The following is a 115,343-nucleotide window of genomic DNA, read 5'->3' on the forward strand; positions in this document are numbered from 1 at the left end:
CGGCGACCGGCGAACCCGACGTGGCGCCGTTCGTCCAGATCCGCGTCGACCGCGTCACCCCGGACGTCGTCACCACCTCCAGCGCCCCGCTGGTCACGGTCGCGGGCACGGTGACCAATGTCGGCGACCGGCCGGTCCGCGACGTCATGGTGCGCCTGGAGCAGGCCGGCGCCGTCGCTTCGTCGGCCGGGCTGCGCACCGCCCTCACCGGTGCCCATGACCAATACCGTCCGGTCGGACCGTTCAGCACCGTGGCCGCAGAACTGCAGCGCGGGCAGGAAGCCCGCTTCACGCTGTCCGCCCCACTGCGTTCGGCCAGCCAGCCAGCCCTCGACGTCGACCTTCCGGGCATTTATCCGGTGCTGGTGAACGTCAACGGCACGCCCGACTACGGCGCGCCGACCCGGCTCGACGACGCCCGGTTCCTGCTGCCGGTGACCGGTCTGCCCAAAACCGACCCGGACTCCGATGGCGTCGCCGGGACCGTCCCCCCCGACATCTCCCACCCGGTGCGGCTCACCATGTTCTGGCCGCTGGCCGATCGGCCGCGGCTGACCCCGGGGGCACCCGGGGGCACCCGGCCGGTGCGGCTCACCGACGACGATCTGGCGGCGTCGCTGGCCCCGGGTGGTCGCCTGGAGGCGCTGCTGTCCGCGGCCGAGTTCGCCACCAGCCCGGCGGTCGATGCCAACGGGGTGGTCAACCGGGCGTTGTGCCTGGCCGTCGACCCGGACCTGCTGGTGACGGTCAACGCGATGACGGACGGCTACGTGGTGGCCGACTCCCCCGAGAGCACGGTCTCGCATCCGGGCACCGGCCGCGACGCCGCCCGGTCCTGGCTGGACAGGTTGCGCCGGCTGGCGCAGCACACCTGTGTCGCGGCCACCCCCTACGCGCAGGCCGACCTGGACGCCTTGGCTCGAGTGGGCGACGCCCGGCTGGCGGCGATAGCGGTGGCCAAGCCGGCCGACATCGTCGACCGCATCCTGCAGGTGAGCTCGACCCGCGGTGCGGTCCTGCTCGGCGACGGCCGGCTGACGGCGGCTTCGGCGGACCTGATCGGCACGCAGGGCACCGCGGTGGTGATCGCTGCCGGTGACTGCTCGGCCCGCGAGCCGGGCGTCACCGCCGACGTCACCCCGCGGCGGTTGTCTCCGCAGCTGGTCTTGTCGCCGTATGACCCCGCCGTCGGCGCGGCGTTGGCCGCCGTGGGCACCGAACCGGCCACGCCCAGCTATCTCGACGGTTCCCTGACGGTGCGGCTGCACCACGACTCGGCGCTGGCCCGTCGCCAGGACGCCCTCGGCTCGATGCTGTGGCGCGCGCTGGAAACCCCCGAGGACCCCCGTGCTCCGCGCAACGAGATCCTGATGCCGCCGGCCTACTGGAAGCCCCGCGCCGACGACGCGCGGGCGGTGCTGAGCACGTTTGCGACCGCCTTGCGTTCCGGGCTGGCGGTGGCCCGGCCCCTGACCGCCCTGATCGCCGAGTCGCGCGACGTCACCGACCCGCCCGCGGTCCCGCTACCGGCCCAGCAGCCGGCCGGCGGCTTCGGGCCGGAGGTCGTCGGCGCGGTGGCCGGCAACATCGCCCGGCTGTGGGGCTTGACCTCGGCGTTGACCACCGACGCCCGCACCGGGCTGACCGGTGAGGCCTACACCGCCCCGCTCGCCGAGGGCATGCTGCGGGCCCTGACCCAGACCGAACCGGTCAATGCCCGCAACGGTCTGGCCGCGCAGCGGCTGGCGATCATCGGCGCCACCGTCGCCGATCTGATCGGCGGGGTCACCATCGTCCATCCCGCCGACTCCTACACGCTGGCCACCGAGCACAGCCCGCTGCCGCTGGCGCTGCGCAACGACCTGGCCGTCCCGATCCGGGTGCGCCTGCACGTCGACGCCCCGCCCGGGATGACGGTCACCGATGTCGGGGAGTTGGAGCTGCCGCCGGGGTATCTGCCGCTGCGGGTTCCGGTCGAGGTACGGGTCAACCAGCACTTCGTGGTCGATGCCGCGCTACAGACCCCCGACGGGCTGCCCCTGGGCGAGTCGGTGCGGCTGTCGGTGCACTCCAACGCCTACGGCATGGTGCTGTTCCTGTTCACCATGACCGCCGCGGCGGCGCTCACGGTGCTGACCGGGCGGCGGCTGTGGCACCGTTTCCGCGGCCAGCCCGACCGCGCCGACTTGGACCGGCCCGATCCGATCCGGGACCAGCCGCCTGCCGCCGCGCCGGCGCGGGTGCCCGCAGATGACAGCGGAGACCGGTGAGCACGCCCGCATCGCAACCGGCCCGCCCCGAGCTCAGCGACGCCGCGGTGGTGTCGCGTTCCTGGGGGATGGCACTGGCCACGCTGGTCAGCCGGATCACCGGATTCGTTCGGGTGGTGCTGCTGGCGGCAATCCTGGGTGCGGCGCTGTCGAGCGCCTTCTCGGTGGCCAACCAGCTGCCGAATCAGATCGCCGCGCTGGTGCTGGAGGCGACCTTCACCGCGATCTTCGTACCGGTGCTGGCCCGCGCCGAACGCGACGACGCCGACGGCGGCGCGGCGTTCGTCCGCCGGCTGGTCACGCTGGCCACCGCGCTGCTGCTGGCCACCACCGTGATCTCGGTGGCGGCCGCCCCGCTGCTGGTCCGGCTGATGCTCGGTGGTGACCCGCAGGTCAACGAGGCGCTGACCATCGCATTCGCGTATCTGCTGCTGCCGCAGGTGATCTGCTACGGGTTGTCTTCGGTGTTCATGGCGATCCTGAACACCCGCAACATTTTTGGGCCGCCGGCCTGGGCACCGGTGGTCAACAACGTGGTCGCGATCGCCACGTTGGTGCTCTACCTGCTGGTGCCGGGCGAACTGTCGGTGGACCCGGTGCGGATGGGCAACGCCAAGCTGCTGGTGCTCGGGGTCGGCACGACGGCCGGCGTCGTCGCCCAAACCGTCGTTCTGCTGGTGGCGATCCGGCGCGAGCACATCAGCCTGCGCCCGCTGTGGGGAATCGACGACCGCCTCAAGCGCTTCGGCACGATGGCCTCGGCCATGGTGCTCTATGTCCTGATCAGCCAGATCGGACTGGTGGTCACCAACCAGATCGCCAGTACGGCGGCTGCCTCCGGGCCGGCGATCTACTACTACGCCTGGCTGCTGCTGCAGTTGCCGTTCGGCATGATCGGCGTGACGGTGCTGACCGTGGTGATGCCCCGGTTGAGCCGCAACGCCGCCGCCGGCGACGACCCCGCGGTGCTGGCCGATCTGTCGCTGGCCACGCGGCTGATGATGATCACCCTGATTCCGATCGTGGCCGTGATGACCGTCGCCGGCCCGGCGATCGGCAGCGCCCTGTTCGCCTACGGCAACTTCGGCGACGTCGACGCGGGATACCTGGGCGCCGCGGTCGCCATGTCGGCGTTCACGCTGATCCCCTACGCCATGGTGCTGCTGCAGCTGCGGGTCTTCTACGCGCGCGAACAACCGTGGACACCGATCGCCATCATCGTGGTGATCACCGCGGTGAAGATCGGTGCCTCCGTCCTGGCCCCGCACCTGACCGGCGATCCGGATCTGGTCGCCGCCTACCTGGGGCTGGCCAACGGGCTGGGCTTTACCGCCGGGGCTGTCGTCGGACATCTGCTGCTGCGCCGCTCCCTGCGGCCGCCCGCCCGCCCGGGCATGCCCGCCGGGCACTGGCGGCTGCTGGGGCCGGACGTGATCCGCACCGTCCTGGTGACGTTGACCGCCTCCTTGGCTGCCGGCCTGGTGGCCGAGTTGACCGATCGAGTGCTGGGCCTGCCGGCGCTGACTGGCCACGGTGCCGCGGGCTCGATGCTGCGCCTGCTGGTGCTGACGCTGGTGATGTTGCCGATCATCGGGGCGGTGATGGTGCGCGCCGGGGTGCCCGAAGCCGTGGCCGCACTGGCCGCGGTCCGCCGGCGGATCGGTTCACGGGCGCCGCAGGCCGGCGCGCCCAACCCGCCTGCTCGCGATCTCGACGTCCCGTACGCTGAGCACAACTGTTTGCCCACAGTCGGCGGGGATGTGACGAACAATCCCGCCGCGCACATGCCGCCGGAGCACATCGCCGGAGGCAGGACACCGAAAGGTGCGGAGGTGACCAACATTCCTTCGGAGGGGGCGGGGTCTCGGGCCGCGTCGAGGACCGTTGCTCCGCAGTCGGCCCAGCGAGCCGCCGAGGCCCCAGCGCCGGTCAGCAACGACAGCTTGCTGACCCCGGGGCTGAGCGTCGCCGGCGGTCGCTACCGGCTGCTGGTACGTCACGGCGGCACGCCGGTGCTGCAGTTCTGGCAGGCGCTGGACACCGCGCTGGACCGGCAGGTGGCGCTGACGTTCGTCGACCCGAACCAGACCATGCCCGACGACCAGCTCACCGGTGTGCTCACGCGAACCCAGCGGCTCAGTCAGATCGACGCACCCGGAATCGCCCGGGTGCTCGACGTGGTGCGCGTCGGTGCGGGCGGACTGGTGGTCTCCGAATGGGTGCGGGGCGCCTCGCTGCAGGAGGTCGCGGGTACGGCGCCGTCACCGGTCGGCGCGGGCCGCGCGATCCGATCGCTGGCCAGCGCCGCCGAAGCCGCCCACCACAACGGCGTGGCCCTGTCCATCGACAACCCGGCGCGGGTGCGGGTCAGCGTCGACGGCGACGTCACCCTGGCCTTCCCTGCCACCCTGCCCGACACCAAACCCGAGGACGACATTCGCGGAATCGGGGCCACCCTGTACGCGCTGCTGGTCAACCGGTGGCCGTTGGCCGACGCCGGGAAGGGTTCCGAAGGCGGCCTGCAACCGGCCGACCGTGACGAGAACGGCAACCCGATCCCGCCGGACGCGATCAAGCCGGACATCCCCTTCCAGATCGCCGCGGCCGCCAGTCATGCCATCGCGCCCGACGGCGGGATCCGTGGCGCTTCGACGCTGTCCAACCTGCTGCAGCAGGCCACGGCCCTGCACGAGCAGACCGAGCTACTGGGACCGGTCGCCGACGAGCCGCCCCGGCCGGCGCCCACGCCCCCGGACGACGAGACCCGCGCCGACCGGCGCCGGCGGGTGCTGATCGGACTGGGCATCGGTGGCGCCGTCATCCTGGTAGCGCTGCTGGTGCTGGCCTCGGTGCTCAACCGCATCTTCGGTGACGTCAACGGGTTGGACAAGACCGAACTGGGCCTGAGCAGTCCGTCGGCGTCGGTCCTGCCCGACGCGGCCGGGCCGAGTGGCGTGGTGAAGCCGATACAGGCGACGGTGTTCTCGCCCGGCGGCGAGGCCGACCGGCCCCAGGACGCCGGTCTGGCGATCGACGGGGACCCGGCCACCGCCTGGTCCACCGACACCTACTCCGATCCCGTGCCCTTCCCGAACTTCAAGAACGGCGTGGGCCTGATCCTGCAGCTGCCCAGCCCCACGGTGATCGGCAGCGTCTCGCTGAACGTGTCCAGCACCGGCACCCGGGTCGAGCTGCGCTCCGCATCGACACCCAAGCCGTCGCGGCTGGAGGACACCACCCTGCTGGCGCCGGCGAAGACGCTGCATCCCGGTTCCAACAAGATCACCGCCGACTCGGCCGCCCCGACGTCGAACCTGCTGGTCTGGATCACCACGATGGGCAACACCGGTGGGGAGAACCGCACGCAGATCTCCGAGATCACCGTGCAGGCGGCGTCCTAGCAGCTCGCCGTCCGCGCCCCCGCCCGGTGCCTGTGGACAAGGCGATCGGGTGAAGTGCCGACCGGGTCGCCGCTGATTACTGTCCGGCCCATGGGCCACCCGGAGCGCAGTGACGCCGAACTGCTGGCCGCGCATGTCGCCGGCGACCCGTACGCCTTCGGCGAGCTCTACGGGCGCCACCATGGGCGGCTGCGCCGCCTGGCCCGGCTCACCACCGGCTGCCCCGAGGAGGCCGAGGACGCCCTGCAGGAGGCGATGCTCTCCGCGCACCGGGCGGCCGGGTCGTTTCGCCACCACGCCGCCGTGGGCAGCTGGCTGCACCGCATCGTGGTCAACGCCTGCCTGGACCGGCTGCGCCGGAACCCCGTGACCCACATCGAACTCCTCGCCGGCCACGCCACCGTCGGCGATGGCACCGCGCAGGTCGATACCGCGCTGCTGGTGCGTGCCGCGTTGCGCCGGCTGCCGGCCGCCCAGCGGGCCGCGGTGATCGCGGTGGACATGCACGGCTATTCGGTGGCCGACGCCGCGCAGGCGTTCGGGGTGGCTCCGGGAACGGTCAAGAGTCGCTGCGCCCGCGGACGGGCCCGGCTGGCCGCGCTGCTGGAACGGTCCGCCCCGCTGGGCCCGGCGCTGCGGTGCGCAGGCCCGACGGGCGGATAACCTTGGCGCCCGAGGGGGTCAGCAGGTCGGAGCGACGACGGTGCGCGACGACACGACAACGAGCGGAAGCCGCGGTATGCCAGTCGATGCGGGCGAGGAACAGCCCCGGGGCCACAGTGGACCGCCGGCGCACTCGAGCCGGCCCCTGCCCCAGTTCAGCCGGATCGCCGCCTGGGCCGGCGGCACCGCTGCGGTGCTTGCCGTCGGGCTCGGCACGGCCGCCTTGGTGCGGTTCCCCGGTGACACCTCCAGCGGGCGCCGTTCGTTCGACGCCATCACGGTGGAGTCCGCACCCACCGCGGTCCTGCCGCTGTCGGAACCGGAGATCCTCGAACTGCTGGACCGCCGCCCCGAGTACGGCCCGCTTGCCGATCCGGCGCGCCGGGCGGGCTGCCTGACCGGTTTGGGCTATCCGGCTTCCACCCCGGTGCTGGGCGCCCGCGAGATCACCATCAACGGTCGCCCCGGGGTGGTGCTGCTGCTTGCGGGTACAGCACCCGGCACGATCAACGCGCTGGCGGTGGCGCCGCACTGCAGTTCGGTCGACACCGGACTGCTGGCCGACACCACCGTGCGGCGCCCCTAGGCCCGGCCCCAGCGGTTCGGGAACAATCGCCGCCTACGCTGACGTTGCAAGCCCGTGAAACCCGATCCCAGCGGAAAGGTCATCGATGTCTGAGACACCCTCCACCCACCAGGTGATCATCATCGGCTCGGGTCCGGCCGGGTACACCGCCGCGATCTACGCCGCCCGCGCGCAGCTGGCCCCGGTGGTGTTTGAGGGCACCGCGTTCGGCGGCGCCTTGATGACCACCACCGAAGTGGAGAACTTCCCCGGCTTCCGCAACGGAATCATGGGCCCGGAGTTGATGGACGAGATGCGTGAGCAGGCCCTGCGCTTCGGCGCCGACCTGCGGATGGAGGACATCGAGTCGGTCGATCTGGAGGGGCCGGTCAAGACCGTCGTCACCGCCGACGGCGAGACCCTGCACGCCCGGGCCGTCATCTTGGCCATGGGCGCCGCCGCCCGCTATCTCAACATCCCCGGCGAGCAGGAGCTACTGGGCCGCGGGGTGAGCTCGTGTGCCACCTGCGACGGCTTCTTCTTCCGTGACCAGGACATCGCCGTGATCGGCGGCGGTGACTCGGCGATGGAGGAGGCCACCTTCTTGACCCGCTTCGCCCGCAGTGTGACCCTGGTGCACCGCCGCGACGAGTTCCGCGCCTCGAAGATCATGCTCGCCCGGGCCCGCGAGAACGACAAGATCCGGTTCCTGACCAACAGCGTTCCCGTCGCGGTGGAAGGCGAGCAGACCGTGACCGGCCTGCGGGTGCGCGACACCCTCAGCGGTGAGGAGACCACCCTGCCGGTGACCGGTGTGTTCGTCGCGATCGGCCACGACCCCCGCTCGGCGCTGGTGCGTGACACCGTTGAACTGGACGCGGACGGCTACGTGCTGGTCCAGCAGCCCGGCACGCGCACCTCGGTGGAGGGCGTGTTTGCGGCCGGCGATCTGGTGGACCGCACCTACCGGCAGGCGATCACCGCCGCCGGAACGGGCTGCGCGGCCGCCATCGACGCCGAACGTTGGCTGGCAGAATCGCATGACGACACGGACGCAGCAGATGCCCACGACACCAGTATTGAGACCCTGACGGGAGCACCACGATGACCGACCACAGCACGGTAACCGTCTCCGACGCCACCTTCGCCGCCGATGTGCTGGCCAGCACCAAACCGGTGCTGGTGGACTTCTGGGCCACCTGGTGCGGTCCCTGCAAGATGGTGGCCCCGGTGCTGGAGGAGATCGCCGCCGAGCAGGCCGGCCAGCTCACCGTCGCCAAACTCGACGTGGACGCCAACCCCAACACCGCGCGGGACTTCAACGTGGTGTCGATCCCCACCCTGATCCTGTTCAAGGACGGCCAGCCGGTGAAGCGGATCGTCGGCGCCAAGGGCAAGGCCGCCCTGCTGCGGGAGCTCGCCGACGCCACCTAGCGACGTCGGGCACTGTCCGGCCGGCTTGTGAGGCTGCGCTCTGTAGGCTCGTTTGTAGCCGCTCCGTTTTCGAAAATTGCCCTGGGATCTGAGACAATTCTGGCTAACCTGCTGGCAATATCAGCGGCGGCTCCAGTGCCAACAGCGACAACCGGAGGGTCTCAGTAATGTCGGGTCGGCATCGCGGCGCCCACGAGGGCCTGCGTCGTGGTGACCGTAGCGGCGCGGTGGTGGAGATCCGGGCAGCCTTTGCCGCCCTGGGCCTGGTGGACAGCCCCGATGCGGACCTGAGCACCGGCAAGCATGTGGCGCTCGACGTCTTCGACGCCGAACTCGACCAGGCGGTGCGGGCCTTCCAGCAACAGCGCGGTCTGCTTGTGGACGGGGTGATCGGCGAGGCCACCTACCGGGCACTCAAGGAGGCGTCCTACCGCCTGGGTGCACGCATCCTCAATCACCAGTTCGGGGCTCCGATGTACGGCGACGATGTCGCCACGTTGCAAGCCCGGCTGCAGGATCTGGGTTTCTACACCGGTCTGGTGGACGGCTACTTCGGCATCCAGACGCACAACGCCCTGATGTCCTACCAGCGTGAGTACGGCCTGTACGCCGACGGCATCTGCGGGCCGGAAACGTTGCGCTCCTTGAACTTCCTGGCTTCCCGGGTGAGTGGCGGTTCGCCGCATGCGATCCGTGAAGAGGAACTGGTGCGACGCTCGGGCCCCCGGCTTTCCGGGAAGCGGATCGTGATCGACCCGGGCCGCGGCGGCCGGGATCACGGGCTGATCACCCAGACGCCATCGGGTCCGATCAGTGAAGCAGATATCTTGTGGGACTTGGCAAGTCGTTTGGAAGGCCGGATGACGGCCATCGGGATGGACACTTTCCTATCCCGCCCCAGTGGCCGTAATCCTTCCGACGCCGAGCGCGCGGCCACCGCAAACGCCGTGGGCGCCGACCTCATGATCAGCCTGCGCTGTGGCACCCACGTCAGTCCGGCGGCCAACGGGGTGGCGTCTTTCCACTTCGGCAACTCGCATGGTTCGGTGTCCACCATCGGCCGTAATCTGGCTGACTTCATTCAGCGAGAGATCGTGGCCCGCACCGGGTTGCAAGACTGCCGCGCGCACGGCCGGACATGGGACCTGCTGCGGCTGACCCGGATGCCCACCGTCGAGGTGGACGTCGGCTACATCACCAGTCCGGGTGATCGCGCGATGCTGGCCTCCCCCGCCACCCGCGACGCCATCGCCGAAGGCATCCTGGCCGCGGTCAAGCGACTGTATCTGCTCGGCAAGAACGACCGGCCCACCGGAACCTTCACCTTCGCCGAGTTGCTGGCCCACGAGCTGTCGGTGGAGCGGACCGGCCAACTCGGCGGTTCCTGACCTAAACCGCACTCCCCGACGCCGGCGCGCACGCACCGATCGGTGCCTCGAGCCGCGCGCTTTCCAGCAACCGCTCGAGCGCGGCCTCGACTTCCGCCTTCCAACCCAGGCCCTTGTCGAGTTCCAAGCGCAGCCGGGGAAAGTACCGGTGCGGCGCCACCACGGTGAAGCCGACATCGGTCAGGAAATCCGCGGCGATGATGCAGTGTTCGACTGAGCAGTCACCGACCGCTTCCAACACCGGCGCCACGTCGGGCGGTGCGCTCGCGGTGTCCAGCAGCTCCGAGACCTCCGGCGTCCGGCCGAAGGCTTCCAGTGCGCGGACCCCTCGCCGCATCAGCTCCTCGACCACCCGGGCGATCAGTTCCCGGGCCAGCCCGTCGGCCAGCGGAGCCGGATCGACCCCGATCGATGTCAGGAGCACCGCGTCGGCGGAAACCGGCCCGGTGGGAAACCGGTGCGCACGCGGGACGGCGCGCGGGGGGGCATAGAGCGCGTAGCCCAGACATGGCGGGTCGGCGATGCCGCGTGCGGATGCCGAGGGGGTGGCCACCTGCCCGCAGGTCCCCCACTCCAGCATCACCATCGACAGCCAGGCTTCCTTCTCGAACTCCGGGTCCGACAGGTGCTCGTCGCCGCCGAGGGTCGCCGAATCCACCTCCCAGAAGACACAACGCCGTGCGTGCTTGGGAAGCTGCTCGAAACCCTCCAGCTTCAGGGGTGCGATTCGGACAGACACTGGACTCCCGGTCTCAACCCTTGCTGTCGCCCACGACAGCCCTTTAAGGATAGGAGGGACGAGCCGCCGGATGCCACCCTCGGTGCCATTTGGCCGGCCGACCCCTGGAAAAATCGAAAGCTGCTGTCCTTCAACATCATTGGAAGCCCCCTCGGTTCCGGGATCGTCGTACCGTCACAGTGACGTAACGGCCCGGTAGCCCTGGACGTTGGCGGATCACGGCCTTAAGAGGTTTTCCGGTCCATCATCTCGACGATGCGCTGCAAGTCATCGACCGATCCGAACTCGACCACAATCTTGCCCTTGCGCTTGCCCAAACTGACCATCACCCGGGTGTCGAAGGTCGTCGACAGCCGTTCGGCGATGTCCTGCAGGCCGGGCATCTGGATCGGCTTGCGCCGCGGCGCGACCGGGTTCGCGGGCCCCGCACGGTTGGCCAGGGTGACGGCCTCCTCGGTGGCGCGCACCGACAGCCCCTCGGCCACGATCCTCGCCGCGAGTTCCTCCTGGGCCTCGGCTCCCCCCTCCAGGGAGAGCAACGCCCGTGCATGCCCGGCTGACAGCACCCCGGCGGCGACTCTGCGCTGCACCGCGATGGGCAGCCGCAGCAGCCGGATCATGTTCGTCACCAAGGGACGAGAGCGTCCGATGCGTGTCGCCAACTCGTCGTGGGTGACCCCGAACTCGTCCAGCAATTGCTGATAGGCCGCCGCCTCTTCCAAGGGGTTGAGCTGAACGCGGTGGATGTTCTCCAGCAGCGCGTCGCGTAGGAGATTGTCGTCCTCGGTCTCCCGCACGATCGCCGGGATGGTCTCCAGGCCGGCCTGTTGCGACGCTCGCCAGCGCCGCTCCCCCATCACCAGCTGGTAGCGCGACGAGCCCGGTATCTCCCGCACCACGATCGGCTGCATCAAGCCGAATTCGCGGATGGAATGCACCAGTTCCGCGAGCGCCTCGTCGTCGAACACCTGCCGGGGCTGGCGCGGGTTGGGCTCGATGTCGGCCGGCCTGATCTCCCGGTAGACCGCTCCCACATCGGGAGCTGCCGGCGGCGCGGTGCCCAGGCCGCCGAGGACGACGTCCGCGGCCGCATCGCCCATACGCGGGCCCAGGCCCGCTGCCCGGTCGCCCGGTGCGTTGCCGCCCTCGCCCGGTCCCGTCGGGATCAGCGAGGCCAGGCCGCGGCCCAGGCCGCCCTTCTTACGCGACGGTCCGGTCATCGGTGGCGCTCCTCCCTATCCCTGTGCCCACGGTGGCTGACTCCTCGGCGGCTCGGTCCAGCAGGCGGGTCACTGCCGGCCCCCGTCGTGCCCGTCCGCCAGATCCCGCTCGACCAATTCCCGGCTGGCGTCCAGGTAGCTCATGGCTCCCCTTGAGCCGGGGTCGTACTCGATGATCGTCATGCTGTATCCCGGTGCCTCCGAGACCTTGACGCTGCGCGGGATCACCGTGCGCAGCACCCGGTCTCCGAAGTACCGGCGGACCTCGTCGGCAACTTGATCCGCCAGTTTGGTTCGCCCGTCGTACATGGTCAGTAGCACAGTGGTCACCGCCAGTCGCGGGTTGAGGTGTGCCTTGACCATCTCGATGTTGCGCATCAACTGCGAGACCCCCTCCAGCGCGTAGTACTCGCACTGGATGGGGATCAGCACCTCCGGCGCCGCGACCAACGCGTTGACGGTCAGCAGGCCCAGGGAAGGCGGGCAGTCGATGAAGACGTAGTCGAAGTCGAAGCGGTCGAGGTCGGCCAGGGCGTTGCGGAGTCGGTTCTCCCGCGCCACCATGCTCACCAGTTCGATCTCCGCGCCGGCCAGATCGATGGTGGCGGGGATGCAGTACAGCAGTTCGCTGTGCGGACTCCGCTGCAGTGCGGTGGCTGCCGGGATGGCGCCGATCAACACTTCGTAGGAGGACGGCGTGCCGGACTTGCGGTCCGCGATGCCCAGGGCGGTGCTGGCGTTCCCCTGCGGGTCGAGATCGATCACCAGGGTTTTGATTCCCTGTACCGCCAGGGCGGAGGCGAGGTTGACGGCCGTGGTGGTCTTGCCGACGCCGCCCTTCTGATTTGCGACGGTGAACACCCGCCGGCGCCGGGGCCGGGGCAACCGGTTGTTGGTGTGCAGCACCTGCATGGCGCGCTCGGCCGCGGCCCCGATCGGGGTGTCGACGAAGTCCGACGATGTTTCACGTGAAACCGCGGCGCCCGATGTTTCACGTGAAACCGCGGTGGGCGCGGGCCGGGTGGACTTGGCGGGCGGACGCGGCGTGACATCCGGCGGGACTGGTCTGCTCATATCTGCCTCCTGGTTCCCCGTCGCGTCGCGCCCCTCCGAGCCCGGGTGGGCTCGCCCCGCAACGCCACCACTACGGTCGCGGGCGGGATTAAATAGTTCACGCCACATCTCACCACCCTTACGTCCCTCGCGCCTAGTCCCGCCATGGTGGCACGGTGCTCGTCCACCTCGGCTTGGGCTCGCTCCCCCTTCATCGCGAGCATTCGCCCGCCGCCGCGTAACAGCGGAAAGGTCCATCGGCTGATCTTGTCGAGACTCGCCACCGCCCGCGACAAGACGGCGTCACGATCACCGGCCGTGTCCCGAACGGATCGGTCCTCGGCCCGGCCGCGCACGATGTCGACGTTGGCCAACTCGAGCTCAGCGACGGCCTCCCGGAGAAACTCACTACGCCGCGCCAGTGGCTCCACCAACGTCATCGCAATATCGGGGCGCACGATCGCCACCGGGATTCCCGGCAACCCGGCGCCGCTCCCGATGTCCGCCACGCGCTCGCCCGCCTCGAGGAGCTCGCCGACCGCCGAGCAGTTCAGCAGATGCCGGTCCCACAACCGCTCCACTTCGCGGGGACCGATCAGCCCGCGTTCGACACCGGCGCCGGCCAGCAGACCCGCGTAACGGCGGGCGAGGGGTAGGCGGTCACCGAAGACTTCGGCCGCCTCCGGGGGTGGTTCCGGTGCCGGTGCTCCCTCGACATGTTTCACGTGAAACATTCCTCCGGCTTCCCGGGAATGAACCGCGGGCAGGGAATCACACGGATGTGATTCCCTGCCCTGAAGTCTTGTCAGTCGCGCCGAACCACGACACGGCGCGACGGCTCGACACCCTGACTCTCGCTGTGCACGCCGGCAACGGCGGCCACCGCATCGTGGACGATCTTACGTTCGAACGGGCTCATCGGGGCCAGTTCCTCATCGGCTCCGGTCTCCAAGACCCGCCGCGCCACCTCGTCGCCGAGCGCGGTCAAGTCGTCCCGGCGCCGGCGCCGCCAACCGGCGATGTCAAGCATCAGCCGGCTGCGCTCGCCGGTCTTCTGGTGCACCGCCAAGCGGGTCAGCTCCTGCAGCGCGTCGAGCACCTCGCCCTTTCGCCCCACCAGCTTGGTCAGGTCCGAGCCGCCGTCGATGCTGACCACCGCACGGCGGCCTTCCACATCGAGGTCGATGTCGCCGTCGAAGTCCAGGAGGTCGAGCAGCTCCTCCAAGTAGTCACCGGCGATCTCCCCTTCGGCCACCAGGCGGTCCTCCAGGTTCACCGCGGTGGCGGCGTTACCCTCCTGGGCCTCGGTCTCCGGCGTCGCCTCGCGCTCCGTGGTGTCCGAATCCGTCGTATCAGTCATCTCATCTCCCTCCGTGTCCGGCAGCTCATCTGTACCGGTTGGCTTGTTGCGGCGGTTTACCGCTTGCGTTTCTTCGGCTTGGCACCTGCGCCCGGGCGTCCGCCCCGAGCAGCGGGGCGGCCCGGGTTGCGTTTCACCGCATCCGCGCTACCACCGGCTTTCGGCTCGGGCACATCGGACTCGGGCGCTTCGGCTTCAAGGGCATCGGCTGTTGCCGCCCGGGCCGCCCGCTTGGGCTTGGCTCCGGGAGCCGGGGCGTTGGCTGCACGGCGGCGCAACGCCTCTTCCTTCTTCTCCTCGTCCTCCTTGGCGATCAACCCGAAGACGTAGTGCTGCTGCGCGAAGGTCCAGATGTTGTTGGAGAACCAGTACAAGATGATCGCCAGGGGCAGGAACGGGCCACCGACCACCACGCCGAGCGGGAACACGTACAGCGCCAGCTTGTTCATCATCGCGGTCTGCGGGTTCGCCGCGGCTTCCGGACTCTGCCGTGCCACCGAGGCCCGGCTGTTGAAGTAGGTGGCGATGCCGGCCGCGAGCATGATCGGCACCCCGACGGCGATCACCGACACCCGGTTGAATTCGGCGAAGGCGTCCAAGCCGGTCCGCTGAATCATCGTCGCGCCCAGCGGTGCCCCGAAGAGGTTCGCGTCCAGGAAGTTGCCCACGTCCTCGGCGCTGAAGAAGTAGTTGCCCAGCTGGCGGTTCAGATCCGGCGACAGGCCGAGCTGGCCGATCCCGCTGCTGGTGCGGTTGAACGACCGCAGCACATGGAACAGACCCAGGAACACCGGCACCTGAGCCAGCATCGGCAGGCAACCCAGGATGGGGTTGAAGCCGTGCTCACGCTGCAGCTTCTGCATCTCCAGCGCCATCTTCTGGCGGTCCTTGCCGTATTTCTTCTGCAAGGCCTTGATCTGGGGTTGCAGCTCCTGCATCTGCCGGGTGGTCCGGATCTGTTTCACGAAGGGCTTGTACAGCAGGGCCCGCAGCGTGAACACCAGGAACACCACCGACAAGGCCCAGGTGAAGAAGTTCGCCGGCCCCAGCAGAAGGCTAAAAGCCTTGTACCACAACCACATAATGCCCGACACCGGGTAGTAAACGTAGTCCAGGCTGCCCGGATCAAAGGACACCGTATTCACCCTCCGCTCGTTCTTGAGAGGCGTTCTCGCCAGGGCAGCAGCCCTCGCCAGCGCCCTGGGAGCGCTCGGGAATAGGGTCCCAACCGCCTTGATGCCACGGCCCGCACTTGGCCAGCCGTACCACTGCCAACCAGCTTCCCCGAATCAACCCGTATTCGCTCAGGGCGTCCACCGCATACTGGCTGCAGGTCGGCATGAATCGGCAGCTCGGCAGACGCAGTGGGGAGACCATATTGCGGTACAGCTGGATGAGGAAGATCAGTCCGCGTACCGGCGCAACCGCGATCCCTTGCATCAGCGCACCGCACCGGCGGTCCGGCGGATCGAGTGCAGGCCGGCGCGCAGCTGGGCACCCAGCGTCGCCGAAGTCGCAGCCCTGCTGCCGGGCAGTGCCCGGATCACCAGCCGCTCGTCGGGTTCCAGCTCCGCCAACAGCGTGCGGGCCACATGGCGCAGACGCCGAGCCACCTGGTGCCGCTCGACGGCGGACCCGACCGTCTTGGCGATGATCAAGCCCACCTGGGGCGGAGTTGCGGTGGCGGCATCCGGCGTCGACGCCTCGGTGGTTTCGGTCCGCCGGTCATAAATCACCAGGTCGGGCTGTGCTGCCCGCCGGCCATATTTGACCGTCGCGCCGAAGTCGGCCGATCGTCTCATCCGGTGCTGAGCCGGGAGCACCGCCGAACTGCCTGTGCTCAGGCAGTCAGCGAGCTACGGCCCTTGCGACGCCGGGCGGTGACGATGGCCCGGCCGGCACGAGTCCGCATCCGCAGACGGAACCCGTGGACACGGGACCGACGACGGTTGTTGGGCTGGAAGGTCCGCTTGCCCTTGGCCACGGCACACTCTCCTTGTTGCGTCTTGCGTCGCGCCTGTCCGACACACCGGAATCCCGATGTGCCTGCCGCACGCGACGCACTCGGTAAGCTCGGTGAACTTCTGCGTCTTGCTCGTAACCGGCGCGGTCTCCGGCCAGGGGCCGATCGCTGCCGTATCGCCGACGTTCGGGCGACTGTTCGAGGGTACTGATGCTCGTTCGCGGGGTCAAACCCTGCCCTCTGGCATCCCCGGCCGCCAGCTCCGCCCGGCATTTCAGCGGCCCAATATTCACAGTGGTCACACGCGTATCGACTCGCCTCGCGCTGGCCATTTTCCTTATGAGTCATCTGACTGAAAGGAGTAGTCCTACACCCGGAAACCTGTTAACTTGCTTGCCAGCGCCGTTTCGCTACCGAAACGGTTTTCGACCACGAACCGAAGATCAAGAAGCGGATCACGCTTCAGATATCGCGTCTGTTGTCTGGAGTATCCGTTGCTGAGCAACCGGCCTAGGGGGCCTCACCGCGGAATGCGCACCTCATCCACATCTGTGGATAACTGTGTGGATAGCATGTCCCGGTACGGCACCCACGCACCACGGTGCCAACCGGACGGCGTCGAATCAGGGGGATGGGGCTTTGAGTGAGGACCCCGGATCTGCCTTCCTCGGTCTCTGGGACGAGGTAGTAGCCGAACTCAACGGCGACGCGCCCGCATCCAACGGTTCCGCACCGGCACTGACTCCCCAGCAGAAGGCCTGGCTCAAACTGGTCCACCCGCTGGCCATCGTCGAGGGCTTCGCGCTGTTGGCCGTCCCCAACAGCTTCGTGCAAAACGAGATCGAACGGCATCTGCGCACGCAGATCACCGACGCGCTCTGCCGGCGCCTGGGCCACGAGGTCGAGCTCGGTGTTCGGATCTCGCCGCAGCCGGTCGAGGATGCGCCCGCTGCCGCATCCGACACCGGCACAGAAACCCGCGCCGAGGACGAAGACGACGACACCACCGACGTCGAGTACGACTGGCCCAAGTACTTCACCGAACGACCCAGCGACGACTCCCCGACCGCTGACGGAGCCAGCCTCAACCGGCGTTACACCTTCGACACGTTCGTCATCGGTACCTCCAACCGCTTTGCGCACGCCGCCGCCCTGGCCATTGCCGAAGCCCCGGCCCGCGCCTACAACCCCCTGTTCATCTGGGGCGAGTCCGGGCTGGGCAAGACCCACCTGCTGCACGCGGCCGGCAACTACACCCAGCGGCTCTTCCCCGGAATGCGCGTCAAGTACGTCTCCACCGAAGAGTTCACCAACGACTTCATCAACTCGCTTCGCGACGATCGCAAGGTTGCGTTCAAGCGCAGCTACCGCGATATCGATGTGCTGCTCGTCGACGACATCCAGTTCATCGAGGGTAAGGAAGGTATCCAGGAGGAGTTCTTCCATACCTTCAACACCCTGCACAACGCCAACAAGCAGATTGTGATCACGTCCGACCGCGCGCCCAAACAGCTCGCCACCCTCGAGGATCGGCTGCGAACCCGATTCGAATGGGGCTTGATCACCGACGTACAGCCACCGGACCTCGAGACCCGGATCGCCATTTTGCGCAAGAAGGCCCAGATGGACCGCCTCGACGTGCCCGGCGACGTGCTCGAACTCATCGCCACCAGCATCGAACGCAATATTCGCGAACTCGAAGGTGCGCTGATCCGCGTCACGGCGTTCGCCTCCCTGAACAAGACCCCGATCGACCGGGCCCTCGCCGAGATCGTGCTGCGCGACCTGATCGCCGATGCCAGCACCATGCAGATCAGCGCCGCGATCATCATGGCCGTCATCGCCGAGTACTTCGACACCTCCGTGGAGGAACTGCGCGGCCCGGGCAAGACCCGTCCCCTGGCCCAGTCTCGCCAGATCGCCATGTATCTGTGCCGCGAACTGACCGACTTGTCGCTACCGAAGATCGGCCAGGCTTTCGGCCGCGACCACACCACGGTGATGTACGCCGAGCGCAAGATCCGCGGTGAGATGGCCGAGCGTCGTGAGGTCTTCGATCAAGTCAAAGAGCTCACCACCCGGATCCGGCAACGCGCCAAGCGCTGATTTGCCCGTTCTCGTCGCCTCCGCTTACAAAAAACTTTGGACCCTTCAGTACCAGCTGTCACGGTCCGAGCCTGTGGATACGCCTGCGGACAACATGTCCACCGTCGGCCCACTGATCCCCGGTAACTGCACAACGTCGCCGTTATCCACAGTCGCGCCGCCGGCGCCGGGCGTGTCATTCACCGCTCCTCCCCAGCCCGCCGCCCCCGCCCAGCAGCACCGATGCCAGGCTGTGCCCACTATCCACAGGACTTACTACTAATACTGGGAGTTATCCCTTGTTTCTCTTTCAAAACAGGTCGTTGGGGATTCGGCGTCAGCGGGCCTGTTCACAGCGGGTGTGACCTCGGCGCGAGCATGTCCCTGCCGGGTGCACCAACTGTCGATGTTTAACTTTCAAGAAGGCCCGCCAGGCTCTACGGTTGTGGCCTACCGCTCTATCGCTTCGGCATGGGGCGTCACACGGCCGCGGGTGGGAGTGTTCACCAGCCAGGCGCAGGGTAGAGCTCGATATCGGGATGACGAGAGGACGCTATGGACGCGGCGACCACGAACGCGGGTCTGACCGACTTGAAGTTCCGCCTGAACCGGGATGACTTCGCTGACGCGGTGGCCTGGGTAGCGAAATCCCTGCCGGCCCGGCCTACCGTGCCGCTGCTGGCCGGGGTGCTGCTGACCGGCACCGACAATGGGCTCACCGTGTCCGGATTCGACTACGAAGTGTCCGCGGAAGTTCAGTTGGCCGCTGAAATCGCTTCTCCGGGAGCTGTTTTGGTCTCCGGTCGGCTGTTGTCCGATATCACCCGGGCGCTGCCCGCCAAGCCGGTCGAAGTCAGTGTCGAGTCCACCCGGGTGGCGTTGACCTGTGGAAATTCGCGATTCTCGCTGCCCACGATGACGGTCGAGGACTACCCGACGCTGCCGACCTTGCCCGAGGAGACCGGGGTGTTGTCGGCCGACGTTTTCGCCGAGGCCATCAGCCAGGTGGCCGTTGCCGCCGGCCGCGACGACACCTTGCCGATGCTGACCGGTATCCGCGTCGAAATTTCCGGTAACACAGTTGTTTTAGCTGCTACCGACCGGTTCCGGTTGGCGGTGCGCGAGCTGAACTGGTCGGCCGCGCCGGGTACCGAAGCGGCGGTCCTGGTTCCGGCGAAGACCCTGGCCGAAGCGGCCAAGGCCAGCACCAACGGCAACGAGGTGCACCTGGCACTGGGGGCCGGCTCGGCCGTGGGCAACGAAGGTCTGCTGGGCATCACCAGTGGCGGAAAGCGCAGCACAACGCGGCTGCTCGATGCCGAGTTCCCGAAATTCCGCCAGCTGTTGCCCGCCGAACATCTGGCTGTCGCCACGATCGGTGTGGCAGAGCTCACCGAGGCCATCAAGCGTGTGGCCCTGGTCGCCGACCGCGGTGCCCAGGTGCGCATGGAACTCTCCCAGGGCACGCTGCGTCTGTCGGCCGGTGCCGAGGACGTGGGCCGCGCCGAGGAAGACCTGCCGATCGACTTCGTGGGCGAACCGTTGACGATCGCGTTCAACCCCACCTACCTCACGGACGGCTTGAGCTCGCTGCACAGCGAGAAGGTGTCGATGGGTTTCACCGATCCGAAGAAGCCGGCAGTGCTGCGCCCGGCCAGCGCCGACGACCCGGCGCTGATCGGCTCCGGCCCGTTCCCGGCGGTGCCCTCGGATTACGTATACCTGTTGATGCCGGTTCGCCTGCCCGGCTGATTCGGCGACGGGAGGGGTTGGTTTCTCGGTGTATGTCCGCCAGCTGGGCCTGCGGGATTTCCGGTCCTGGGCGCACGTCGATCTGGAATTGGAACCGGGTGCGACGGTGCTGGTCGGACCCAACGGCTTCGGGAAGACTAATCTCGTTGAAGCGCTGTGGTATTCGTCCACATTGGGTTCGCATCGGGTGGCAACCGACGCACCCCTGATCCGCTCGGGCGCCACGCGCGCCGTGGTCTCGACCATCGTGGTCAACGAGGGCCGCGAATTGGCTGTCGATCTGGAGATCGCCGCCGGCCGAGCCAACAAGGTGCGCCTGAACCGGGCACCGGTGCGTCACGCCCGCGAGGTGGTGGGCGTCTTGCGTGCCGTGTTGTTCGCCCCCGAAGATCTGGCCCTGGTGCGCGGAGACCCCGGCGAGCGTCGTCGCTACCTCGACGAACTCGCCAGTGTGCGTCGCCCGCGGATTGCCGGGGTGCGCGCGGACTACGACAAAGTGCTGCGCCAGCGCACCGCACTGCTCAAGAGCGCGCCGGCCGCCCTGCACCGCGGCGACCGGGCGGTGCTCGACACCCTCGATGTGTGGGATTCCCAGCTGGCGCTGCACGGCGCCGAACTCATGGCCGCGCGTATCGAGCTGGTCAATCAGTTGGCGCCCGAAGTCGAAAAGGCCTACCAACTGCTGGCACCCGGAACCCGCAGCGCTGCGGTGGCCTACCGGCCGAAACTCGAGGTGAACCTCGGCGAACAGCTTCTGACTCCGGCTGACCTGCAAGATGCATTGCTGGCCGAGCTGGCCCGCCGGCGCAGCTCCGAGCTGGACCGCGGCGTGTGCCTGGTCGGGCCGCACCGCGACGAGTTGGAGTTGCGCCTGGGTGAAAGCCCGGTGAAAGGCTTTGCCAGCCATGGGGAGTCCTGGTCGATGGCGTTGGCTCTGCGCTTGGCCTCTTATGAGCTGCTGCGCGGCGAAGGCGCGGAACCCGTCCTGTTACTCGACGATGTCTTCGCCGAGTTGGACACCGCACGGCGCCGCGCGCTGGCCGGTGTCGCCGCCGGCGCCGAACAGGTCTTGATCACCGCGGCCGTTGCCGATGACATCCCGGCCGACTGGCAGGCGCGTCAGATCCGCATCGAGGTCACCGAAGGCGATGAGGGCCGGGTGTCCGGGTTGATCGGACAAGGCCAATGACCGCCGACGAGGAGAAGCCCGAGGACGCGGAGGTGCTGCCACCGGCGCACCTGGCCGGGCTCAAGGGAATGGATCTGGTGCGCCGGACCCTGGCCGAAGCCCGGGAAGCGGCCCGCAGCCAGGGCAAAGATGTGGGTCAGGGCCGCCGCGCGCCGCTGCGCCGCAGCTCGTCGGGCGCCGGCGGAGGCCGGCGCAGCTGGTCCGGGCCCGGGCCCGATGTTCGCGATCCGCAGGTGCTGGGTGCGGCCACCCGTGACCTGGCGCAGTCTCGAGGATGGTCGGCCCAGGTTGCCGAGGGCACCGTGCTCGGCCAGTGGCGCTCGGTGGTCGGCGACGACATCGCCTCGCACGCGATACCGACGCGGCTGGCCGACGGCGTGCTCAGCGTCTCCGCCGAATCCACCGCCTGGGCGACCCAGTTACGCCTGGTCCAGGCCCAAGTGCTGGCCAAGATCGCCGCCGCGGTGGGCGACGGCGTGGTCAAGACCCTGAAGATAACTGGGCCGACCGCGCCCTCGTGGCGCAAGGGCCCGTTACACGTATCGGGCCGCGGACCCCGTGACACCTACGGCTGAGACCAGGTCCGAATCCGCGGCCTGAGCGCCGCTACAAGCAAAAAATTCGCTCCGGCCAGCGGCCGGACACGCCGCAAACCGCGTTCTGGACGCCACGGCGCAATCAGGTGGCCAGAAACACCCCGAGAAAATACTCGCCGTCGCTGGTCCACGGTAGACTGGCTCGGTATCGGCGCGCATGCGCCTGCGATGCGCCGTGATTTTGCGAACCTGAGGAGAACTCCCCGACCGTGGCTGCCCAAAACAAATATGGTGCCGATTCCATCAAGGTTCTCGAAGGCCTCGAAGCCGTCCGCAAAAGACCCGGTATGTATATCGGCTCCACGGGTGAACGCGGCCTGCACCACCTGATCTGGGAGGTGGTCGACAACGCCGTCGACGAGGCGATGGCCGGCTACGCCTCCACGGTGTCTGTTCGCATCCTCGAAGACGGCGGCGTGGAGGTCACCGACGACGGCCGCGGAATTCCGGTGGCGATGCACGCGACCGGTGTTCCGACCGTGGACGTGGTCATGACCGTGCTGCACGCCGGTGGAAAGTTCGAGGAGGGCGCCTACAGCGTCTCCGGCGGCCTGCACGGTGTGGGCGTCTCGGTGGTCAACGCGCTCTCGACGCGCCTGGAGGCCGACATCTTCCGGGACGGCTACGAGTGGTTCCAGACCTACGACAAGTCGGTGCCGGGAACGCTGCGCAAGGGCGAGAAGAGCAAGAAGACCGGAACCACCATTCGATTCTGGGCGGACCCGGACATCTTCGAGACCACCACCTATGACTTCGAGACCGTCGCGCGGCGCCTACAGGAGATGGCGTTCCTCAACAAGGGGCTGACCATCGAGCTCACCGACGAGCGGGTGCGGGTCGAAGAGGTTGTCGACGAGGTGGTCAGCGACACCGCCGAGGCGCCGAAGACCGCCGATGAGCAGGCCGCCGAGGCGGTGGCCCCGCACAAGGTCAAGCACCGCGTCTTCTGCTACCCCGGCGGTCTGCGCGACTTCGTCTCACACATCAACCGCACCAAGACCGCGATCCACCCGACGATCGTCGACTTCGACGGCAAGGGAACCGGGCACGAAGTCGAGATCGCCATGCAGTGGAACGGCGGCTACTCGGAGTCGGTGCACACCTTCGCCAACACCATCAACACCGTCGAGGGCGGCACCCACGAAGAGGGCTTCCGGTCCGCGCTGACCAGCGTGGTGAACAAATACGCCAAAGACAAGAAGCTGCTCAAGGACAAGGACCCCAACCTCACCGGCGACGACATCCGCGAGGGCCTCGCGGCCGTCATCTCGGTGAAGGTCTCCCAGCCGCAGTTCGAGGGCCAGACCAAGACCAAGCTGGGCAACACCGAAGTCAAGTCGTTTGTGCAGAAGGTCTGCAACGAGCAGCTCGGCCACTGGTTCGAGGCCAACCCCGCCGAGGCCAAGACCATCATCAACAAGGCGGTCTCCTCCGCGCAGGCGCGGATGGCGGCGCGTAAGGCCCGGGAGCTGGTGCGGCGCAAGAGCGCCACCGACCTGGGCGGCCTGCCCGGAAAGCTGGCCGACTGCCGTTCCAACGACCCCAGTAAGTCTGAACTCTATGTGGTGGAGGGTGATTCGGCCGGCGGCTCGGCCAAGAGCGGCCGCGACTCGATGTTCCAGGCGATCCTGCCGTTGCGCGGCAAGATCATCAACGTCGAGAAGGCGCGTATCGACCGCGTCCTGAAGAACAACGAGGTCCAGGCGATCATCACCGCGCTGGGCACCGGTATCCACGACGAGTTCGACATCTCCAAGCTGCGCTACCACAAGATCGTGCTGATGGCCGACGCCGACGTCGACGGCCAGCACATCTCCACCCTGCTGCTGACGCTGCTGTTCCGTTTCATGCGGCCGCTGGTGGAGCACGGACACGTGTTCTTGGCGCAGCCGCCGCTGTACAAGCTGAAGTGGCAGCGCGGCACCGAAGCCGAATTCGCCTACTCCGACCGTGAACGCGACGGTCTGCTCGAAGCCGGCAAGGCCGCCGGCAAGAAGATCAACATGGACGACGGCATCCAGCGCTACAAGGGTCTGGGTGAGATGGACGCCAAGGAGCTGTGGGAGACCACCATGGACCCCAGCGTCCGGGTGCTGCGGCAGATCACCCTCGACGACGCCGCCGCCGCCGACGAACTGTTCTCGATTCTGATGGGCGAGGACGTCGAGGCCCGGCGCAGCTTCATCACCCGGAACGCGAAAGACGTGCGCTTCCTGGATGTTTAGGAGTCGCCCCGGACGCCGGCGAACTACCGCGACATCTGACCGCCTGACTTCTGACAGAACGAGGACCTGATGACAGACACGACGCTGCCACCCGGAGACGATTCGGTGGACCGGATCGAGCCGGTCGACATCCAGCAGGAGATGCAGCGCAGCTACATCGACTACGCCATGAGCGTGATCGTGGGCCGCGCCCTGCCCGAGGTGCGCGACGGCCTCAAGCCGGTGCACCGACGGGTGCTCTACGCGATGTACGACTCGGGATTCCGGCCGGACCGCAGCCACGCGAAGTCGGCGCGCTCGGTCGCCGAGACCATGGGTAACTACCACCCGCACGGCGACGCCTCGATTTACGACACCCTGGTCCGGATGGCCCAGCCGTGGTCATTGCGCTACCCGCTGGTGGACGGCCAAGGCAACTTCGGTTCGCCGGGTAACGATCCTGCGGCCGCCATGCGTTACACCGAGGCCCGGCTGACACCGCTGGCCATGGAGATGCTGCGCGAAATCGACGAGGAAACCGTCAATTTCGTTCCCAACTATGACGGCCGTGTGCAAGAGCCGACGGTGCTTCCCAGCCGCTTCCCGAACCTGCTGGCCAACGGTTCCGGCGGTATCGCCGTAGGTATGGCGACCAACATCCCGCCGCACAACCTGCGCGAACTCGCCGAAGCGGTGTTCTGGTGCCTGGACAACCACGAGGCGGACGAAGAGACCACCCTGGAAGCGATGATGGAACGGGTCAAGGGCCCGGACTTCCCCACCTCCGGACTGATCGTCGGTTCCCAGGGCATCAACGACGCCTACCGCACCGGGCGGGGCTCGATCCGGATGCGCGGTGTGGTCGAGATCGAGGAGGACTCGCGCGGGCGGTCGCTGCTGGTCATCACCGAGCTGCCCTACCAGGTCAACCACGACAACTTCATCACGTCGATCGCCGAGCAGGTGCGCGACGGAAAGTTGGTGGGAATCGCCAACATTGAAGATCAGAGCAGCGACCGGGTAGGCCTGCGCATCGTCGTGGAGGTCAAGCGCGACGCGGTGGCCAAGGTGGTGCTGAACAACCTCTACAAGCACACCCAGCTGCAGACCAGCTTCGGCGCCAACATGCTCTCGATCGTCGACGGGGTGCCGCGCACGCTGCGCCTGGACCAGATGATCCGCTACTACGTGGCGCACCAACTCGACGTGATCGTGCGGCGCACCACCTACCGGCTGCGCAAGGCCAACGAACGGGCCCACATCCTGCGCGGTCTGGTCAAGGCGCTCGACGCCCTCGACGAGGTGATCGCGTTGATCCGGCGGTCGGAGACCGTCGACGTGGCCCGCCAAGGCCTGATCGAACTGCTCGACATCGATGAGATTCAGGCGCAGGCGATTCTGGACATGCAGCTGCGCCGGCTGGCCGCGCTGGAACGCCAGAAGATCGTCGACGACCTGGCCAAGATCGAAGCCGAGATCGCCGATCTGGAAGACATTCTGGCCAAGCCGGAACGTCAGCGCGCGATCGTGCACGACGAGCTCGCCGAGATCGTGGAGAAGTACGGCGACGACCGCCGGACCCGGATCATCCCCGCCGACGGCGACGTCGCCGACGAGGACCTGATCGCCCGCGAGGATGTGGTGGTAACCATCACCGAGACCGGGTACGCCAAGCGGACCAAGACCGACCTGTACCGCAGCCAGAAGCGCGGCGGTAAGGGTGTGCAGGGCGCCGGCCTCAAGCAGGACGACATCGTGGCGCACTTCTTCGTGTGCTCGACCCACGATTGGATCCTGTTCTTCACCACTCAGGGCCGGGTGTACCGCGCCAAGGCCTACGACCTGCCGGAGGCGTTGCGCACCGCGCGCGGACAGCACGTCGCGAACCTGCTGGCCTTCCAGCCCGAGGAACGCATCGCTCAGGTCATCCAGATCAAGAGCTACGAAGACGCGCCGTACCTGGTGTTGGCCACCCGCAAGGGTCTGGTCAAGAAGTCCAAACTCACCGACTTCGACTCCAACCGTTCGGGCGGAATCGTCGCGATCAACCTGCGCGATGGTGACGAACTGGTGGGTGCGGTGCTGTGCTCGGCCGAAGACGACCTGCTGCTGGTCTCGGCTAACGGCCAGTCCATCCGTTTCTCGGCGACCGACGAGGCGCTGCGGCCGATGGGCCGGGCCACCTCGGGCGTGCAGGGTATGCGGTTCAACGCCGATGACCAGCTGCTGTCGCTCAATGTGGTCCGCGACAACACCTATCTGCTGGTGGCGACCGCAGGTGGTTACGCCAAACGGACCGCGATCGAGGAGTACACCGCGCAAGGGCGTGGCGGCAAGGGAATCCTCACCATTCAGTACGACCCGAGGCGGGGCAGGCTGGTGGGGGCCCTGATCGTCGACGACGGCAGCGAGCTCTACGCGATCACCTCTGGGGGCGGAGTGATCCGTACCGCCGCGCGCCAGGTCCGGAAAGCCGGACGGCAGACGAAGGGCGTTCGGTTGATGAACCTGGGCGATGGCGACACACTGATAGCGATTGCACGCAACGCTGACGAAGACGCCGCTGACGAGGACTCGGGCAGCTGACCCGATTTCACACCCGGCCGCTGCGCGGTGGGGATACGCAGGTAAGGAGCCGTGGGTGAGCGCACCGAACGAGCCCGGCCACCCGGGCAACGGGGGCAAGACGGAGTCGGCCGGAAACGGTCCGGCCGACTCCGGGCAGCGCCCACCGGGCCGAACCGCCCGGATCACCGAGACCGGGGAGACCCCGCCCTGGCAGCGCGCCGGGCAGGCTCGCCCGCCCGCCCCTGCCCGACCGGCAGACGGCGGCGCGCTGGGGCACTCCCCCGGTGTCGACGAGCGGATCCGCCGGTTCGTCTCCGGGACGGCCGCCCCGACGGCACCGCCGGCGCCCGGGGCGCCCCAGCAGCCGCCGAAGGCTCCGCCGCCGCCCGCCAAGCAGCCGGCGCCGCCGGCCCAGCCACCCGTCCAGCCGACGGCACAAGCGCCCAAGCCGCCGGCCCAGCCGGCCAAGCCCCCGGTCCAGCAGACCGCTCAGGCGAAGCCGGCAGCGCCCAAGACCGCCTCGCCGGCCAAGCACGGCGACGACGCCTACGGCAGCGAGCTGCCGGATCTGTCTGAACCGGGCCGGCGCTCCCCCGGCCGCCGCCCAGCGGTGACGGCGGGGCCCCGCGGCCCGCTGCGGGCGAGCATGCAGATCCGGCGGATCGATCCCTGGAGTGCGCTCAAGGTGTCGTTGTTGCTGTCCACGGCGCTGTTCTTCGTCTGGATGATCGCCGTGGCGGTGCTCTACGTCGCCCTGGGCGCGATGGGGGTGTGGAGCAAGCTCAACAGCAACGTCGGTGATCTGCTCACCAACAACAGTGCTGCCGAATTGGTCTCTGCCGGTTCGATTTTCGGCGGGGCAACCTTGATCGGATTGGTCAACATCGTGGTTCTGACCGCGATGGCGACCCTCGGTGTGGTGGTCTACAACCTGAGCACCGACGTGGTCGGCGGCGTGGAGGTGACCCTGGCCGACCGGGACTGACCGCGCCGTCTGCCCTGGCTTTTTAGGTGCATTTTGGCCGGGAGGCGTTTGGTGCGGTAATCTCGCTCGGTCGTCAGACGACTACGGGCCTATAGCTCAGGTGGTTAGAGCGCTTCGCTGATAACGAAGAGGTCGGAGGTTCGAGTCCTCCTAGGCCCACGAGTCCCACCAGGGGCCTTAGCTCAGTTGGTAGAGCGCTGCCTTTGCAAGGCAGATGTCAGGAGTTCGAATCTCCTAGGCTCCACAATGCGACGGCGAAAGCGTCGCCTTGTGTGTCCCCACGCTCGTCAGTGCCTTCGGTCAGAGGGTGGGTTGCGCATCCACGCTGGGCGGGCGCGGCGAGGGCTCCTGCGGCCGGTTGGAGCGGCGAATCAGCACCGCCACCACACCACCGGCCACCAAGGCCGCGCCGGCAGCCCCCAGAACCAGCCAGGACCGCCGAATCCGGCGGCGCGGCGGGGCGCCCTCGAGCAGCTGCGGAAGACCCGCGACCACCTCCTGAGCGGCGGCCAATTCGCGGGCTGCGGCGTCCGCGACGTCGGCGACCCGGTCCGACAGCTGGCTCTCCCGGTAGCGCCTGCGCAATTCGACGGCTCCCCGGTGCACCGCGGCGCCACCGAGGCCCACGGCGCCGCGGGCCACGTCTACCGGCCCACCAGCGGTATGGGCCAGCCCACGGGTCAGGCGCTCTCGATTGGTCAGCGGGGTCTCGGTGGCCAGGCGCATGGCTCAACGCTACCCGTGGCGCAGCCCACCACGCCGCGAATGGCAGACTGTGCTCCCATGACCTCCAGCTCCATTGCCACCGCAACTGCCACGCTGCACACCAACCGCGGCGACATCAAGATCGCGCTGTTCGGCAACCACGCGCCCAAGACCGTCGCCAACTTCGTCGGCTTGGCCCAGGGCACCAAGGAGTACTCGACCACCAACGCTTCCGGCGGATCGTCGGGCCCGTTCTACGACGGCGCGGTGTTCCACCGGGTGATCTCCGGTTTCATGATCCAGGGCGGCGACCCGACCGGCACCGGCCGCGGCGGCCCGGGTTACAAGTTCGAGGACGAATTCCACCCCGAGCTGGTTTTCGACAAGCCCTACCTGCTGGCGATGGCCAACGCCGGTCCCGGCACCAACGGTTCGCAGTTCTTCATCACGGTGGGCCAGACCCCGCACCTGAACCGCAAGCACACCATCTTCGGTGAGGTGGTGGACCCCGACTCGCAGGCTGTCGTGGACGCCATCGCCAACACCTCGACCGATCGCGCCGACCGGCCCACCGAGCCCGTCATGATCGAGTCGATCACGATCGCCTAGCCGGGCACCTCTTCATCACGGCCGGTGTAGCCGGCCGCATTGAGCACCGCGAGCACGTCGCGGGGATCGGTTCCCAAGTCCCATCGGGACAGGACCAGCATCTGATCGTCGCGCGTCTCGATCTCGAGCAGCCGATGGGTGCGCCCGATCCGCTGATGCTGCGTCACCCGAAGCCGTGTGATGCGCTCGGGGCGCAGCACCGTGGTACGCCACCAGCCGCGCACCGCCAGTCCCTCGAAGGTCAGCGCGAGCTTGGGCCGCGACAGCCAGGACATGCCGGCAAATATCAGCAGCCCCACTCCGGCAACGCCGGCCAACATGCGTCCCGGCGTGTCGGTCGCGACCGTGACGGCGCAGATCGCCAACACCGCTCCGACGACGGCGCAGCCGGCGATGCCGCCGGCGGGCGGAGACCACTGCGTTTCTGCGGGCGCGTTAGGCGTCATGTCGACCTGCGGTTTCGAAAGTTATCAACAGGAGTTGTCCACAGTGGGGATAAATCACATCGATGTGATTGAGCACCTCAGGGGGTTTTGGACTCCGAAACGCCCGTGTTGGTCTCCCCGGTGCGGCCTTTAGTGCCAGCGCATGGTGAGCAACAGCCCAGCGATCATGAAGGCAAACGCGATCGCGTAGTTCCACGGGCCCAGTTCGGCCATCCAGTTCAGCGCCGCGGGAGCGTCGAGCCCGGTGGCACCCAGCTGGTACACCATCAGCCACACCAAGCCCAGCAACAGCAGCCCGAGGAACAGCGCCACGAACCAGCCGCTGGACGGGCCGCCCTTGACCTTGACGGGGGTACGGCTCACCGCCGAGGGGGTGAAGCTGGTGGTCTTCTTGCGAACCTTAGACTTGGGCATCGGTACCTCGGGATGGTGCGGCGTGAAGCTGCGAGTATGGGTCGGTACGAGATTAGCCCAGTAGGCTAACCCGGCCGAGAACGGGAGAGCCCATGAAGCAGAACGGGCCACCGTCCGGCGACCGCCGCTCACCGTGGCGGCTCGGAGTTCCGCTGGTGTGTCTTGCGGCCGGATTGTTGTTGGCGGCCACCCATGGCGTCTCCGGCGGAAAGGAGATCCGCCGCGGCGACGCGCCCCGGCTGGTTGATCTGGTTCGCTCGGCCCAGGCCACGGTGGAAGAGCTGACCCAGCAGCGCGACACCCTGGCCCACGAGGTCGGCTCGATGCACGGCCGCCGCTCCGGTGTCGCGCTCTCGGCCATGCGTCACCGCACCGACCAATTGGTGCAGGCCGCCGGCTTGGAGGCCATGCACGGTCCCGGCCTGGTGGTGACGCTCGCCGACGCGCAGCGCGACGCCAACGGCCGGTTCCCCCGCGACGCCTCTCCGGACGATCTGGTGGTGCACCAACAGGACATCTCCGCGGTGCTCAACGCCTTGTGGACCGCGGGCGCCGAAGCGGTGCAGATGCAGGACCAGCGCATCACCGCCTCCTCGGCCCCGCGCTGCGTGGGCAACACCCTGCTGCTGGAGGGCCGAACCTACAGCCCCCCCTATGTGGTGACCGCGATCGGGGATCCGGCCGCCATGCAGGAGGCGCTGGCCGCCGATCCGCTGATCGGCCTGTACAAGCAGTACGTGATCCGGTTCGGCCTGGGCTACAGCGAGCAGGTGTCCGCGGACTTGGTAGTGGCCGAGACGCCGCCAGTCGCCCGGATGCGCTATGCCGTGCCGGCCGGGCCGGTCGACTACTGACAGCGCCCGCACCGGGCGGCGGTAGCCTGTTGGACGTGCGGATTCTCGTCGTCGACAACTACGACAGCTTTGTGTTCAACCTGGTCCAGTACCTGGGTCAGTTGGGTGTGCAGGCTGACGTCTGGCGCAACGACGATCCCCGGCTGGCCGACCCGGCTGCTGCGATAGCCGACTTCGACGGGGTGCTGCTCAGCCCGGGACCGGGCACGCCGGAGCGCGCCGGCGCCTCGATCGCCCTGGTGGGTGCGTGTGCGGCGGCGCGGGTTCCGGTGCTCGGGGTGTGCCTGGGCCACCAGGCGATCGGCGTGGCCTTCGGCGGCACGGTGGGCCGGGCCCCCGAGCTGCTGCACGGCAAGACCAGCACCGTGTTTCACACCGACGCCGGGGTGCTGCAGGGTTTGCCGGATCCGTTCACCGCCACCCGGTATCACTCGCTGACCATCCTGCCCGAGACGGTGCCCGACGTCCTGGAGGTCACCGCGCGTACCAGCGGCGGGGTGATCATGGCGGTGCGCCACACCGAGCTGCCCATCCACGGCGTGCAGTTCCACCCGGAGTCCATCCTCACCGAGGGCGGTCACCGGATGCTGGCCAACTGGCTGGGCTACTGCGGCTACCCCTGCGACGACGCCCTGGTGCGCCGGCTCGAGGAGGAGATCGCCGCGACGGTTCAGACCGCCCGGGCCGGCCGGAGCACGGCGATCGCCAGCGCGCCCTAGGTGTGACGACGGGCCGCTACCGGCCCGGATGTGCCCCTACTGGCCGAAGCGCAGAGTGATGTTGCCGTCGGTGTTCACACCCTGACCCGCCGCCGGGCTTTGGTAGAGCACCCGATTGTGGCCGGCACTGCCGGCGTCGACGTCGGCACCCTTGACCAGAATCCCGGTCCAGCCCAGCGCCCGCAGCTGTGGCTCGGCGTCGGTCCAGAACAACCCGGTGACATCTGGCATCACAAATTGGTTGCCGCGCGACACCCGCAGCTCGATGACCGCGTCCAGCGGCACGGCCTCCCCGCTGGGCGGGCTGGTGGCGATCACCTCGCCGGCCGGACGCGGGCTGTCCACCGTCACCTCGGTGATCTTGGTGAATCCGTACACAGTCAGGTTCTTCTGGGCCAGTTCGACGGTCTGACCGATGACGTCGGGCAGCGGCTTGGTGGCCGGGCCGCTGCCGATCACGATGATGATCTCGTTGGTGACCGCGGTGGTCTGGTTCGCCGGCGGGTTGGTGCCGACGACCTTGTCCTTGAGCTCGGGCGTCGACGGGGAGTTGACCTGCTTGAACTTGCCGAACCCGGCGGCGGTCAACTTCTTGACCGCGTCGGCGTAGCTCAACGTCGCCACATCGGGGAGCTGGCGCTGCTCGGGTCCGTAGGACACGTCGACAGTGATCTTGTCGCCCTTGTTCGCCGGGGCGCCGGCGGGCGGGTCGGTCCCGATCACGTGATCCGGCGGCACGGTGGAATCGGCGCGCTGCTCGGTGCGGGTCTTGAAACCCTTGTTCTGCAGTTCGGCGATCGCGTCGACCGATGCTCGGCCGCTCACATCGGGCACCTGAATCTGATGGGTGCTGCCGCCGAAGGTGTTGATCGACACCGTGGCGATGACCGTCAGCACCGCGAGCACGATCGCGGCGATCAGCCACCGGCCCACCGAACCCTGCCGGTCGTTGGTGAAGTTGAGTTCCTGGCGGGGCAACGGGTCGGTCTGCGCTCCGGAAGAGTCGCCGGCACGCGGGGTCATGATCGAGGCACGGTCGGCCGCGGTGAGCACCCGCGGAGCCTCGGGAGTTTCGCCGCTGTGCACCCGGACCAGATCGGCACGCATCTCCGCGGCGGTCTGGTAGCGATTGTCGGGGTTTTTCGCCAGTGCTTTGAGCACCACCGCGTCGAGGTCCGCCGGCAGACCGGGCAGCCGCTGCGACGGCGGGACCGGGTCTTCGCGGACATGCTGGTATGCCACCGCCACCGGTGAGTCACCGACGAAAGGTGGGTCGCCGGTGAGGATTTCGTAGAGCACGCAGCCCAGCGAGTACACGTCCGAGCGGGCGTCCACGGTCTCCCCGCGGGCCTGTTCGGGCGACAGATACTGGGCGGTGCCGATCACCGCGGCGGTCTGGGTGACGCTGTTGCCGGCATCGGCGACCGCACGGGCGATGCCGAAGTCCATGACCTTCACCGCGTTGTGCTCGTCGATCATGATGTTGGCCGGCTTGACGTCACGGTGGATGATGCCGTGCTGGTGGCTGAAGTTCAGCGCCTGGCAGGCGTCGGCGATCACCTCGATGGCCCGCTGCGGCGGCATCGGGCCGTCGTTGTGCACGATGTCGCGAAGCGTGACCCCTTCGACGAGCTCCATCACGATGTAGGGCAGCGGCCCGGCCGGGGTGTCGGCCTCGCCGGTGTCATAGACGGCCACGATCGCCGGGTGATTCAAGGCGGCGGCATTTTGGGCCTCGCGCCGGAAGCGCAGGTAGAAGCTGGGGTCGCGGGCCAAGTCGGCCCGCAGCACCTTCACCGCCACCTCGCGGTGCAGGCGGGTGTCGACGGCGCGATGCACCTCCGACATCCCGCCGAAGCCGAGGATCTCACCGAGTTCGTAGCGGTCGGAGAGCCGCTGGGGTGTGGTCATGGTGTGGTCCTGTGCCAGATCCAGCCGGACGACTGCGCGGGCGGTGCCGACGAGGATCCTTCCGGACTCGATGAACTACTCAACGGCGCCCCGGTGTCGGTGACGGTGGCCGGGGCCAGCGAGCCGCCCGGGCTCTTGGCGTTGACCACTATCAGCACCGCGATGATGATCGCCAGCGTGCCCAGCACCCCGGCGGCCCACAGCAGGGCGCGCTGACCGGCGGTGAAGGTGCGCCGCGGCGGGGGTGTGCGATGGCTGCCGGCATTGGGCCGGGCACGGCGTGCCGCGGTGGCCCGGGCCGACACCGGCGCGACAGCGCGGGTGGCCGCACCCGACGGGATCGCCGAGGGTGCGGCGCGTCCGGCGGGCAGCGACTGGCTGGGCCGGGTGGGGCGCCGGCCGGAGCGCACCGCGGCCACCGCGTCGGCGAACGGGCCGCCGCTGCGGTAGCGCATGCCCGGATTCTTGGCCAGGGTGATCTCGATCAGTTCGCGCACATTGGGCGGCAGGTCGGCCGGTAGCGGCGGCGGCGGCTCCTTGATGTGCTTCATCGCCACGGTCAGCGCACCGTCGCCGGTGAACGGCCGACGGCCCGAGAGCACCTCGTAACCCACCACGCCCAGCGAGTACACGTCGCTGGCGGCGGTGGCGTCTTGCCCCAGCGCCTGCTCGGGCGCGATGTACTGCGCGGTGCCCATCACCATGCCGGTCTGGGTGACCGGTGCGGCGTCCACGGCCTTGGCGATGCCGAAGTCGGTGATCTTCACCTGGCCGGTGGGCGTGATCATGATGTTGCCGGGCTTGACGTCACGGTGCACCAGCCCCGTGCTGTGCGCCACCTGCAATGCCCGCCCGGTCTGCTCGAGCATGTCCAGGGCGTGCCGCAACGACAGGCGCCCGGTGCGCTTGAGCACCGAGTTCAGCGGCTCGCCGTTGACCAGTTCCATGACCAGGAACGCCGTGCGGCCCTCGCCGTCGAGCTCGGTCTCGCCGTAGTCGTGCACGCTGGCGATGCCCGGATGGTTGAGCATGGCGGTGTTGCGGGCTTCGGCGCGGAACCGCTCGATGAACTCCGGGTCGGAGGAGAACTCCGGCTTGAGCACCTTGACCGCGACGCGCCGGCCCAGCCGGTTGTCGACGGCCTCCCACACCTGGCCCATGCCGCCGGTGGCGATGAGCCGCTGCAACCGATAGCGCCCGGCCAGTGCGGCGCCCACCTGCGGACTCATGATCGCCCCTGGAGGGCAGCTTGGATGACGGCCCGTCCGATGGGTGCGGCCACCGAGCCGCCGGTGGCGGACAGCCGGTCGCCACCGTCTTCCACCACGACGGCGACGGCCACCTTCGGGGCGCTGGCCGGGGCGAAGGCGATGTACCACGCGTGCGGCGGAGTGTTCCGCGGATCGGGACCGTGTTCGGCGGTGCCGGTCTTCGACGCAATCTGTACGCCCGGGATGGCCCCCTCCTGCTGGGTCACACTTTCGGCGTCGATCATGAGTTCAGTTAGCTTAGCCGCGACCTGCGAGGACACTGCACGGCGCTGCTCGTGCGGCAAGGTGCTGGCGATGCCCGCCAAGTCCGGACCCTCCAGCCCGTCGACCAGATACGGCTGCATGGTCAGACCACCGTTGGCGATGGACGCCGCGACCATCGCATTCGTCAGCGGAGTGACGGCGACGTCCTTCTGGCCGATGCTGGTCATGCCCAGCGCGGCGGCGTCGCCGATCCGGCCGACGGTGGACTCGGCGACCTGCAGCGGTATGGGTTCGGACGCGACGTCGAATCCGAAACCCTCGGCGGCGTTGCGCAAGGCGTCCACGCCGGTACGAATACCCAGCTGAACGAAGGCTGTATTGCACGACCGGGCAAAAGCCGTCCGCAGCGGCACGGTGGCCTCGGAGCCGTCGCAGGTGTTGCCGCCGAAGTTCTCCAGGGCCGCGGTGCTGTTGGGCAGGGCAATGCGCGCCGCGTTGGTCAGCTGCTCGTTGTCGCTGACACCGGCCTGCAGCGCGGCCGCCGTGGTGATGACCTTGAACGTCGAGCCGGGCGGGTAGGTCTCGCTGATGGCGCGGTTGGTCAGCGGGGACTCGGGGTCGTCGCGAAGCTCCTGCCACGCCTGACCTTGCTGCGCCGCATCGTGCGACGACAGCAGATTGGGGTCATACGACGGCGCCGAGACCATGGCCAGCACCTTGCCGGTGGCCGGTTCCAGGGCGACCACCGCACCGCGACATCCACCGGCGCAGCCCCGTCGCATCGCGTCCCAGCCGGCTTGCTGCACCCGGGGGCGGATGGTGGTCTGCACGGTGCCGCCGCGCGGGCTGCGACCGGTGAAGAAATCGGCCAACCTCAGCCCGAACAGCCGCGGATCGGATCCGTTGAGCACGGTGTCCTCGGCGCGCTCGAGGCCGCTGCTGGAGTAGCGCAGCGAATAGAACCCGGTGACCGGGGCATACACCTCAGGCTCGGGGTAGACGCGCTGGTATTTCATCCGGTCGTCGGTGGCCACCGAGTAGGCCAGCAGCTGGCCGGCCGCGGTGATCTGCCCCCGCTGCCGGGAGTACTCGTCGAGCAGCACCCGCTGATTGCGGGGGTCGGCGCGCAACCCGTCGGCGGCGAACACCTGGGTCAAGGTGGCGTTGGCCAGCAGCAGCACGATCAGCGCCATCAGGGTCATCGTGACGCGGCGCAGTGAGGTATTCATACGCGCTCGATCACCGCCGTACCGGTATCGCCGATCGGGGCCGGGCGTTGGGGCGGGGGATGCGGACTCAGCGGCCGGCGGGCGGCGTGCGAGACGCGCAGCAGGATCGCCAGCAGCACATAGTTGGCCAGCAGCGACGAACCGCCATAGGACAGCCACGGGGTGGTCAGCCCGGTCAGCGGGATCAGCTTCGTCACTCCCCCGACCACGATGAACAGCTGAATGCCCAAGGTGGCGGCCAGGCCGGCGGCCAGCAGTTTGCCGAAGCTGTCCCGGACGGCGATCGCTGTCCGCATGCCGCGCACGATCACGATGGTGTAGAGAATCAGCACCCCGGCCAGCCCGACCAGACCCAGCTCCTCGCCGAACGCGGCGATGATGAAGTCGGTGGAGGCCGCGGGCACATAACCGGGCTGCCCGTTGCCCAGCCCGGTGCCGAAAATCCCGCCGGTGGCGAAGCTGAACAGCGACTGCACCATCTGGTAGCCGGTGCCTTCGGGGTCGGCGAACGGGTCCAGCCAGGTCTGCACCCGCACCCGGACATGGCTGAACAGGAAGTAGGCGGCGACGCTGCCCGCGGCGAACAGCAGCATCCCGATCACCATCCAGCTGAACCTGCGGGTGGCCAGGTACACCACCACCAGGAACGACGCATACAGCAGCAGGGAGGTGCCCAGGTCCTTCTCGAAGGCCATGACGCCCACGGAGATCACCCAGGCGGCCAGCAGCGGTGCCAGGTCGCGCGGCCGGGGCAGGTTCATGCCCAGCACGTGCTTGCCGGCACTGGTGAACAGCCGCCGCTTGGACACCAGGACCGCGGCAAAAAAGATCAGCAACAAGATCTTGGAGAACTCGGCGGGCTGAATGGAGAAGCCGGGCAACCGAATCCAGATCTTGGCGCCCTGGCGCTCGGACAGCGAAGCCGGCAGCAGCGCCGGGATCACCAGCAGCACCAGGCCCGTCAGGCCGCAGATGTAGCCGCTGCCCGCGAGCTGACGGTGGTCCTTGAGGGCCACCAACACCACGGCGAAGACGGCGACGCCCACCAAGGTCCACAGCATCTGAGCGCTGGCACCGGGCCGGGCCTCGGCGCCGTCGACCCCGACCCCGAGATCGATGCGGTGGATCATCACCAGGCCCAGGCCGTTGAGCAGGGCGACCACCGGAAGCAGCAACGGGTCGGCGTAACGCGCCGAACGCCGGATCACCAAGTGCGCGAAGACGAACAGCACCAGAAACGCCAGCCCGTAGCCGACCAGGTCCCAGCGCAGGCCCTGCTCGTGGCCGGCCTCGACGATCAGCATCGCCACCGCCACGATGGTGGCCGCGAAGAACAGCAGCAGCAGCTCGGCGTTGCGTCGATCCGGCAGCGCCGGGGTCAGCGTCACCGGCGGCTGCGGTTCAGTGCTCACGGCGCGCTGCTTCTCCACATCGCCGCGCGCTGCGTCGTCGCCGGCGCGGCTCATGACGCCGCCCGGCAGTCGGTCCCCGGTTCTGGAGGTGCCGGAGGCAGGCTGGTCAGGGTAGGCAGGCGCGGCTTCCCGGTGGTCTTGGTGGGCGGGGGCGGCCCAGGCCGCGGACCGGTGGGCACGAGCCCCGGGGACGGGGCGCGCGAGGACGTGGTGGGAGCGGGGTTGTCCGTGGTTCCGTGCGGGCACGGGGGCAGCAGCGAATCGCGGGCCAGGTTGCGCAACTGGGTGATGGCGTCATCCAGGGTGCCGGCGGGCAGTCCGTTGCTGACCTGCTGGCGGGCCGGGGGCCGAAGGTCCTGCAGGGTCATCAGCCGGCAACCCAGCTTGTCCCCGGACTGGCTGAAGCTGATCTGCACCAGCGCTCCCCGACTGTCCAGGCAGCCCAACAGGTAGGGCTCCTGCAGCGGAACACCCAGGAAGGAGCCCTGCACCCCGCGCATGATGGCCACGGTGCCGCCGTAGGCGGTCACGTAGTAGTTGGTGCGCACCACCGCGCGCCCCACCAGCAGGGCAGCCACCAGCAAGGCGAGCAGCAATGCCGCGACGACGACCATGCGCCGGCGAGACCGCGGGGGCGAGTCCGGCGTGTCGATGCGCGGCAGGACCCGCTTGGCGACGGTCTTGCGCGGCGAGATCGCCGAAGCCCGCCCGGCGGCGGTGTCGAGTGAGATCAGGTGGTCGTCGTCGCTGTCGGAGACCGCCCCGGCCAGGATCGGCTGGGTCTGGCCGTAGTCCACGTCGACGACGTCGGCCACCACCACCGTCACGTTGTCGGGGCCGCCGCCGCGCAGCGCCAGCTCGATGAGCCGCAACGCGCAGTCGTTGACGTCGGGGATCTGCAGCGCCTCACGGATGGTCTCGGTGCTCACCGGGTCCGACAGACCGTCCGAGCACAGCAGGTAGCGATCCCCCGCCTGGGCTTCCCGCATGATCAGCGTGGGCTCGACCTCGTGGCCGGTCAGCGCACGCATGATCAGGGAGCGCTGCGGATGGCTGTGCGCCTCCTCCAGGGTGATACGGCCTTCGTCGACCAGGGTCTGGACGAAGGTGTCGTCCTTGGTGATCTGGGTGAGCTCGCCGTCGCGCAGCAGGTAGCCGCGCGAGTCGCCGATGTGGGCCAGGCCCAGGCGGGGCCCGGCGAACAGGATGGTGGTCAGCGTGGTGCCCATGCCTTCGAGCTCGGGATGCTCTTCGACGTAGGCCGCGATGGCGGCGTTGCCCTCCTGCACCGCGCTTTCCAGCTTCGCCAGCAGGTCGCCGCCGGGCTCGTCGTCATCGAGGTGCGCCAGCGCGGCAATCACCAGCTGCGAGGCGACTTCGCCGGCCGCGTGCCCGCCCATGCCGTCGGCCAGTGCCAGCAAGCGTGCACCGGCATAGACGGAATCTTCGTTGTTGGAGCGCACCAGACCGCGGTCGCTGCGGGCGGCGTACCGCAGAACCAGGCTCACCGGCGGAGCTCGATCGCGGTCTTGCCGATACGTATCGGCGTGCCTACCGGAACCCGTACCGCAGTGGTCACCTTCACCCTGTCAAGGTATGTGCCGTTGGTTGATCCCAAGTCTTCGACATACCATTCCGCGCCCCGCTGAGAGAGCCGGGCGTGCCGTGTGGAGGCGTAGTCGTCGGTGAGCACCAGCGTCGAATCGTCTGCGCGGCCGATCAGAACCGGCTGATCGCTCAGTGTGATGCGCGCCCCGGTCAACGGTCCCTCCGTCACCACCAGATGTCGCGCGGTGGTGCGTTGCTGGCGCGGGGGCAGCAGCACCCCTCGGATCGAGAGCCCCCGGCGCACCATCACCGCGCCGGTCGGAGCGTAGATGTCAGTCCGCAACACCCGCAGCACGGACCAGATGAACAGCCACAACAAGGTCAAAAAACCGGCTCGCGTCAGCTGCAGCACCAGTCCCTGCATCCGGCGTCCTCTCCGTTGTCTCGCCGCCCATGTTGTGCTTGCCATGGCAGAGCACATCGGCAAGGTCACGATACTTGGGCGCGGGGGGCCGTAGGGCAAAGCGGAGGCGCTTTGCTGTTCACATTGTCAATAGGGGTGCGGGCAGCCGCCGTCCTCAGTGGACCCGGACGATGATCTCGGAGTGACCCAGCCGGATCACGTCGCCGTCGGCCAGCTGCCACTCCTGGACCGGGGCGTTGTTGACGGTGGTCCCGTTCGTGGAGTTCAGATCCGACAGCAGCGCCACCCGGCCGTCCCAGCGGATTTCCAGGTGCCGGCGCGACACCCCGGTGTCGGGCAACCGGAACTGGGCGTCTTGGCCGCGGCCCACCACGTTGGTGCCTTCGTGCAGCTGGTAGGTGCGGCCGCTGCCGTCATCGAGTTGCAGGGTGACCGACGCCGGGGCGCTGTAGGCGCGCTGGCCGTAGTCGCCGCCCGGGGCCTGCTGCCCGTAGTCGTAGCCGGCCTGGGTACCTTGCGCCTCGCCGTACCCACCGGCGGGGGGCTGGCCGTAGTCATAACCGGCCGGGGCCGGCGGCGCCTCGCCGTAGCCATAGCCGGGCTGGCCGTAGTCCTGCCGGCCGTAGGACGGGGCGCCCTGGTCATAGCCGCCCTGGTCATAGCCGCCGCCCTGGTCCGGGTAGCCGGGGCGCTGCTCGTACTGCGCCTCGGGGTAGCCGTACTCCTCGTGGCGGGCCGGCGGACGGTCGTATTCGCCGTAGCCGGGCTGGCCGCCGCCGGGGTAAGCCGGCTGCTGGTGCTGCGGGTAGCCCTGCTCGTAGCCGGCGGGGGCGCCGTAACCGCTGGGCGGACGCTGCTCGTAGGACTGGGCCGGCGGGGCGTAGCCGCCGCCGTGGCCGGGGTAGCCGCCCTGCTCGGGGTAACCCCCCTGCTCGGGATACCCGCCCTGCTCGGGGTAACCGCCCTGTTCGGGATACCCGCCCTGTTCGGGCCGGCGCGGCGGCGCGTACGCCGACTGGCCGCCCTGCTCGGGGTAGCCGCCGCGCTGCTCCTGGTAGTGGCCGCCTTCGGGGGTGTGGTGGCCACGCGGGTCCTGACCGCCGCGAGCTTCGTCGGCCGGCCGGCCGTAGCGGGGGTCGTAGTAGTCCTCGCCGGGACGATCCTGCCCGTGGGCGCCGCGGTACGGGTTATCGGTCATCAGTGGCACTCCTGATTCTGCGGTAAACGCATGAACTGATTCTGGCGGGCGGGATTCGTTGAGCGTCTCGTGGGGGCGGGCGTCAGGGTTGACCCCGCCCCGGGCGCGGACTTGGCCGGTACGCAGGCTCGGCGACTGCTGGAACCGGACAACCACATCACCATACGTTTGCCACCCCTGTTCGCCGATGTACGCGGCCAAGTGCCGGGCGAAGGCTCGCGACGTCAGATCCTGGTCGGCGCCCACCTTGTAGTAGTCGTCCACACCGAGCGTAATGACGTATTCGTTGGGCGCCAAAAGTTGATTTCCGGTGAGCGACCGCACGCCGGCGGCGGCTTCGCGGCGCAGCGCAGCCTCGACCTCTTCGGGGAGCACTTCCCCTCCGAAGACCCGGGCCATCGCATCTTCCACAGCGGATTCGAGTTTGCGCTCGATGCGATGAACCAGCCCGCGCTGGCTGTCCAAGCTGCTACCCGCCTTACTCTCCGCCGTCCTTGGTGGTATCGGGGGCACAGCCGCGGCGTGTCGCTCAGCTGCATCCGACCTGGACATGGTATCGACCAGAGTGGCCACCGCGGCACCCTTCTGCGGCGGAGAATCGGATAAGACCAGGTCACGAAGGGGTCACGGCGCGCTGTCCGGCGGGTAGACGGCCGGTATACGCTCCGCGGCGGACGCCCTGGGCCGACTTTTCGGTGGGCGGGGGACCCGTGATACGCTCCCCCGGTTGCTCGGGCGAGTGGCGGAATGGCAGACGCGCTGGCTTCAGGTGCCAGTGTCCTTCGGGACGTGGGGGTTCAAGTCCCCCTTCGCCCACAGTGTGATGAGTCGGGTCATGGGTTACACATGAGTCGAGTCATCGGTTACAGATTGCCCCGGCTTTTGCCGGGGTTTTTCTGTTTGTTGGGCCAGTAGTTGTGGCGGGTGTCGATGTCGTGGGTGGCGATGGTGTGGTGGCCGGTTTTGCTGACGACGGTGACGGTGCTGGCAGTGATCAGGATGAGGACGGGTGTGCCGGCGTGGGCGCGGCCGATGCCGAGGTGATGTAGGCGGCTGCCGTGGCGCAGGGTGAGTTTGCCGAATTGGTCGACGATGTCGGTGCGGACTCGGATAGCGGCGGTGGGTTGGTTGCCGGGGGTGGCTTCGGGGCGGGCGAGGTAGGCCGGTTCGGGCGTGAGGTGGTGTGGGTGGGCGCGGTGGCTGCGCTCGGTGTTGTAGATGACGCGGAAGGCGTCGAGGAGTTCTTGGAGTTCGGCCAGGGTGGCTGGGTGGGGTCGTGCGGCCAGCCAGCGTTTGAGGGTTTGGTGGAAGCGCTCGATCTTTCCTTGGGTCTGGGGGTGGCCGGGGTGCCCGTTTTTCTGGGTGATGCCCAGGGCGGCCAGGAGTCGTTCGAAGTCGTTGTGGCCGCCGGTGAATCGGGAGGTGTAGACCGAACCGTTGTCGGTCAGTGTGGCTGCGGGCAGCCCGGATTCGAGGCTGGTGGCGGTGAAGGAATCGACGACGTCGGGTCCGCTGACGCGCCGGTGGGCGGTGCAGGATGCGCCGGATAGTGGAGGTCGACGGCACTGGCAGGCCTTGGCGGGCAAGTGGTGTTGGATCGTGATGGGTCCGGCGTCGAGGCCTTGTGCGGTGAGTTTTTCGCGAAGTAGAACGACGGCGGCGATGACGTCATCACCGGTGGTGCGGGGGTGCGGGGGTTGCTGGCGGGACGCCGGGAGCGGGGTTCGAGCGCATCGAGGCCACCGGTTCGGTAGCGGGCCAGCAGGCGGTAGAGGTGTTGGCGGGAGAGCCCGTAGGTGCGGGCTGCAGCGGTCACCGACAGGTTCCCGCTGAGGACTTCCAGGACGGCCACTCGCGCTTTGGACATGAACCAGCACTGTCACCTATGGCGCGACTCATCGACCATCCCCGCAGGTGTCACCTTTGTCCCGACTCATCTGTCACCTATGTCGTGAACTCACACACCCCTTCGCCCACAGTGAGCGGTTCTAGCGAACTGCAGACATAAAGGTCACGAACCAGAAATGGTTCGTGGCTTTTGTGTTTGTGGAGGTTGTCGGCGCCTTCATAGTTGTGACGGGGGATCTCGGGACGTCCTCTGCTTAACGCGTGGCTGGAGGCGCCGGCTTCCAGGGGAGCTGCCGCGCGCACGTCAGCGTGACGAGGCGTGCGCGATGACCGCTCAGTGCAGGGGTAGTGCGATCGGCCTAACCGAGCAGAGATTGCTCCTCGACATCGCGGGTCGAAACGGTAAGGAAGGCATCGGTCCAGTCCGGGTCCTTCGTCAAGACGTCGACGACCATTCCGATCGTCTGGTCGGCGGTGGTCGGCAGCACCCCGCGACCGTGTGTAAACAGCCCGCGGCCTGCATGCCGCACCCCAAAAACCAGCTTCTTGTCGCGTGGGAAGTAACAGGCGAACTCGCCGCCGTCAGGAAAGTGCTCGGTTGCCTGCCTACGGACATCTTCGAGTAGATCGGATTCGACGCAAACGTAGACGTTCCGGAGGCCCGGCAAGCGACGACGAAAAGCCGGATCACGCTGAAGCCGCGCGAAGGCAAACGTGGCCACCGTATGGGGGTCGGTCTCAACCATCGATCCACCTCCTGACACGGTCGGGCCAATCGTGAGCTAGCAGAGTCAGCTGCACGTCATATTCCCTGTCCACTGTAAGGGCGTCACCTGCAGAAATCGACCGCAAAACTGTTCTGCGGCCCTGATCATCGGCGGGATCATCACTTTGCCGGAACTCGTGCACATGGATTTCTGAGTGACAAATATCTATGCGTTGGACCCGTCGGCGGGCGGCAGCGCCGTTCTCATCAACCCGATAGACATCGATCATGATTGCCCAGTCGACGCAGAGACTTGCGGGCATCAAGATGGAGTATCTGTAGATCAATTCGGGAGTCCAGCCATCGAGGGGGGCTCCAAGCTGTGCGACGGTCTTGTCGCTATGCAGTTGGTCTGGCCGAAATTGACTGGGGTCGTATCCTCCGGCGCGCGTGTGGCGGGCCACCTCCTCACTCCGCTTGCCACGATTTCGGCGTCCCTTGCCCCCCATGGCGCGAGTCTGACAGGTCGCGCCGACACTGACCTGGAACAGGCCAGACGCCTGGTCACGATCCCAACCCCGCAGCGACGGCCGCGTCGTCGGGTTCCGCGCCCTGACCTCAGCGTCGGTGGAGCGCACCGCCGCGCCCGGTCGGGTGCGGCCACATGCCGGATTCGGTGCGGGCGATTCTGGTGTCGCGGCTCGCGACCGACCTCAATAAACAGGGCAAAAGGATGGCAGCCCAGCTACTGCGGGGACGCGACCATTCGCTCGGTGGCTGCCGTCGAGATATCAGCGGAGTGCGGGCACTGCTGGCGCACCGACCCGCTGCACCCGCTGCTGTCGATCAAAGACGCTCGCGCCCTGCTCCAACCGCAGAGGTGATCGACCCAGGAAAGCCCGAGGGCATCCGCTAGCCCCCCGCTCACAAGACTCTCCCCTAGTACGCCGACACCGCGTTCTCCCGAGCCCAACGTTTCTCGGCCTCTGAGCCCCCCGGCGGGGGCACCAGCCCGTTGATCATCCACATCTCCTCGCTGGTCTCGTCGACGTGGAACTCCCAGTGCAGATCGGGGATTTGCAGGCTCGGAATAAGGATCTGGTTGATCCATTCGGTGATCCGCCGGCGGTGCTGCGGGTCGGCGGCGCGCCGGGCGATGTGATCAATCACGATGCGGATCCCGGCCGCAGTCGGCTCGCCGCCCACGTAGAAGTCCTCGGGCGCGGTCTCGTGGAACAGCGTGACCACATAGAAGCGCGGCAACCCGGCACGCACGTACTGGTCGGTGATTCGGGCGGCCAGCGTCTGCTTGTCTTCGGCGCTGAACAGTCCCGGGGTGTGGTGAATGGTCCACAGCGGCACGGCGGTCCCCCACCCCTCAGTGCGACAGCGCCGAAGACAGCTTTTCCACCGGACCCGACAGTGCGGCTTTGACCTCCACGGAGAGTTCGTCGGCCAACACCTCCACGGCACCGGCTTCCAGGCCGTCGACGATCCGGCGCGCCACATCGGCCGGTGTCACCTTGGCCGCCGGGATGTCGGACACCATGTCGGTGTCGATCAGTCCGGCGTGCACGCCCACCACCTGCGTGTGTTGGGCGGCGAGCTCTTCGCGCAGCGAGTTGGTCACCGACCAGGCGGCGGCTTTGGAGGCGCCGTAGGCGCCGGAGCCCGAGAGCCAGGACAGCACCGAGTGCATGTTGACCAGGGCCCCTCCCCCGTTGTTGGCCAGGATCGGCGCGAACGCCCGGGCCACGCGCAGCGGGCCGAAGACGTTGACGTCGAAGGTGTCGGTGATGCGCTCGAAGGAGCCGGTCAGCAACGGGTCCGGCAACAGCACGCCGGCGTTGTTGAACACGATCTCGGCGTCGGGGGCCAGCTCCGCCAGCTCGGCCACCGATTCGGCGGAGCGCACCTCCAGCGGGTGGGTCACTACGTTCGGGCGTTCGTCGGTGTAGGCGCTGCGGGCGGTCGCGTACACCTTGCGTGCGCCGCGGGCCAGTACCTCGTCGACCAGCGCGGCGCCCAGCCCGCGTCGTCCCCCGGTGACCACCACGACCTTGTTCTCTACGGCAACCATGTCCCGACCCCTTCCCCACTGACTAACGATGACGTTAGGAAGAGCCAAGCACGGATAGCTGGATAATGCAAGCGTTAGTCAACTAGGATGTCGGTATGGAGTTCGAGCCCCGCCTGCGTGACCGATCCCGGTGGTCGATCGGTAGCGCCTGCTCGGTGGCCCGGTTACTGGATGTGCTCAGCACCAAGACGGCGTTCCTGGTGGTGCGCGAATGCCTGTTCGGCACCACCCGCTTCGAGGACTTCACCACCCGGATCGGGGCGTCGGCGCCGGCGGTCTCGCGGGCGCTCAAGCAGCTCGAGGCCGCCGAGATCATCTACCGGGTGCCCTACCGGGAGTCCGGACAGCGGGCCCGCGACGAGTACCGGCTGACCCCGGCCGGCGAAGATCTGCTGCCGGTGTATCTGGCGCTGATGCAGTGGGGCGACAAGTACCTGCAAGACGGAACGCCGCCGCTGCACTTTGTCGACGCATCCACCGGCCGCCGGCTGGGGGTGCGGGTCACCGACGAGCTCGACGGGCCGGGCACTGATCCCGACGACATCGAGATCTGCTGGAACGCGCCGGAACCCGCGCACTGACGCGCCCGTCGCCGGCTCAGCCGTCGGAGTCGACCGCACCGATCACGGTCTCGGCGAACTCGGCGATGGACTCCGGTGGCGCGAAATCGGCGAACCAGACGTAGAACCGTTGGGCGCCCTGGTTTTTGAGTGTGCAGAAGTGCTCGGTCAGTGCCGCCGCGTCACCGCACACCAGGCCCGAGCCCAGCCGGCCGAAGCGCCGCTGTGCCGTCGCCGAGACCGCCGCCGGGTCCTGATCGCGCCGGGCGAAACCGACCATCTGCTGTACCGAAGCGCGCGCCGACCCGATCAGGGGCAGCAACTCGGGCAACTGATGGACGTGGGTGGCCGGCAGGTTCCACCAGTCGGCGTGGCGGCGAACCAGGCCGAGCATCCGGGGACCGACTCCGCCGAGCACGACCGGTATCGGCGCGCTGGGCGCCGGTGCCTGGGCGAGGGGCCCGTCGCTGCTCCAGTACTGACCCAGCAGCTCCAGCGTCTGCCCCAGCGCCTCCACGCGTTGGCGCGGCCCGGCGGAGGTGATGCCGTACTTGAGCAGTTCGTCGGGCATCGAGCCGGACCCCAGGCCCAGCTCGAAGCGGCCGCCGGTGGCTTCGGCCAAGGTGGTGGCCTGTTTGGCCAGCAGGGCCGGGTGCCGGAACGCGTCGCACAGCACCACGTGGCCGATCGTGAGGCGTTCGGTGCGGGCGCCGACCCAGGTGGCCACGGTCATCGCCTCCCAGAGCGGATCTGACGGGGCCATCGGGATGTCGAGATGGTCGAGGAAGGCCACGCCGTCAAAGCCCGCCGCCTCCGCCGCCTGCGCCCGCACCACCAGCTCGGCCATGCCGACCCTGGTCTGCGGGAGGTAGAGAAACCACTGCGTCAACGCGTCTCCTCCGGTGTCGCGGGCGTCGGTGCCTGGCGCAGCGCAGGCAACACATACCGGCGAACGTGGCGTCGCACGGCAGCCGGGTCATCGGCGTTGAAGTGATGTCCCGGCACGCTGCCGAAGCTGATCATCACACGCGCGATCCACTCACTGGCCTCGGCCAGCTCGGTGTCGGGGTGGATGTCGCCGTCGTCGGCGGCGGCCGCCACGAACGGATACCAGAACGCCGCCAGGTCGGGCACCAGGCCGCGCACCCCGGCTCCGGCGCAGGCGGTGAACTCCTCGGGTTCGGCGGTGCGCAGCCGCATCAGCAGCGTGCCGGGATCGTCGTAGGTGCGCCGGCCGATCTGTACGCCGGCCACCAGCCGGTCCTCGAAGCCGGCCAGGGTCGACAGCTCGGCGCGGGCCTGGGCCCAGCTGGTCTCGATGAGCCGCATCAAAACGGCGCCCACCAGCGTCGGCTTGTCCGGAAAGATCCGATACAGCCAGGCCCGCGACACTCCCGCCGCCTGGGCGACGTCGATCATCGTGGTAGCCCGAATCCCCTTGTCGGCCAGGAATTTCTCGGTGACATCGAGCAGCCGGTCGGTTGTCGAAGGCGCCGATGCGGACGTCGCGTGCACGGCTCACCTCCTGCCCGGAAAGCGTCGACAACGTGTAGACACATTATCCGATCTGTGTACTATTGCCACGCGTCGTGAAGACCCACGGGGTAGGAGGTCGCGGTGGCCGAGACGCTGCAGCAACTGCTCGCCGAACGCGCCGGCCACACCGGTCTGGCGGTGCTGCACACCGACGTCGACGGCACCCAGATCCGTTGGAGCTGGGCGCACTACCTGCACCGCGCGGCCGGCCACGGCGCGGCGGTGCTCGCCCGCGCCGACACGGCCCGGCCCCTGCACGTCGGCGCGCTGCTGGGCAACACCCCCGCGATGCTCACCGCGCTGGCCGCGGCCGGGCTGGGCGGTTATGTCCTGTGCGGGGTCAACGACACCCGTCGCGGCGCCGCCCTGGCCGCCGACCTGCGCACCGCCGACGTGCAGATCCTGCTGGTGGACACCGCGCACCGTGCGCTGCTGGCCGGGCTGGAGTTGCCCGGCATCACGATCATCGACGTCGACGACCCGGCCTGGGACGCCGAGTGCGCGGAGGCCGGCCCGCTGCGGCCGCACCGGCAGGTCGCGCCGCTGGACCCGTTCATGCTGATCTTCACCTCCGGCACCAGCGGCGACCCGAAAGCCGTTCTGGTCAGCCACTTCATGGTCTTGGTGGCGGGCCAAAGCCTCACCGAGCGATTCGGGCTGGGCAGCGACGACGTGCTCTACCTGTCCATGCCGCTGTTTCACTCCAATGCGATCGCCGCCGGCTTCGGGCCCGCCGTGGCCGCCGGTGCGGCGATGGCGCCGGCGAAGTTCTCCGCGTCGCGGTTCCTGGTCGATATCCGCGGCTACGGCGTCACCTACATGAACTATGTCGGCAAGCCGTTCGCCTACCTGCTGGCGCACCCCGAGCAGCCCGACGACGCCGACAACCCGCTGCGCGTCGCCTTCGGCAACGAGGCTTCCGAACGCGACATCGGCGAGTTCGCCCGCCGGTTCGGCGTGCACGTGGTGGACGCCTTCGGCTCCACCGAGAACGCGGTCACCATCACCCGCGACGAGGGCACCCCGCCCGGTTCGGTGGGCCGCGGCTTCCCCGGGGTCGCCATCTACAACAGCGACACCGGAAAACCCTGTGCGCCTGCGGTCTTCGATGAGCACGGCGCGCTGACCAACGCCGACGAGGCGATCGGCGAGCTGGTCAACACCGCCGGGGCGGGATTCTTCTCCGGCTACTACAACAACGAGCAGGCCACCGCCGAGCGGATGCGCGACGGCATGTACTGGTCGGGTGATCTGGCCTACGCCGACGCCGACGGCTGGATCTACCTGGCCGGGCGCACCGCCGACTGGATGCGGGTGGACGGCGAGAACCTGGCGGCGGCACCGGTGGAACGCATCCTGATGCGCCACCCCGCGATCAACCAGGCGGCCGTCTACGCGGTGCCGGACCCCCAGGTGGGCGATCAGGTGATGGTGGCACTGGTGCTGCGCGGTGAGGCGCAGCTGACCGCGGACGGGTTCGCCGACTTCCTGGCCGCCCAAGACGACCTCTCCCCCAAGGCCTGGCCGCGGTATGTCCGGGTGAGTACGCAGCTGCCCGCCACGGCCACCAACAAGATCCTCAAGCGACTGCTGGTGGCCGAGGGCACCGACGTCGGCGCCGACACCTTGTGGGTGCGTCCGGAACGCGAGCGCACCTATCGCACCGCAACGACGACGGGAGTGTGACCATGGCCGACCAGACACCGGTGGCCCTGATAGTCGGCGGCGCGTCCGGGATCGGTCTGGCCACCGCCCGCGCCCTGGTGGAGCGCGGCGATCATGTGGTGATCGCCGACATCGACGAAGCGGCCGCCCGGGCCCGTGCGGCGGAGCTGGGCGAAAAAGCCAGCGCTGTTGCCGCCGACGTCACCGACGAGGCCAGTGTCGCAGCGGCATTCGCGGCCGCCGGGCAAGTGGGCCCGCTCCGATCCGTGGTCAGTTGCGCCGGTCTGTCGGTGATCGGTCCGATCGCCGATATCGACCTGGCCGGCTGGCAGACCACCATCGACGTCTGCCTCACCGGCACCATGCTGGTGATCAAGCATGCCGCGCGCGCCCTGCAAGACGGCGGCGCCGTGGTGGCCATCTCCTCGCTCAATGGGCGCCAGCCGGGCACGTCGATGGCGGCGTACTGCAGCGCCAAAGCCGGGGTGCTGATGCTGGTGCAGGTGGCCGCCCTGGAGCTGGGCCCCCGCGGCATCCGGGTCAACGCCATCTCCCCCGGCCTGGTGGACACTCCCCTGGTGGCCGGCCTGGCGATGGTGCCCGGACTGACCGCGGAATACATCGAGAACACCCCGCTGGGGCGGTCGGGCCTGCCCGAGGACATCGCGCACACCGTGGAGTTCTTGACCTCGCCCCGCGCCGCCTGGATCACCGGGTCGGCATTCGACGTCAACGGCGGCGCGCACCTCAAGCGCTACCCCGACGTGCTCGGCAAAGTACAGGCACTAGCTGAAGGATGAGGGCATGCGCAGTGTCGTAATCGATGCGCCCGGTTCGGTGCGGGTGGACACCCGCCCGGATCCCGGACTGCCCGGGGCCGACGGCGCCGTGGTGCAGGTGACGGCCACCGCCATCTGCGGCTCCGATCTGCACTTCTATGAAGGGGACTACCCGATCGCCGAGCCGGTGGCGCTGGGTCACGAAGCGATCGGCATCGTGGTCGAAGCCGGCCCGCAGGTGACTTCGGTGCGGCCCGGCGACCGGGTCATGGTGTCCTCGGTCGCCGGCTGCGGGCACTGCGCCGGGTGCGGGACCCGCGACCCCATCCGGTGTCATTCGGGACCGCAGATCTTCGGATCCGGGCTGCTGGGCGGCGCCCAGTCGGAACTGCTCGCGGTACCGGGCGCAGATTTTCAGCTCGCCGCCATTCCCGACGGCATCTGCGACGCCGAAGCCCTGCTGCTCACCGACAACCTGGCCACCGGTTGGGCGGCGGCGCTGCGCGCCGACATCCCGGTGGGCGGCACCGTAGCGGTGATCGGGCTGGGCGCGGTGGGGCTGTGCGCCGCCCGCAGCGCGCTATTCCTGGGTGCGGCAACGGTTCTGGGTATCGACCCGGTGCGCCGGCGCCGCGAGCGGGCGGCGCTGATGGGCGCGACCCCGGCCGAGCCGCCGACCACCGCCGCCGCTATGGAGCTCAGCGACGGACGCGGCGTCGACGCCGTGATCGACGCCGTCGGATCCGACACCACCATGGCCGATGCGCTCAACGCGGTGCGGCCCGGCGGGACGGTGTCGGTGGTCGGAGTCCATGACCTGCAACCCTTTCCGTTCCCGGCACTGCCGGCGCTGTTGCGCAGCATCACCCTGCGGATGACCACCGCGCCCGTGCAGCAGACCTGGCCGCAGTTGGTGCCGCTGCTGCAATCGGGCCGGTTGTCGGTGGACGGGATCTTCACCACCGAGATGGCCCTGGACGACGCCGCCGATGCCTACCGCGCGGTCGCGGCACGGTCCGGCGACGTGGTGAAGGTGCTGCTCACGCCCTGAGCCGGCGAGCCAAGCCCGGCAGCGGGCCGCGCGCTACCCGGCGCTGGGCGGTCGCCGGGGGCGAAGCCGCAGCGGGGGCAGGGTCGGGGCGGGTAGCCGCTGCAGCCGACCCCGGTAGCCGCTGACCTGCCCGAACTGTTCATCGCCGGCTTCCCAGCGGCGCCGAAACTCGACGATCTCCTCATGGCTGCGGCCGATGAAGTTCCACCACAGCACCAGCTCTTCGCCGAACGGCACCCCGCCCAGCAGCAGAACCCGGGCGGGGGAGTCGCCGGGGTTGCGCAGCGTCAGCACCGGGGCGCCGGGTCCTTGATAGCCCAGGTCGCCGACTGCCAGCGGCGTGTCGCCCAGGACGAGCGGACCCTGGTCACACAGCACGCCGTGCTCGAATGCCGGATCGACCTGCAGCGCCAGGTCGGTATGCGGGTCCAGATCCAGCTGGGCCCCCAGCAGCGGCGTGAAAGACGGGACGGGGGAGCGGTATCCGGCCAGTTCCCCCAGGAACACCAACGCCGACGCTCCGGGTAGGCACACCGGCTCGGGCACGAAATGGCCGAAGGAGCGCGCGGTGTGGCGGGCCTCCTCGGGCAGTGCCACCCACAGCTGCACGCCGCGCAGCACCGGCGCGGCCTGCGGATCGACGGAGACTTCGGAGTGGCAGATGCCGGCACCGGCGGTCATCAGGTTCAGCTCACCGGGGCGCACCAGCGCGTGGGCGCCACCGCTGTCGCGGTGCTCGATGCGCCCGCTGAACAGCCAGCTCGCGGTCTGCAGCCCGGTGTGCGGGTGCGGGGGCACGTCCATACCGCCGTGGGCGGCGACATCGTGGGGCCCGTAATGGTCGAGGAAGCACCAGGCGCCGATCAGGGAGCGTTCCCGCTGGGGCAGGGTGCGCCGGACGGCGATGGCACGCGGCCCGCCCAGCGGCACCTCACGCGGGCGCAGCACGGCGATCTGAGATCGCGGCGTTGCCGCGCAGGCGATCTCATCGGAAGTGGCCTCCAGATTGCTCACCTGTCCACCTCCGCTGCCTGCGCCCAACCGCCGTGGCGATCCTACCGACGCAGGCCCCGGTCAGGCGGCTGATCGCGGGCCGACGGGCCAGTGCGGTAGGTGAAATACCGCCCCGGTAACCGGGGAGTCGTCACGTTCGTGGGTGATCAGCAACGCCTGGTTGTCGGGCAGCTCGCGGGTGTTGATCTCGCCGGAGGCGATCGCGTGCAGCAGACCGTGGGCCGCCGCGAGTTCAGCCCGCTTGCGGTATTGCCCTCCCGGCAGCTTCACGCCAGCCCACACGCCGTACTCCTCGCGGCGTTCAACGGCGAGCGCTGCGCAGCGGCGTTGCTGAGCAAGCGGGCAGCGTCGCAGGCACTGCAGCCGCGCTTCAGTGGCGGACTGCTCGTAGGCCCGGGCCTTGGCGGCGCCGTCGGCTCCATCGGCGTCGGGGTAACCGAACCACAGTTCGGGGTTGGCGGAGCAGGGCGGCGCCATGACGGACCTCCTCGTCTCGGGACGAATAACGTAGATAGAAACGTATAACGCAGAGACGACCGACGCAATAGAAGTTGATAAAAACATATATGTAACTAGCGGGGGACGGGGCTGTGTACTATCCGTCCATGGCCGGGGCGCGACAATGAGCCGCGAGGCGGCGGGCGCTGCCCTCCGGGCGCTGCGCGAGGCCCGCGACTGGTCGTTGGCTGACCTCGCCGCTGCCACCGGGGTCAGCATCATGGGCCTGAGCTATCTCGAGCGTGGTGCGCGAAAGCCGCATAAAAGCACAGTTCAAAAGGTTGAGAACGGCCTTGGCCTGCCACCGGGCACCTACTCGCGGCTGCTGAGCGCCGATGACGCCGACACCGAACTGGCGCAGCTGATCGCCGCGGTCCCGCCGGGCGAGCCGGCTACGCGTCCCGCCGCAGCCATCGTGGTCGACCGCCACAGCGACACCGAAGTGCTGGAGGGATACGCCGAAGCGCAGCTCGACGCGCTGCGTTCGGTGATCGCCCGGCTTCCGCCGAAAGCGTCAGACGAATACGAGACGTATATTCTTTCCGTGATCGCCCAGTGCGTGAAAGCCGAGATGCTTGCCGCCAGCTCGTGGCGGGTCGCGGTGAACGCGGGGCCGGGTCGCGGTGCCCGGCTCATGGCGCACCTGCAGGACCTCGAGGCGACCCGTGTCGAACTGCTGCAACGGATGTCCGGCAGCCTGACCGCTCGTTTCGACCGGGCCTGCGCACAGTCCTCGCTGCCCGAACCAGTGATCGCGGCGCTGATCGGCGTCAGTCCCGAGGAGATGTGGGACATCCGTAACAGAGGCGTCATCCCGCCGGGGGCGCTGGCCCGGGTCCATGCGTTCGCCGATCCGATGGCGGCGACAGATGGCGGTGCCGGAGGGGGATGACGGTGGACGACACCGAGTTTGAGCTGTTGGCGCGCGCACATAGGTTGTTTGCGGGCAGTCCAGGCCCGGTGTCACTGGAAGCCGGCCTGGACCGCTATGCCCACGCGCTGGAACGCAACGCCAGCGTGGACACCGGCATGGGCCATGACCGGTATCGGACCGCCGTGCTCGCTCAACGAAACCGGTTGCTGGCCAATGTCAATACCGACACTCACGCAGCAACGTTATTGGGAGCGGCGATCGCCGACCACGCACGGGCCCGCCAGCTTACCGGCGGGGTGCTCGCCGCCGCCCAAGCTGACTCAGCGGTTGTCGCCGACACCGCGTTGACGCATCGGGAGGCCATGCGCCGGCGAGCGGCACGCTTACGGGCCCAACATGCCCACGTGGTGTCGGCGCGGCGCCGCGCACGGACCCACCGGGCGCGGTTGCGGCGGCTGCGCTACCGGGGCGCGCGGCGTGGTCCGGCGGGGCTGGATCTCTTGCACCTGCCCCCTGGCCGTGCCGGGTTGGCCGTCCGCGCGGCACTGTCCCGCCTGGGCAGACCCTACGTTTGGGGCGCCACCGGACCCGATCAGTTCGACTGTTCAGGGCTGACCCAGTGGGCCTACCGCCAAGCCGGCCTGCCGCTGTCGCGAACCACATACACGCAGATCTGTGAGGGGATCCCGGTGACCCGCGCCCAAATCCGCCCCGGCGACCTGGTGTTTCCCAGTACCGGCCATGTTCAGCTTGCCATCGGCGGGGGCCGGGTGATCGAAGCACCGCATGCCGGAGCCACCGTGCAGATCAGCCCGCTGGGTGCCCACGTGGCGATCCGCCGCCTGGTGCCATGAGCGGGCTAGGCCCGCCGGGATTCCAGGTGAATTGTGGGCGAGGGTGGGCCTGGGTACAGTCACCGGCCATGAAGGCGTGGCCAACTTCCGAGCGCCCTTACGGCGCAGCGCTGTTGGGCTGAGGAGATGGCGACGCGCGACGACGTTCTGGATGCGATCGAGCGCATCACGGAGGCCGGCCGCGCCGGTGAGGCGACGCGGGTGGCCCAGGCAGCACTGACGCTGCCGTTGCCGCCCGCGGGTTACGACAGTGTCTTGACCCGGCTGCGCGCTGCCTATCCGCTGCTTGACGATCAACAGCGGGGCAGGGCGGCAGAGGCGATAAAGCAGGCGGAATCGGCTCTGGCGAACCAGCTATCGGTTACGGCGGAGTTCGATCGCCAGATGGTCGATGCACTGCTGCAAGCCCGCAAGACCACGCGCGGAAGCCGACGCCGCCTCGATGAACTAGAGGCGGAGATCGCAACCGCTGCCAACGCATGGGACCTGAGCACTGCCACGGGCGCCCGTGAATTTCAGCGGTTCCTGATCACCAGACTGGGGCAGATCCTCAGCGTGGTCGAAGAGGCCGACGAGGACGACGCATCCAAAAGAGCGCTTGCCGCGGCGCTGACGGCGCTGTATTCCTCCACACCGACGGATCGAGGCGACCGGCCCTCCGAACAGTTGCGGGCCAAACCTCCCGACAGTCCGGTTTCGGTGCCGGCGGACACCGGTCCGTGGGCGGCATCGGAGCCGGACACTGACCCCTACCTGGATATGCCGCTGGACGGCGAGTCGCAACCGGACATCCCGGTCGGCCCGTACGGGGTGCCACCGTTGCCGATGTCCCTCCCCGGTCTGGGTGCGGAGGGGCCGGGCATGGGCGCGATGGCGCCGGCGATGCCTCCCGGGATTCCGTGGGCCGGCCTGACCTCCGGTGTTGGCCGCGACGACCTGCCCGAGCAGGCCGCCTATCGGCCCGACGAAATGGATGCGGCCGACGAATCCGAGGCCCCGCCCGATGACGGAGATGAGGAGGCATCCCCGCCGGATCCGGGCGCCCCGGGGCCGGTCACCGTACGGCTGCCCGACGGCCACACCACGACGGTGGACGATCCGCATCTTGCTGCGGCGATGCAGGCGGTCGTCGACGGACAACCTGTGGTTGAGGCGTTCCGGAGCCAGGGAATCCATATCCCGCCTCCCGGGACGCCGGTGGTCGCAGCGGTTGCCGCGGAGAGCCTGAGGCCCGGCGATATCGGCGTGTTCACCGATCGGCATGCGCTTGCGGTCGGTGAGGACAAGGCTCTGCTCGATGGCCAGATCCACCTCGTCAAGAACCTGCAGGGCCCCGGATTTCTGGGCTGGCAGCATCCGCCGCTTTCCGCCCAGGAGGCCGCCCCGGCCGGGGAGCCCGTTCAGACCAGGCCTGCGACCGCTGTGTCGGGCCGCACAAGCTTGAAAATGCCGGCATTAACCGGCATCGTCGATCTGCCAGGGAGGTAGAAGATGGCCGAGAATATCCACGTCAACCAGGACGTGCTGATCAACGCTGCGGGGAATCACCAGGAGGCATCGGACTACCTGGCGACGGTTGCCGCCTCACACGAGCGTATTCAGGCGACCCTGAACTCGCTCGGCCCCATCTACGGAGACTTTCGCGAGGTCGCCGAGTCTCTACTGGAAGCTCGCGCGAACTGCTACGCAGAACAATCGCGCGAACATTCGGCCGTATCAGCCAACCTGCACCGTGCAGTGGCCATGTGGAACGAGCACGAGCACCAGGCCGCGAGCGCCTTTGGGCGCCTCACCGATGGAAGCCGATGACTGAGCCGAACCCGGCATTCGACACGATGCATCCCAGCGGTGATGTGCTGTTTCGGTCCTGCCGCGGCGGTTATCTGCACAGTGTGGTGCTGTCCGAATCCGTGATGGAGGCGGACGCCCGTCGGCTCGCGGAAGCCATTGTGTTGACCGCCGACGTGTCGTTTCTGAAGGCGGCGTTGGAGATCCGGGGCGAAATCGTCGCGACGGGTCACTCGCCGTCAGTTGCGGTTCCCACCAACGATGATCTGCGGGTGGCCACCGAGCGACTCCTGGCCCACAGACTGCACCCTGGCGCTGACCCGGGTCGCTAGACCACCCATTTCCCCGCGGCATCGACGTCGGGCCGGATGTCTTCGGGAAGGTCGACCACCCTGTCCCCGAACAGGTTTCGAGCGCGCTCCAGTAGGGCGAGAAGTTCGCTCAGTTGCGCTGCGCACCCTGCCCCCGAGAACCCGCCATCAGCCACGATCAGCACGCTACCCACTTGCTCAGGGCCTGACAATTCACCGCCTGACCGGGCGTTGGCAGGCCCGCGATCCATGGTTCCGCGGCACGGACGGGGGGAGCGCGAATTCAAGCGAGGGTGCCCAGACCGCAACGGTACGCTTGCGCCGTGGCACTCTTCGGTCGGTGGTCGGCGCGCCAGCGCCTTCGGAGCGCGGCCCGGGACTCGCTGGCGGTCCCGGCGTTCAGCACTCCGGTCGACTGCAGTTCGTGGGTGCTCGGCGGCCTATGGCCAGCCGAATTGGCGACGATCACCCCCGAGACGGCCCCGCTGGCGGACTACCTCCACGCTGATCTACAGCGAATCGCGCAATCGGCCAACGAGAAGCTCTACGCGCTGGGCCGATCAAATCTGGCCGCGTCCGCACGTCAGATCGCCCAGGCTCGGGTCATCAACGTGGCCAGGGCGTTCGCCGTCCTGCGCGTGGAGTCCACGGTGCGCCAACTCCATAAGGAAACATTGGATTTCGGCAGCGACTTCGCCCGTCTCAGCCAGGGCCCGGTTCCTGTCTCGGCCACTCCGGAGGTTCAGGTGGACCCCGGCGCGGCTTTTCCTGTGACGGCACCGCCGGGTGACGCCGGCGAGTCCGCTTGGCTCGGCGCGCAGGATCGTTCGCCGGCGCCACGCGTCTCCGAGGAGATCGTCCTCGCCACCGAGGAGCACCAGCAGCCGGCAGCCCCCGGGCTGCGGGCTGAAGCGGTTGTGGAAATACCGGGGGATCCGACCGTGACGAGTCAGTTCACGCCGTCGGGTCCGCTTGCCATGCACCGTGCGCGGGCGACCCAACTCGACTCCGCCGCACCGCTCTCCACGCCGCTGTTCGCCGAGTCCGACGAGCAGCGGGCGCAGCGCCTCTTAGGGTTCGTCGCACGTCAGGAGCCGGGCTTGCGCTGGGCGGTGGGCGTTCTCGCCGACGGATCGACCCTCCTGGTCACCGATATCGCCCACGGATGGATTCCTCCGGGGGTCGAGCTGCCGGCCGGAGTTCAGCTGCTGGAGCCCGGATGGCGGACCGGAACGCTCACGGAGATGCTGGGTGGCCCGCTGGTGTCGTCGGCTGTCTACAGCCCGGGGAATCGTCTTGGTCGAGCGAGTGATTCAGCGGTGCCGGAAGTATCGGCGGAGCCCCGCAAGCTGGCGCCCATCGAGGATCTCGGATGGCAGCTCAGCGGGGCAACCCATTGGCGCGACGGACTGCCGAGGATGGTGAACACCCTGGCGAAGGCAGGTGCCGCCGGAACCGGCGTAGTCGAAGCTGAAATCGACTTGTTGCGGGTGCATCTCGATACCATGCGTTACCAGCTGCTGGCCAGGTATCCCGACTCTGACACCGCAGCGGTGCTCAACTGCATGCTGCTGGCCGCCACCGAAGGAATCGCGACTGGTGACCTGGTGTCCGCCAACTACCACTTCAGCTGGTTTCGAGCGCTCAGCGTACCGCCCGCCGCCCAGTGGGACGTGTCAACTTAGGCGGCGTCATGAATTGACGCTGCTCGCACCGGATCGACATACTTAGCCAATGTCGGGGGCGGAGAGCCGGGCGGAACTCAGCGACAGGGACCTTGTCGAGTCCGTCCTGCGCGATCTGCGTGCGGCCGCCGAAAAATGGGAAGCCCTCGTTGCCGAGGCCGAGAACACAACGTACAGCGTCGATCTGGGAGACGTTCGAGCCGTTGCCAACTGCGACGGGCGGCTGCTGGAGCTGACGCTGCACCCTTGCGTACTCAGCGATTACACCCACAGCGAGCTGGCGGACCGGCTCAACCTTGTCTTCACCGCGCTGCGGGAGGAGGCAGAGGCGGACTTCGGTGCGCGGTACGGCGCAAGCCTGGAGTGACAGCGGCCTAGCGCTTACCAGTCCAGGGAGGCCATCTCGCGTTTGGTACTGCATACGCAGCGAACGGCTGTGTCGATGTCGTCGGCGGTGATCGTCTTGAGGTCATCGATGGTCACGGGCTGTCCGGCCCGTTTCTGGGCGGCCAGCCGAGTGTCGCGGGCAAGTTCGGCCTCCTCGATCACGTTGCGGGCAAAACGTCCGTTGTGCATGACGTTGATGCCGTGCTCTCCGCGTGGGCTGACATAGCCCCGAACCTTGGCAACCATGTTCAGGAAGCGTTGGCGTGCATCCGGGTTCAGTACAGTTGCCCGACTTGATCCGTAACGCTCACCGATCTCAACGATCTCCTCCGGAGAGTACGCCTCGAACCGGATCTTCCGGTTGAAGCGGCTGGCCAGACCGGGGTTGACGGTCAGGAATTCATCGACTTGGTCCTCGTAGCCGGCGGCGATGAAACAGAAGTCGAAGCGGTGCTTCTCCAGCGCGATCAGCAATTGGTTGACGGCCTCCATGCCGATCATGTCCGGCGTTCCGTCCTGGTGACGCTCCACCAGCGAATAGAACTCGTCCATGAACAGAATTCCGCCCAATGCTCTTTCGATCAGTTCATTGGTCTTCGGGCCGGAGGCACCGATGTGCTCACCGCAGAAGTCGGAACGACGTACTTCGATGATTTCGGGATTGCGGACAATTCCCATACCGGCATAGATCTTGCCCAGTGCCTCGGCGGTAGTCGTTTTGCCCGTTCCCGGTGGACCCACCAGCAGCATGTGATTGGTCTGGCCCTCCACGGGCAGGCCGTGTTCGAGCCGCATGGCGCGGACCTCGAGTTGGTCCTCCAGCGCCCTGACTGCACGTTTGACCTCCGCCAGGCCGACTTGCCTCTCCAACTCGGCGCGGCCCTGTTCCAGCAACTCGGCGCGGCGGTCCTGTGCTTTGGTTTCATCGAGTTCGGCGCGGCTCTTGGCCGAGCCGGCGTCCCACCGGTCGCTTCGACTGTCGATGATCTGTTCGTCGATGACCACGAGACGCAGCTTCGGCTCGGCCAGCGCCGCCTTGGCCGGTTCGGTGAGCACACCGTTGATCGCCGCCTTGGACAACCAGACCTGCGCCTTGTCTTCCTCGCCGAGCTGTCGGTGCACCATGCCGCGCAGGTAGGCGAGGTCCGCGGCCAGCAACGGGATCTCGCTCGGGTTGATCGACGCGGTGAGAACCCCGACTTGAAAGCGCTCGGAAAAGCGGCTCTGCCCGGCGATGTCGACACGGTCCAGCCAATCCAGCGCCACTCGGCCATGGCCCAGATGGGCCGCCGCGTAGCCTGCCAGCGCGCACACCGAGGCCGTCACCGCCGGCATGGTGATCGCCCGCTCGGGGAGCTCCTCTGCGGCGATGGTCAGCACGTCCGGCCATCGCTGGGTGACGAACATCAGATGGGCGCGGCCGAGTTGGCGCCACTGGTAGTTGATCCAGCTGTCCAGGAGGGATTCGTCGGACAGCAACACCTCGGCACTCTCGTACTCCCCGGCCACGGTGAGCGCCGAAGCCAGGGCCAAACCCACGTGCGAGCCATCGGTCACGGTGATGGACAGGTAAGGGCCCAACGGAATCTGGGCGGCCAGGTGCCTTCCGAGGCGGGTGGTCTCCTTGTGCAGCCAGTCCCGGTTGGCATAGAGACGGTGCAGGGTGTCAAGCGCGGTGTCGCCGCAGGCGATACGGCCCAGCCACGCGTCTGCCATGGAGGGATCGGCCTCGGTCGCGGCGATGAAATCGGCTAACGCCTCGGGCGAGCCGTACTCGCCGCCAATGCTCACCATTGCCCGGTCGAAATGCCGACGGGCCGTCAGCAGGTCACTCACTGTCTGTAGTCCTCTGTCGCACGTCCAGGTCCTCCAGCTGACAGCCGATGCGGCGCGTTGTCATCGCAACGACATCGGCGCGAGCGCCTCCGGGCTGCAGTAGCGGTTTTCCGCCCGGAACAACTCCACCGTAGCCAGCCAGGATTTCCCGCCGGCCGCAACTCGAACTGCGTTCCGATCGATCTGCTCGATGCACACCTCGACGGCGTCCGGTGGTGGCGGCGGCGTGCCGGGCGGCGCCACCGTGATCACCGTGGCAGGGCGGGGCGACGGGGCGATCGAGCCGTCTACCACGCTGACGGTGGTCCGCGGAGTCGGCCGTGACTCATCGATCACATTCACCTCGGGCATCCGGACGCTGGCCCAGCGGGCCTTGTCTCGGGTGTGTACGCAGAGCCGTTCCCCGGCACCGGCCGCCCGAATGACGATGCGTTTGGCGATGAGATCCTCAGCCGCGATGAATACCCGGCTCAACTCGCCCGAATCGGTCAACGGCACCATCAACCGGTCGCCGTTGGCCAGCTTGCCGATCAGGACCCCCGACGGACCGATCTCAAGGGGAAGCCTGGCCGGAAGCCGAAGCGATCGCAATCCGCGCAGCGAACGGCGGGGGGCGCACATGTTGGCCGTGACGGCCGCGGCCTGCTCCCCGTTGAGCCGGCGAAGCACCACCGAGGGTGGCGTCGGGGCGGGCTGCGGTGTCCGCAGGGTCACGGTGGCCGTGCACGTTCCGTCGGGGAGCAGGGTGACGTTCTGGATGACGTGATCGACCGGCAGAGTCCAGGCCTGCGCGAGCAGTTGTGCGTTGATCTCGCCGGTGGCGTAGGTGTAGGTAGTCGCCCACCCGCCGTCGGTGCGCAGGGCCTTCCATCGTTGGGCGCCGGCGGTCAGGGAACCACCGGCCAAGCGCCGGTCCAGCTCGACCAGGTCGCTGGCCGTGGCTACCCGCGCCCGCAGTCCGCCGCAGCGCAACCGACCCGCGATCCGTTGCGCGACAGCGACCGCCGCGGCACCGAGCGTGGTTCGCCAACGCAGCGCCGCCGTGTTGTCGATCACCCGCAGTCGCAGTAGCAGCCAGGTCTCGCGTTGCCCGGCGTAGGGCGGGGTGCCGATCTCGGTGTCGTAGACCCGGGGAAAGTCACCGGACGTTGCGCGGCGCGCTCCGATGCTGATCACGCTCATCGAATCCAGGACCAGCCCGAGCGCATGCCGAAGCATCGGCTGCAGATCGGCGATGTCGACGACGTTATCGGTCTCCACGTTCACCGATCCGGTAGCCACCGTGGCTGCGTGCGGCCGACCCAGCAGGTGGATGGCCACGACCGCGACACCGTCCTGAATCCGGACTCCGCCGCCGGCGCGGTTGTTGGCCACGGTGACCGGATCGCTCCAGGCATCCTGCGAGGGCCGGCGCAACCACAGCAGCGCCCACGACCATGCCGGCTGGCCCCACCACGGCACCCACACCACTGCTCCCACGAGCACGAGCGCGGTGACGACACCGATGAGACCCCCCAGCGCCCAGCCCACCAGAGCGCCTAGCGCAACCGCTGTGGCGCACAGGAGTCGCCGGTTACTCGAAGGGTGGAATCCGGTCAGCCGGACCTGGTTCTGACTCATCGGGTGGCCCGGCGGATCCGGGCGGTGATCGCGGCGGCCAGTACAGCCGCGGCGATCACGCCGAGGAAGGCGAGGGCGACGTTGCGAGCCCGATGGTCCGGCGGAGGTGGAGGTGGTGCCGGGGTGAGCACCCGCTGCTGCGACCCCGGTGCCACCGGATCGCCGGCCGGCACGTTGAACGTCAGTGCCGCAACCGGATCGACCAGTCCGTAGCCGACCCGGTTGTCCACCCCGGAGGGAGGATTGTGGGCAGTCTGAACAATCCGGTTGATCACTTGGTTTGCCGTGAGTTGCGGATATTTTGCCCGGACCAGTGCAGCCACCCCGCTGACGTAGGCGGCGGAGAAGCTGGTGCCCCAAAACGGCATGTTCTTGTCGCCGACCCGGGCCGGGGGATAGGCATTGACCGGATTTCCGCCCTGCGGCGACAGGCCCATCACATGGGTGGCGGGCGCCGCCACCCGCACCCATGGGCCCGCCATGCTCTTGTCGATCGGTGCCCCGGTGGAGTCCACACCGCCGACCGACAAGACATAGTCGGAGAACCATGACGGGCTCGATATCACCTTGACCTGGTTCCAGTCCCGCGGGTCGTTGGGGTTCAGCGGGTCGAACATCGGGTTGTCGGCGCACCCGGCCTCGCCGACGTTGCCGGCGGCGGCCACGATCACCGCGTCCTTTACCGTCGCCGCGTACCACAGGGCCGCCCCCAGCGCTTGTTGGTCGACTGCGGCGGCCACTTGCACACAGGAGGTGACCGAGACGTTGATGACCTTGGCGCCCATGTTGGCTGCGTGGACGACGGCCCTGGCCAGCGTTGCCAGGGTTCCGGCCTTCACCCGCTCGTCGTCATAGCCGAATCGTTGGGGGTGGACCGGCTCAAACGCCCGGGACGATTGGCGGATAGAGATGACGGTGGCATGCGGCGCCACCCCCACAACACCGTCGGGAGCGCCCGGCGGAGGTGGCGGGACCGCGGGCTCGTCGTCGCTCTGGGGATCGGCGGGCCCGGCGGCCGGTGCTACGGCGCCCTCGTCAGGCGGGGGTGGCGGGGGAGGAGGGGCCGGCGCCACCTGGGTAATGGTCACCGCGGTGGGAGGCGGAGGCGGTGCCGGTGGGCCCGGAATGTCCGCCGGGGGCAGGGGTTCGCCAATGCTGGGGGGCGGACCGGCCGGCGGGGGGAACGCGGGGACCGCCGGCATGGGGCGGGGCATCGGCAGCGCCCCCAGGGGAGCCGCGGCGATGATCGACGCCGCGATCGTGCCGTGCGCGTCGCAGTCCTGCAGGCCGCCGAGCCCCTCCGCCCCGCCCATGATGTAGTCGCCCCCGGCAATCGCCGGCAAGCGGGTATTCGGTGTGACGCCGGTGTCGATGACGGCAACCGGGACGCCGTTGCCGGTGGAGTATTGCCATGCCGCGGCGATACCCAGCATGTCGAATCCCGGTGCCAGTTGCGCCACGTCGGGATTGCCGACCGTGATCGGGACACTGCAGGAATTCGAGCGCCGCATCGGCTGGTCCGGTCCCGGCGTGCCGTCGGCAGGGACAAGAGCAGGATCGACCGACGGAGGCTCGATCGCCCGGGCTGGAGGTGGGCCGCTCGACGCAAAGACCAGCGCCATCACCGCGGCGACGATGGCCCCGCGAGCGGACAGGCGCCTTAGTTGCGGACCCACACGAAAAGTCCTCCCAGCCATGCGCCCAGTACGCCTACCACGATGAATGCCAGGACTTCCAGCCATTCGACGGCCAGCCGGATCCAGGGCACAAACTTGGTTTCGGGTACCAGCAGACCGGCGGCCAGCCCCAACCCGGCGAAGACGGCGACGGCAGCGGCCGGCCATAGGAAGCCGGCGGCGGAATCGCCAGGGCTCGCCAGGGCGTATTTGACAATTCCGGCGAGTACGGCCGCGCTGGCTCCCCCTACGAGCGCAATCGCTTGGACGCGTGCGGCGAAACCGCGACCCTGAGTGATGAACAGGCCTGCCACCAGGCCGCACAGCGCCACCGCGCCACGCTGCCGCGGGCCGCCTGGGGTGAGCACCATCCAGACCGCTATCGGCAATGCGGTGGCGGCCGCGACACAAATCCCGACCTGCACGGAGTTGATCAATCGCGCGGAGGCCGCGATCGCGGCGCCGCGGGCCGAGATGTCGACCAAGTCGTCCTCGTCGTCCTCTGCATCTTCGGGAGTGACGGGGGAGACCGTGTCGATCGGCATGTTGGCGCGACGGGCGAACAAGTCTCGCCCGGTGATCGAACCGAAGTATGGTGGCCGCACCCGTGCAACCCACAGCGCGATCGTGGGGGCCATCCGCAGCAGGATCAGCAGGCCCAGCAGGAGACAGATGCCGATCACCTGCGGCGACACCGGCTGCCACATCCGGGTTGCCGCCACCGCACCGCCGATTCCCGCAGCGGCGACGACCGCGGTGGCAACCGTGCTCTGCGAACGAAGCAGCACGCTGAGGCCGATCGCGCCGAGGGCCAGCACTGTCAGCCCGATCATCACGTGGGGCGCGCCGAGGGTGCCGGGCGCCGCACAGAACGCTGCGCAAGACAACGCGAGCACCGCCAGCCAACCGAAGCCACTGAACAGGTCGTCGCGCGCGGGCCAGTTGCGCCGGATCACCGTTGCCCCGAGCGCCAATAACCCCCCGAGGCCCACTAGGACGGCGGCGGGAGGCCAACTGTCGCTGAACGTGCGGGCCCGGACCGCCAGGGCCGCAAGTACCACCACCGACAAGGCCGTCAGCCCGATCGCAGTGTGTGCGGCAGTCAACGCGGTGACCGGCGCGAACATCCGGTCCACCTTCACCTTGAGCAGGCGGGTCACCGTCTGCTCGTCGGCCTTGTGGCCGCACTCTTGGCACTGAATCTCCGGCTGGGCTCCCAGTCGGCGCGCCGTTGCGGCCAGGGCGCTCGACAGGGACTCGTACTGCGGCTCGAAGGAGTCGCCGCCCACCACGGGAACCAGGACCAGTGTGTCGCCGTCTTGTACGCCCAGGTCGTCGAGGCTGCGCGCGATGTCCAGCCGGACGCCATTGACCTTGTGCAGTTCGTAACTTCCCGGCGGCAGCGCAACCCCGTCAAAACCGTGGTGCCGCAGATCCTCGTCGAGCAGCTCGACCATTCCCTCGAAGAATTCTTCGACGGGAATCCCGGCCGGGAAGACCTGGGAAACGAGGTGTTTATCGTAGGCGAGGCTCACCGCACAGCGTGCCGGAAATGCGACTTTTGCTGGTGTCGGGGAGGTCACCGCGTTTACCTTTCGGTGTCGGGCACGAACTTGTCGGCCAGACCAGCGGTTATTTCAAATAGCCGCAGTCGGGTCTTCTTCTTCACCTCATTCGGGACATCGATGATTCCGCCCTTTGCCAGATGAGCGTCATAGGGCATGACCTCCACGGTGGCGCCGGTCTTGCTGAACCGCTCCGTCAGATAGGCCACCGCGGCACTGTCGGCTCTCGGGGCGGAGTGGTTGAGGATCACGGTGGAACGCGAAACCAGCTCGTGATAGCCCTGCGAAGCCAAGTAGTCCACCGCCCGCAACACAGGACGGGACTGGTCGGCGGTGACCCCCGAGACGAAGACGAGGGTGTCGGTGTTCTCCAGCACCGGTTTCATGACCGGGTGTTCCAAGTCCGCCGCGGTGTCGACGACGATGACATTGTGGGTGCGTCGTAACCGCGACAACACCCCACTGAACATTGCCGGAACAAGCGGCCTTAACTGATCCGAGGTGCGATTGCCTGCCAGAACGTCGAGGCCAACGGCATTCTGGCCGAGGTGTTCCCGGATATCGGAATACCCTTGCACGTCGGTGTCGCTCAGGACGGCCGAGTAATCACCCGGAGGGTGCTCGTCGATGCGGTCTGACAGTGTCCCGAAGCCTGGGACGGCGTCAATCGCGATGACATTCTCGGGCCGACATTCCCGGAAGACACTGCCGATCGCCGCGGCCATCGTCGTCACGCCGGTGCCGCCCTTCCCGGACACCAACGTGATCACGTACTGCCGCCGGATGTGCCGACGAATTCTATTACGCAGGTCTCGATAATGGCGTTCGCTCGGAGACTCGCCAGGATTAACGGTTTTAGCCGACAGGACATAGACGAGTCTGCGCCAGCCCGAGCCCGGCGGAATCTTGCGTGGCGTGGCCAGGTCGGAAATGCGCATCGAGTCCGATATCGAATCGCGGTAGCTGGGGCCCGGTGCCGGATCCCACCGCACGGATGAGCCTTCGTCCGGCATATTCGGGCTATTCCACGGGCTCGTCACGAGCGTGATATTAACACGATTGCTGAAACTATGATTGCTACGTTTCTGGACCGGAATGCACGGTAAAGGCAAGGCGGTGAATTCACTGTCATACAACCCGCCGGTGTGAATGCCAGTCTGCGCCGGCGGGTAGCCGGGCTATGAGCCGCAGGATCGCGCCGGCCACATCGCTACGGGTGCCGGGCGAGACGATTTGGTACCGGCGACCGCCATTGTCGACATTCTCTACACAGACGCGGCCGGCCGGGGTGTCCGAAATCAGCACCGTGGTGTCCCCCACCGCTACGCGGGCGAGTTCCTCGGCGCCTGCGCCCGGCTGGATCGCGACGATGTTGGCCTGGCCCGACAGCTCCGGGTCGGCGGCCATCGCCACGATCTGCTGCTGATCGATATCGAGCCGGAGCGCGGCCAGGTGCTGACGAAGACTCTCCGGGCTGCGAACTCGTTCGAGCAGTTCGCGCGTGTCCAGGGTGACTGGCCGCAGCGGTGCCGGGTCGGTCACACCGCACAGCCGCTCGATCTGCCCGACGAGGAGGTCGCCGGCAGCCTCCTGGTCGGCGGCACTTCCGGCGGGATAGAGCCGCACCTCCAGACCATGGCGTTCCAGCACCACCCACCAGGAAGCGAATCGGCTGATCGAGACACGGGTCAGGTGTTGGGGGTCGTCGTCGGGCCGACCGGGGAAACTGAGGTTGAGCATCAGCGCGATGTCGCGGCGCATGATCACCGTGAGCCATTCCCGCAGCATCGGGTCGGCTTGGCCCTGTTCGTCGAGAGCGCCGATGGTGCGCAGCTCCTGCGCGATCGGATGCGCAAGAGCACGCTCGGGAGTGTCCAGACGGGGTGACAGTGGCCGCAGGCCCAACTCCGGGCACAACGATTCGATGCCGGTGACGGCCTGTAGCACCCACAGTCCGTCAACAGTCGTTGTCAGCACGGGGCCCTCTCCTCAATCCGTGGTCTGCGGCAGCCGCGCCGACATTGCGAAGTGGGGCATCTGCGCCGTATCGCAGACACCCCACTTCGAGGGGTCAGAAGATGCGGTTGATCGTGTGGTCGGTGTCCACCGCCCCATTCAGCACGGAGCCGATGGTGGAACCGTGGTGACCGATGGTCTCGATCAGGCCCTGCAGACCGGAGAGCATCTGCGCCTGGGCCTCGAAGAATCCGGTCGCGCCATGACCGGCGAAGTACTCGGTCAGCATCTGGGTGAGCTGGTGAGCATCGGCGTGGATCTGATCCAGGGCGCTCGCGTTGCCGATGACGCCGTGCGCGTGGTCGCTTACGGCGCCGGGGTGGTAGGTAATGCCGTCACTTGTGGACATAGGAATGGTGTCCTTTCGAGTACAGGGGTCGTCGGGGGTTAGGCGGACTGGCCGCCGAACAGCGAGTGGAAAGCGTGCTCGGAGTGGGACTCGTGGGATTCCATGAGCGCCGCGGCCTGGTTGAGACCTTCGGTCAGCCGGCTGCCGCCGATGAGGACCTTTTGCATGTCGTCGTGAATCTGTGCGGCGGTGGTTAACGAGGCCTGTGACCCCGCGCCCGCCCACGTCGACGCCCCCAGAATGTTCTCGTGGTCGGCCAGGTACTGGTTGGCGATCGCCTGCGCATGTTCGATGTGCTGCGACAGTTTTGACGCGGTGGTCCGCATCAATTCGGGCGTGACGACAATGGCTGCCATCGATTCCTCCTCGGTTGTAGAACAACCCCCCCGGATTCGGCGGGATCTGGCTGGCGGTAGTCTATTTGCTCCTTTTGTATGTGTCGATTCACCCTGCGGCCAACAAAAGTCCAGGTCAAACCCGATCGTCGATAACGCGCACGGTGGTGGTCCGGTCCGACTGGCCGTTGTTGGTCCTGCCGCCGGCTCCCGCCGCCGCGGGAGCGATGGGCATGCCCCCCATGCCCGTGGCGCCGGTGGTCGTCAGGCGGCTCGTCTCGACCGAACCCAGCGCGCCGCTGGGCCTCAATCCCACCGGACGTCCGCCACCGGAGTCGAAGGCGCTCACGGGCCGGGTGAACGCAGAGACCGGCGCGCCCGGCCCGCCTGCCGCGACGCCACCGGAGGAGGTGGTGGCGTTCGCCAGCGTCGCCGTGGCGGGAAGCCCGGTGGCCCCTGGGGAGTTGAGCGCCCCGCCTAGCGCGTTCGGGTTCATGAACATCCCCATCAGGGACTGCATCGGGCTCAGCATCGACTGCGGCAGCTGACCCAGCGACTGCGGCGCCTGGGTCAGCGTCGAGCCGATCTGCTGAACCGGGCCCAGCAGGGAACCCATCGGGTCGCCCATGCTCTGGGCGGCGCCGGCGCTCTGGCCGGCAGCGTTGGTCGCGGTAGACGTGCTGGCGTGGGCGGCGCGCATCGCGCCGCCGGCAGCGGCCTGGGAGGCCGCCTCGCCGACAGCGCTGGCCGCCGCAGCGGGAGCTGCCGGGGAAGCGCCCATACTCGCCACCGGAGCGGGAACCGTCAAGCTGGCGGTGAGCGCCGTCAGCGTCGCTCCGTAGGACGCTCCCACCGCGGCGTTGTTCGGCCAGAACAGGCCGTAGTACTGGTATTCGAGCGAAGCGATCCGCGGCGTCAGGGCCCCGAGCACCGACGGGTTGATCGCGTAGTCGGTTGCGGTCTCGATCCGGTTCTCTTCGCACTCGGCGGTAGTGCGCATGCTGGCATAGGCGAGCTGGTAGGCCTCGACGGCCGCAGCGACGATGGGGGCCTTGACGTCTACCCAACCCGCCAGGCCGTGCAGGGCGACGTTCAGCAGGGTTGCGTTGAGGACTGATCCCTCGGATCCGGCTCCGATCCACCGCAGCGAGGTCAAGGCCGTGTTGACCGCCGAGGCGATTCCCGACGCGTGATGAGCCACACCCAGCGCCGACCATGCGGCGCCATTGGCCAGCATGGCCGGAATGCCCGCGCCGGATTTGATCAACATGTCGTTGGTCTCCGGTGTGCGGGCGGCCCACCCCGGGTCGGCCATGAGCTACCCGCCGAGCGCGACGGTGGCGGCCCGTAGTGCCTCGGTGGCGCCATACACACCTGCGGCGGTGGCTTGCGCGCCGGAGTACAAGCCGCGCTGCGCCGAATGCTCGGCGACGATGCCCAGGTATTCGCCGCCGGAGGCCAGCAGGGCCGCATGGAATGCGATGGAATCGGGGTCGTTACCCATTGGCAAAACCCCCAGCAACGCCGGGCTGGCGGCCGAGGCGGCCGCCTGCGTTTCGGCGGTGATTGCGGCTTCGACTCCCGATGAAGCCAGGACCGCTTCCGGTTCTACAGAAAACATATTTCCTCCCCGATGCCTCATCACCGATATGTCGACGGCGGCGAACCGGACTTGATCGTAAACCGAATTGCGGCGCCCGTCACTTCAGGATGTAAATACCGGTTATTGTCGTTCGAAATCGTGGATCATCGACGACGGGACTCCTACCAGAACGCCCTCAACCTCTAAGTCATTGACCAACAGTCCGCGGCCGGCGGGCAACGCCTGAGCCCGTACCGTGCGGTTGACCTTGTTCTGGGGGTCGTTGTCCATGAACAACGTGGGCACCTTGGCGGCGCGTTGCGCCTTCACCCAGGGGTCCATCTCCAATTGGCCGAAGTTGGACGAGTTCCGGGTGGTGAAAACGTGCAGTCCGATCTGACGGCCCCGCTCCATCAGCTTCCACAACGCCGCACCTACCGGTGGCTTCGCCGGATGAATTTGTGCGGGGCGCAGATCCTGCACGTCGTCGATCAACACGAAATGCCGTGGCCCCTCCCAGGGCTTGAGCGCCCGTAGCTCCTCCTGGCTGAGCCCCTTGGCGGGCAGCCGGGGGAGCAGTATCTGTTGGGCAAGCGTGGTCAGTGTCTCGTCGATCTCGTCCTGGTCATAGGCATAGGCATGGATGTACCCCGGACCCTGCAGGTCTCGCAGCGGGCCCGTTTTCGGGTCGATGATCGTGATCTGGGCTTCCCCGGGGCCGAAGCGTGCCATCACTGCTTCGCCGATCGCGGCCAAAGTGGCGCTTTTGCCGCACAGGGCTCGCCCCAGGATCATCATCCCGGGGTTTTCGGCCAGCATCAGCGGGACCGGAAGCAGATCGTGTTGTTCGCCGATCATGAACGCGATGGACGGCGCGGCTTGGGCGGGCGGCCGTTGTGCGACGTCGTAGGCCAGGACCTCCGCGAGCGCGACAGCCGCTGGAAGTCGCTTGAGTGTGGCGTGCTTGGTGACACCCGCGACCTGCGCAACCCGGCGCCCGAGTTCCCGGGTCCCGATCCCGGTGCCATCCTCGGCGGCCAGCTCCGGAACCCCGATGAGCATCTCGTGCGGCGACTCGGTCAGACCGAAGCCGGGCCGGTTGACGGTGCGTTTGGCGGCATCGCGGGCGTCCAGCGACGCGGTGCCCATCTCATTCTCGCCGGGGTTCTGCAGCCGCAGCTGGATGCGAACGTCCGAGTTCTGCAGCAATGTCTGGCGTTGACCGTGAATCCAGCCGGAGGCGCTGGTCATCAAGTGCACGCCGTACTCCGGACCGACACCGCTCAGGGCGATGATCCGGTCACCGAGCATCGTGTCGGCGGCGTAGAGATCGGAGAAGTCATCGATCACCAGGAAAACGTCCCCGTAGGGATCGCCCGCGTCGGTGCCGGCCATGCTCTCGCCACCGCCTGCGCCGAAGCGGCGCTCCCGGAACTCGTTGATGTCGATCTTGTCGCGGCGGAAGGCGTCTTGGCGGGCGCTGATCAGCGCTGCCATGGTGGCAACGGTGCGCTCCACGCCCTCGCGGTCGGCCGGCGAGACGATGTCGGCCACGTGCGGCAGGGTTTCGGCGTAGCCCAGGGTTGCGCCGCCGACACAGAAGAACGTCACCCGCGCCGGGGTGTACATCAGCGCGGCCGAACACATCATTGTCATCAGCGTGGTCGTCTTGCCGCGGCTCTTGGCCCCGACCACCATGATGTTGCTGCGCAGCACATCCACGCAGTGCACCAGCTGCTGGGCGTCCTCGGGGATGTCCTTGACGGCCAGCGGCCACACCAGGCCGGGGTTGCGGCCGTAGTCGACATGCCACGGTTTGCCCCGGTGGCGTGCGACCAGGGCGTCGACCGGCTCGGAGATCTCCAACGGAGGCAACCACGGCAGGTGGGGTGCCTTGCGGTCGGCGGCGATGAGTGACTCACGCAGCACATCGACGATCTTCTTCTTCTTGAAGCCGTCGGCGTGCAGCAGAAATTCATCGGGCTCCGCGTCAGTGGCCGATATATCTTGCAGCGCTTGGGCATCCGCTGCATCCAGCGGCTGGTACTGCCAGGTGTACAGCCGGGGCTTGGTGAGCGTCATGTCGAGGGTCTGGCCGGTCGGCAGCTTACGTTTGGGGACCACGAACGGCGCCGAGAGGTAGAAACAGCGGAACGGCTCCAGGTCACGCGGGCCGACCTTCAGCAGGCCGAAGCCGTTCTCCTTCGACGGCAGGTGGTAGGCGGCATCCGACCCGATCACTTCGCGGCTGTCGTCCCCGGACTCCGCCCGAAGGGCGACACGGAATGCGATGTTGGACTTGACTTTCTGCAAGGACGACAAATCGAGGCGCTGTCCGCCGAGCATGAAGAACACGTTGGCGCCGCGGCCCTCCTGCCCGATATGGATGATCAAGTCGATCCACTTGGGGTGGTTTTGGAACAGCTCCAGGTATTCGTCGATGACTACGAGCAGTACGGGTACCGGTTCCAGATCCCGCCCGGCCAGGCGAATCTCCTCGTAGTCGTTCGCGTCGCGCGCACCGACCGAGTTGAACAGGCGATAGCGCCGGGCTATCTCACCGTCGATGGCGCGCCGCATTCTTTCGGCGAGATGCCGCTCGTCCTTTCCGAGGTTGGACAAGGCCGCCGACACGTGCGGGATACCGAGGATGTCTTGGGCCGCGGACTCGAATTTCATGTCGACGAAGATGACGTTGAAGGTCTCCGGCGAGTGGGTCAGCGCAATGCCGTAGACCAGGGAAAGAAAGAACTCTGATTTTCCCGAGCCGCTGGTCCCGATGACCACCGAGTGAAAACCGTAGCCGCCGAAGTCTTTGGCGCGCAGAATGATGTTTTGCAGTTCGCCGCTGGGCTTGGCTCCGACGGGAATCTCTGCCCACCGTTCATCGCCCCGGCTGCGCCTTTCCGTCCATAACCGGTCGACGTTGAGTTCCCGGGCGTCGTCGATGCCCAGGGCACGCAACAGTTCCAGGGCGCCGCTGCCCGCGTCGGCGACATCGACGCTGGCGGTCGGTGACCAGCGGGCCATTGCTCTCGCGTAGCGGTAAGCGCGCGGCACCGACAGTTGGTCGGCGTGAGCGAAGAACTTTCCGCCGGCGCGCAGCGTCGGCCTTTCGGGCAGGCTCGGGCCGCGCCGGTTCTTGCGGTCCGGGGCGCCGGCTTCGTCAGCGCGATTCCACGGGGCCGGCTGCTTGGTCAACTCGAAGATCTCGTCGCGGCCGAAGCCCACACCGGTGCCGAGACGCGACGCCACCCGCAGCACCGTGATGCCTTCTTTGCCGACCCGACCGACCACGCTCTCCCATGCTTCGGGACTGCCGGTGTTGTCGTCGACGATCACCAGGTGCGGACCCAGATCGGGCCCGGCGCCACCGGTCTCCAGCGGTGAGGCCATGGTGGTGGGGCTCGGCGCCGAGAGCGGCCGCCAGGCGCCGCGCTTGCCCTTCATGTGAAGGTCGGCGCCCAGCGTCGCCTCGAGTTCGGTAGGACTGGTGAACACCAGGCGTCGCCACCCGCAGGCGTCGAACAGTTCGTCGTGTTGGTTGTGGGGTAGCCAGACCATCCACGACCACAGCTCCGGGTGCCGGGTCACCACCATCAGCTTGACGTCGAGGGGGTTGTGGAAAACCGCTAGCCCGCTGAGCATCGAACGCAGCAGTGAGCGAATCCCGTCGAGATCTTCTCCGATGAAGCCGAAACCGGGGCGGGAGCGCAGGTTCACCACCTTGGCGATGTCGCGGATCTTGCGCTGTTCCAGGATGAAGTCGCGCAACGCCTGGCCTGTGACGGGCTCCAACTCCTCGTCGACGGGGATCTCCGGCCACTGCACCGACAACACCGAGTCCGGGGCATGCTGCACCCCGACGCCTAGCCGAACGTCCAGGAAATCCGCGTCGGAGCGGCGGCGCTCCCACATTTGTGGGCCCCCGATGACCGCGCCCAGCTCCAGCGGAGTGGAGTGCACCAACTCCTGGGCGTTGCGCTGGGCGCAGACGGCCTTCTGAATCTCGTCACGCTCGCTGTCGAGGGAGCGCAGGTAGCTGCGCCGGTTCTTCTCCTGCTCGCCCCAGCTGATCTTGCGGGCCCGGCCGAAGCGCCCGGAGAACATCAGCATCGCCAGCCCGGCCATGCCCACCATGGGGAACATGCCCGACCCCAGGTTGCGCACACCGGAGACATAGAGCATGACGATGGTGCCGATCAGCGCCACGAGCAGGGCGGGTATGCCGATCATCACCCAGAGGTTGCGCGGCTCGCGTTCGGGAAGTGCGTCTGGCGCCCGGGGTGCGACCCGCACGGGCTTGGGTTCAGGGACCCGAAGGCGGACGGGAACGAATGCGCGCTTGGACATCGGTCAGTGCCCTCCCGAGTCGCCCTGCTGGGTGCTGGGTACCACCGGCTGTACGGCCCCGGGCGCCACCAGGGTGTCGCGGGCCAGCAGTGCGGCGCGCCGCGACAGTTCTGGACCGCTGGCGAAGGTGCGCAGGAGCGGCCAGGGTGCTTGCTGCGCGGAGCCCGGGTCCAGGCCGAGGCCCTGGAGGGTATCGGTGTCGGCGGCGATGCCGAATCGGACACCGTTGGGCGACACCCAGAACAGCGCCTCGCGGGTATCGGATTCGGGCAGTCCGCCGGTGGAGGCGATGAAGTTGGTTGCTCCCGGCAACACCAGCACCTGGTTGGCGACCACGGAATTGGGGCTGCGGTCGTCGCGCACCAGTCGGACGATCCGGCTGTCCGTCTCCGGCGACACCGGCAGGCCGCGTCCGCTGTACAGGGTGATCCGCGCCTGTCGATCACCGGAGGCCTTCTCCCAGGCCACGCAGGTCGTCGGATCGGCCGCGGTATCGACGAATGTGAGCCTGCCGTGCGGGTAGTACTCGACGGGCAGGGTGGTCACTTCCGGGATCTTGAGCAGCTTGTCGGGGCTGACGATCAGCGGCGCCACCGAGCCGAACGAGTTCGCGCTGCGGATCAGGTCGGCGACGAAGCTGCTGATCTTCTGGACTCCCTCGGGAACCAGAACGTAGAACTGCGAACCGCCGCTGGACGTCCGGGTCTCCAGCACCGTTCCCACCTGGGAGCCGGGCACCCATTGCGATGGTGTGCCTGCCAGCGGGATCACCGGAACGCGGAGGGGTTCGGTACTCGGGAGGGCATCGAACAGCGCCCGCGATATCTCGACAGGTGCCGTGGTCCCCGGGTCGAGACCGAGACTGAGCGTGGTGGCTCGATCGGCGGGATCCACTTGGGACCGCTTGCCGCCCCAGATGACGTACGTCGCGCCCTGGAAGCGGGTCATGATGGCCGCGTCCGGCGCCAGCGGTGCGGCGCGTCCGAGGGGATTCACAACTCCCGCAATCGCAGTCACCACGGGCGGTTCGGCGCGGCGCGGTGAGCCGGCGGTGTCGCAGACAGCCCAGGCCGACGGCGCGCCGGTGTTGGCGATCAATGACGGCGGGGCGCCCGGAATACCGATCATGGGGCTGGTCGGGTATTTGGCGATCTCAGCGGGTTTGACCCAGGTGGGTGGCTCAGCGTGGCCTACGGCAAGTCGCGCCGAGGTGATGTTCAACGCCGGATACAGCCGCCCGTCGATTCGCGCGTAAATCGCACCCGAATCACGGTCGCCGACAATGGATGACGTTCGAACAATGCCAGCTGGGCGCAGCACGTTGAGTAGCAGCATCCAGCCCATGCCGATCAGGATCAAGACGATCGACAGCACGATAGCGGCGGTCTGTTTGCGGTCGTCGTGCTTCATGCGCACGGAGAATCTGGTGGTCGCTGCGCGCAGTCGTCGGTTGTAGAACAGGTGGCCGGAATTCTGGTCCCGGTTCGACAGACTCAGCGGCATGCCCGGCTACCCCTAACGACGCACGCTCGGCGATGCTGCGCTTCCCCCTGCGGCGACAAGCGCACCGCGACGACATTACTGGCGTTGGCCAGCGCGAACCAGTCACTTGCGTGCACTTCACGGCATAGGGACACGCGCCTGGAGGGCCGATGAGCGCACCCCGGCTCGCGCCGCCCTAGCACTCACCACGCTCAGTCTCATCTCAGGGTCAGTGCCTGGGTGAATGCACGTTCCAAGCCGTGGCCAGCTCTTGCGCAGATCAGGCGGGTTTTCCTGGGTAAACCTAAGCTGAGTTTGACAGACCTCAGTGTGATTGAAATCATCCAGGTTCGGCCACGGCACGCTCGTGTGCGGCCTGGAGAACCGGCGAGGAAGTCTGGATGTTTGAAGCAGTAACGGCACGGTCCAGCCACCGTCGGTCCGGGGTGCGGGCCGCCTTGGCCGCTGCCACCGTGGTCGCCGGGGTGTGCGGCGCGCCCCAGCTCGCCCCACTGGCGGCGATGCCCGGACCGCTCGGGGTGTTGCTCACCGCCGACGGCGGACCGCTGGCCAACTCCGGTATCGCGCTGATCATGGGCCCCAGCATGATGCCCACGCCCAGCCTGCAGTTCGCCGAAACGGTCAACGAACTGTTTTTGGAGCCGCAGGGCTTCGCCGGGCAGCTCCAGGTGCTGACCACGCCGCAGGAGCCCTACATGCTGGACACCTCCTTGGCCACCGGGGCGCAGATTCTCTTCGACAAGGTGCAGGAGCTGATCGAGTCCGGGCAGGTGGACGCCGATAATCCGGTTACGGTGTTCGGCTATTCGCAAAGCGCCGCGCTGACGACACTGGCGATGGAGCAGCTCCAAGAGGCGGGTGTGCCCAGCTCCGCGGTGAACTTCGTGTTGATCGGCAACTCGGCCAACCCCATCGGGGGCATGCTGGTCGGCTTCGAAAACGTGCCCGAGATCGCCCGGCTCATGGGGCAAAGCGACGTCACCCTGGGCAACCCGACGCCCAACGATCTCTACCCCACCAGCATCTACACCCTGGAGTACGACGGCTACGCCGACTTCCCCAAGTACGCCAGCAACATCTTCTCCACGCTCAACGCCATCATGGGCATGGGCATCCAGCACGTCGCCTACATGGGTCTGACCCCCGAGCAGATCGCGGAGGCGACGCTGCTGGAGTCCAGCCCCGACAGCACGATCAGCTCCTACATGATCGAGAGCGAGTACCTGCCGCTGCTGTGGCCCCTGCTGTTCGTCCCGGTCACCGGAAAGCCGCTGTATGAGCTGATGGAGCCGGCTATGCGGATCCTGGTGAACCTCGGCTACGGCAACATCGAGCACGGCTGGAACGACGGGCCCGCCGACGTGCCCACCGAAGTGACCATGGACCCGCAGGTCATCGACTGGAACGAGGTCAACGCCGCGCTGGCGGTGGCCGCCCAGACCGGCTGGAACAACTTCGTCGACGCCATCTTGGACCCGGCCACCTACCAGGTGACCGAGATGATCGACAACCCGGCGTTGGCGCCGCTGCTGGCGGCCGGCGACGGTGTGGGCCTTGCCGACAGCTCCGATGTGCAGGGCATGCTGCAGGGCCTGACCAACATGATGTGGGAGTCGTTGGTGGGCCAGTACCTGGACCCGGCCTACTGGGAAGCCCAGGGCTAGGACGACTTTCGGTCAGCGGGTCGAGCGGACCGCGGACTGCGGGCTGAGGCGGTATCGCTGAGGTAAGCGTTGTGTAACGCTTCGTCCAACGCCGGGCACTTCGCTGCCAGACCAATTACCCTTTGTCTCAGGTGATCCCATGCAGGGTTAGCCGCCGAGGTTCCGAATCTGCCGGGCCGGAACGTGATTCCCGGCTCGCGGATCGCCGTGCGAATCCTCGGAGGCCTGGACAGGGGGTCGGCGTGTTTCCTGGCGGCGAGGGGCGGTGAGTCTGCTGTTGCCGCCGCGCGCGCCGGAACCGGCTGCCCCGAATCCGGCCGGCACTCCCGAGGAAAGCCGGCGCCTGATGCGCAGAGCCATCGCGGCATCGGCGATCGGCAACGCGACCGAATGGTATGACTACGGTGTCTACGCCGTCGTGGCGACCTACTTGACCGAAGCGTTCTTTCCGAACGCGCTGGGCAGCCTCGGCACCATGCTCGGCTTCGCGGTCTCCTTTGTGCTCCGGCCGCTGGGCGGCCTGGTCTGGGGACCCCTGGGAGATCGGTTCGGCCGCAAGTCCGTTCTGGTCGCAACCATCATGCTGATCGCGGTGGCCACCACGCTCATCGGTCTGTTGCCCACCTACGCCAGCGCGGGCTGGTGGGCGCCGGTGCTGTTGATCGCGCTGCGGGTGGTGCAGGGATTCTCAACCGGCGGCGAATACGGCGGCGCCGCAACGTTTATGGCCGAATGCGCGCCCGACAACAGGCGCGGGGCCTACGGCAGCCTGCTGGAATTCGGTGCCGTCGGCGGCTTCGTGTTCGGCACCGCCGTGGTGCTGGCATTGGAGGCGATGCTCACCCACGACCAGATGGCGGCCTGGGGCTGGCGCATTCCCTTCCTGCTCGCCCTGCCGCTTGGCGTGCTGGGACTGGTGCTGCGCTCCCGGATGCCGGAGACGCCCGTGTTCGCCGAATGCGCGATCACCGGCTCGGCCCGCGACCGGCTGGTGGACCTGCTGACCAACTACACGCGACCTATCTTGGTCACCTTCGCCCTGATGGTCGCGCTGAACATCATCGACTACACCCTGGTGACCTACCAGCCGACCTATCTGCACGCCACCGCCGGCCTCGACGCACGCAGCAGGACGGCGGTGGTTCTGGTGGGGGAGTTGGCGATGATGGCCTGTATCCCGCTGGCCGGCGCCTGGTCGGATCGGATCGGGCGCAAACCGCTGTGGCGCGGCTCGCTGCTGGGGTTCGCGGTGCTGGCGCTGCCGATGTACTGGCTCATGGGGCAGGGTTTCGGTTTCGCGGTACTGGGATTCACCGTGCTCAGCGTGCTGTTCGCGGCGCCCATGTCCACCGTGGCGTCCACCTTCCCGGCGCTGTTTCCCACGCAGGTCCGCTTCGCCGGCTTTGCCGTCGCCGACAACGCGGCCGTAGCACTGTTCGGCGGCACCGCGCCGGTGCTGGCCGACTCGGTGATCACCCACACCGGCTGGCAGTTGTTCCCGGCGGCCTACCTGATGGTGGCCGCGGTCATCGGGTTGATCGCCTTGCGGTTCCTGCCCGAGACGGCCGGCTATTCGCTGCGCGGCACCGAGATGCCTGCCGTGCGTGCCGACTTCGAACGCAACCTGGCCGCGTGATCGCCAACCGGCCGCCGCACGCCCCCGCGTGCGCGCAGCGGCGCCCGTCGGCCTTCGCCGCCCGACGGGCTACGGCTTGATCCGGATCTCGCCGGGTGACCACCAGCCCGAACGCGTGGCGCTGCCCAAGTCCAGCTCCGCCGGGGTGGCCGGCGTGATGACGTCGAACTGACGCAACGAACCCCAGTCCCGGCCCCAGTCATGGTTGAGGTAGGTGGCCATGACGTGGGCGCGCAGCAGCATGTCGGAAATGCCGAGCAGCCCGCCGTTGACCCCGTCCTGCCAGGTGTCGGTGTCCTGCTTCTTGGCGTTGTAGTCCGGGGTGATCCGGTACTCCGGCACCTCGGTGACGCCGTTGGCGTGCAGCATCGGGTGCTGGCACGGGAACGCCAGGCCCACCGCCCAGTCCAGCAGCACCGGCTTGTCGGAGCCGATGTACTCCTGAATGGTCTCCACCTCGGGCAGTCGCGGTGGGGTGAAGGCGATCCAATCGCGCGGATTCAGCGACTTGTCCACGGCCACAATGCGTACCGCGGTGGCGTCCGCCGGGATCTGCGAGCGCGGGAAACGCAGGTTGCGCCACATCCGGGGCCACTCCCCGAACAGGTCGTAGGGCACCAGCCGGCCGGCCGCCACCGGCGTGCCGTCGGGGCCGGGAACCCCGTACTCCAGCTGCACGTCCTGGCCGGTGGTGTAGCCCTTCAGCACGCTGTTGCCGGCGATGGTGCCCGCGGCGGTCACCGCCACCAGGGGATGCGCGTCGTCGGCCGCGGGCAGCACGTACCAGGCCGATGTCAGCGTGGACACCTGCTGCGCGTCGGTGCTGTAACTGCCGGCCAGCGGAACCCGTGCCGGGTCCAGGCCGTAGGGCAGCGGCACCGTCGAGCCGTTGACGCCGGGCTTCTTCAGCTTCTTGGGGGCATCCCAGTCGTAGTCGGTGCCGGGCTGGGGGATCGGCATCCGCAGCGCCTCGGCCACCACCTTCTCCGGCACCCCGCTGGCGGTGAAACCGACCGGGTCCACGCCGCCCAACGGTCCCAGCTCGCCGTACTGCCCCGGCAGCGGTGTGAGCGCGCCGTCGTTGGGGTCCGGCTCGACCAGCACGTTGTCGGCCAGCCCGCAGCCGCCCACGAACGCACGCACGTTGGCCAGGCCGTTGGAGTAGGTCGGGTATTCGCGGATGATTCCGGCCACCATCGAGGCGATGAAGACGCACACCATGAAACCGGCTGCCACCGGCACGGGGGCGGCGGTCAGCGCCCGGGCCAGTCGGCCCTCGCCGCGATCACGCGGAGCGAAGTGCAGCCAGGCCGCCCATCCGGCGACCACCGCAAACATCGCGAAAAGAATTGTGCTGATGGTGATGCCGCCGATCCGCGGCATGTCGGCGTTGAACGGGACGCCGTAGCTGGAGACATACCACCAGCCGTTGGTGGTGGCGAAACACAACGCCATGATGAAAAGCACTGCCGCGGCGAAGGCCATGCGGTTGCGCGACCAGCGCACCACTTGTCGGGAGACCAGCACGGTGGTCAGCGCCGCCATCGCCCCGGCCACCGCGGCGAACAGCCCGAAGTGGTGCACCCATTTGGTGGGGGCGAACATCAGCGAGAACATGGTCGCCAGGATCACGCCCATCAACCGCCACACCGGGCCGCTGGCCACCCCGGCGATCCGCTTGCGCCGCAACATGATGAACATGGCGGTGAACAGGCAGAGCACACAGATCAAGAACCCGAACCGCCGCGACAGCGAGCCGTCGACGGTCGGCAGAATCAGGTAGTAGTAGCGCAGGTTCTCGGTGTACCAGGCCTGGCTGGGACCGATGGCGGTGCGCACGCGGGTGGCCTCCAAGACCGCCCGCACCGTCTGGTCGGCGAAAACCACGGTCAAGATCACCGCACCGGCGGCCAACAGCGGCGCCACCAGCGGCCAGGTGCCCACCAGACGGTGCCGGCGCACCAGGATCCGCAGCAGCGGCCGGCCGCCGGCCAGCAGCGCGGCCACCGCGATCAAACCGGTGGGCTGAATCCCCAGGGTGAATGCCGCGCAGATGATCGCCAGCGCCGCCGGTGTCAGCCGGCTGGAGATGATCGCCCGCTCCACCAGCACGTAGGTGATCAGCGAGCCGACGGCGATGATCCCCTCGGGGCGCAGACCGTTGTTGAACGGCATCCACGCCGCCAGCAGCACCATGCCGGCGGCCCACAGTGCGGGCTTGCTGGCCGCCACCGCCGGACCGAACCGGGGCAGCACCTCGCGGCTGAGCAGCAGCCAGCACACCAGCCCGGCGACCAGGTCCGGCAGCCGGATCCAGATGCTGGCGTCGGACACGTGCGTCATCAGCGCCAGCAGGTTGTAGTACCAGCCGAACGGGTCTTCGGGGCTGCCGAACCAGCGGAAGTAGTTGCTCATGTAGCCGGCGTGATCGGCTACCCGGGCCATCCCCAGGATGTAGCCGTCGTCGGAGGAGTTCGCGCCGATCACGTACCACAGCAGGAACCCGAACACGACCGCCACATCGGCCAGGGAGAAGAACCGCCACCGACTCGGGATCAGCCGGTGCATCCGGTGCCCGTCGAGCCGGTCCAGTCGCCACAGCGCCAGCACGGCGATGACCGTGGCGAGGATCGCCGCGAAGATCGCTATTCGCTTGAGTGCCGTGGGCTTGGTGGAGAACCGGGTGTCGATGTCGGCGGTCAGCGACAGCCCGTCCGGCGCCGGGCCGGTCAAGTCGGTGAACACCCCGACGATCTGCGGGCGCAGGTTCGGATCCGACCAGCCGTACCGCTGGGTGATGCCCCCGATGGTGGCGAACGTCCCGTCGTGCGACGAGGTGACCTCGATATCGGTGCAGTCGGGGCCCTCCACCTTGGCGCGGGGCGCGCTCGCCAGCACCACGTTGCGGTCGGTGACGTCCACCCGCTTCTCGGTGACGGTGATGAACAGCCCGTTGAGCGCGGCGTCCTTGCCCTTGGCCGGCGCGGTCGACACCAGCGTGCCGCCCTCGGCGGGCAACTGGCGCACCAGCGCACACGGCGCCTTCACCGTCAGCGACAGCGGCGTCTGGGAGATCAGCGGTGCGGTGACACTGCTCAGCTCGCCGTGCTGCGGCCAGTTCAGGGTCGCGGTGGTCTGCACCACCGGCAGCAGCGGCGTGGCCACCGACAGCAGGAAGCCCACGAGGCCGGCGACGACGGCCACCCAGCGGGTCAGTGTGAGGTCACGGTCGGTCACGGGCGCGGTCATGGCAGTGCTCGAATCGGTCCGGGCCGGCTCCAGCCGGTAACGGTGACGGTGCCCTGGTCGATGACGGCGTCGGGCGCGGCTTTGGCGGAGATCAGGCGGTGGTAGGCCTCCACCGCACCCCAGTCCCGATACCAGTCATTGCGCAGGTAGGTCGGGACGGTGGTGGTCCACAGCATGGCCTGGGTGATCAGGAACGGTCCGCCGTCCTCGGCCGACTGCCACAGATTGGACGACGCCGCGGTCTGCTTGTGATCCGGCATGATCCGGTACTCCGGCAGCTCGGCGATGCCCAGATGTTCGGTGAACGGCTGCTGGCACGGGAAGTTCGCCGCGACCGCGATGTCCATCAGCACCGGGGTCTGCGAGCCCATCAACTCGGTGATGGTCTGCACCACCGGCACCCGCGGGGGAGTGAAGGCGATCCACTGCTCGGTGGACAAGTTGGGGTCGTTGGCCACGATGCGCACCACATCGGTGCCCGGCGGCGCCCAGGCCAGCGGGAAACGCAGGTTGCGCCAGGAGTTCTGCGGCCCGATGTCGATGGGCTCCACCTGCCCCAGCGCCCGGAAGGTGCCGTCGGGCGCACTGGCGCCCCACTCCAGCTTCAGCGGCTGACCGTAGTCGAGCTTGCCGTCCTCGCCGTGCGACCAGATGGCGCCGGCGGCGGTGACGACGACGATGGGAGCCCGGGCGGTTGCCGGGTCGGGCTCGGGCAGGCGGTACCAGACCGAGGTGGCGTGCGCGGCGACCTGCTCGCCGTAGGAGCCCAGCACCGGCGTCACCGCCGGGTCCAGGCCGAACGGCAGCGCCACCCGGGACCCGTTCACCCCGTCCGGGGCGTCGTCGGGGATCTTGCCGCCGGCGGTGCCGGCCGCATCGCTCTGGTTGGCGCTGGGCTTGTTGGGCGAGGCGTCGGCGTTGGGCACGCCGGGCTTGGCGATCACGGCCAGGGAGGTGAGGTCCTCATCGACGGCGTTGGGATCGAATCCGTAGGGGTCGGTGCCGCCGAGCGGGCCGAGCTCGCCGTAGGTCTGGCCACTGACGGGTTGCAGCAGTCCGGCGTTGGTGTCCGGTTCGGCCAGCACGTCGTCGGCCATGCCGCAGCTGGTCTGGCCGCGGAGACCGGCCAGCACGGCCTCGGCGTTGGCCTTGGCGGTGGTGTAGGCCGGGTAGCGCCCGGCGGCGGCCTTGGCCATCGAGCCGACCATCAGCAGCACCATCAGGCTGGCGACCACCAGCAGCGGGGTGGAGGCCAGAATCCGGTTGCGCCGGTTGGCGGTGACCTCGGTGTGGCCGGTGTAGTCCAACCGGAAGTGCTGCCAGCCGGCCAGCAGACCGGTGGCGATCGATGCCGCCAGGAACATCGAGGTGACCGGGCGGCTGGCGATCACCGGCGGGATGTCGAACCACGGCACGCCGTAGCCGCCCACGTAGAACCAGCCGTTGACCCCCGATGTCGCGATGGCCACCAGGAACAGCAGCGCCGTCACGTACAGGGTCATGTTGCGTCGGCTGTGCAGGCCGACCCGGGCGTAGGTGAAGGCGGTCAAGGCCGCCAGGGCCCCCGCCAGCCCGGCGAACGCGCCGAACTGCACCGCCCACTTGGTCGGGGTGAAGGTCAGCAGCAGCAGGCCCACCGCGGTCGAGCCGATCAGCCGCCAGGCCGGACCGCTGGCGACGCCGCTGATACGCCCGCGGCGCAGCAGGATCACCAGCATGGCGAGCATGCAGAACAGCAGCACCAGCACGGCGAACCGGCGCGTCATCGAGGCGTCGACGTTCTCCTCGACGGTCAGGAAGTAGTAGCGCAGGAACTCCTGGTACCAGGCGATGGTCGGCCCGACGACGTATTTGATCCGGGCCGACTCCGCGACGGCGGCCAGGGTCTGCGAGCGGCAGACCACCACGGCGATCACCGAAGCCGCCGCGGCCAGTACCGCCAGTGGCGCGGCCAGGCCGTCGTCGGCGCGGCGCCGGCGGATCACTGATTCGACCGCGCGGGAACCGGTCAGCAGCGGGGCCAGGGCAATCAAGCCGTGCGGGGCCAGCGTCACGGTGAAGACCGCCACCACGGTGGCCCAGGCCGCGGGAACCAGCCGGCGGGTGGCGATGGTGCGCTCCACCAGAACCCAGACCACCAAGGTGCCCAGGGCGATCAGCGGCTCCGGGCGCAGGCCATTGTTGAACGGCATCCAGGCCGCCAGGAACATCATCGCGGCGGTGAGCACCGCCACCCGGTTACCCGACAGGCGGCCCAGCCGGGGCAGGATCAGCCGGCTGATGATCAGCCAGCAGGCCATCGCAGCGGCGGTGGCGGGCAGGCGCATCCACACCCCGGCGGTGCTCACCGTGCTCAGCTGTCCCAGCAGCGCCGGATACCAGTCGAACGGGGCCTCGCTGGCGCCGAAGAAACGGTAGTAGTTGGCGACGTATCCGGCATGCGCGACGTTGCGCGCCATCGTCAGGTTGTAGCCGTCGTCGCTGGAGATGGCACCGATGACGTGCCAGAGGGCCAATGCCGCCAGCACCCCCACATCGGCCAGCCAGGTGATGGGACTGGCCTTGAACCAGCGTCGCCAGCTGCGTGGCGTGCGATGCCCCACGCGGCGGTCAAGCACACTCAGCGCGATGATCGACGCCAGCACCGCCAGCAGTCCCAGCGTCATCACGCCGGCTTTCAGAAGGGTGGGCGAGGTGATGAAGCGGGTGTCGATGTCGATGCGCGCGCTTAAGCCGGGCTGCGGGCCCACCTCCAGCTCGGTGAAGATGCCGCCGATCTGCGGCTTGTTCTCGCCGGGCAGCTGTCCTGAGGCGCCGGGGATTCCGACGAAGTCCGCGCCCACCCCGCCGGCGTCGGCCCACAGGTGCAGTTCGCTGCAGTCGCCGAGCTTGTCCCGGGCGGCGGCCGCAGCCACATGGTCGCGGTAGGCCGCGGTCACGGTCGTCTTGTTGGCCCGCACGAACAGGCCGTGGGCGGTGGCGTCCACCCCGCCGGCCGGCACCGTGGACAGCACCAGGCCGCCGTTGGCGCCCAGGGTGGCGATCGCCGAGCACGGGATGGTGATGTCCAGGCTGCGGGGCGCGCCGGAGACCAGGGGAGCGGTGACGTCGGAGACGTAGCCGTCGGCGTCGACGCCCTGCGGCCAGGCGATCGTTGCGGTGGTCTGCTTGACCGGGAGCAGCGGTGTGATGCCGCACAGCAGCACGCCGCTGACGCCGGCGAGCACTGCGATCAGCCGTGCGATCCGATAGCGCCGCTGGGGCTGATCGTGGGTGGAGGACACGAGGCCTGATGCTATGCGACGTCGTCCGCCATGCGGGGCACCCCGTCCCGCCCGGCTGGTGGGGAATCCGGGCCGTCCGGCGGTCTCGCGCGCGGCCCGGATATATGTGATTGTTGCCCGCCTCTGCGCGACAACCCACGCTATGTCGGGCTGCGGAGGAGGTCCGCGGCGCCGGAGCTGCACCATCACCGGCCGGCTGGGTCGGCGGCGCGTCACCGGCTGCCTTGGTCCGCCGCGCCGTCACCGGTTGCCGCGCCTGCAGCGCCGTCACCGGTTGCCTGCGCCCGCAGCGCCATCACCCGTCGGTGAATGCGGTATTCGGTGCTGCGCGGAACCCGCGCGGGCCCGTAGCGGCCCCGGCCCCGCCGAAACACCCGGCCGTGCTCGCGTTCCCACCGCAGGGCGTCCGAGATCGCTTTGGACGGCCGCCCCTGGACACAGAAGCCTCGCGAGTCCAGCTCCGCGGCCAGTTCGGCGATGCTGCACGTCCCGTGGTGCAGCAGATGGTGCGTCAGTACGTAGCGCAGCTCGATGCCGCGCAAGGACCTCAAGTTCGTCATGTGCCGCACCCTGACACCGTGGTCCGACACGACGGGCGTCAGTCGCTGAGAGGTGGGCAACCCTCACACCCACCGAGTCCGGTGACGGATGCGGCCACTGGGACACCCGACAGTCGAGTGAAAGGTGTGACGGAGCTCAGTGCCGCAGCGGCGCCGGGCTCCACAGCCCGGAGCGCACCGCGGTTCCCAGTTCCAGTTGCGCCGGCGTGGCCGCGGGATAGTACGGCGTCAACTGCTGCAGAGCGCCCCAGTCGCGGAACCAGTCGTGGTTCAAATAACTGGGCACCGTGGTGGCGCGCACCAGCAGCTCGGTGATGCCCAGTGGGCCGCCGCCGTTGTTGTCCATCACCGGCGAGTTCGCCTCGGCGCCGAACCGGTCCGGCAGGATCCGCCACTTGGGCACCTCGGTCACCCCGTTCTGGTGACCGAACGGGCGCTGGCAGGGGAACGCCAGGCCGACCAGCCAGTCCAGCAGCACCGGGTCCTCCGAGCCCACCACTTCCTGCAGGGTGCTCAGCTGCGGGACACGCGGCGGCGTCACCGCGATCCAGTGCTGCGGAGCCAAGTCGTCGTCGCGGACCACCAGCCGGATACGGGTGGCCTCGGCGGGGATCGACGACATGGGCGCACGCAGGTTGCGCCACGCCGGGACCGCACCGATGTCCCCGAACTGCACGGTGCCGCCCGGCTTGTCGTTGGCGGCGCCGGCCTCGGTGGCCCACTGCGCGGTGACCTCGCCGCGGTCGAAGCGGCCCGCCGCCGCCACCACCAGCAGCGGTCCCGCGTTGGCCCGGTCGGCGGGCAGCCGGTACCAGGCCGACCGCAGCAACGCGGGCACCTGAAGGCCGGGCCGCCAGCTGCCGAGCACCGGCACCCGGGCGGGGTCGAGCTTGTAGGGCAGCCGGGCCCGGGAACCGTTGACGCCCTCGGCCGCGGTGGTGCCGCCCTCGGTACCGGCCTCCCCGCCGGCGGCCTGCGCGTCGTCGTCGTCGGCCAGCCGGCCCAGCCCGGGCGGGCCGATCACCTGGTCGGCCGAGACGTCGTCGGGGATCCCGTTGGGCATGAACCCGGCTGCGTACCCGGCGCTCAACGCGTCGGCCACCGGGCTGTCGATCGGGGTGAGCATGCCGGCGGTGGGGTCCTGCTCCACCAGCACGTCGTCGGCCAGCCCGCAGGTCCGGCCGGATCCCAGGACCGGGATGGCGGACAGATTGGAGCGGCCCACGGTCCAGGCGGGGTACTGCCCGATCATCGCGGCGGTCAGCGAGACCACCTCGAACACGATCAGCAACCAGGAGGCGATGGCCAGCGGATAGCCGGACAGCGCCGTCCAGCGCGGCGTGCGCTCGGCGCCGTTGCGGAAGTGGAACCACGCGGCCACCAGTGCGGCGGCCACCGTCAGCGCCACCCCAATGGTGGCGAAGGCCAGATGCCACTTGGGGAAGGCGTTGGACCACGGCACGCCGAAGTTGGAGACGTACCACCAGCCGTTGACGCTGGCGAACGACAGCGCGGTGATGAACAGCACCACCGCGGTGAACAGCGTCCGGTTGCGCCGGGAGCGCATCGCCGCGGCGCTCACCGCGACGGCGGCCAGCGCGCCCAGGGACCCGGCGAGGCCGGCGAACACGCCGAAGTGGTGCGTCCACTTGGTGGGGGTGAACATCATCGCGATGAACGAGATGATGGTGATCCCGATGATGCGCCGGCTCGGGCCGGCCGCGGTACCGGGAATCCGGCCCTTGCGCAGCGCCACGGCCACCGACACCGCCAACGCGAGCGCCAGGGCCAGCACCGGGAAGCGGCGCGCCACCGAACCGTCGGGGGTGGCCAGGAAGAGCCGCTCGTAGCGGACGTGCTCCTCGAACCAGGCCAGGCTCGGGCCTACCGCAGACTTGAGTGTGCTGGCCTCGATCTCCCCGGCCAGGGTCTGGTCGCGGAAGATCACGATCGCGGTGATGCTGACCGCCGCGGCGATCGGCGCCAGCAGCGGCGCCAGCCCGAACTGCTTGGAGCGGCGGTGCAAGATCGTGCGCAGCGGCCCGATCGCCACCAGCAGCGCGCCGATCGACGCGATCCCGGTGGGACCGGAGAACAGCGTCATCGCGCCGATGATGCAGGCGATCGCCAGCGGCAGCAGCCGGCTGGTGGCCACCGCGCGCTCCACCGAGCACCAGGTCGCCAGGATGCCCAGCGCGATGATCGGTTCGGGGCGCAGGCCGTTGTTCAGCGGCAGCCAGAACGCCAGGAACATGCCGGCCGCGGTCCAGGCCGCAGCCTGACTGTGCTTGACGGCGTGGCCCAGCCGGGGGAGGACTTCGCGGCTGATCAGCCACCAACAGGCCAGCGCCATGATCAGGGTGGGCAGCCGCATCCAGATGCTGCTGGTCGAGACGTGTGCCCACAGCGCCAGCAGGTCGTAGTACCAGCCGAACGGCGCTTCGGGGGTGCCGAACCAGCGATAGAAGTTGGCCATGTAGCCGGCGTTCTCCGACACCCGCGCCATGGTCAGGATGTAGCCGTCGTCGCTGGTATTGGCGCCGACGAAGTGCCACCACACCAGCACCGCCGTGACCAGCACATCCAGCGGCGAGGCTGACCACCAGCGGGCCGGCAGGAATCGCCGGTGCCGCATTCCGTCGGCGGTGTCGAGCACATGCAGGGCGATCAGGGCGGCGATGGTCAGCGCCACGCCCAGGATCATCGCGGCCAGCTTGAGGGCGGTCGGTGCACTCGAGTAGCGGGTGTCGACGGTGGCGGAGAACTCCAGCCCGGCCGGCGCCGGCCCGCTCAGATCGGTGTAGACACCGACGATCTGCGGCCGGAAGTCATAGCCGCTGCGGGTCCCGGTCAGCGGTGAGCCGGGGTGCTCGGCGTTGGGGCCGTACTTGAGGCCGACGAACTCGGCGGTGACCCGGTCGGCGTGCGCGGTGAAGGTGAGCTTCTGGCAGTCCGGGCCGAGCACCGCCGAAAGCGGCGCCACCACCACCGGCACGTTGCGCACCACCAGAACCAGGTCGTCGTTGACGCGCTGGATCAGCAGGCCGCGGTCGACAGCCTTGGGCGCCTGCTTGGGCACCGTGGACAGCAGCACCGACTTGCTCGGGGTGAGGCCGGCCGCCGCCTGACACGGCACGCTGATGTCCAGGTCGGTCGCCACGTAGCTGATCAGCGGAGCCTGCACGCTGCTCAGCACGCCGTTCTGCGGCCAATTGAGTTCTGCGGTGGTCTGTTTGACCGGTAACAACGGGGTCAGGATTGCCAGAAGGCTGCCCAGCACGCCGGCGACGACGGCGACGGCCCGAGCGATCCGGTAGTCGGCGCACGTTTCGGTCACGGAGCAGATGCTATCGGGGCGTTCGGCGGCGTCTGTCAGGTGCGGATGGCAAGCACGAACGGACCGATCTCCTGGACGCGGAACTGCGGGCCGGCGAACAGCGCCGCGTCGAGTTCCACGGTGTAGCGCCGCACGTTGGGATGGTTGGGGTAGACGTCCTTGGCCAGCCGCAGCGTGTAGGTGTCACCGGCACCGGGCCGCATCAGGAACACCGTGGGCGCCGGCCACGGCAAGTCGTCGAGCGCGCGGGTGAACTCCTCGGCCGTCTCCAGCTTGGACCAGGCCTCGATGGCGGCGGCGCGCGCGGCGAACTGGGCCAGCGGGTTGGCGTAGTGCGGGGTGAGGCCCTGGAACCCCCAATAGGGGTAGTAGGACAAAAAGCTGTAGTCGGCGGTGAGCACCACCGTCTGGTCCCGCGGCTTACCGGTGGCCGCGGTGATGGCGGCGTCGACGGCCTCGTAGTACTTCGCCGCGCCCGGCGGTCTGCGGTCGCCGCGCTCGCCGTGCCCGTCGGTGTCGGTGTAGGCGACGGTGATGTCGGGCCGCAGCACCTCGGGGATGTCCTGGCTGAAGGCGATCGCCCCGGCCACGCCCACCGCTGTCGCTGCCGGGTAGACGATGCGGTGCCAGCCGCGGGCGGCCCCGCCGAGCGCGCGGGCGCCCTCGATGAAGCCGAAGACCCCGGCGGTTGCCAGCAGCACCGTCAGCGCCGGCTGCAGCCGGAAGCTCAGCAGCGTGGTGCGCGCCAGGGTGGACAGCATCGACAACAAGGACCACAGGTAGACGCCGATGACGCCGATCGCCAGCGCACCGGCCCGGGTCGACTCAGTGGCGCGGACCACCAGCCACAGGGTGCCCAGCAGGCACAGCGCTCCTAACAGGGTGAACTGCAGCATCGGGAAGCTCAGCTCGGCGCCGTCGCGCGGCAGGTAGTGCAGGGCGCCGCGGGTCTCGCCGATCGGATGGTGCAGCGCCGTCAGCAGGTAGGGCGTCCAGGTGATCGAGGCGATGGCCGCGGCGATCACACCGATCACCGCCAGCCGCGCCAGCGGTTCCAGCGTGGCCCGAAGACCGGCACGCCGGACCGCGCGCGAGGCCGCCACCAGCACAGCCATCAACGTCACCGTGAAGGCGCTGTAGGCCACCAGCAGGGTGTAGAAGGTGGCGGCGAAACCCAGGAAGACACCGGTACCGGCGAGCGCCGCCCAGCCCCGGCCGGCTGCGCGCAGCCCGGACCAGGCCAGGATCAGCACCGGAGGCGCCAGCAGGGTGATCATGGCCGCGTAGGGCTCCGGGGAGCTGTAGGCCAGTGTCACCGCGGTTCCGGCGATGGTGACCAGCAGCGCGTACTCGAAGCGGACCATCTTGTTCCACAGCACCATCGCCACGGCGGCGGCGATCGCTATCGAGGTGATCGCCCACGGCTTGTACATCTCCCAAGCCGGCGTGCCGGTGAAGGCCGCGGCGCGTCCGCCGAGCCAGAACCAGCCCGGCGGGTAATAGGGCGGCAGCCCCAGATAGGTCATGTCGTGCAGTCGCGGGCTGTTGGCCAGCCGGGTCAGGTATTCGGTGCGGAACTGCTGGTCCACCGAGATCCCGAACAGGTAGAGCTTGGTGGCGCCCAGCGGCATCGCCAGGGTGACCACCGAGAACGCCGAGACGAAGACCACCGCGGCGAGCCGGGCCAACGCCTGACGGCCACGCCGCCACAACCACGCCGCCCCGGCCAGCCCGGCCAGGCAGCCGACCTGCCCCACCGTGGTCAGGGCGTGCAGTTGGTTCGACGACGGGTACGCCGGCCACTGCACCCGCGCGATCGCCGTCAGCGCGACCACCGCGACGACGACGGCCACCGCGGCGGCCAGCATCATCTGACCGACGGTGGTCAGCGCGGTGCGCATCAGATGGGCAGCCGGCGGAAGATCGCCCGCGGAACGTGCCGCAGCACCATCATGACGTAGCGGAACGCCCCTGGCGCCCAGACGATTTCCTTACCCTTGGCCGCCGCGGTCACCGCCAGTTCGGCGACGTCTTCTTTGTCGACGGTCAGCGGGGCTTCCTTGACGTGCGCGGAGAACCGGGTGCGCACCTGCCCGGGCCGGATCACCAGCACCCGCACCCCGTCCTCGCGAAGCGCCTCGCCCAGGCCCAGGTAGAAACCGTCCAGGCCGGCTTTGGTGGACCCGTAGACGAAGTTGGTCCGGCGGACCCGCTCGCCGGCCACCGAGCTCATCGCGATGATCTGCCCGAAGCCCTGGGCGCTCATCTTGCCCGCGAGCAGCACCCCCACCGAAACCGCTGCGGTGTAGTTGATCTCGGCGACCTGCACGGCCTTGGCCTGGTTGTGCCACAGCTCCTCGGCGTCGGCGTCCATGCCGAAGGCAACCACCGCCACGTCGATGTCGCCGTCGCTGAAGGCGGCGTCGATCATCGCCGGATGGCTCGCGGTGTCCAGCGCGTCGAAGTCGACGATCCGCACCGACTTCGCGCCGGCGGCCTCCATCTGTGCCTTCGCCCCGTCCCGGCCGGGGTCGCCGGGCAGGCAGGCCAGCACCACGCTCGCCGAGGCGTTGCGCAGGTAGCGCGCACAGATCGCCAGGCCGATCTCGGAGGTGCCGCCCAGCAGCAGAATCGACTGGGGATTACCGGTCGCGTCGAACACCATCTACACAAGCTCCAAACGTCGGGCCATATCGGAGGCGAAGACCCCGTCGGGATCCACCTTGCGGCGCACCGCGATCCACTCGTCGATGCGCGGGTACATGGCGTGGAAGTTCTCCGCGGTGGTGCGGGAGTCCTTGGCGGTGTAGAGCCGCCCGCCGAATTCCAGCACCCGCTGGTCGAGCTCGTTGAGCAGCTCGTTGAGGCCGGGTTTCATGGGGAAGTCCAGGCACACGTTCCAGCCGGGCATCGGGAAGCTCAGCGGAGCTGCGTTGGCCGGCCCGAACAGCTTGAACACGTTCAGGGCCGAGTAGTGCCCGCTGGCCTGGATATCGACGATGATGCTCTTGAACTCCTCGACGGCCTCGGTGGGCACCAGGAACTGGTACTGCGCGAAGCCGGCCGAACCGTAGCCGCGGTTCCACTCACCCAGCAGGTCCAGCGGGTGATAGAACTGCGTCAGGTTCTGCACCTTGCCGCGATAGTGGCCGCCGCGGCGGTAGTACAGCTCGCCGATGGTGCTCAGGCTCAACTTGTTCATCAGCCCGTTGGGGAAGATGTCGGGCACCGTCATCAACTGCGGAGCGTCGAACTTCAGCGGGTTGCGCGCCAGCTTCTTGGGCAGTTCGTCGCGCAGGGCCAGGCGCCCGCGGGTGATGGTGGCGCGACCCAGCTTCGGCGGCGGGCTGATCGCGTCGAACCAGGCACTGGAATAGGTGTAGTTGGCTTCGCTGCCGTCGCTGTGGAACGCGATGGTCTCGTCCAGCGTGCTGGTGTTGTCGCCGTCGTTGATGAAGTACGCCGTCTCGGTGGGCGTCATGGCGATGGTGGCGCGCAGAATGATGCCGGTGAGGCCGTTGCCGCCGACCGTGGCCCAAAACAGCGCGGCTGTCTCTTTGTCGGGGCTGTCCGGTTCGAGGTGGCGCACCGAACCGTCGGCGGTCAGCAGCTCGATAGACCGCACATGGTTGCCGAAGCTGCCTTCGCTGTGGTGGTTCTTGCCGTGGATGTCGCAGGCGATCGCCCCGCCGATGGTGACCTGCCGGGTTCCCGGCAGCACCGGAACCCACAACCCGAAGGGCAGGGCGGCCTTCATCAACTGGTCCAGGCTCACGCCGCCGTCGACGTCGACGATGCCGCGATCCGCCGAGATCGAGTGGATCCGGTTGACCGCGGTCATGTCGATCACCAGGCCGCCGCCGTTTTGGGCGTTGTCACCGTAGGAGCGGCCGAGGCCGCGGGCGATCACGCCACGGCCCGTCTGCTCGGCCGTGCGGGCCACGGCGCTCGCGATGAGCTCGACATCCGGGGTCGACAAGACCTGCGCCACGCTCGGCGCGGTGCGGCCCCAACCGGTGAGGCGGCGCGGTGTGGTCTGCAGCTCGGTGCTCAACATCGCACATGAGGGTACCGGCAACGCGCCGGATCCCCATTCGGCGTGACTAAACGGACCTGTCCCGTTACGATCGCGCAATGCCTGAGACCTCTCCTAGCGAAACGTCCTCCGCCAAGCCCAAGAGCGCGGGTTTTCCGCAATCTTCCACTTCCGCCTCGGCGCTGTCGGTGCCCACGATCGCCGCGCTCGCGCTGGCTGTGATCGGCATTGTTCTGGCCATCCTCGGGTGGTTCCACCCGTCGACGGGCCAGAAGTTCTCCGACGACCAGCGTGCCGAAGCCAAGGGCAACATCTGCAACGCGCAGGCAGTTGTGCGGCAGGGCACTCAGTTCAACACCAACCTGCAGAACCCGGTGCCGGGCGACCTGGCCGGTGACCTGGCGGTGGGCACCAACGCGCGGCTCTCGCTGTTCGCCGGCGGCGCCTACCTGCACCAGAGCCTCAACGCCAACCCCGGAACCCCGGCTGACATCGCGAAGGCCGTCGGCGACATGGCCGACACCCTCGAGGCGCTGAGCATCAACTACCTGGCCGGGCACGCCCCCGACGACGAGGTGCAGCAGCCGCTGCGCGACCAGCTGCGTGGCCAGATCGACGTCCTGGACGACCTCTGCCAGGAGCAGTAGTAATCCGTTAGTACATCCAGTTCAGCACCGGCTGCGCCATTGGCGCAGCCGGTGCTGCTTTGTTTTACGGGCCTTCCCGAAACGAGCCGGCCAACCGGCTCTTCCCTAGCGGCCGCTGCCCCGCCCACGCGCCCACGACAAAAGCCCGACGAGGTCTCGGGCCGCCGTCGCCGCGGCCTCGGGGAGCCGCCGGCATCGCGCCGTTCCCACGCCAGGCATGGCCGTGCGCTCGTTCCACTCGCCGCGATCGGTGCTATTCCCGCGGAGTGCGCCGCGCTGTTGCGGCGGTAGCCAGCAAACTCCGCTAGCTCTTGCAAGCGTTTGCTGAGATTTTCTGACGGTGCCGGTGCGTGCGAAAAAGTGTGACAAACCCCGTTGCCACTCCAGCCGTAAGTGCACTTACACAGATTTGCAAGCCGGAAAACAGGCTCACTAGACGCGGTAGGGGCTGCCAGTCTGCGGAGATGGACTCCGGTTGACCGAACGTGAATATGTGTTAACGTCCACTCCGTCTGTGCCGTAGTTGTGCGTCAGTTAAGGGGATAAGCCATATGGCTCGCCATCGTCAGGGTCGTTCTCAGGGTCGTCGCAGCCGCATGTTCGGCGCGGGGAGCGCGATAAGTGCGTTCCTGGCGTTCGGATTCGGGCCCTGGACGCCGGCCCCGACGGCACACGCCGACATCGAGGACGTCTGGATCGACCTGCTCGGGGAGGAACTGGCGACCGCGGTTGCGGATCTGGGCGCCAACTGGGTGGACCCGGACGCCTGGACGGTGGTTTTCGACCCCGCCAGCTGGTCACCGTTCTTCGACAGCCTCGGCGACCAGGCCGTGTGGGACACGATCTTGGCGGATCTGACCGTGGCCGGTATCGGGGCGGACTCGCTCGACGTGCCGGGATCCGCGGGCGCCACCTTCAACTGGGGTGACATCGACTGGCTGCGGCCGTTCGGTGACGGTGCCGACGGCACGGCCCTCAACCCCAACGGTGCGGCCGGCGGCTGGATCTGGGGTTCCGGCGGGGACGGCTGGGACGCCGACGGCCTGGAAGGCCTGATCGACGGTGGTGCCGGTGGTCAGGGCGGCCTGTTCGGTGGTGATGGCGGTGCCGGTGGTGACGGCATCTTCGGTGGCGTCGGGGGCGATGGTGGGGCTGCCGGCTGGTTTGCGGCGTTCAGCCAGGCCGGCGCCGGTGGTGCCGGCGGTGGCGATGGTGGCTTCGGCGGCGCTGGTGGCGACGGCGCACTCCTCGCATGGTTCAGCGACGCCGGTGACGGCGGTCTCGGCGGTGTCAGCGGGGTCAGCGGCAACGGCGGCAACGGAGGTAAGGGCGGCAACGTCGGCTGGTTCTCCCTGTTCAGCGACGCCGGCGACGGTGGGGACGGATTCACCGGCGGCAATGGCGGCACCGGCAGCCTCTTCGGCTGGTGGAGCAACGGTGGTGACGGCGGCGACGGCCTCAACGGCGGCAACGGCGGCGATGGCGGAAACGCGGGCCTGTACTCCTGGTTCAGCAGTGGTGGCAACGGTGGTGACGGCGGTACGGCGACCACGCTGGGCACTCCCGGCGGCAATGGCGGCGCCGGCGGCGACGCCTCCCTGTGGGGCCTGTTCAGCACTGCCGGTGCCGGCGGTGGCGGTGGCGATGGTTTCACCGGCATCGCGGGCCTGGCCGGCAGCTTCGCCAACGGGGGCGACGGCAACGGCGGCAACGGCGGCAATGGCGGCAATGGCGGCAACGGCGGCGACGGCGGCAAGGGCGCCTACCTGTTCGGCTCCGGCGGTCGCGGCGGCGCAGCCGGCGACGGCGGCAACGGCGGTTCCGGTGGCCACGGCGCCGACGGCGTCGACGGTGCTGCCGCGGGTGCCGACGGGGACGGTGGCGGCAACGGCGGTGCCGGCGGCAACGGAGGTTCTTCCGGAACGGCCGGCAACGGCGGCGCCGGTGGTTGGTTCATGGGCAGCGGCGCTGCGGGAGCGGTCGGCACGCAAGGCGCCGGCGGCATCGGCGGCAACGGTGGCGACGGAGGCGTCGGCGTCGACGGTGCCGACGGTGCCGCGGGGACCGCGGCGAACCCGGATGGTTTGGCCGGGCAGGCCGGTGGTGCCGGGGGCAATGCCGGTCTGGCCGGTGCCGGCGGCGTGGGCGCCGGCGGTCAGGTGGCTGCCGGCGGCACGGCGGGAAGTGCCGGCAAGGGCGGCAGCGGTGGCGCCGGTGGCGCCGGGTATGACGCGGCGTCCGACGGTACGGCCACGGCCGGTACGGCTGGCGGCAACGGTGGTGCCGGCGGTGATGCCGGCCGCGGCGGCCTGGAGGCAGACGGCACACGCGCGGTTTCGGGCGCGGCCGGTGCCGGTGGTGACGGCGGTGACGGCAAGGACGGAGCTGCCGGTGCGGCGGGCACCGCACTGAACCCGGACGGCAAGGCCGGTGGCGATGGTGGGGCCGGCGGTAATGGCGGTCAAGGCGGACTCGAGGCCGACGGCGTTGCCCGTGCTGCGCAGGGTCTTGGTGGTGACGGCGGTGCCGGCGGTAAGGGCGGCGCCGGCTACAACGCGGTGGCCGCCGGTGCGCCAGCCGGCACGTCGGGTGGCAATGGTGGCGCGGGTGGTGACGGTGGTGTCGGCGGGACCGGCTCCATCGCGGGCGTGCACGGCACGGGCGGTGTCGGCGGCGCGGGCGGTAGCGGCACCGATGGCGCGCACGGCGGCGTCGGCGCGGCCGGCACCGCTGCCGACCCCGACGGCGGTTCCGGTGGCAACGGGGGCAACGGTGGCAACGCGGGAGCGGGCGGCGCCGGCGGTGCCTCCGGCAACGGCAACTATGCCGCCAGTGGCGTCAACGGCGTCGCGGGTAAGGGCGGCAATGGTGGCGCCGGCGGCGCCGGGTACGACGCCGGCTCGGACAACGGTGCGCCTTCGGGCACCGCGGGCGGCGACGGCGGCACCGGCGGCAACGCCGGCGTGGGCGGTTTGCAGGCCAACGGTTCCCGGGCGGCTTCGGGAACGGCCGGCGTCGGCGGCAACGGCGGCAGCGGCTCCGACGGGCAAGACGGAACCGCCGGCACGCAGGCCACCCTGCATGGCGGGACGGGCCAGGCCGGTGGGGCCGGCGGTAAGGGCGGTCTCGGTGGTCTGAACACCGACAACTCCCGCGCGGCCTCCGGCAACGGCGGTGACGGCGGTGCCGGCGGTAAGGGCGGGGCCGGCTACGAGGGCTTGAACGGGACTGCCCCGGGGGCGGCCGGCGAGCACGGCGGCAATGGTGGCGCCGGCGGCGCCGGTGGCGTTGGCGGCGCCGGAACGATCGCCGGCCAACACGGCGTGGGCGGCGTCGGTGGCAACGGCGGGTCCGGTGGTGACGGGGCGCAGGGCGCCGACGGCGCCGCGGGTACCGCCAGCCATGTCGACGGCACGGCAGGCCAGGCCGGCGGCGCCGGCGGCAACGCCGGCAAGGGCGGCGCCGGTGGTGACAGCGGCAACGGAACCAGCGCCGCGAGCGGCTCCGATGGCTCCGCCGGAATCGGCGCCAAGGGCGGCGCCGGCGGCAAGGGCTTCGACGGCGTCAACGGAACGACCGGGCGCATCGACGGCACCAACGGCGGCGCCGGTGGAGCCGGTGGGAACGGCGGCCTGGGCGGTTTGGAGACCGACGGCAGTCGGGCCACCCAGGGTGACGGCGGTGCGGGTGGTGCCGGCGGTAAGGGCGGCAACGGTCTTGCCGGCGTAGCCGGAGCGACACCGGGGGCCAGCGGCACCAACGGCGGTGCGGGCGGCAACGGTGGCGTCGGCGGTGTCGGTGGGCAGGGCACCAACAACGGTGCCGCCGGCGCCGGCGGAGTCGGCGGCAACGGGGGTAACGGTGGTGCCGGCGCGGCGGGCGCGACCGGTATCGATGGCACCGCCAGCCATGTGGATGGCACCGCGGGCGGTAACGGCGGTGCGGGCGGCGACGCGGGCAAGGCCGGTGTCGGCGGCCTCAGCGGCGCCGGCGTCCAGGCGGCTAACGGGGTGAACGGCACCGCCGGTGTGGGTGGTGCCGGCGGTAAGGGCGGCGCGGGCTTCGCGGGTGCCAACTCCAGCGGTGCGGGTGTCTCCGGTGGCAATGGTGGTGCTGGTGGCGCCGGCGGTAACGGTGGTCAGGGTGGTCTGAACGTTGGTGGCGTGCGGGCTACCGACGGTGTTGGTGGTGCTGGTGGTGACGGCGGCAAGGGTGGTGTCGGCTACACCGGTAAGACCGGTGCGGATGCGGTGCTGGCCGGTGGCGACGGTGGTGCGGGTGAGTCGGGCACCAATGGTGGTGCCGGTGGTGCTGGTGGTGCCGGGGGCACGGGTTCGTCGGCGGGCCTGCAGGGTCTTGGTGGTGCCGGGGGTGCCGGCGGTTCCGGTGGTGCTGGTGGCAAGGGTGCCGCGGGTGCGGCCGGTGACGCCGGGCATGTCGATGGCCGTGACGGTGGCGTCGGTGGTGCCGGCGGTAACGCCGGTGCCGGTGGTGCCGGTGGCGTGGGCCGGACCGGCGCGGCGGCCAATGGCACCAACGGTGTGGCCGGTGTCGGTGGCGGTGGTGGCGCCGGCGGTGCGGGCTTCGCCGGTGCTGACTCGACCGGTGCGGGTGTCTCTGGTGGCAATGGTGGTGCCGGTGGTGCCGGTGGTGCCGGTGGTAACGGTGGCCAGGGTGGTCTGAACGTTGGTGGCGTGCGGGCTACCGACGGTGTTGGTGGTGCTGGTGGTGACGGCGGCAAGGGTGGTGTCGGCTACACCGGTAAGACCGGTGCGGATGCGGTGCTGGCCGGTGGCGACGGTGGTGCGGGTGAGTCGGGCACCAATGGTGGTGCCGGTGGTGCTGGTGGTGCCGGGGGCACGGGTTCGACGGCGGGCCTGCAGGGTCTTGGTGGTGCCGGTGGTGCCGGCGGCTCCGGTGGTGCCGGGGGCAAGGGTGCTGCGGGTGCGGCCGGTGACGCCGGGCATGTCGATGGTCGTGACGGTGGCGTCGGTGGTGCCGGCGGTAACGCCGGTGCCGGTGGTGCCGGGGGCGTGGGCCGCACCGGCGCGGCGGCCAATGGCACCAACGGTGCGGCGGGTGTCGGTGGCGGTGGTGGCGCCGGCGGTGCGGGCTTCGCCGGTGCTGACTCCTCCAGCGCCGGTGTCTCTGGTGGCAATGGTGGTGCCGGTGGTGCCGGTGGTAACGGTGGCCAGGGCGGTCTGAACGTTGGTGGCGTGCGGGCTACCGACGGTGTTGGTGGTGCTGGTGGTGACGGCGGCAAGGGTGGTGTCGGCTACACCGGTAAGACCGGTGCGGATGCGGTGCTGGCCGGTGGCGACGGTGGTGCGGGTGAGTCGGGCACCAATGGTGGTGCCGGTGGTGCTGGTGGTGCCGGGGGCACGGGTTCGTCGGCGGGCCTGCAGGGTCTTGGTGGTGCCGGTGGTGCCGGCGGTTCCGGTGGTGCTGGTGGCAAGGGCGCCGGGGGTGCGGCCGGTGACGCCGGGCATGTCGATGGTCGTGACGGTGGCGTCGGTGGTGCGGGCGGTAACGCCGGTGCCGGTGGTGCCGGTGGCGTGGGCCGCACCGGCGGGGCGGCCAATGGCACCAACGGTGCGGCGGGTGTCGGTGGCGGTGGTGGCGCCGGCGGTGCGGGCTTCGCCGGTGCTGACTCCTCCAGCGCCGGTGTCTCTGGTGGCAATGGTGGTGCCGGTGGTGCCGGTGGTAACGGTGGCCAGGGCGGTCTGAACGTTGGTGGCGTGCGGGCTACCGACGGTGTTGGTGGTGCTGGTGGTGACGGCGGCAAGGGTGGTGTCGGCTACACCGGTAAGACCGGTGCGGATGCGGTGCTGGCCGGTGGCGACGGTGGTGGAGTCGGGCACCAATGGTGGTGCCGGTGGTGCTGGTGGTGCCGGGGCACGGGTTCGTCGGCGGGCCTGCAGGGTCTTGGTGGTGCCGGTGGTGCCGGCGGTTCCGGTGGTGCTGGTGGCAAGGGCGCCGGGGGTGCGGCCGGTGACGCCGGGCATGTCGATGGTCGTGACGGTGGCGTCGGTGGTGCGGGCGGTAACGCCGGTGCCGGTGGTGCCGGTGGCGTGGGCCGCACCGGCGGGGCGGCCAATGGCACCAACGGTGCGGCGGGTGTCGGTGGCGGTGGTGGCGCCGGCGGTGCGGGCTTCGCCGGTGCTGACTCCTCCAGCGCCGGTGTCTCTGGTGGCAATGGTGGTGCCGGTGGTGCCGGTGGTAACGGTGGCCAGGGCGGCTTAGAAGCCGACGGTGTCACCCATGCTGCGCAGGGTGATGGCGGCAATGGTGGTGCCGGCGGCGCCGGCGGTGCCGGGTATGAGGGTCAAAACGGTGTCAACGCCGGCGACAACGGCGAAAGCGGAAGCAATGGCGGCGCGGGTGGCGACGGCGGTGCGGGCGGCACCGGTCACGTCGGCGGCGTCGGCGGCAACGGCGGAAATGCCGGCAGCGGCGGACACGGTGGCGACGGCGTCACCGGTGCTGAGGGTTCGTTCGCCAATGGTGGTAGTGGCACCGGGCAGGCCGGTGGATCCGGCGGCAGCGGTGGCAACGGTGGCACGGGCGGCACGGGCGGAACCGGCGGCACCTCCACCGGTGGCGGTGCGGACGGCGCCACGGGTGTCGGCGGCGACGCCGGCAACGGCGGCAACGCCGGCACGGCCGGAGACGGCGGTCGGGGTGCGGACGGCACCGCTGACCATGTCGACGGCGGCGATGGCGGCCAGGGTGGTGAGGTCGGTCAGGCGGGCCAGGCCGGTACGGCGGGCACGGGTTCGACGAACGGCAACGCCGGTACCGACGGCACCGAGATCACCGGGATAGCCGGTAGCGGCGGTGCCGGTGGCGACGGCCATAACGGTGTCAACGCCGGGGATCGCGGCGGTAACGGCGGGCCGGTGGTGCCGGCGGCAGCAGGGGTAACGGTGGTGCCGGCGGTGACGGTGGTGATGGTGTCGCCGGTGCTGCCGGGGAGAGCATCGGCAATGTCAACGACCCGGCGCAGGGTCTGCCGGCCAGCGACGCCGGGCGTGCCGGCGGTGCCGGGCAGGCCGGCGGTGCCGGTGGTAACGGTGGTGCCGGTGGCGCCAGCGGCGCGGTAGCCGGCAATGCCGGCAGCGGCGGTAACGGTGGTGCGGGCGCCGATGGTGGTGACGGCGGCAACGGCGGCCAAGGTGCGGACCACGCGGTGGGGGCCAAGTACCCGACCGCGAACATCAACGGCGGTGCCGGTGGCATCGGCGGTGACGGTGGTGCCGGTGGCAACGGTGGTGCAGCGGGTGCATTGAACAACGGCACCGGTAACGGACAGGGTGACGGGTGGGCGGACGGTCGGTGGTCGGTGGCGACGGGTGGTACGGTGGGGCGGCGGGATCGCCACCGACGGTGGTGACGCCGGCAACGGCGGCACCGGTGGCCACGGTGGGCGAGGTGGTTCGGGCAACTACACCGGCGGCCTTGACGGTTTGGCTGCCGGCGCGGCCGGCCTCGGCGGCAACGGTGGGACCGGTGGGGATGCCGGGATCGGCACCAACGCCACCAATGGTGGTGCCGGTGGCAACGGTGGTACCGGCGGTGAGGGCGGTACCGGCGGGGTCGGCAAGTGGGGTTACGGCGGCAACGGTGGTGCGGCTACCGATGGCGGCAACGGCGGTAATGCCGGTGCCGGTGGTGCGGGGAACAACGGTGGCATCGACGGTGTGAACGGCACCGGTGGTGACGGTGGCCAGGGCGGCCGGGGCGGCCAGGGCGCGGCCAACAGCCAAGTCGATGTCGACGGCAACGGCGGTGCGGGCGGCGCGGGCGGCACCGGCGGAACGGGCGGTGCCGGCGGTGCCGGCATCAACGGTGTCGGTGGCGGCAACGGCGGACGTGGCGGCCAGGGCGGTCAGGGCGGCAGCGGTGCCAGTGGTAAGAGCGCCGCGGCGGGCAGTGGCCTCGACGGTGGTAACGGCGGCGCCGGCGGCAACGGTGGTGACGCCGGCTTGGGCGGTGCCGGCACTGATGGCGGCAGCAACGGCGGTCAGGGCCCCGGCGGCTGGGGTGGCAGCGGCGGGGCTGGCGGCAACGGCGGCACGGTCGCCGCGGGCAGCGGCAAGGCCGGCGGTAGCGGCGGTGCCGGCGGTGCCGGCGGGAACGCCGGTGCGGGCACCAATGAGCACGCCACGATCGACGACTACAACCCGGGTAAGGCCGGAAACGGCGGCGCGGGTGGTAACGGTGCTGCCGGTGGTTCGGGTAAGGCCGGGGTCAACCCCGGAGACAATGGCACGTCCGGGGGTGCCGGTGGTAACGCCGGCGCCGGCGGCAGGGGCGGTGACGGTGTCATCGCCGGAAACGGCGGTAACGCCGGTACCGCTGGGGCCGGCGGCAACGGTGGTGCCGGTGCCAGTGCCACAGCCGGCAGCGGTGGCGACGGTGGCAACGGTGGTAACGCCGGCGCTGGTGGTGCCGGCGGCAACGGTGGTGACGGTGGTAGTGGCAGCGCCGTCAACGGCAACGGAGGCAACGGCAGCAGCGGTGGCAACGCCGGCACGGCCGGACAGGGTGGGGACGGCGCCGGCGGCGGCGGCGGCGACATCGCCGGGTCCGGTGGTCGAGGCGGCAACGGCGCCGACGGCGGGGTCGTCGGTGCTGGCGGTAAGGCCGGTGCAGGCAGCGGCAGCGCTGGGACCAACGGTCTGGACGGCGCCTCGGCGGGAACCTCCAGCAGCGGCGCGGCAGGCGGCAACGGTGGTCACGGACAGGGTTACGCCAGCGACGGCGTGACCGGCCAAGCCGGTGGCGCCGGCGGCGACGGCGGCAACGCCGGTAAAGGCGGCGTCGCAGGACAGTTGGTGGACGGCGGTGCCGGCGGTAAGGGCGGCAACGGTGGCGCCGGCTTCGACGCCACAGGTCCGAGCGTCAGCGGCGGCAATGGCGGCGCAGGCGGTAACGGCGGTGCCGGCGGGACCGCAGGGGACGGCGGTGGCAACACCGGCGGGAACGGTGGCGCAGGTGGCGACGCGGGCAATGGCGGCCATGGCGGCAGCGCCGGCCCCGATGGTGGTGCCAGCGGATCCGGCGGGGCTGGTGGCCGCGGTGGCGCCGGCGGCGACGTCTTCAGTGGCGGCATCGGTGTCGGCGGTAAGGGCGGTAACGGTGGCATCGGCGGTGATGGCGGTGACGGCGGGAGCGCGGCCCAGGCCGGAGCCGGCGGTGCAGGCGGTGACGGTGGCGTCGGTGGCACAAACATCAACCCCGCGGCCAGCGGTAACTACGGCGGGGCCGGCGGCGCCGGCGGTGACGGCGGTGCCGGCGGTGCCGGACAGGGCATTGTCGCCGGCTCGTACGCCGGCGCCCAAGCCGGCGGGGACGGTGGCAACGGTGGGACCGGCGGACTCGGTAACAGCGGCGGCGCCCACGGCGGCGGCGGCAACGGTGGATCCGGTGGTGCCGGTGCCAGTGTCCTGCAGGGTGCGGGCGTGGGCAGTTCCGCGATGGCAGGCACGGGCGGTGCCGGTGGTGCCGGCGCCGCGGGCGGCATAGCCGGACCGGGTCACGGCGGCGGCGGTGGTGGCGGTGGCGGCGGCGCGGCCGTCTTGGCCACCAACGGGGGTACCGCGAGCGGTACGGCGACCGGGGCCGACGGTGGTGCCGGTGGAGGCGGGTCGGCCACCGCCACCGGCGGAACCGGCGGCGTGGGCGGTCAGGGACTGATCTCGGCCGACGGCGCTGGCAGCTCCGCCAGCGGAGCCGCCACCGGCGGCAAGGGTGGGGCTGCGGCCGGCACCGGCACCGGCGGCAATGGTGGCGGCGGCAGGGTCGCGGCGACGGCCGCCGGTGCTTCAGCCAGCGGAACGGCCACCGGTGGTGCCGGCGGTGCCGGTAGCACCGGGGGCACTGGTGGTGCCGGCGGGAATGGCGACGTTGTCGCCTCGGCGGCCGGTGCCATTGCCAACGGCATCGGTACCGGTGGCGCCGGGGGGGCGGGCGCCGACGGCGGCGTCGGTGGTGCCGGCGCTCAGGGCGGAGTGTTCGCCCAGCGGGTCGACAGCACCGCGGACGGCACCGCGATAGGTGGTGCCGGCGGCAGCGCCGACGGCGCGGGCAGCGTCGGCGGCGCCGGTGGCGGCGGCTGGATCCAGACCGGCTACTCGCCCCAGCCGCTACTCGGCGAAGGAAGCAGCGCCACCGGGTCGGCCTTCGGTGGCGTCGGCGGTGCGGCGACCGGCGGCGGTGCGGGAGGCGTCGGCGGCCAGTCCACCGTGCTGGCCTTCGGGACCGAATCCGAGGCTTCGGGTATCACCTACGGTGGCGCCGGAGGTGCGGGCATCGACGGCGGTCAGGGCGGCGCCGGGGCGCTCGGTCAGGTGGTCGCCCAGGGCAACTACACCGACGCCAGCGGCGCCGCCAACGGCGGTGCCGGCGGTACCGGCACCGGTGCGGGCAACACCGGTGGTGCCGGCGGCCGCGGCATCGTCAGCGTGGGGACTTCGACCGGCGGAGGCATCAACAGCTCCGTCGAGGGCACCGGCATCGGCGGCAACGGCGGCAACGGTGCGGGCGGTGTGAACGGCGGCGCCGGCGGGCAGGGCATCGTCGCGGCCAACGGCCTCGATAACACCATCAAAGACAGCATCGCTGTCGGCGGCAACGGTGCCACCGGTGCCGACGGCGGCTTGGGCGAGGTCAGAGGCAACGGCACCGGAAGCAGTGTCGACGGGTCCAGCGCCACCGGCGGTGACGGCGGAGCCGGCGGTGCCGGAAGCAAGGCCTCGATCACCGCCTCCAGCGGGGGGACCATCGTCGACAGCACCGCGGTTGCCGGGGAGGGTTCGGACACCGGAGTCGGCGGTGCGGCCACGATCACCGCGTCCGGCGCCAACAGCAAAGTCTTTGAATCGTCGGTGACCGGCGGTGACGCCGGGGCTGGCGACAGCAACGGCGGCGTCGGGGGTAGCGGTGGCACGGCCAGTATCGAGTCGAGTGGCGGCGCGACAGTCAGCGAGGCCACAGTCATCGGTGGTGACGGTGGCGCCGGCAATGTCGGCGGTACTGGCGGCGCCGGAGGCACCGCGAGCGTGACGGCCTTGACCGGCGCTAACGTGCACGACGCCACCGCCCAGGGCGGTGCCGGCGGCACCGGCAGTGATGGCGGCCAGGGCGGCACCGGCGGCTGGGGCCGGGTCCACGGCAGCGGATCGACGGCCGAGGTCAGCGGCACAGCCACCGGCGGTGACGGCGGCGACGGATCCGATGGTGGCCAGGGCGGCAACGGTGCCACCGGCTACGTCGGGGCCACCACTTCCGGCGGTATCGGAGCCAGTGCTCACGGAGTCGGCACCGGAGGCAACGGCGGTGACGCCACCGGCACCGCAAGCAAGGGCGGCAACGGTGCGGGCGGCAGCGTGCAATCCGGGTACGACGGCACCGGAGGCCACGCCTCGGGTGCGGCGACCGGCGGTAACGGTGGCAACGCCAGCACCGGAGGTACCGGCGGCAGTGGTGGTCAAGCGGTCGTGATGACCGGCGGGCTGGCCGGCGTCAGCGCCGGTGCACCGCTGGCCGAAGCTAATGGCACCGCCGTCGGCGGTGATGGCGGCAACGCGAGTAACGGCGGCCAGGGCGGCGCCGGCTACACCGGCCAGGTCGCAGCCCTCAACGCGGGCGCCAAGGCCAGCGGCCACGGGCAGGGTGGCGACGGCGGCGCCGGAGACGGCGGCAAGGGCGGCATGGGTGGCCAGGGCTTCATCCAGGCCCTCGGAGTGAACAGCACTGCTGATGGCACCGCCCTTGGTGGTCGGGCCGGCGACGGCCTCAACGGCGTCAACGGTGCTAACGGTCAAGAAGCCAACATCAGGGCTCGCGAGGAAAACAGCAGCGTTACGGGCAGCACCGCGACGGCCGGTGACAGTGTGTTGAACCGAACCGGCGGTACCGCACAGATCGAGGCCCGAAATGGCGCCACCATTACCGGCAGTGACGCAACCGGCGGCAATGCCAGCGCTGCCGCCACTGGCGGCGGAGCGCAGGTCCAGGCGAACGGTGTGAACAGCACCGTCGAAGCGAGTTCGGCCACGGGCGGTAACGCTGGTGGCGCCGCGGGTGCAAGCGCCAACCTGAATGCCACCACCGGAGGCCAGATCATCGACGGCCATGCGCTCGGTGGTAACGGCGGCAACAACGGCGACAGCAGTGACGGCATCGGCGGAAACGCCGGCGCCGGTGCCGCCGCCACAATCTCGGCGAGCAACGGTGGCACCGCTGGAGGATCGGCGGAGGGCGGCAACGGCGGCGACGGCGGTGCCGGTAACAACGGCTTGGCCGGCGGCAGTGGCGGTGCCGGTGGAACGGCCACCATCACGGCCAACGGAGGTACGGCCGGTGGCGCAGCCGTCGGCGGTCGCGGCGGCGACGGAGGCGAGGGCGGCACCGACAGGGCCGGCGGGACCGGCGGTAAGGGCGGTGCTGCGACAGTCACGGCATCGGACACCAGCAGCGCCACCGGCACTGCCATCGGTGGTGCCGGCGCGACGGGCGCCTTGCTGGGGACCACAGCCGGAACTGGCGGCGCCGCGACGATTTCTGCCGATGGTGCGAGCATCGTTCAGGGCGGCACCGCGACCGGTGGAGCCGGCGGTGTCGGCGGCACTGCCAGTACGGGTGCGAACGGCGGTGCCGGCGCCGCCGGTGGTGCCGCGTCCATTGAGGCGCACAACGGCGGCACCGTGACCAACACCATTGACGGCGATGGTCACGACACCACTTCTGCTACCGGCGGCCAGGGCGGCGCGGGCGGTGACGGCTTCACAACCAGAGTGGGTGGGGCTGGAGGCCTCGGTGGCAACGCCACCGTCGTCGCCAACGGCGGCACGGCCGGTGGTGCGGCTACCGGTGGCGCTGGCGGTGCAGGAAGTGACGCCACCGCGTCCGTGGCCGGTAAGGCTGGAGGTGCGGGCGGTTCGGCAACGGTCAGCGGTACCAACGGCGGATCGGCGCACGGAACCGGGGCGGGCGCAGTCGGCGGCGACGGCGGCAACGCCGGCGTGGGCACCGGTGGCGCCGGCGGTAAGGGATCGGTGTCGGCCGACGGGGTTGGCAGCGCGGCCAGTGGTGCCGCGTCTGGTGGCGACGGCGGCAGCGGTGCACTGGGTAACGGCGCTGCCGGACAGGACGGCAGCCTCACTGCCACCAACGGTGGCGTGGTCACCAACAGCACCGCCACCGCGGGTGACTCCAACGGCGCCGTCGCTGGTGGCACGGCTTCGATCACGGCTTCGGGTGCGAACAGCAGCGTGACCAACAGTGATGCCACTGGTGGGAACGCCGGCAGTGGCAGCAACGCCGGTACCGGTGGCAGCGGCACGATAGCGGCCACCAACGGCGGTGCCGTGACCGACGCATCTGCTGGCGGTGGCCAAGGCGGCAACAGCCTCAACGGCGGTCAGGGCGGCAAAGCGGGCAACGGCCTCGTGACGGCCGACGGTGCTGGCAGTACGGCCAGCGGTCCGGCTACCGGTGGTAACGGCGGTGCTGGCGACGGTGTCGGCAGCAAGGGTGGCGCAGGGGGCCTAGGAGCGGTCCAGGCCCTCGGCGGCGGCAACGCCAAGGGGCTCGGCGCTGGTGGTGCCGGCGGCATCGCCACCGGCGCCGGGACCGGTGGTGCCGGCGCCGAAGGTTCGGTGACGGCCTACGGCACCGGAGCCGCCGGCAGTGCCACCGCGGAAGGCAGTGGCACCGGCGGTAAAGGCGGCGACGGCCTCGACGGCGGCATGGGAGGAGCGGGAGCCGCCGGCTACATCCTGGGCGGCTACGGCAACGAATACGGTGACACGACGGGCAGCTCGGCCACGGGCACAGCCATAGGCGGCGCCGGGGGCACGGCAACCGGGGCGGGCAGTACCGGCGGCGATGGCGACGTTGCCTACGTTGAGGCAGCCGGCCCCAACAGCACGGCGACTGGCACTGCTATCGGCGGCGCCGGCGGTGCCGCCTTCGATGGCGGCACGGGCGGCAAGGGCGGCAACGCCTCAGTCGACGGTGGCTTCGGCAACCTCGGGGCCACGACCGGCCACGCTTCGGGATCGGCGACCGCCGGCGCCGGCGGCATCGGCCGCGACGGGCACACCGGCGGCGACGGCGGAAACGCGGCCATCATCGGCCAGAACCCGACGAATCCCGGTGACAACCCCACGGCCAGCGGTACGGCCGTCGGCGGTAAGGGCGGTGACAGTGGCACCGGAGTGGCCGGCGGCGACGGCGGCAAGGGCGGCAGGGCTTGGGTCCAGGCCATCGGAACCGCCAATGTGTCCGGCACCTCCACCGGCGGTGACGGCGGTGCCGGCGGCCACAGCGACTTTGTCGGCAAAGCCGGTGGTGTGGGTGGCGCCGGTGGCAACGCCACCATCACCGCCAACAGCGGCGGGGTCATCACCTCCACCTCCGACACCGATGGCAGCACCGCTACCGGCGGTGACGGTGGACGTGGCGGCGACGGTTCAGCGACCGGTGCCGGCGGCAGTGGCGGCAGCGGCGGTACGGCGACCATGACGGCAACCAACAACGGCGCCATCACCGATGGCCAGGTTGTCGGCGGCGACGGCTTGGCTGGCGGGCTCAATGGCGTTAACGGTGCCAATGGTGCCAACAACTCGCTGACCGTCAGTGGCGCCGGCAGCAGCCTGACCAACACCACCATCACCAGCGGGCAGAACAGTGCCAACTTCGCCGGCGGCGCGGCGACGGCAACCGTCAGCGACGGGGGCGTGATCACCAACAGCACGGTCACCGGCGGCGACGCCAGTAACACCGCGGCCGGCGGTGCGGCGAGCCTGATCGCGACCGGGACAGGCAGCAAGATCACCAACAGTTCCGCGATCGGTGGCCACGCCGGTGAGGGCACCGACGGCGGTGCGGGCGGTGGTGGCGGCGCGGCCACCATTGCCGCCGCGAGCGGCGGCACCATCACTGGGGCGGTAGCCACCGGCGGCAACGGCGGTGCCGGTGACGGCAGCGGTAGTACCGGCGGGTTGGGGGGCAATGCCCTGGTCACTGCATTCAGCGGTGGCAAGGTGACCGCTGACGGTGGTGTGGATAGTTCGGCGACCGGTGGTGCTGGTGGTGACGCCGTAAACGGCGGTACCGGTGGTAAAGGCGGCGCCACGTTTATCGAGGCGCAGCGTGACGGCACTGCCTACGGCAACACGACCGGTGGAACCGGAGGATCAGCCGACGGGATCGGTGCCGTGGGTGGTAACGCCGGTGGCGCGAACATCTGGGCCGGGCGTAACTACGTGGCGGCCGATGGCGGCCTGGCTCATGGCACCGTGATCGGTGGCGACGGCGGCTCCGCGAAAGGCCTCAACTCGGTCGGCGGGAACGGAACCAGCGGCAGCATCGGGGCCACCGGTGCCGGTGCCGAGGCCAGTGGGTCTGCCACCGGTGGTACCGGCGGCAACGGCGTCGACGGCGGCAAGGGCGGCGGCATCAGCTACAACGGGATCTCGCAGATCACCGCGTTGGGCACCAACGCCAAGGCCACCAATGTCGAGGTTGTCGGCGGTACCGGCGGGGACGGGATAGGAGTCGGCGGGGTCGGCGGCGACGGTGGATACGTCCACATCACCGCGAACAATGCGGCCGGCGACCCCGGTGGCAGCTCGTGGACCAACGGCAGCGTGACGGCAGGTAGCGGCGGCACCGGTACCGGTGCCGACAACAGTGGGCCCGAGTCGCCCGGCGCTGGGGGATCCGCTGATTTCATCAACGGTGCCAACCAGCACACCGACGGGCAGATCATCAACCTTCCCACCGGCAGCAACAAGCCGTAGCCGCAGGCAACGCTTCGCCTCCGAAACCGGCCGCCGCGACCAGTTGACGCTGGTTGCGGCGGCCGGGTTCACCGCGCCGGCGTCTAGACGGCTTAGGGGCTGCCTGGGCGGCCCTGGTCAAGCCCAACGGCAACAAACGGTGCAGGTCGCGCCGACGACGTCCACGGCGCCCACGGCAACTTTGTAAAGCTGCTTGACAGCACTTGGACAGCCACCGAACAGCTATCGGCCAGCAACGCCGTCGCCACCGGCGGCGGGCGTCGCTCGAGCCGCCCATGCCGGCCGCAAGGTTCCACGGGTGGATGGCTGCCCCGTCAATAGCCAAAAGCCGGAAGAATGGCCGGCGCACCAGTAATAACGGTGGGAACTGCCATTAACTGATGCCCGCGAAAGGTCTCGGGGCCCCAGCGCCCGGCGGGGTCCGGATTCGCGGGCGCCGGAACGTTCCGGAATTCGCGAGTCGGCGAACTCAGGAATGGCGCCGCTGCGTCGTCCGGCGTGGTGAATCCAGCAAACTCGCCATTCCTGCTGAGATCCATTGATGATCTATTAATAAACTCCTGATCGCCACGCATGGCTGAACCGCGACAGACGCGCGGAATCGTCCACTTTGGCGGAACAATTAGGCATCTCGACCAAAAAGGTTGACTGCTAGCTGAGTGTCGTTACCCTCCTAGTCAAAGAAGTCCATGCCAATGCTTATGGAAATTTAAGGGGTTCGTCTCGTGGTTGGTGTCCGTGGTCGTGGTCGTGGTCGTGGTCGTGGTAGCCGGGTGCTGGGTGCGGGTTCGGCGGTGGGGGCGTTTTTGGCGTTTGGGGTGGCGCCGGTGACCGTGGCGCCGCCGGCGGGGGCGGATTTTGAGGATGTGTTGGTGGAGTTGCTCGGTGAGCAGCTTGGTGCGGCGGTTGCGGATTTGGGGGCTAATTGGGGGGATCAGGTTGCGTGGGGGGTGGTGTTTGATTCGGCCAGTTGGGATGGGGTTTTTGAGGCGTGGGGGGATGCGGGGACCTGGGATGGGGTCTGGGATGTGGTGCTGGCTGATCTGAGCCTGGCTGGTGTGGGGGCGGATGCGTTGGATCTGCCGGGTTCGGCGGCGGCGTCGTTCAGTTGGGGTGCGGTCAATTGGTGGATGCCGTTTGGTGATGGTGCTGATGGCACGGCGGCCAACCCCGATGGTGGTGCTGGGGGTTGGATCTTCGGTAGTGGTGGTGCGGGTTGGGATGCTGATGGCTTGGGTGCCAGTGATGATGGTGGCGCTGGTGGTCAGGGTGGTTTGTTCGGCGGTAATGGTGGTGCCGGCGGTGACGGTTGGGGTGAGGGCGATGGTGGCGATGGTGGTGCCGCCGGCCTGTTTGCGTGGTTCAGTCGCGGTGGCGATGGTGGTGATGGCGGGGATGCGGTAACTGCTGGTGGCGGTGGTGGTGCTGGCGGTGTCGGTGGTGATGCGGCGTTGTGGGGGTTGTTCAGCACGGCTGGTGCCGGCGGTAATGGTGGTGATGGGGTAGCCGGTGCCGCCGGTGTGGCGGCGGCGTTGGCGGGTGCGGATGGTGGTGCTGGCCAAAATGGTGGTGCCGGCGGCAATGGTGGTGCCGGTGGTCGGGGGTCGTTGCTGTTCGGCTCGGGTGGCCGGGGTGGTTCCGGTGGGTCGGGTGCTGCCGGTGGCGCTGGTGGTGATGGCGCTGATGGTGCTGATGGCACGGCGGAGCTGGTGGATGCGATCAGCGGTGGCAATGGTGGTGCGGGCGGCAATGGTGGTGCTGCGGGTGCTGCGGGTGCCGGCGGTGCGGGTGGCTGGTTCGCCGGGGCGGGGGCTGCGGGTGCGGTCGGTGAGCAGGGTGACGGCGCTGCGGGTGGCAATGGCGGTTCGGGTGGCGATGGTGCGGATGGCGCCGACGGGGCCGATGGGGATGCCTCGCATGTGGATGGGTTCGCCGGTCAGGCCGGTGGTGCGGGGGGTAACGCGGGTCTAGGTGGTGTGGGTGGTTCGGGCTCTTCGGGTCAGGCTGCCAGTGGTGTGGGTGGTGTGGCCGGTAGTGGTGGCCGTGGTGGCGATGGTGGTGCGGGTTTCGCGGGGGCCGATGGCACTGCGGCCTCGCTTGATGGTGGTCGTGGTGGCAATGGTGGTGCCGGCGGTGCGGGTGGTCTGGGTGGCCTGCAGGCCGATGGCGTCACTCGTGCGGTGACCGGTGATGGTGGTGATGGTGGTGACGGCGCTCGGGGTGGCGCTGGTTTTGATTCGTTGGGGCAGGGCGCGGCGGCGGGCACCTCGGGCGGTAATGGTGGTGCCGGCGGCCATGGTGGTGTGGGTGGTTCCGGTGCCACGGCGGGCGCTCATGGTGTGGGTGGTGTCGGCGGTAACGGTGGTTCGGGTGCCCACGGCGCTGCCGGGGCGGTCGGGGTGGCGGGTACGGCCTCGACGATGCATGGTGGTGCCGGCGGTAACGGTGGCACCGGTGGTAATGCGGGTATTGGTGGTGTGGGTGGTAGTTCCGGTGGTGGGAACTTTGCGGCCTCGGGTGTGTCGGGGTGGGCCGGTAAGGGCGGCGATGGTGGTGTCGGTGGTCATGGTTATGACGCGGCGGCAGATCCGGGTGCGTTGTCGGGTACGGCCGGCGGCAATGGTGGTGTCGGGGGTAATGCCGGTCTGGGTGGTGTGCAGGCCGATGGGTCGCGGGCGGCTGCGGGCAACGCGGGTGTCGGTGGTGATGGTGGGGACGGCAAGGACGGTGCTGCCGGGGTCGATGGCGATGAGAACAATGTCGACGGCACGGCCGGTCAGGCCGGTGGCCGCGGCGGTAACGGCGGCGCCGGTGGTGTGCAGGCCGATGGTGTCACCCAGGCTGCGGCGGGCCGGGGCGGTGATGGTGGTGCCGGCGGCAAGGGTGGTGCCGGGTATGACGCGGTAGCTGCGGGTGCGGCGGCGGGCACCCATGGTGGTGCCGGTGGTGTCGGTGGCAATGGTGGGGTGGCCGGGACCGGTTCGATCGCCGGTGTGCACGGTGCTGGTGGTGTCGGCGGTAAGGGCGGCTCGGGTACGGCCGGTGCGGTCGGTGTGGCCGGCACGGCGGGCACGGCCGGCAACCCTGATGGTGGTGCCGGTGGTCATGGTGGCAATGGTGGTAACGCCGGCGCCGGGGGCGCGGGTGGTTTCTCCGGTGGTGGGGTGCAGGCCGCTGGTGGTGCCAACGGTGTGGCCGGTGTCGGTGGCAATGGTGGTGTCGGTGGTGCCGGTTATGACGCGGCCGCTGATGGCGGGGCGGCGGCCGGGACTTCTGGTGGTAACGGTGGCACCGGGGGTAACGCGGGTCTGGGTGGTCTGCTGGCCGGTGGTGGTGGCCGGGCCACCGATGGCACGGCCGGGGTCGGTGGTGCCGGTGGTTCGGGTAAGGCCGGCACCGCCGGTGCGGCCGGTGATGCGGTCAACATCAACGGTGGTAACGGCACCAATGGTGGTAACGGCGGTAACGGCGGCGCCGGTGGTGTGCAGGCCGACGGTGTCACCCAGGCTGCGGCGGGCAAGGGCGGCAACGGTGGTGCCGGTGGTGCCGGTGGCGCCGGGTATGACGCGGTGGCTGCCGGTGCGGCGGCCGGCACCCATGGTGGTGCCGGTGGTGTCGGTGGCAATGGTGGTGTGGCCGGGACCGGTTCGACCGCGGGCACGCACGGTGCTGGAGGTGTCGGCGGCAAGGGCGGCTCGGGTACTGCCGGGGCTACGGGTGTGGCCGGCACGGCCGGTACGGCCAGCAACCCTGATGGTGGCGCCGGTGGCAACGGTGGCAATGGTGGTAACGCCGGTGCCGGTGGTGCCGGTGGCCTCTCCGGTGGCGGGGTGCAGGCCGCTGGTGGTGCCAACGGCACCGCGGGTAAGGGCGGCAACGGTGGTGTCGGTGGCGCCGGCTACGACGCGGCTTCGGATGCCGGTGCGGCGGCCGGAACCTCCGGCGGTAACGGTGGTGTCGGCGGTAATGCGGGTCTGGGTGGCCAGCTCGTCGGCGGTGGCCGGACCACCGATGGCACGGCCGGGGTCGGTGGCGCCGGTGGGTCGGGTAAGGCCGGCACGGCGGGTGCGGCGGGCACCGCGGGGGCGATCAACGGTGGTGCCGGCACCAATGGTGGTAACGGCGGTAACGGCGGCCAGGGTGGTTTGCAGGCCGACGGTGTCACCCGGGCTGCGGCGGGTAAGGGCGGCAACGGTGGTGCCGGTGGTGCCGGTGGTGCCGGGTATGACGCGGTAGCTGCGGGTGCGGTGGCCGGCACTCATGGTGGTGCTGGTGGTGTCGGTGGCAATGGTGGTGTGGCCGGGACCGGTTCGACCGCGGGCACCCACGGTGCCGGTGGTGTCGGCGGTAAGGGCGGCTCGGGTACTGCCGGGGCTACGGGTGTGGCCGGCACGGCCGGTACGGCCGGCAACCCTGATGGTGGCGCCGGTGGCGCCGGTGGCAATGGTGGTAACGCCGGTGCCGGTGGTGCTGGTGGCCTCTCCGGTGGCGGGGTGCAGGCCGCTGGTGGGGCCAACGGCACCGCGGGTGCCGGCGGCAACGGTGGTGTCGGTGGCGCCGGGTATGACGCGGCTTCGGATGCTGGGGCGGCGGCCGGAACCGCGGGCGGCAATGGTGGTGCCGGTGGTGACGCGGGTCTGGGTGGTCTGCTGGTCGGTGGTGGCCGGGCTGCCGGCGGTGCGGCCGGGGTCGGTGGTAACGGCGGCGACGGTAAGGACGGGGTTGCGGGCACTGCCGGTGACGCGATCAACGTCAACGGCACCGCCGGCACCGCTGGGGGTAACGGCGGTAACGGTGGCCTCGGTGGTCTGTGGTGGCGATGGCCCGGCTATGACGCGGTGGCTGCGGGTGCGGCGGCGGGCACGTCCGGTGGTGCCGGTGGCGTCGGTGGCAAGGGTGGTGTGGCCGGGACCGGTTCGGTCGCCGGCGTGCACGGTGCTGGTGGGGTCGGCGGCGCCGGCGGCTCGGGTACCGATGGTGCGCACGGCGCGGTCGGCACCGCGGGCACGGCAGTCAACCCCGAGGGCGGTAACGGTGGCGACGGCGGCGATGGTGGTAACGCCGGGGCCGGTGGCGCCGGTGGCCTCTCCGGTGGTGGCGTACAGGCCGCCAACGGCACCAACGGCACCGCCGGTAAGGGCGGCAACGGTGGCGCCGGCGGCGCCGGTTATGACGCCGCCTCTGATGCCGGGGCGGCGGCCGGAACTGCTGGTGGCGATGGCGGCAATGGTGGCAACGCCGGCCAGGGTGGCCTGCTTGTCGGCGGTGGCCGGGCTGCCGACGGCACAGCCGGCATCGGTGGCAACGGCGGCGACGGCAAGGACGGCGCGGCCAGCACCACGGCCGGCGTGGCCGGTGGTGCCGGTGGTCGGGGTGGCAACGGCGGCCAGGGTGGCTTCGACACCAGTGGCGGATTCGGTAACAACGGCGGCAACGGCGGTCAGGGCGGCAACGGTGGCGCGGGCTTCGACGGCGCGGCCGGTGTGGATGGCAGCGCCGACGGCGGTCACGGCAGCGCCGGTGGTGTCGGCGGTGACGGCGGCCACGGCGGGGCCGGCGCATTCGGTGGCGTCGGCGGCGCCGGTGGTGACGGTGGCGTCGGCGGCAACGGTGGTGAGGGCTTCGACGCCATCACCGCCGACACGGACGGCGGCAACGGCGGCAACGCCGGGGCCGGTGGTGCCGGTGGCACTGGTGGCTGGGGTGGGCCGCACGCCGTCGGCAACCCCGACGCCGTGGCCGGCAACGGCGGCAACGGCGGAGCAGCCGGAACCGCCGGTAACGGTGGCGACGGCCTCGGCGGCGGCGCCAACGCAGTAGCCGGTCGCGGCGGCGACGGCGGCAATGGCGCCGACGGCGGCGCCGGCGGCACCGCCGGCGTGGGTGCCGGCGCCAGCAACGGCACCGCGGGCACCGCGAGCAACGGCGGTAACGGCGGTGACGGCGGTAACGGCGACGGACTGAGCGGGTTGATTCCGCAATCCGGCGGTACCGGCGGCAACGGCGGCAACGGCGGAAGCGGTGCAGCCGGCGGTAAGGGCGGCACCGGGGGAACCGGTGCAGCGGTCGGCCTCGGCGCGGTCGGCGGTGGTGGCGGCGACGGCGGCGCGGGCTACCTCGGTGCCGGCATCGGCTACGGCGGTGGCGGCGGCGGCGGCGGTGGCGGCGCCTATGTCGGCGGCAGTGGCTCCATCGACGGTTCGACGATCACCGGCGGCAAGGGCGGCGACGGCGGTCCCGGCACCGCCAGCGGACCCGGGGCTGCAGG

Annotated in this window: 84 protein-coding genes, 3 tRNA genes and 2 pseudogenes (1 of these 89 cut by a window edge); 37 read left to right on the forward strand and 52 right to left on the reverse strand. The window is 69.3% G+C overall.

Translation table 11 applies throughout. The features are described from left to right. The 7 genes from G6N14_RS17950 to G6N14_RS17980 all read left to right on the forward strand — a co-directional run. Positions 1-2,270 carry the 3' portion of a hypothetical protein gene (locus tag G6N14_RS17950; protein ID WP_085136130.1) on the forward strand. The gene continues 58 nt to the left of window position 1, outside the view, so the window shows 2,270 of its 2,328 coding nt (coding positions 59-2,328); its start codon lies beyond the left edge, outside the window; its stop codon occupies positions 2,268-2,270. Beyond that, complete coding sequence (gene murJ, locus G6N14_RS17955; protein ID WP_234808943.1) at positions 2,267-5,671, forward strand: murein biosynthesis integral membrane protein MurJ; 3,405 nt, start codon at positions 2,267-2,269, stop codon at positions 5,669-5,671. Before G6N14_RS17950 ends, murJ begins: the two co-directional genes overlap by 4 nt. A 90-nt stretch (positions 5,672-5,761) precedes the next feature. Continuing rightward, positions 5,762-6,334 carry an RNA polymerase sigma factor SigM gene (sigM, locus tag G6N14_RS17960; protein ID WP_085136129.1) on the forward strand — a complete coding sequence of 191 codons (573 nt, stop codon included), beginning with the start codon at positions 5,762-5,764 and terminating at the stop codon, positions 6,332-6,334. A 76-nt stretch (positions 6,335-6,410) separates the two neighbouring features. Continuing rightward, complete coding sequence (locus tag G6N14_RS17965; RefSeq protein WP_179960852.1) at positions 6,411-6,920, forward strand: RsmA family anti-sigma factor; 510 nt, start codon at positions 6,411-6,413, stop codon at positions 6,918-6,920. A gap of 85 nt (positions 6,921-7,005) precedes the next feature. Continuing rightward, positions 7,006-8,007 (forward strand): thioredoxin-disulfide reductase, encoded by a 1,002-nt coding sequence (gene trxB, locus G6N14_RS17970; protein ID WP_085136128.1) that lies wholly within the window; start codon positions 7,006-7,008, stop codon positions 8,005-8,007. Then, positions 8,004-8,333 (forward strand): thioredoxin, encoded by a 330-nt coding sequence (gene trxA / locus G6N14_RS17975; RefSeq protein WP_085136127.1) that lies wholly within the window; start codon positions 8,004-8,006, stop codon positions 8,331-8,333. Before trxB ends, trxA begins: the two co-directional genes overlap by 4 nt. A gap of 167 nt (positions 8,334-8,500) precedes the next feature. Beyond that, complete coding sequence (locus G6N14_RS17980; protein WP_085136126.1) at positions 8,501-9,721, forward strand: N-acetylmuramoyl-L-alanine amidase; 1,221 nt, start codon at positions 8,501-8,503, stop codon at positions 9,719-9,721. Position 9,722: 1 nt separating this feature from the next. Here the strand turns inward: G6N14_RS17980 and G6N14_RS17985 are convergent, their stop codons facing one another. The 9 genes from G6N14_RS17985 to rpmH all read right to left on the reverse strand — a co-directional run bounded on the left by G6N14_RS17985 (position 9,723) and on the right by rpmH (position 16,077). Further along, positions 9,723-10,460 (reverse strand): acetyltransferase, encoded by a 738-nt coding sequence (locus tag G6N14_RS17985; RefSeq protein ID WP_085136125.1) that lies wholly within the window; start codon positions 10,458-10,460, stop codon positions 9,723-9,725. A 224-nt stretch (positions 10,461-10,684) separates the two neighbouring features. Then, entirely contained in the window at positions 10,685-11,680 is a 996-nt protein-coding gene (locus tag G6N14_RS17990) for a ParB/RepB/Spo0J family partition protein (protein WP_085136124.1), read from the reverse strand. A gap of 69 nt (positions 11,681-11,749) precedes the next feature. Then, positions 11,750-12,754: a ParA family protein gene (locus G6N14_RS17995; protein ID WP_407663143.1), complete on the reverse strand. Its 1,005-nt coding sequence runs from the start codon at positions 12,752-12,754 to the stop codon at positions 11,750-11,752. After that, positions 12,751-13,467 (reverse strand): 16S rRNA (guanine(527)-N(7))-methyltransferase RsmG, encoded by a 717-nt coding sequence (gene rsmG, locus G6N14_RS18000; protein WP_085136122.1) that lies wholly within the window; start codon positions 13,465-13,467, stop codon positions 12,751-12,753. The genes G6N14_RS17995 and rsmG overlap by 4 nt, the downstream gene beginning before the upstream one ends. Positions 13,468-13,538: 71 nt before the next feature. Beyond that, positions 13,539-14,093 (reverse strand): Jag family protein, encoded by a 555-nt coding sequence (locus tag G6N14_RS18005; protein ID WP_085136121.1) that lies wholly within the window; start codon positions 14,091-14,093, stop codon positions 13,539-13,541. Positions 14,094-14,149: 56 nt separating this feature from the next. Next, the gene (gene yidC, locus G6N14_RS18010; RefSeq protein WP_234808949.1) at positions 14,150-15,175 is read right to left on the reverse strand and encodes a membrane protein insertase YidC; all 1,026 of its coding nucleotides are present in this window, start codon (positions 15,173-15,175) and stop codon (positions 14,150-14,152) included. Between the two features lie 43 nt (positions 15,176-15,218). Next, on the reverse strand, positions 15,219-15,533 hold the full coding sequence (yidD, locus tag G6N14_RS18015) for a membrane protein insertion efficiency factor YidD (protein WP_085136119.1): 315 nt from the start codon (positions 15,531-15,533) through the stop codon (positions 15,219-15,221). Beyond that, entirely contained in the window at positions 15,533-15,916 is a 384-nt protein-coding gene (gene rnpA / locus G6N14_RS18020) for a ribonuclease P protein component (RefSeq protein WP_085136118.1), read from the reverse strand. Before rnpA ends, yidD begins: the two co-directional genes overlap by 1 nt. A 17-nt stretch (positions 15,917-15,933) precedes the next feature. After that, entirely contained in the window at positions 15,934-16,077 is a 144-nt protein-coding gene (gene rpmH / locus G6N14_RS18025) for a 50S ribosomal protein L34 (RefSeq protein ID WP_085136117.1), read from the reverse strand. 618 nt (positions 16,078-16,695) lie between these two features. Here rpmH and dnaA point away from each other — a divergent pair. The 9 genes from dnaA to G6N14_RS18070 all read left to right on the forward strand — a co-directional run bounded on the left by dnaA (position 16,696) and on the right by G6N14_RS18070 (position 27,679). Next, positions 16,696-18,162 carry a chromosomal replication initiator protein DnaA gene (gene dnaA / locus G6N14_RS18030; protein ID WP_085136116.1) on the forward strand — a complete coding sequence of 489 codons (1,467 nt, stop codon included), beginning with the start codon at positions 16,696-16,698 and terminating at the stop codon, positions 18,160-18,162. Positions 18,163-18,696: 534 nt separating this feature from the next. Then, positions 18,697-19,893 carry a DNA polymerase III subunit beta gene (gene dnaN / locus G6N14_RS18035; RefSeq protein WP_085136115.1) on the forward strand — a complete coding sequence of 399 codons (1,197 nt, stop codon included), beginning with the start codon at positions 18,697-18,699 and terminating at the stop codon, positions 19,891-19,893. Between the two features lie 28 nt (positions 19,894-19,921). After that, complete coding sequence (recF, locus tag G6N14_RS18040; protein ID WP_085136114.1) at positions 19,922-21,082, forward strand: DNA replication/repair protein RecF; 1,161 nt, start codon at positions 19,922-19,924, stop codon at positions 21,080-21,082. After that, a complete protein-coding gene (locus G6N14_RS18045) occupies positions 21,079-21,657 on the forward strand; it encodes a DUF721 family protein (RefSeq protein WP_085136113.1) in 579 nt (192 codons plus the stop codon). Before recF ends, G6N14_RS18045 begins: the two co-directional genes overlap by 4 nt. Before the next feature lie 230 nt (positions 21,658-21,887). Continuing rightward, positions 21,888-23,903 carry a DNA topoisomerase (ATP-hydrolyzing) subunit B gene (gene gyrB, locus G6N14_RS18050; protein ID WP_085136112.1) on the forward strand — a complete coding sequence of 672 codons (2,016 nt, stop codon included), beginning with the start codon at positions 21,888-21,890 and terminating at the stop codon, positions 23,901-23,903. Between the two features lie 69 nt (positions 23,904-23,972). Beyond that, entirely contained in the window at positions 23,973-26,468 is a 2,496-nt protein-coding gene (gene gyrA, locus G6N14_RS18055) for a DNA gyrase subunit A (protein WP_085136111.1), read from the forward strand. A 55-nt stretch (positions 26,469-26,523) separates the two neighbouring features. Then, a complete protein-coding gene (locus tag G6N14_RS18060) occupies positions 26,524-27,435 on the forward strand; it encodes a DUF3566 domain-containing protein (protein WP_085136110.1) in 912 nt (303 codons plus the stop codon). 85 nt (positions 27,436-27,520) lie between these two features. After that, positions 27,521-27,594: transfer RNA gene (locus tag G6N14_RS18065), tRNA-Ile, on the forward strand. Positions 27,595-27,606: 12 nt separating this feature from the next. Beyond that, positions 27,607-27,679, forward strand: a tRNA-Ala gene (locus G6N14_RS18070). A 56-nt stretch (positions 27,680-27,735) separates the two neighbouring features. On the opposite strand, the gene cwsA is transcribed toward G6N14_RS18070, so the two are convergent. Further along, positions 27,736-28,161, reverse strand: coding sequence for a cell wall synthesis protein CwsA (gene cwsA, locus G6N14_RS18075; RefSeq protein WP_085136109.1), 426 nt, complete (start codon positions 28,159-28,161; stop codon positions 27,736-27,738). Between the two features lie 39 nt (positions 28,162-28,200). Between cwsA and G6N14_RS18080 the strand changes: the two genes are divergently transcribed. After that, on the forward strand, positions 28,201-28,749 hold the full coding sequence (locus G6N14_RS18080) for a peptidylprolyl isomerase (RefSeq protein WP_085136108.1): 549 nt from the start codon (positions 28,201-28,203) through the stop codon (positions 28,747-28,749). On the opposite strand, the gene G6N14_RS18085 is transcribed toward G6N14_RS18080, so the two are convergent. Next, entirely contained in the window at positions 28,746-29,195 is a 450-nt protein-coding gene (locus G6N14_RS18085) for a PH domain-containing protein (protein WP_085136107.1), read from the reverse strand. The two genes, G6N14_RS18080 and G6N14_RS18085, sit on opposite strands and share 4 nt — an antisense overlap. Positions 29,196-29,324: 129 nt before the next feature. After that, positions 29,325-29,609 (reverse strand): cell division protein CrgA, encoded by a 285-nt coding sequence (gene crgA, locus G6N14_RS18090; RefSeq protein WP_085136106.1) that lies wholly within the window; start codon positions 29,607-29,609, stop codon positions 29,325-29,327. Between the two features lie 92 nt (positions 29,610-29,701). Here crgA and G6N14_RS18095 point away from each other — a divergent pair, with 92 nt between their 5' ends. Beyond that, positions 29,702-30,463, forward strand: coding sequence for a DUF881 domain-containing protein (locus G6N14_RS18095; protein WP_085136105.1), 762 nt, complete (start codon positions 29,702-29,704; stop codon positions 30,461-30,463). A 35-nt stretch (positions 30,464-30,498) separates the two neighbouring features. Beyond that, the gene (locus G6N14_RS18100; protein ID WP_085136182.1) at positions 30,499-31,182 is read left to right on the forward strand and encodes an aminodeoxychorismate/anthranilate synthase component II; all 684 of its coding nucleotides are present in this window, start codon (positions 30,499-30,501) and stop codon (positions 31,180-31,182) included. Between the two features lie 36 nt (positions 31,183-31,218). Here the strand turns inward: G6N14_RS18100 and pknB are convergent, their stop codons facing one another. From pknB to G6N14_RS18135, 7 genes are all read right to left on the reverse strand, one after another. Beyond that, entirely contained in the window at positions 31,219-33,093 is a 1,875-nt protein-coding gene (gene pknB / locus G6N14_RS18105; protein ID WP_085136104.1) for a Stk1 family PASTA domain-containing Ser/Thr kinase, read from the reverse strand. Further along, complete coding sequence (locus G6N14_RS18110; protein ID WP_085136103.1) at positions 33,090-34,322, reverse strand: protein kinase domain-containing protein; 1,233 nt, start codon at positions 34,320-34,322, stop codon at positions 33,090-33,092. The genes pknB and G6N14_RS18110 overlap by 4 nt, the downstream gene beginning before the upstream one ends. Next, a complete protein-coding gene (gene pbpA / locus G6N14_RS18115) occupies positions 34,319-35,797 on the reverse strand; it encodes a D,D-transpeptidase PbpA (RefSeq protein ID WP_085136102.1) in 1,479 nt (492 codons plus the stop codon). Before pbpA ends, G6N14_RS18110 begins: the two co-directional genes overlap by 4 nt. Further along, on the reverse strand, positions 35,794-37,209 hold the full coding sequence (locus G6N14_RS18120) for a peptidoglycan glycosyltransferase RodA (protein ID WP_085136181.1): 1,416 nt from the start codon (positions 37,207-37,209) through the stop codon (positions 35,794-35,796). Before G6N14_RS18120 ends, pbpA begins: the two co-directional genes overlap by 4 nt. Before the next feature lie 50 nt (positions 37,210-37,259). Beyond that, the gene (locus tag G6N14_RS18125; protein WP_085136101.1) at positions 37,260-38,717 is read right to left on the reverse strand and encodes a PP2C family protein-serine/threonine phosphatase; all 1,458 of its coding nucleotides are present in this window, start codon (positions 38,715-38,717) and stop codon (positions 37,260-37,262) included. After that, the gene (locus G6N14_RS18130) at positions 38,714-39,181 is read right to left on the reverse strand and encodes an FHA domain-containing protein FhaB/FipA (RefSeq protein WP_046315015.1); all 468 of its coding nucleotides are present in this window, start codon (positions 39,179-39,181) and stop codon (positions 38,714-38,716) included. Before G6N14_RS18130 ends, G6N14_RS18125 begins: the two co-directional genes overlap by 4 nt. Positions 39,182-39,335: 154 nt before the next feature. Beyond that, positions 39,336-40,844 (reverse strand): FhaA domain-containing protein, encoded by a 1,509-nt coding sequence (locus G6N14_RS18135; protein ID WP_085136100.1) that lies wholly within the window; start codon positions 40,842-40,844, stop codon positions 39,336-39,338. Positions 40,845-41,112: 268 nt separating this feature from the next. On the opposite strand from G6N14_RS18135, the gene G6N14_RS18140 reads away from it, so the two are divergent. Beyond that, a tRNA-Leu gene (locus tag G6N14_RS18140) sits at positions 41,113-41,195 on the forward strand. A gap of 47 nt (positions 41,196-41,242) precedes the next feature. Here the strand turns inward: G6N14_RS18140 and G6N14_RS18145 are convergent. The 4 genes and pseudogenes from G6N14_RS18145 to G6N14_RS18160 all read right to left on the reverse strand — a co-directional run bounded on the left by G6N14_RS18145 (position 41,243) and on the right by G6N14_RS18160 (position 45,013). Beyond that, a pseudogene (locus G6N14_RS18145) lies at positions 41,243-42,246 on the reverse strand (integrase core domain-containing protein). 340 nt (positions 42,247-42,586) lie between these two features. Beyond that, complete coding sequence (locus G6N14_RS18150; RefSeq protein ID WP_085136099.1) at positions 42,587-42,973, reverse strand: hypothetical protein; 387 nt, start codon at positions 42,971-42,973, stop codon at positions 42,587-42,589. Positions 42,974-43,872: 899 nt separating this feature from the next. Continuing rightward, complete coding sequence (locus tag G6N14_RS18155) at positions 43,873-44,295, reverse strand: tautomerase family protein (RefSeq protein ID WP_085136098.1); 423 nt, start codon at positions 44,293-44,295, stop codon at positions 43,873-43,875. 16 nt (positions 44,296-44,311) lie between these two features. Next, positions 44,312-45,013, reverse strand: a complete 702-nt coding sequence (locus G6N14_RS18160) for an SDR family oxidoreductase (RefSeq protein WP_085136097.1) — start codon at positions 45,011-45,013, stop codon at positions 44,312-44,314. Between the two features lie 95 nt (positions 45,014-45,108). On the opposite strand from G6N14_RS18160, the gene G6N14_RS18165 reads away from it, so the two are divergent. After that, positions 45,109-45,594 (forward strand): winged helix-turn-helix transcriptional regulator, encoded by a 486-nt coding sequence (locus G6N14_RS18165; RefSeq protein WP_085136096.1) that lies wholly within the window; start codon positions 45,109-45,111, stop codon positions 45,592-45,594. A 16-nt stretch (positions 45,595-45,610) separates the two neighbouring features. On the opposite strand, the gene G6N14_RS18170 is transcribed toward G6N14_RS18165, so the two are convergent. Together G6N14_RS18170 and G6N14_RS18175 are read right to left on the reverse strand one after the other, a co-directional pair. Further along, a complete protein-coding gene (locus G6N14_RS18170; RefSeq protein ID WP_085136095.1) occupies positions 45,611-46,462 on the reverse strand; it encodes an LLM class flavin-dependent oxidoreductase in 852 nt (283 codons plus the stop codon). Further along, positions 46,459-47,088 (reverse strand): TetR/AcrR family transcriptional regulator, encoded by a 630-nt coding sequence (locus G6N14_RS18175; protein ID WP_085136094.1) that lies wholly within the window; start codon positions 47,086-47,088, stop codon positions 46,459-46,461. The genes G6N14_RS18170 and G6N14_RS18175 overlap by 4 nt, the downstream gene beginning before the upstream one ends. Before the next feature lie 102 nt (positions 47,089-47,190). On the opposite strand from G6N14_RS18175, the gene fadD1 reads away from it, so the two are divergent. From fadD1 to G6N14_RS18190, 3 genes are read left to right on the forward strand one after another with little or no spacing between them, the layout of a single operon-like run. Next, entirely contained in the window at positions 47,191-48,795 is a 1,605-nt protein-coding gene (gene fadD1 / locus G6N14_RS18180; RefSeq protein ID WP_085136093.1) for a fatty-acid--CoA ligase FadD1, read from the forward strand. Positions 48,796-48,797: 2 nt separating this feature from the next. After that, positions 48,798-49,574 carry an SDR family NAD(P)-dependent oxidoreductase gene (locus G6N14_RS18185; RefSeq protein ID WP_179960854.1) on the forward strand — a complete coding sequence of 259 codons (777 nt, stop codon included), beginning with the start codon at positions 48,798-48,800 and terminating at the stop codon, positions 49,572-49,574. Between the two features lie 4 nt (positions 49,575-49,578). Further along, on the forward strand, positions 49,579-50,604 hold the full coding sequence (locus G6N14_RS18190) for an alcohol dehydrogenase catalytic domain-containing protein (RefSeq protein WP_085136092.1): 1,026 nt from the start codon (positions 49,579-49,581) through the stop codon (positions 50,602-50,604). 33 nt (positions 50,605-50,637) lie between these two features. On the opposite strand, the gene G6N14_RS18195 is transcribed toward G6N14_RS18190, so the two are convergent. Then, positions 50,638-51,618 (reverse strand): pirin family protein, encoded by a 981-nt coding sequence (locus tag G6N14_RS18195; RefSeq protein ID WP_163787227.1) that lies wholly within the window; start codon positions 51,616-51,618, stop codon positions 50,638-50,640. Between the two features lie 60 nt (positions 51,619-51,678). After that, positions 51,679-52,095 carry a WhiB family transcriptional regulator gene (locus G6N14_RS18200; protein WP_085137925.1) on the reverse strand — a complete coding sequence of 139 codons (417 nt, stop codon included), beginning with the start codon at positions 52,093-52,095 and terminating at the stop codon, positions 51,679-51,681. 145 nt (positions 52,096-52,240) lie between these two features. Here G6N14_RS18200 and G6N14_RS18205 point away from each other — a divergent pair, with 145 nt between their 5' ends. From G6N14_RS18205 to G6N14_RS18225, 5 genes are all read left to right on the forward strand, one after another. After that, positions 52,241-53,008 carry a helix-turn-helix domain-containing protein gene (locus G6N14_RS18205; protein ID WP_085137924.1) on the forward strand — a complete coding sequence of 256 codons (768 nt, stop codon included), beginning with the start codon at positions 52,241-52,243 and terminating at the stop codon, positions 53,006-53,008. A gap of 2 nt (positions 53,009-53,010) precedes the next feature. Continuing rightward, positions 53,011-53,844, forward strand: coding sequence for a C40 family peptidase (locus tag G6N14_RS18210; RefSeq protein WP_109559947.1), 834 nt, complete (start codon positions 53,011-53,013; stop codon positions 53,842-53,844). Between the two features lie 126 nt (positions 53,845-53,970). Further along, on the forward strand, positions 53,971-55,332 hold the full coding sequence (locus tag G6N14_RS18215) for a DUF4226 domain-containing protein (protein WP_085137920.1): 1,362 nt from the start codon (positions 53,971-53,973) through the stop codon (positions 55,330-55,332). 3 nt (positions 55,333-55,335) lie between these two features. Further along, positions 55,336-55,653: a type VII secretion target gene (locus G6N14_RS18220; RefSeq protein ID WP_085137918.1), complete on the forward strand. Its 318-nt coding sequence runs from the start codon at positions 55,336-55,338 to the stop codon at positions 55,651-55,653. Then, entirely contained in the window at positions 55,650-55,964 is a 315-nt protein-coding gene (locus tag G6N14_RS18225; protein WP_046315032.1) for a DUF2694 family protein, read from the forward strand. The genes G6N14_RS18220 and G6N14_RS18225 overlap by 4 nt, the downstream gene beginning before the upstream one ends. Here G6N14_RS18225 and G6N14_RS18230 read toward each other — a convergent pair. Continuing rightward, positions 55,961-56,119 (reverse strand): hypothetical protein, encoded by a 159-nt coding sequence (locus G6N14_RS18230; RefSeq protein WP_163786993.1) that lies wholly within the window; start codon positions 56,117-56,119, stop codon positions 55,961-55,963. The two genes, G6N14_RS18225 and G6N14_RS18230, sit on opposite strands and share 4 nt — an antisense overlap. 147 nt (positions 56,120-56,266) lie before the next feature. On the opposite strand from G6N14_RS18230, the gene G6N14_RS18235 reads away from it, so the two are divergent. Both G6N14_RS18235 and G6N14_RS18240 read left to right on the forward strand, forming a co-directional pair. After that, on the forward strand, positions 56,267-57,628 hold the full coding sequence (locus G6N14_RS18235; protein ID WP_085137916.1) for a DUF5631 domain-containing protein: 1,362 nt from the start codon (positions 56,267-56,269) through the stop codon (positions 57,626-57,628). A 49-nt stretch (positions 57,629-57,677) separates the two neighbouring features. Beyond that, on the forward strand, positions 57,678-57,995 hold the full coding sequence (locus G6N14_RS18240) for a DUF2710 family protein (RefSeq protein ID WP_085137914.1): 318 nt from the start codon (positions 57,678-57,680) through the stop codon (positions 57,993-57,995). A 14-nt stretch (positions 57,996-58,009) separates the two neighbouring features. On the opposite strand, the gene eccA is transcribed toward G6N14_RS18240, so the two are convergent. The 12 genes from eccA to eccB all read right to left on the reverse strand — a co-directional run bounded on the left by eccA (position 58,010) and on the right by eccB (position 74,850). After that, entirely contained in the window at positions 58,010-59,809 is a 1,800-nt protein-coding gene (eccA, locus tag G6N14_RS18245) for a type VII secretion AAA-ATPase EccA (RefSeq protein WP_085137912.1), read from the reverse strand. A gap of 102 nt (positions 59,810-59,911) precedes the next feature. Continuing rightward, a complete protein-coding gene (gene eccE / locus G6N14_RS18250) occupies positions 59,912-61,471 on the reverse strand; it encodes a type VII secretion protein EccE (RefSeq protein ID WP_085137909.1) in 1,560 nt (519 codons plus the stop codon). Further along, complete coding sequence (gene mycP, locus G6N14_RS18255; protein ID WP_407663145.1) at positions 61,468-63,147, reverse strand: type VII secretion-associated serine protease mycosin; 1,680 nt, start codon at positions 63,145-63,147, stop codon at positions 61,468-61,470. The genes eccE and mycP overlap by 4 nt, the downstream gene beginning before the upstream one ends. After that, a complete protein-coding gene (gene eccD, locus G6N14_RS18260; protein WP_085134380.1) occupies positions 63,132-64,730 on the reverse strand; it encodes a type VII secretion integral membrane protein EccD in 1,599 nt (532 codons plus the stop codon). Before eccD ends, mycP begins: the two co-directional genes overlap by 16 nt. 5 nt (positions 64,731-64,735) lie before the next feature. Beyond that, complete coding sequence (locus G6N14_RS18265; protein WP_109559705.1) at positions 64,736-65,752, reverse strand: MinD/ParA family ATP-binding protein; 1,017 nt, start codon at positions 65,750-65,752, stop codon at positions 64,736-64,738. 88 nt (positions 65,753-65,840) lie between these two features. Then, a complete protein-coding gene (locus G6N14_RS18270; RefSeq protein ID WP_085134382.1) occupies positions 65,841-66,689 on the reverse strand; it encodes an ESX secretion-associated protein EspG in 849 nt (282 codons plus the stop codon). Between the two features lie 94 nt (positions 66,690-66,783). Further along, on the reverse strand, positions 66,784-67,077 hold the full coding sequence (locus tag G6N14_RS18275; protein ID WP_085134383.1) for a WXG100 family type VII secretion target: 294 nt from the start codon (positions 67,075-67,077) through the stop codon (positions 66,784-66,786). A gap of 38 nt (positions 67,078-67,115) precedes the next feature. Further along, positions 67,116-67,433: a WXG100 family type VII secretion target gene (locus G6N14_RS18280; protein WP_085134384.1), complete on the reverse strand. Its 318-nt coding sequence runs from the start codon at positions 67,431-67,433 to the stop codon at positions 67,116-67,118. 115 nt (positions 67,434-67,548) lie between these two features. After that, positions 67,549-68,727, reverse strand: coding sequence for a PPE domain-containing protein (locus G6N14_RS18285; RefSeq protein ID WP_085134385.1), 1,179 nt, complete (start codon positions 68,725-68,727; stop codon positions 67,549-67,551). Between the two features lie 3 nt (positions 68,728-68,730). Next, entirely contained in the window at positions 68,731-69,033 is a 303-nt protein-coding gene (locus G6N14_RS18290) for a PE domain-containing protein (RefSeq protein ID WP_046315044.1), read from the reverse strand. A gap of 102 nt (positions 69,034-69,135) precedes the next feature. Further along, entirely contained in the window at positions 69,136-73,347 is a 4,212-nt protein-coding gene (eccCa, locus tag G6N14_RS18295) for a type VII secretion protein EccCa (protein ID WP_085134386.1), read from the reverse strand. A gap of 3 nt (positions 73,348-73,350) precedes the next feature. Beyond that, positions 73,351-74,850 carry a type VII secretion protein EccB gene (eccB, locus tag G6N14_RS18300; RefSeq protein WP_085134387.1) on the reverse strand — a complete coding sequence of 500 codons (1,500 nt, stop codon included), beginning with the start codon at positions 74,848-74,850 and terminating at the stop codon, positions 73,351-73,353. A gap of 380 nt (positions 74,851-75,230) precedes the next feature. Here eccB and G6N14_RS18305 point away from each other — a divergent pair, with 380 nt between their 5' ends. Both G6N14_RS18305 and G6N14_RS18310 read left to right on the forward strand, forming a co-directional pair. Further along, positions 75,231-76,514, forward strand: coding sequence for a PE-PPE domain-containing protein (locus G6N14_RS18305; RefSeq protein ID WP_085134388.1), 1,284 nt, complete (start codon positions 75,231-75,233; stop codon positions 76,512-76,514). A gap of 265 nt (positions 76,515-76,779) precedes the next feature. Continuing rightward, positions 76,780-78,150, forward strand: a complete 1,371-nt coding sequence (locus G6N14_RS18310; protein WP_085134389.1) for an MFS transporter — start codon at positions 76,780-76,782, stop codon at positions 78,148-78,150. A gap of 69 nt (positions 78,151-78,219) precedes the next feature. Here G6N14_RS18310 and G6N14_RS18315 read toward each other — a convergent pair whose 3' ends face one another. The 7 genes from G6N14_RS18315 to G6N14_RS18345 all read right to left on the reverse strand — a co-directional run bounded on the left by G6N14_RS18315 (position 78,220) and on the right by G6N14_RS18345 (position 92,637). Further along, positions 78,220-81,399 carry an arabinosyltransferase domain-containing protein gene (locus G6N14_RS18315; protein ID WP_085134390.1) on the reverse strand — a complete coding sequence of 1,060 codons (3,180 nt, stop codon included), beginning with the start codon at positions 81,397-81,399 and terminating at the stop codon, positions 78,220-78,222. Beyond that, entirely contained in the window at positions 81,396-84,683 is a 3,288-nt protein-coding gene (locus G6N14_RS18320) for an arabinosyltransferase domain-containing protein (RefSeq protein WP_085134391.1), read from the reverse strand. Before G6N14_RS18320 ends, G6N14_RS18315 begins: the two co-directional genes overlap by 4 nt. A 212-nt stretch (positions 84,684-84,895) precedes the next feature. Next, positions 84,896-85,243, reverse strand: a complete 348-nt coding sequence (locus tag G6N14_RS18325; RefSeq protein WP_085134397.1) for a hypothetical protein — start codon at positions 85,241-85,243, stop codon at positions 84,896-84,898. A 136-nt stretch (positions 85,244-85,379) separates the two neighbouring features. Further along, complete coding sequence (locus tag G6N14_RS18330; RefSeq protein ID WP_234808811.1) at positions 85,380-88,619, reverse strand: arabinosyltransferase domain-containing protein; 3,240 nt, start codon at positions 88,617-88,619, stop codon at positions 85,380-85,382. Beyond that, on the reverse strand, positions 88,616-90,481 hold the full coding sequence (locus G6N14_RS18335; protein ID WP_085134393.1) for a galactan 5-O-arabinofuranosyltransferase: 1,866 nt from the start codon (positions 90,479-90,481) through the stop codon (positions 88,616-88,618). The genes G6N14_RS18330 and G6N14_RS18335 overlap by 4 nt, the downstream gene beginning before the upstream one ends. Then, positions 90,481-91,245, reverse strand: a complete 765-nt coding sequence (locus G6N14_RS18340) for a decaprenylphospho-beta-D-erythro-pentofuranosid-2-ulose 2-reductase (protein ID WP_085134394.1) — start codon at positions 91,243-91,245, stop codon at positions 90,481-90,483. The genes G6N14_RS18335 and G6N14_RS18340 overlap by 1 nt, the downstream gene beginning before the upstream one ends. Beyond that, complete coding sequence (locus tag G6N14_RS18345; protein WP_085134395.1) at positions 91,246-92,637, reverse strand: decaprenylphosphoryl-beta-D-ribose oxidase; 1,392 nt, start codon at positions 92,635-92,637, stop codon at positions 91,246-91,248. A 77-nt stretch (positions 92,638-92,714) separates the two neighbouring features. Between G6N14_RS18345 and G6N14_RS18350 the strand changes: the two genes are divergently transcribed. From G6N14_RS18350 to G6N14_RS18360, 3 genes and pseudogenes are all read left to right on the forward strand, one after another. Next, entirely contained in the window at positions 92,715-93,263 is a 549-nt protein-coding gene (locus G6N14_RS18350) for a hypothetical protein (RefSeq protein WP_234808810.1), read from the forward strand. A 596-nt stretch (positions 93,264-93,859) separates the two neighbouring features. Next, positions 93,860-94,366, forward strand: a pseudogene (locus tag G6N14_RS21495) (hypothetical protein); the annotation flags it as partial. Between the two features lie 4,888 nt (positions 94,367-99,254). After that, a complete protein-coding gene (locus G6N14_RS18360) occupies positions 99,255-99,506 on the forward strand; it encodes a hypothetical protein (RefSeq protein ID WP_163787233.1) in 252 nt (83 codons plus the stop codon). Here G6N14_RS18360 and G6N14_RS21270 read toward each other — a convergent pair. From G6N14_RS21270 to G6N14_RS21275, 3 genes are read right to left on the reverse strand one after another with little or no spacing between them, the layout of a single operon-like run. Then, positions 99,503-100,120, reverse strand: a complete 618-nt coding sequence (locus G6N14_RS21270) for a hypothetical protein (RefSeq protein ID WP_163787235.1) — start codon at positions 100,118-100,120, stop codon at positions 99,503-99,505. The genes G6N14_RS18360 and G6N14_RS21270 overlap by 4 nt on opposite strands. Beyond that, positions 100,006-100,449 carry a hypothetical protein gene (locus tag G6N14_RS18370; protein ID WP_163787237.1) on the reverse strand — a complete coding sequence of 148 codons (444 nt, stop codon included), beginning with the start codon at positions 100,447-100,449 and terminating at the stop codon, positions 100,006-100,008. Before G6N14_RS18370 ends, G6N14_RS21270 begins: the two co-directional genes overlap by 115 nt. 31 nt (positions 100,450-100,480) lie before the next feature. Further along, positions 100,481-102,805 carry a hypothetical protein gene (locus tag G6N14_RS21275; RefSeq protein WP_163787239.1) on the reverse strand — a complete coding sequence of 775 codons (2,325 nt, stop codon included), beginning with the start codon at positions 102,803-102,805 and terminating at the stop codon, positions 100,481-100,483. Here G6N14_RS21275 and G6N14_RS21280 point away from each other — a divergent pair. After that, positions 102,728-109,075 carry a beta strand repeat-containing protein gene (locus tag G6N14_RS21280; protein WP_163787240.1) on the forward strand — a complete coding sequence of 2,116 codons (6,348 nt, stop codon included), beginning with the start codon at positions 102,728-102,730 and terminating at the stop codon, positions 109,073-109,075. The genes G6N14_RS21275 and G6N14_RS21280 overlap by 78 nt on opposite strands. A 677-nt stretch (positions 109,076-109,752) precedes the next feature. On the opposite strand, the gene G6N14_RS18385 is transcribed toward G6N14_RS21280, so the two are convergent. Then, positions 109,753-110,994 (reverse strand): hypothetical protein, encoded by a 1,242-nt coding sequence (locus G6N14_RS18385; RefSeq protein WP_163787242.1) that lies wholly within the window; start codon positions 110,992-110,994, stop codon positions 109,753-109,755. 48 nt (positions 110,995-111,042) lie between these two features. After that, positions 111,043-114,789 carry a hypothetical protein gene (locus G6N14_RS21285; RefSeq protein WP_163787244.1) on the reverse strand — a complete coding sequence of 1,249 codons (3,747 nt, stop codon included), beginning with the start codon at positions 114,787-114,789 and terminating at the stop codon, positions 111,043-111,045. Positions 114,790-115,343 lie beyond the last annotated feature (554 nt).

Source organism: Mycolicibacter hiberniae (assembly GCF_010729485.1).
GTDB lineage: Bacteria > Actinomycetota > Actinomycetes > Mycobacteriales > Mycobacteriaceae > Mycobacterium > Mycobacterium hiberniae.

Coding starts and splice junctions, on each gene's coding strand:
- G6N14_RS18110 (WP_085136103.1), bottom strand. CDS start 34,322: ATGAGTCCGCAGGTGGGCGCCGCACTGGCCGGGCGCTATCGGTTGCAG.
- pbpA (WP_085136102.1), bottom strand. CDS start 35,797: ATGAATACCTCACTGCGCCGCGTCACGATGACCCTGATGGCGCTGATC.
- trxA (WP_085136127.1), top strand. CDS start 8,004: ATGACCGACCACAGCACGGTAACCGTCTCCGACGCCACCTTCGCCGCC.
- eccE (WP_085137909.1), bottom strand. CDS start 61,471: ATGAGTCAGAACCAGGTCCGGCTGACCGGATTCCACCCTTCGAGTAAC.
- G6N14_RS18165 (WP_085136096.1), top strand. CDS start 45,109: ATGGAGTTCGAGCCCCGCCTGCGTGACCGATCCCGGTGGTCGATCGGT.
- G6N14_RS18080 (WP_085136108.1), top strand. CDS start 28,201: ATGGCAGACTGTGCTCCCATGACCTCCAGCTCCATTGCCACCGCAACT.
- G6N14_RS18200 (WP_085137925.1), bottom strand. CDS start 52,095: ATGGCGCCGCCCTGCTCCGCCAACCCCGAACTGTGGTTCGGTTACCCC.
- G6N14_RS17995 (WP_407663143.1), bottom strand. CDS start 12,754: ATGAGCAGACCAGTCCCGCCGGATGTCACGCCGCGTCCGCCCGCCAAG.
- G6N14_RS18190 (WP_085136092.1), top strand. CDS start 49,579: ATGCGCAGTGTCGTAATCGATGCGCCCGGTTCGGTGCGGGTGGACACC.
- G6N14_RS18205 (WP_085137924.1), top strand. CDS start 52,241: ATGAGCCGCGAGGCGGCGGGCGCTGCCCTCCGGGCGCTGCGCGAGGCC.
- G6N14_RS18215 (WP_085137920.1), top strand. CDS start 53,971: ATGGCGACGCGCGACGACGTTCTGGATGCGATCGAGCGCATCACGGAG.
- G6N14_RS18150 (WP_085136099.1), bottom strand. CDS start 42,973: ATGGTTGAGACCGACCCCCATACGGTGGCCACGTTTGCCTTCGCGCGG.
- crgA (WP_085136106.1), bottom strand. CDS start 29,609: ATGCCCAAGTCTAAGGTTCGCAAGAAGACCACCAGCTTCACCCCCTCG.
- G6N14_RS17965 (WP_179960852.1), top strand. CDS start 6,411: ATGCCAGTCGATGCGGGCGAGGAACAGCCCCGGGGCCACAGTGGACCG.
- G6N14_RS18005 (WP_085136121.1), bottom strand. CDS start 14,093: ATGACTGATACGACGGATTCGGACACCACGGAGCGCGAGGCGACGCCG.
- G6N14_RS18185 (WP_179960854.1), top strand. CDS start 48,798: ATGGCCGACCAGACACCGGTGGCCCTGATAGTCGGCGGCGCGTCCGGG.
- G6N14_RS18095 (WP_085136105.1), top strand. CDS start 29,702: ATGAAGCAGAACGGGCCACCGTCCGGCGACCGCCGCTCACCGTGGCGG.
- trxB (WP_085136128.1), top strand. CDS start 7,006: ATGTCTGAGACACCCTCCACCCACCAGGTGATCATCATCGGCTCGGGT.
- G6N14_RS17980 (WP_085136126.1), top strand. CDS start 8,501: ATGTCGGGTCGGCATCGCGGCGCCCACGAGGGCCTGCGTCGTGGTGAC.
- G6N14_RS21270 (WP_163787235.1), bottom strand. CDS start 100,120: ATGGCCGTCGCCACCGGCACCGCCGCTACCGGCTATCCCGGTGATCTC.
- G6N14_RS18160 (WP_085136097.1), bottom strand. CDS start 45,013: ATGGTTGCCGTAGAGAACAAGGTCGTGGTGGTCACCGGGGGACGACGC.
- G6N14_RS18220 (WP_085137918.1), top strand. CDS start 55,336: ATGGCCGAGAATATCCACGTCAACCAGGACGTGCTGATCAACGCTGCG.
- G6N14_RS18315 (WP_085134390.1), bottom strand. CDS start 81,399: ATGACCGCGCCCGTGACCGACCGTGACCTCACACTGACCCGCTGGGTG.
- G6N14_RS18340 (WP_085134394.1), bottom strand. CDS start 91,245: ATGGTGTTCGACGCGACCGGTAATCCCCAGTCGATTCTGCTGCTGGGC.
- rsmG (WP_085136122.1), bottom strand. CDS start 13,467: ATGTTTCACGTGAAACATGTCGAGGGAGCACCGGCACCGGAACCACCC.
- G6N14_RS18275 (WP_085134383.1), bottom strand. CDS start 67,077: ATGTCCACAAGTGACGGCATTACCTACCACCCCGGCGCCGTAAGCGAC.
- G6N14_RS18350 (WP_234808810.1), top strand. CDS start 92,715: ATGCCTGAGACCTCTCCTAGCGAAACGTCCTCCGCCAAGCCCAAGAGC.
- yidD (WP_085136119.1), bottom strand. CDS start 15,533: ATGCAAGGGATCGCGGTTGCGCCGGTACGCGGACTGATCTTCCTCATC.
- G6N14_RS18325 (WP_085134397.1), bottom strand. CDS start 85,243: ATGACGAACTTGAGGTCCTTGCGCGGCATCGAGCTGCGCTACGTACTG.
- G6N14_RS18305 (WP_085134388.1), top strand. CDS start 75,231: ATGTTTGAAGCAGTAACGGCACGGTCCAGCCACCGTCGGTCCGGGGTG.
- dnaN (WP_085136115.1), top strand. CDS start 18,697: ATGGACGCGGCGACCACGAACGCGGGTCTGACCGACTTGAAGTTCCGC.
- G6N14_RS18225 (WP_046315032.1), top strand. CDS start 55,650: ATGACTGAGCCGAACCCGGCATTCGACACGATGCATCCCAGCGGTGAT.
- gyrA (WP_085136111.1), top strand. CDS start 23,973: ATGACAGACACGACGCTGCCACCCGGAGACGATTCGGTGGACCGGATC.
- eccB (WP_085134387.1), bottom strand. CDS start 74,850: ATGCCGCTGAGTCTGTCGAACCGGGACCAGAATTCCGGCCACCTGTTC.
- eccCa (WP_085134386.1), bottom strand. CDS start 73,347: ATGTCCAAGCGCGCATTCGTTCCCGTCCGCCTTCGGGTCCCTGAACCC.
- yidC (WP_234808949.1), bottom strand. CDS start 15,175: ATGTGGTTGTGGTACAAGGCTTTTAGCCTTCTGCTGGGGCCGGCGAAC.
- G6N14_RS18385 (WP_163787242.1), bottom strand. CDS start 110,994: ATGCGAGGCATCCCCATCGGCCCCGTCGGCGCCATCCGCACCATCGCC.
- G6N14_RS18045 (WP_085136113.1), top strand. CDS start 21,079: ATGACCGCCGACGAGGAGAAGCCCGAGGACGCGGAGGTGCTGCCACCG.
- G6N14_RS18130 (WP_046315015.1), bottom strand. CDS start 39,181: ATGCAGGGACTGGTGCTGCAGCTGACGCGAGCCGGTTTTTTGACCTTG.
- G6N14_RS18285 (WP_085134385.1), bottom strand. CDS start 68,727: ATGGCCGACCCGGGGTGGGCCGCCCGCACACCGGAGACCAACGACATG.
- eccA (WP_085137912.1), bottom strand. CDS start 59,809: ATGGTGAGCATTGGCGGCGAGTACGGCTCGCCCGAGGCGTTAGCCGAT.
- pknB (WP_085136104.1), bottom strand. CDS start 33,093: ATGACCACACCCCAGCGGCTCTCCGACCGCTACGAACTCGGTGAGATC.
- sigM (WP_085136129.1), top strand. CDS start 5,762: ATGGGCCACCCGGAGCGCAGTGACGCCGAACTGCTGGCCGCGCATGTC.
- G6N14_RS18280 (WP_085134384.1), bottom strand. CDS start 67,433: ATGGCAGCCATTGTCGTCACGCCCGAATTGATGCGGACCACCGCGTCA.
- G6N14_RS18345 (WP_085134395.1), bottom strand. CDS start 92,637: ATGTTGAGCACCGAGCTGCAGACCACACCGCGCCGCCTCACCGGTTGG.
- G6N14_RS18290 (WP_046315044.1), bottom strand. CDS start 69,033: ATGTTTTCTGTAGAACCGGAAGCGGTCCTGGCTTCATCGGGAGTCGAA.
- G6N14_RS18335 (WP_085134393.1), bottom strand. CDS start 90,481: ATGCGCACCGCGCTGACCACCGTCGGTCAGATGATGCTGGCCGCCGCG.
- G6N14_RS18085 (WP_085136107.1), bottom strand. CDS start 29,195: ATGACGCCTAACGCGCCCGCAGAAACGCAGTGGTCTCCGCCCGCCGGC.
- G6N14_RS17990 (WP_085136124.1), bottom strand. CDS start 11,680: ATGACCGGACCGTCGCGTAAGAAGGGCGGCCTGGGCCGCGGCCTGGCC.
- cwsA (WP_085136109.1), bottom strand. CDS start 28,161: ATGCGCCTGGCCACCGAGACCCCGCTGACCAATCGAGAGCGCCTGACC.
- G6N14_RS18240 (WP_085137914.1), top strand. CDS start 57,678: ATGTCGGGGGCGGAGAGCCGGGCGGAACTCAGCGACAGGGACCTTGTC.